Source organism: Bacillus sp. N3378-2at (assembly GCF_033412715.1).
GTDB classification, from domain to species: Bacteria; Bacillota; Bacilli; order Bacillales; family Bacillaceae; genus Bacillus; species Bacillus subtilis.
On record NZ_CP117986.1, the window covers coordinates 1,315,973 to 1,429,773 of the forward strand.

A 113,801-nucleotide genomic window follows, 5' to 3' on the forward strand; every position below is an offset into this window, starting at 1 on the left:
CGGTAAACTTTATGGGGCTCCTGATTGAAAACCCCAAGCTCGATGCAAAAGTGTTCAGCGCCAAGGGTTATGGCGAGTATAAACCGGTGGCTTCCAACAAAACTGCGGAAGGCCGAAGCAAAAACCGGCGGGTTGAAGTTCTCATTTTGCCGAGAGGCGCAGCGGAAACAAATGAAAAATAGCAAAAAAGGAAGCCTTGTGACATATCAGGCTTCCTTTTTTTACTTATTATGAAACTGTTTTGCGTTTAATCCTACTCTTTTTAACATTTCGGTGCACATCTCTACCTCTTCTTCGCTTAATACGCTGATCATTTCATCAATTTCAGCAGCGTGATCAGGGAAAATATCATTCAAAAGACCGATGCCTTTTTCAGTAATTTGCGCAAATGTCACTCGTCTGTCTGTAGGAGACGCTTTCCGAATGAGAAGTTCTTTTTGCTCCAGCTTATCTACAACGTATGTGATGCTCCCGCTAGCCAAGAGAATTTTATCTCCTATCTGCTGTAGCGGCTGATCGCCTTTATGGTACAAAAGCTCTAGCACAGCAAATTCAGTCGGATTCAGCCCATGCTTATGAATATGCTTATTCATATGATCGTTAATAGACCGATACGCGCGCGACAGCACGATAAATAACTTCAGTGATTTTTCTGTCATGTCTCAATCATCCTTTTAGAAACCGTTACAGAGAAACATTAATAAACAAAGACCAAAATGTCAATAAAAATCTTTCCAATATTTCTCTTCTTTTTTAAAATGTAAGCTTGCCAACACCTTTTTCTAATTTTTTTGGTTATTTTTTCTTATTAAAGAAGAAGAAACAATGATATAATACCTCTAATCAGGTGTATGTTGGAGCGATGCAAATTGAAAATACTAAAAGGCGCCTGCGGGAGAGTCAAACTTTATATCATACTGGTCGTGATTCCGGCAATCGTCATCAGCTTTTTCGTATATGAAAAAGAAAAAGATACAATAGCTGCAGAACATAAACAAGAAGCAAGTGTCCTGCTAAACCTTCACCGCAACAAAATCAATTATTTAATCGGAGAAACAATGGCGAGAATGACCTCCTTGTCCATCGCCATCGACAGACCGGTTGATATAAAGAAAATGCAGTCAATTTTGGAAAAGACCTTTGATTCAGAGCCGAGATTTTCCGGTCTCTATTTTCTCAATGCCAAAGGAGACGTCACCGCAAGCACAACCGAATTAAAAACGAAAGTAAACCTGGCCGACAGATCTTTTTTTACAAAAGCAAAGGAAACTAAAAAGACAGTCATTTCAGATAGTTATTCGAGCAGAATTACTGGTCAGCCAATTTTCACAATTTGTGTCCCTGTTTCGGACTCAAAACGTAATGTGACAGATTATCTTGTCGCAGCTATTCAAATTGATTATTTGAAAAATCTCATTAACTTGCTGAGCCCTGATGTTTATATTGAAGTTGTGAACCAAGACGGGAAAATGATTTTTGCGAGCGGACAAGCCTCTCATGCAGAGGATCAGAAACCTGTCAGCGGATATCTGGATGATATCAGCTGGAATATGAAAGTCTATCCGAACCCGGTCACAATAGAAGAACTGACGAAAAGCCTAGTGCTTCCGCTTTCATGTATTATTGTTCTGCTGAATATCCTTTTTATTCTCGTGCTGTATTATTTGCTGAAGCGGCAGACCCAGCTGGAGCGCTCAGAAAACGAGGCGCAAAAATTAGAACTGATCGGGACGCTTGCTGCCAGCACAGCCCATGAAATCCGTAACCCTCTTACCGGCATAAGCGGCTTTATTCAGCTGTTGCAAAAGAAATATAAAGGTGAAGAGGATCAGCTTTACTTCTCCATTATCGAACAGGAGATAAAGCGCATCAATCAAATAGTGAGTGAGTTTCTCGTTCTCGGCAAGCCGACAGCTGAAAAATGGGAGCTGAACTCACTTCAGGACATTATCGGAGAAATTATGCCGATCATTTATTCTGAGGGCAATCTATACAATGTTGAAGTCGAATTGCAGTATTTAACCGAGCAGCCCTTACTCGTAAAATGTACAAAAGATCATATTAAACAAGTGATTTTAAATGTAGCAAAAAATGGCCTCGAGTCAATGCCTGAAGGAGGCAAACTAACGATTTCCCTGGGAGCTTTAGATAAAAAAGCCATAATCAAAGTTGTGGATAACGGTGAAGGGATTTCTCAGGAAATGCTGGATCACATCTTCCTTCCCTTTGTTACTTCTAAAGAAAAAGGAACCGGGCTCGGCCTTGTTGTTTGTAAACGGATCGTGCTGATGTACGGAGGCTCTATTCATATTGAAAGTGAAGTGCGAAGAGGCACAAAGGTGACAATCACCCTCCCCGTATCCGCATCATAGCCCCCCTGACCATGTCAGGAGGGTTTTTTATCTTCGTGATCGGGCATTGCCATTCGATTTGCTTGCTGGTCTTCCAGAAAAAAGGATTTTGATGAAACGCAACAGCATTTTCAAAAGCAAAAAAACATAAAAAATACTAAAAAACCCTTTATACCTTCCGTGGCATCTAAAAACTCCATATTCCCTCTACCCGTCACCTTTTGCTGAATCTCAATCGCAAATACGATGACAATGATGACTGTAACAGTATAGATAAAGGACAAGGCTGTCATACTCCATTTAGAAAGCCATGTAAACACAGCGTGAGTGACGCCGAAAAAGAATATGCCAAAAATGCCGATCACCCAAAAATGCATTTCTTTGTCAGTTAAATGAATGCCAAATATTCCGCATAAGGAAATAAAAGCATCATGAAATTGATTGACCATTTCGGTAATGAGAATCGCCAGTTCTTTCATTAGTTCCCTCTTTCATATGAATTTTTTCCAGAAAAAAAGAGCGCTTCCGAAAAGCTCTCTCTTTATATATGCATCTGATAGGCCGCTATTTATTTGCATCATATGCTGGCATAACATCTCTGCGGGGCCACAAGCCTAATTTCTTTACAAGGCCTTGAATCCCTTGGGAATGTTCGTTTTCTTGCATAAGCTGGTGATATTCATTTATTAAACAATCCAGCTCCTGACTGTGCCTGATCGTGTCATGCCCTGTAAATCCCTGCTTTCTAGCGGCATCTATCATTAACTTTCTTTTTTCATCAATAGACACCAACAATCTTTCTTGTTCAGAAGAACCGCCCATTCACTTCACCCCTCGCCGCTAAGAAATAGGAAACAAGTTTGATTGGGTTATTGTGCATTATTACAGATTATACTTTATTTGTAAACATATTTTCATTAAATAAGTTAATTTTTCAGGTATAATAGATATATTGATAGGATTAGAAGAACAATACCCAGGTGAAGAATATCTTAAACACGCCGCCAGGCAGGAGGTATGCCCAATGAAGAAAAAGAAAGCAATAATGCTCGGAGCGGCAGGCGGAAAAGCGATTTTAAAGAGGAAAAACCGAAAAAAATGTATTCAGCACATCACTATTTTTTTTCAGATGCTTCGCGATTGGCGAAATGGCGACTATCCTCGGTCACAGGTTAAAACACTTTTGCTGTTAACTGCCGCAATTCTGTATATCGTCATGCCGCTCGATATCATTCCAGACGTAATCCTCGGTCTTGGGTTCATTGACGATGCAGCTGTTTTAGGTTTGATTTGGACACTGATTAAAAAAGAACTGTCACAGTATGAAAAGTGGCGTTTGCAATAAATATAAAAAGCCCCGTTCGATGAACGGGGCTATCTCATGCTTATTGATTCACGCTGTCTTTTTCATAAATCGGAACCCAGCCTTCAGTTGTGACAAAAATTCTCACCGCGACAACTTTGCGGTCCTCCTGAAGCGTGAAGTAATGGCGGATATTCTCAGGCACGGAGATTAAATCTCCAGGGTTTAAACGGACATCAAAAAACGTGCCGTCCTTGCCTTGAATGACAAAAATACCGTGTCCGCTTACAATAAAACGAACCTCATCGTCTGTATGGTGATGCTCTCTTTTAAAGTTTTCAAGCAGTTCATCAAGTTTCGGATTGCTGTCTGACAATGAAATAACATCCTGTGCTTTATAGCCGCGGCGGGTTGAGATATCTTTAATTTCAGTTTCGAAGGTATCAAGAATTTGCTGTTTTTCTTCTTCTGTCAGGTCATATTTCTCTGAGAGATGTTCCGGAAGCTTCATGATATCCCATTGCTCATAAATAACCTCTTGACTGTCCAGAAAGCTTGCCACTTCCTCTTGATTTTCAATCGTTGTATTTGCCTCATCATGAATTCGAATTGTAGCCATTTCAATTCCTCCTTTTATTTAACCAGCTGATGCTGGAGTGTTTTCAATTTCAAATGGTAGCTGAACAAAAATTCATACGCTTCAAGCACTCTTTTTGCCTCAAATGCTGTTTTCCCCCAAGCCGTAATACCATGATTTCGGATCAGAACAGCTCCTGAATCTTCTGAAATCTCTTCCGCAAACAGTGCCGCTAGCGTCGGGATATGTGCCGCATTTTCTATAATCGGAACGGTCACTTCTGCGTTCTCTTCCCACAAGCCGAGTGCTTTTATAATTTCCTGGCCTTTGAATGTCATTTTCTTTTGGTCTCCGTATAACTCTGAAATCACATTATTGTTTACCGTATGGACATGCAGGCAGCATCCGGCATTGGTTTTATTGTACAAATGTGTATGCAAAAGCGTTTCTGCTGACGGTTTCAGAGAATGCCCGCTTTCAGCAGGCTCTCCGTTTTGATCGACCAGCAGAAAATCTTCAACCGTCTCTTTACGTTTATCTTTTCCGCTTGCAGTGACGAGAAATGTTAAAGGCTCATCTGTAACCTTAATTGACAGATTACCGCTAGTCGCCGGAAACCAATCTCTCTCTGCCAATTCCCGTTTTACTTCAGCGAGCTCTCGCCAGCGTTCTTGTTTTGCAGCCATTCCTGTACCTCCTTTACATTCTCAATTTCCTTTCTGATCTCATAAAAATCTTGATACGGAAGATGATTGAGGTTTTGCTCCCGGCATTCGTTTAATAAATAATCCCTTGCAAAGCATAGGTCAGACAGCTTTGCTGCCTCCACATCTGTAACCGAATCACCGATCATGATGATATATTGGTTCGGTTCAGAAAGTTCATGGATGACCGACGGCTTACAGCACCCGCATTGATTGCTGCATGTGCCCTTGCAGGAATGAGGCCAGTCAATATGGATATAGTCATTGTCAAATGAAGCATGGTTGCAATAAATGCGGTCTTTATCCACAATGCCTTCAAGCAAAGGATATACAAAAAAGTCCATTCCACCGCTTATGACATAAAACGGAATCTCGTGCTCATTGATAAATGCTACAAATTCCCGAAAGCCTTCCCTGATTTTTGCATCTTCCAATACAAAACTTGTAATCTCTTCTTTTAAACGGCTGGGCAGAAGGCCGAACATCCGCCCGACACCTTCCTTGATCGACAGCGTTTTGGAAAGTACGCCGTCTTTTAATGCCACCCACTCTGGGGGAGCAAATGTTTTCATGATATTTATAATGTTGTCGTTCATCGTGATTGTTCCGTCAAAATCACAAATAATAAAAGGTTTTCGAGTCGTCATACGGCTTCAACCTTTCCCCATTTATCTAGCGCAAGCTTAAGATCCTTGCATTGTTCGGCTTTTTCATCAATCGGCTGGGCCTCTAGGACCGCATCAATAATGGCTCTGAACGCTCGCCCCCCGCCTTGGGCACCGTTCGGATGTCCATGTACGCCTCCTCCGGCGTTAATAATGTGGTCTATGCCGAAATCACGCATTAATAGCGGAACCATGCCGGGATGAATGCCTGCTGACGGAACAGCAAATGTTTGGTTAAAAGCATCCTCTCTCACACATTCTTCATGAATCGCCAGTGCATCTGCTCTTGGAAGCGCAACCGAACCATATGGAGACGGAAAGAGGCTGAAGTCAGCACCGCAATATCGGTTTAATTTTCCGAGTAAAAGAGCGTGAGAAAAACCGTAAAACGGAGAAGACGTAAACGCTCCGCTCACTGCTGGATGCGCCATAATCGGAACTGGGATTTCAGGATCTTCCGCAAGGCCTTGCATAACGTCCAAGCCGTAAGCGAAGACATTAAACAAAAGCGCATCCGCTCCCAACTCGGCGGCGCGTCTCGCTTTGTCTTTCAGATCAGCCGTACGTCCGGTCAAATTCACCGCATACAGCGTTTTATGTCCGGTTTGTTCATACGTTTCTTTCAATATTTGCTTTCCTTCTGCAATTCTTGTTTCAAAAGGCGCTAGACCAGTCTCAAAGAAAATTTCATCGTCTTTAATCAAGTCAACTCCGCCAAGCGCCTGCTGCCGGAGCTGTTCTTTAATATCACTCAGGTCCCTTCCGATTACGCCTTTAAATATGCTCATTAACAGCGGTCTCTCAAACTCTCCCAGCAGCTTCCGGATGCCGTATACGCCAAACTTCGGTCCCGGCAGTGCACGCTTAAATACTTCAGAGAAGTGAAGATCGATTAATTTGATTTTTCCGTCCAGGGACAGCTTGCCAAACACTGTTGTCAGCAAAGCCGGAATATCCTGAGAGAAATTGATTTCAGGATAGGCAATTGTGATGACCGCTTGTTTTTCTGATGCAGCAGTTCCCTCTCTCTCCTCAACTTTTATCACCCGCCCCTTGTGCTTTTGCATTTGCTCCTGTTTTACAAGGGGCAGATCAGTCCAGGAGCCTACTGTCAATCCTGTTGCGATTTGTTCTGCTTTCTTCTCTGTATCGGCTCCCGGTTCGGTCAGGAGATATGTCGCTAATAACTCACTCATGCCAGAGCTCCTTTCATTTTCATCCATATCAAAAAACCTCTTCAAACTGCAATCGCGTCTAAAGAGGTTTCGTTTCTCGTCCGAATCTTATCTCTCAGCCGCTAGCTGCAAGAATTAGCACCGTGCTTTATAAGTCGGTTGCCGGGCTTCATCGGGCTCGTCCCTCTGCCTGCTCTTGATAAGAAAATATAGATTTTATAAATTATTTTGAATTATCCCATCGTTATAAGGTCTTGTCAATGCTTTTTTGGGTAAACAGGTTCAGTTTGCCAATTCGATAAGCGGCTTCCTTAAGTCTTTCTTCACTTGTTAAAAGTCCGACTCTGACGTAGCCCTCGCCATATTCACCGAAGCCGTTTCCAGCCGCAACTGCCACATTCGCTTTTTCCAGCAAAAGATCTGAGAACTGCTCAGAAGTATAGCCTTCAGGCACAGGCAGCCATGCAAAAAAAGAACCTGCGGGAGCTGTTACATCCCAGCCGATTTCCCGGCATGCCGTGATCCAAGCGTTTCTCCTGCTCTCATACCTGGCATTTTGCTCTGCCACACACGTCTGATCGGCTAACAGTGCCTCTGCTGCAGCCTCCTGAGTCGCTCTGAAAAGACTGACAAACATATGGTCTTGATAAAGATTGATCGCTTCAATGACCGAAGCGTTTCCGACGGCAAAGCCAACCCGCCATCCTGCCATATTATACGTTTTTGACAGCGTGTAAATTTCAATTCCGATATCCTTCGCACCTTCAGTCTGCAAAAAGCTTAAAGGCTTGCAGCCGTCAAATCCTACAGCGCCGTAAGCAAAATCGTGAACGACGCAGATTCCGTTTTCAGCCGCAAAACGCACGGTATCTTCAAAGAACTCGGAAGTAGCAACAGCTCCAGTCGGATTATTCGGATAATTCAAATACATCAATTTCGCCTGTTCCCTTACTTCAGCGGTTATGCTGCTGTAATCAGGGAGAAACGCCCTGTCCTTTACGAGCGGCATCATTTCCATCTTTGCTTTTGCAAGTGTGACACCCGACCAGTAATCAGGATAACCCGGATCGGGAACTAAAATCGTATCACCGGGATTCAACAAGCATTGCGGGAGCTCGACTAGACCCGCTTTTCCGCCGAATAATACAGCGACTTCGGTTTCCGGATCCAGATCAATGCCGTATTCTCTTTTGTAAAATGCAGCAGCCGCTGACTTCAGACGGTATGAGCCGCGAAAAGAAGAATATTTATGATTCTCAGGATCAGCAACAGCTCGTTTCATCTCCTCAACAATATGTTCAGGAGTCGGCTGATCTGGATTTCCCTGTCCTAGATTGATAACGTCATGTCCTTCTGCGAGCTTTCGGTTCACTTTCTGCACCAGAGAAGCGAAGAATTGTTTAGGCAATTCCTTCAATACATGAGACTGTTCAAATTTCATCTATTCTCACCTTCTAAAAAAATCTTGAAATGATAGTCCATCATCATATATGGTTAAATGAAAAAAGTAAAGAAAAATTTGGGGTGTTAAAAAGATGAAATGGACGATATCTTGTCTTCAATTTGATATTTCATACGGCAAAACTTCGGAAAATATAAAAAAAGCTGAATTTTTCATCGAAAAAGAAAGCAAACATGCTGATGTTCTTGTTCTGCCTGAATTATGGACGACCGGATATGATCTGGCCAATCTTGATGAACTCGCTGATAAAGACGGCCGCTCCGCTCAGAGCTGGCTGAAGAAAACGGCAAAAAAACATGGTGTTCATATTGTCGCCGGATCGGTCGCTGTCAGGAAGAATTCTGATGTTTATAATACAATGTACATCGCGGATAAGGAAGGGCAAATCATTAAAGAGTACAGAAAAGCCCATCTTTTTCAGCTGATGGATGAGCATCTGTATTTATCAGCCGGTTCCGAAGACGGATACTTTGAGCTTGACGGCGTCAAAAGCTCAGGATTGATCTGTTACGATATCCGTTTTCCGGAATGGATCAGAAAACATACGACAAAAGGCGCCAACGTGCTGTTTATTTCTGCGGAATGGCCTCTTCCCCGCCTTGATCATTGGAAAAGCCTGCTTATTGCGCGGGCCATTGAAAACCAATGCTTTGTCGCAGCCTGCAATTGTACCGGTTCAAATCCGGATAATGAATTTGCAGGACATAGCCTGATTATTGATCCATGGGGACGTGTACTTGCTGAAGGCGGCCGGGAAGAAGGCATAGTCCGAGCGGAAATCGACCTTCAAGAAAGCGCAGAAGTTCGGGAGAGCATTCCTGTTTTCAATGATATCAGAAAAGATTTATATTAAAAAATATATTGACAACTAACTAAATTACCTGTTACCATGTTCATCAACTGATAAATTAGAATTGTCAAACAAGTGAATATATTCTCTTATCGAGAGTTGGGCGAGGGATTTGGCCTTTTGACCCCAACAGCAACCGACCGTAATTCCATTGTGAAATGGGGCGCATCTTTTTCGCGCCGAGACGCTGGTCTCTTAAGGCACGGTGCTAATTCCATTCAGATCTGATCTGAGAGATAAGAGAGGCGGACATAGATGTTAAGCCTCCTTCTCTCTGAGAAGGAGGCTTTTTTACGGCCACATATTAAGTGATTACATAATTGGAGGTTATGATGATGGGAGTCACAAAAACACCTTTATACGAAACGTTAAATGAAAGCTCCGCTGTGGCGTTGGCGGTGAAGCTTGGCCTTTTTCCAAGCAAAAGCACGCTGACATGCCAGGAGATCGGAGACGGCAACTTAAATTACGTTTTTCATATTTATGATCAAGAACATGACAGAGCATTGATCATTAAACAGGCGGTTCCGTATGCAAAAGTGGTGGGAGAAAGCTGGCCGCTGACAATCGACCGTGCAAGAATCGAAAGCAGCGCTCTCATCCGTCAGGGCGAGCATGTGCCTCACCTGGTTCCAAGAGTGTTTTATTCTGATACGGAAATGGCCGTTACCGTCATGGAGGATCTCTCTCACCTCAAGATCGCAAGAAAAGGACTCATTAAGGGTGAAAACTATCCTCATCTGTCGCAGCACATCGGTGAATTTTTAGGAAAAACACTTTTCTACTCATCAGATTACGCGCTTGAACCTAAGGTGAAAAAACAGCTTGTTAAACAGTTTACAAATCCAGAGCTTTGCGACATTACGGAAAGACTTGTTTTTACAGATCCTTTCTTCGACCATGACACAAATGATTTTGAAGAAGAGCTTCGTCCTTTTGTCGAAAAGCTCTGGAATAATGACAGCGTTAAAATCGAAGCCGCTAAGCTGAAAAAGTCATTTTTAACGTCTGCGGAAACGTTGATTCATGGTGATTTGCATACAGGAAGCATTTTCGCAAGTGAGCACGAAACAAAGGTGATTGATCCTGAGTTTGCTTTTTACGGACCGATCGGCTTTGATGTAGGGCAATTTATCGCCAACTTATTTTTGAACGCACTCAGCCGTGACGAGGCTGACAGAGAGCCGTTATATGAACATGTCAACCAGGTCTGGGAAACGTTTGAAGAGACGTTTAGTGAAGCCTGGCAGAAGGACAGTCTGGATGTTTACGCCAACATCGACGGTTACCTCACTGATACGCTCAGCCATATTTTTGAAGAAGCAATCGGATTTGCGGGCTGTGAGCTGATACGACGCACGATCGGCCTTGCCCACGTAGCTGACCTGGATACGATCTTGCCGTTTGATAAACGAATTGGCAGAAAACGTCTGGCGCTCGAAACCGGCACAGCCTTTATCGAAAAACGTTCGGAATTCAAAACGATAACAGATGTTATTGAATTATTTAAGTTACTTGTAAAGGAATGATCCATTCATGACCCATTCATTTGCTGTTCCACGTTCTGTTGAATGGAAAGAAACAGCTATTACCATTTTAAATCAGCAAAAGCTTCCTGATGAGACGGAATATTTGGAGCTGACGACGAAAGAGGATGTATTTGATGCGATTGTCACGCTCAAAGTAAGGGGCGCTCCGGCGATCGGCATTACGGCTGCCTTCGGGCTGGCGCTTGCTGCCAAAAACATTGAAACAGATAATGTCACGGAATTCCGCCGCAGACTGGAAGACATCAAACAATATTTAAACAGCTCACGGCCTACCGCCATTAATTTGTCATGGGCGCTTGAGAGACTGAGTCATTCGGTCGAAAACGCGATTTCCGTAAATGAAGCAAAAACAAACCTTGTCCATGAAGCCATTCAGATTCAGGTCGAGGATGAGGAAACGTGCCGGTTGATCGGCCAAAACGCCCTGCAGCTTTTCAAAAAAGGCGACAGGATCATGACAATCTGCAATGCCGGCTCAATCGCGACAAGCCGCTATGGAACGGCGCTAGCTCCGTTTTACTTGGCCAAACAAAAAGATTTGGGATTGCACATTTATGCCTGTGAAACAAGGCCTGTCCTGCAAGGTTCACGCCTTACTGCTTGGGAGCTGATGCAGGGGGGCATTGATGTCACTCTGATCACAGACAGCATGGCCGCCCATACGATGAAGGAAAAACAAATTTCCGCTGTTATCGTCGGAGCCGACCGAATTGCAAAGAACGGTGATACGGCAAATAAAATCGGCACATACGGTCTTGCTGTTTTAGCAAACGCCTTTGATATTCCGTTTTTTGTCGCCGCACCTTTATCTACATTTGATACAAAGGTCAAATGCGGCGCTGATATCCCGATAGAGGAACGGGATCCCGAGGAAGTCAGGCAGATTTCCGGAGTTCGGACCGCTCCATCCAATGTGCCTGTCTTTAATCCCGCTTTCGACATTACACCTCATGATCTCATTTCAGGAATCATCACAGAAAAAGGGATTATGACCGGAAACTATGAAGAAGAGATTGAACAGCTGTTTAGAGGAGAAAAGGTGCATTAAAAAACCGCCGGACTTTGCTCATTTGGAGCCGAGTCAGCGGTTTTTTTGTTTCTTTTTGTTAACATTGATGATTTCATCTTTTTGAGCGCTTGATAAGATATGCAGTTTCACAAACAGTTCGGCAAAAACGGCAAGTTTCTCAGAGCGGCTCGGCTTCAATTGCTTTGTCCTCCTTTTTCATCAGACCAACTTTTTTAACTTAATAAAATGATATGTCGGCCGTAAAAAAAGGGAACGTGCCATATGTTTTATTTTTCTTTATAGGAGATTCGCTCGATGTTTAGCAAAAATGCTTTGATCTCCGTTTTGCTTCCGGCGTATCCTGTTAACGCACTGTTTTTGCCGATCACTCTGTGGCACGGGACAAAAATCGGCAGGTCGTTACGTTTATTAGCCTGCCCGACAGCGCGCACCGCTTTCGGACTGCCGACCGCAGCGGCAATATCCGCATAGCTTCGGGATTCGCCATATGGAATCCTCTCCAGCGCCTGCCACACTTTTTGCTGAAAAGGAGTGCCCTTTTGGCTGAGCGGCAGGGAGAATGTCTTCCTTTCGCCTGCGAAATATTCTTGAAGCTGTTGTTTCGCTTCTGCAAGATTAGGTGTTTCCTTGTGCTCAGTATTCTGAACCGTTTCTTTCCAATCCACCCAATCTTCCTGACTGAGAAATAGACGAGTGATCCGGTCCTCCTCTTCGGCAATGATAAGTTCACCGAGCGGCGTCTCGGCTGTCGTATAGTAGTTCATTCATCATTCCTTCTTTCTTCAGCATTCTGTCTGACAGGAAGCGTAATATGGAAAACGGTGCCCTTCCCTTCTTCACTTTCTACCATAATTTCGCCTTGATGTTCTTCAATAATTTTATAGCTTACCATAAGCCCAAGTCCAGTTCCCCGTTCCTTTGTCGTATAAAACGGTTCACCAAGGCGCTTTAATTTATCTTCTGTCATTCCGATTCCCTCGTCTTTTAAGGAGATAAGAACATGATCTTGATCCAATGCCTTTATCGTTACAAAAATATTTCCGCCGTCAGGCATCACTTCGATGGCGTTTTTTAATATATTGATAAAAACCTGTTTCAGCTGATTCGGTTCACAGTAAATCGGGGGAATGTCGTCAATTAAATCAAGTTGCATTTGTACATTGCTGAGATTGGCTTGCGCATTTAGAAGGTCTATCGTGTCCCTCATAATTTGGGTAACATGTTTTTCCTCATACATAATGGCCTGGGGCTTGGCTAAAATCAAGAATTCGGTGATGATGGATTCGATGCGCTTTAGTTCTGAGGTGATCACGTTGAAGTAAAGGGCGTAGTCTCCCTCGACACTCCCTTTCAGAAGCTGAATGAAGCCTTTAAGAGCAGTCATCGGATTTCTGATTTCATGAGCAATGCCGGCTGCGAGTTCGCCGACAACATGAAGGGTATCTGATTTGCGCAGGCGTTCCTCCAATTCTTTTCGCTCTGTTACGTCTTTAAAGATAGCCAAGTTCATATTTTGAATAATATTCCGTTTAAATGAGAATTCGAGTTTTCTGTTATCACCGCTGCTCAGCAAAAATGGAATTTCGTTGTCCATTTCATCAAAATTAATCTGCCTTGCCGGTGATGCCAGATTTTCTATTTCATAAGCAGAAATAATATCTAACAGGCTGTGCTGTTTGATCTCTTCATGTGACAGGCCCAAAATATGGCTTGCTAACGGGTTGGCGTCAATGATCCTGTATTGATTGTCGAACAACACATTGCCGTCCATTGAGCCGTTGAACACTTTTCTGAATTTCAGCTCGCTTTCCCGAAGCTCCTTTTCCATCCGCTTTCTGTCGCTTACATTTCTTAAGATCGTCAAATGCTGATTTTCAAGGATTGTCCGTTTTGAAGTAAATTCAAGCTCTTTGAATTGCCCGTTCCCCATTTGAAACAGCAGCTCTTCTCTGATCTCTCCGTATTTTGCGTATTTCCTCTTCGTTATGCTGTATTTCTGCTGCGAGTCAACGAGAAAATCACACAGCTTTCTTTTCAACAGCAAATTCATCGGCAGCTCAAAAATTTTACAGGCTGATTGATTCGCTTTTACGATTCTTCCGTCATTCGACCAGATGATGATGGCGTCCATTGCATTTTCAAAGATTTCTCTGAAGCGCTCCTCACTTTTAAAGAGCTGCAGCTCCATAGACCGCTTCTCTGTGATATCCCTCATAATGGACATATAAAAACCGCTGATGATGTTTGATGTAATCGTGAATTCAAATAGTTTTTGAACTCCTGAACGAAGCTTGACAGGCAGCTCCCCCTTCGCTTTTCCCTTGCGGTTGAGCGCCTTCCAGATATTGTCGAAATCTTTTCGTGAGCCGCTGTCTATGAACTCATACAAAGATAAATGAGACAGCTCATTATGATTGATTTCAAAGCTTTTACAAAAGGACAAATTGGCATCAATAAAACCGCCATCTTTATCAAACAGGACGATTCCGTCAACTGCTCTGTCAAACAAGTCCTTAAAAAGCTGTTCATTCATAGAGAATTCCCGCTCCAGAATCTTCTTAGAAGATATGTCCCTCATGACAACAAAAAAGAAATCCTCACCAATGCCTCTTTTGGCCAGAAACTCTATGTATTTTGTTGCCCCGCAATCAAGCCTGATCGGAACCTCCTTCCACAGAAAGCCTTTTTTAAAAAACTTCTTTACGGAAAGATTCAGTTCATCCTTTGGGATTGAAAACAAAAAATCCAAAACAGAACGCTTTTTCAAATCTTCCGAGTCAACTTGAAGCATCCTTTCTGTTGCTTCATTTGCCTGAACAATCCGCATTTCGTTATCACAAATAAAAATAGCATCGAGCGTATTGTTGACAATCACTTGATGCTGATTCAATTCCTTTTTCAGTCGCGCGTTTTCTTCTTTGAGGCGATTCAGTTCCTCTCGCAGCTCCGAGTTTGTCTGGACACCAAGAGTTTCCATGCATGTACACTCCTTCTTCAAAACCTATCCCTCAATATTTCTACAAAATGCGGGAACTTCCTTCATTTGCCCTATAAATTTCAGAAAATTTCAGCGCCATTACATTACGAAGACATTTTCTACGATCCTTACCGTCACTTTACATCGACCTAACAATCAGCATTTTTTTAGATTCCTTTTTCATCTTTTATTTTAAAATATGTACCAGCAGGGAATAATCTCTTAGTGACTGATGAAAGAGAAGGTGATGCTATGAGTAAATCGCGGGACAGTTATTTCGATAACGCAAAATTTTTATTGATATTCCTTGTTGTATTCGGTCATATCCTTCGTTCCTTTATTAATGATAATCATTTTATGCTCTACCTCTACAAGTTCATTTACACATTCCATATGCCTGCATTTATTCTTGTATCCGGTTATTTCGCGAAAGGCTTTAAACGGGCGGGATATGTAAAAAAGCTGGCGGTCAAGCTGATTATTCCGTATTTGATTTTCCAAATCATTTATTCCGTCTTTTATTACATTATGCAAGATGAAAGCATGGCAAATGTGAACCCGATTGATCCGCAATGGTCGTTATGGTTTCTTGTAAGCTTATTCTTTTGGAACCTGCTCCTATATCCTTTTTCAAAAGTTTCAAAGCAGTGGGCGCTGTTTGTCAGCTGCGGAATCGCCGTGCTGATCGGTTATCTGGACTTTGTCAGCAGCACGCTGAGCTTGTCACGGACATTCGTATTCTTACCGATGTTCCTTGTCGGTTTTTATTTAAATAAACATCATTTTGATTTATTGAGATCGAAACGCGGCAAACAAATTGCGCTCGGAGTGCTTGCCGCAGTATTCGTCATCTGCTGGGGCATCGATTTTGACTATTCTTTTCTGTTTGGTTCAAAACCGTATTCTTCATTTGGAGACGTTACCCTGGTAAGCGGACTATCCCGAATCGGCTGGTATGTACTCGCCTTTGGGGCAACCTTCAGCTTTTTAGCGCTTGTTCCGCAAAAACGGTATTTCTTTACCAAATGGGGAACCCGGACATTTTACGTGTATCTGCTTCACGGGTTTATTATTAAGACATTACGACAGGTCGGGCTTGAGGATTGGCTTACTGACTATCAAAGCTTAGTGATCCTCTTGCTTTTAACAGCAGCCCTGACATCAGTCCTCTCCAGCAACTTTGTTAAGACAGTCGCTCAGCCCTTCATTGAGCTGAGGATGACCAGCTTATTGCAATTTGTCAGAGGAACGGGCAAAAATGCTTATTTAAAATAGAAAAAGCACCTCTTAAGCGGACGCCGCCTAAGAGGTCTTTTTTATTTTTGTTTTTTATTTTTGTTTTTTGTTTTTTTCTTTTTTCTTTTCAGGCTTGGTGACTTCCAGCGTTTCGATGATCTTCCCGGCATTGTAATCCCCAAGTTCACTTGAGAACTCTTCCTCCAGCACCTTTTTATTCATAGGCTTTTTATGATTTTGCATGTCTCTGCTATGACGGTTTTTCTTCACAATTACATGCCTCCCTGCTGGCCCTGTTTGGAATTGCGGTTTGCCCCTCTAAAATTGGGGTCGTCATGATATTGTGTCTTATATGAATTGGGGTCCATGCTCTCGGTAGGTGTATTGTTATTTTTAATGGCTTCATTCACTTCAGCTTTACGCTTCATACGAATCCTCCTCGCCAGTTTTCAGACATTTTAAGATGCAGGAGCGTAAATTGCACCTGTCGAAGTTAGGTTCTCCAACTGAACAGGAGGCACACATCTTTTTTTTGGCAATCAAAAAACACCGCAAAATATGCGGTGTTCAGCTTGTAGAGAAAACGACGTTTTTTCTACAAGCTTTTTTGTTTTATACAGTTTCTTTAGATATTCATCAGGTTTCAGATGCAGAAAAAGCGCTCCCACATGCCTAGCCCTGCTTGGCTAGGTATGTGGCAATCTTCTTCATGTTCTGGCATGCGGCTGTGAGGAGAACTTGTTCACTCACATTTCGTTTTCCCCTCAACCTGCAATAGCGAAGCCCATGCAGCTGTTTTGAATCTGCAAAGCTTCGCTCTATTTTTTCTTTTCTTTTTTTGTAGAGGTTTTTTCCTGAAACAGACAAGCGATTTTGTCTGACCTTTTCTTTATGATCTTCCCATACATGTCGAGTAATCACTTTCTGCCGATTCTTTGATTTTGTACAGTTTTCAAGCAGTGGGCATGAGGAACATATTTCAGGATTTGATTTATATGACCGGTAGCCTTTTCGGTCAGTTGTTGAGTATGTAAGTGTTTGGTGATTTGGACAAATGTATCTGTCTTGTTCACTGTCATAATGAAATTTCCATTTTGGAAACAAGCCTCGGATAGGGTGATAACGTCTATGTGCGATGACACCAAAGATTTGGCGGTCAGATAATCCTTTACAGATCGGAGTCGTTAAATATCCGGAATCAAGGGCGACGGCTTCTACTTGAAAACCAAATCGTGCGATTTGGTGGTCTAATCGGTCAAGATAAGGCACAGAATCATGGACATTTCCAGGTGTGACGTAGGCATCGGTGATAATGTTGTATTTCATATCTGTTGTGCGGTGATCTAAATAGAAAAAACCTTCTGGTTTGTTTTCACGATACAGATAGCCACTTTCCGGATCGGTTGTACTGTGGCGGATCTCTTTTTCAGCTTTCACCTCCTCTTTGGCTGTTAATGGTTTTTTTCCGTGTTCCTCCCGATCCTCTTGAATGGCTTCATTTAAATCCTTGATATAGTTTTGGGTATCCTGCGCAATTGTTTTTCTTGTGTATTTATGCTTGTTGGCATTGGCTTTAAGGTGTGTGGAGTCGGTGAATAGGACTCGTCCGCCCACCATGTCATGATTGATGGCCTGAAGAACGATCTCATCAAAAATGTCTTGGAAGATGGTTGTATCTTTAAAGCGTGTGCGTCTGTTCCAGCTGATGGTGGAGTGGTGTGGAACCGGGTCGTTTATGTTCAATCCGAGAAACCATCTGTACGCCATATTGTAGTAAATTTCTTTTTCAAGCTGTCTTTCTGAACGGATACCATAGAGGTATCCGATAAACATCATTTTAAATAAAATAAGCGGATCAAGTGAGGGGCGGCCTTTGTTTTCACTGTAGTAAGGTTTCACCTTTTCAATGATGAAAGAGAAGTCTATGTGTTTATCAATTTTCCGAAGCAGGTGATCCTCTTCAACGAGTTGGTCAAGCAGAACAAATTCGGCTGTGTTTTGAGAAGAGTTTCTTGTGTGGAACATGAGAAAGACACCGTCCTTTTAAGTCTTTCTTTTATTTTATTACAGAAGAATGGATATTTTAAAGAAAAATAAAGGCTGTCGAGATTTTCTCGACAGCCTGAACACCGCAAAATATGCGGTGTTTTGCCTATCCGATAATCACTCTTTCTTTCGGATAGTGATAGTTCGCTTCAATTTCCTTTCTTCCGATCAGATACAGGAAGGTCAGGATGCCGATTCGCCCGATAAACATGACAATCATAATGACGCATTTTCCAACACTGCTCAAATCTGCCGTAATTCCAAGCGACAGGCCGGTTGTACCGAATGCCGAGCACACTTCAAACAAAAGCTCCAGCAGGGAATGTTTTTCTGTAATGGTCAGAATGAGTGTCGCGCCAAAAACGAGCAGGATCGCCATCATCGTGACAACAAGCGACTTCATCAAGTCAGCAGGGTGAAGCTCCCGTTTGAATACCTTTACGGCCTTATTGCCGCGGGCAAAATGAAACAGCGCAAGAAGGTTCAAAGCAAAAGTCGTTGTCCGTATGCCTCCCCCGACTGAGCTTGGCGACGCTCCGATAAACATCAGCGCACAAATAAAAAAGAGTGTGGAATCTGATAATTGGCTGATATCGATTGTTGCCAGTCCCCCGCTTCGGGTTGCCGTTGATTGAAACAGGGACAAAAACAAAATATCATGCCATGATTTTCCCGCGAACGCATGGTTTGCTTCCAGGGCAAAGATGCCAATGGCTCCAAACAAGACAAGTGAGCCGAACGTAATCGTCGTGATCTTTGTAAAAAGCGTAAATGGATAACGCCGATGCTTTGAAAACAGGAAATCCTTTACTTCAACAAGCACGGGAAATCCAATCGCTCCAAATATAATTAAAAGCATTGTAATAAACTGCACAAAGTAATCGTGGCGAAATGGAATCATCGAATTACCGGTAATATCAAATCCGCCGTTTGTCGTTGCACTGATACTGGCAAAAAATCCGTGTAAATAAGCTTCCTGATAGGAGTCATAGTAGGTTAAGAAATATGTGCCGAGAATCAGCCCGCCAAAAAATTCAATCCACAAGATCAGAAACAGTACCTGCTTCATCAGATTGACAATTCCTGAAAACTGGGATTGGTTTTGATCAACCATAATCAGCTTCCGTTCTTTCAGCCCGATTCGTTTTCCCATGATCAGCCAAATGAACGTTCCGAGCGTCATAATTCCGATTCCGCCAAATTGCAGAACAAATGCTAATATAAAAATCCCTATTGTGCTGAATGTATCAGCTGTATCAACTACCGTCAGCCCCGTTACGCTGACTGAACTGACAGCTGTAAAAAGCGCATCAATAAACGTCCAATCCGCCCCCGGTTTATGGGCCGCCGGCAAACTCAGCAATATAACGGCCACAGTAACTGCAAGAAAATAATATAATGCGATCAGCTGGGCCGGTGACAAGGCCTGTATCAATTTTCCAAACTTTAATCTCATGTAAAATCCTTCTGCCTCTCTTTTTAAGTACGGTAATTATTCTAAAGATATTAGGTCCATTTTTAAAGGCTTTTACGAAACATTTTCTTAACTTGCTTATTTTTTTTTGATTTTAGTCAATGGATAAAATAAAAAACCTCTGAGAATTCTCTCAGAGGAACAATGTGTTTGTATTATTTAGCTTCCAGCCGCCTGATTCGCTCATCTAAATCAGGGTGAGTAGAGAAAAGCGAAGAGCGCTTCTTGCCATTAATCTTTAACGTTTGGACAGCTGTCTGATCGTCTTCCATAATCCGGGAAGAATAGCTTTTAAGCGTCCGCAGCGCATGAATCATCTTGTCCTTGCCGGCAAGATCCGCTCCTCCCCTGTCAGCATGGAATTCACGATGGCGTGAATACGCAAACACAACCAGGCTGCCAAGTATCGAAAAGACAATCTGAAAAATAATCATTGCAATAAAATGAACGATCGGCGCTAGATCTTCTTTGACAAAACGGCTTGCTATCCAAGCGGCGATACGCGATAAAAAGACGACAAAGGTATTAACGATACCTTGTAAAAGCGTCATTGTTACCATATCACCATTTGTGATATGCGCGACCTCGTGGGCAAGCACACCTTCAACCGCTGCGTCATCCATCTGCTCCAGCAGCCCTGACGATACTGCGACAAGTGAACGGCGTTTTGACGGTCCAGTCGCAAACGCGTTTACTTCAGGTGAACGGTAAATCCCGACTTCCGGCATTTTCGTTAAACCGGCAGAGCGGCTTAATCTGTGAACACGATCAACCAATTGCTGTTCCTCATAGCTGAGCGAGTGTTTTTTCGGATTCAGCACTCTGACGCCCATCATCGTCTTTGCCATCCATCTGGACATCGCAAGAGACGTAAAGGAACCGACAAACCCAACGACTAAACTGAACACAAGAAGCGCCATTGGATCGATACCGCCATCAGCTGTAAAGTACGTCCCGACTCCTGTAACAGAGCTTAAAACAGACAAAACGATCCCGATTGTTGTAAGCACCAAAATATTCGTTAGAATAAACAGAAAAATTCTTTTCGCCATAACAACCTCCGTTATTTTAAGTTCAAAAGAACCTGTATATTTAAATTATAAAACATCCATTTGAAAATGCAAGGAATTCGACGTATGATGTTAATGTAATTTGCTGACGCTTGAATTTTGAACTTATACATAGACCTATATCCGCGTCAAATTGTTTAAAGAGGTGAACAATGAACATTTTTAAACTCTCTCGAACCGATATGGTGCGGCTGCTCTATTCCCTAAAAGGACAAGGAGAACATAGCCCGCTCGACATTCTCGTCCAATCAGCGAACATGTCAGCAGAAAAAGCAGCCAATCATCTAGAAATTCCTGAATTTCTTACAAGATATGAACGAAAAAAACAGAAAAAAGAATACGGACTGTCTACAAATGAAATCGTAGAGCTTGGCAACTTATGCGAGCTGACTTCGTTAAAGTCAACCGCGATTCAAAACTGGGTAAAGCGTGATATCAAAGATCTGATCGGACACCCTGAGCTAGGCAAAAAATACTCAATTGAACAGGCAGTTATTCTTTTAATTGTACGTGATTTAAAATCCATTTATGACTTTGAACACATACGGGCTATTTTAAAAGTGGCCTTTAACACAATCTCAGACAGATCTGATGATGTCATCAGCCCGATTGCTTATTATGAAAGCTGCGCATATGTGCTTGATGCCATCCATCACCAAGATACTCCTTCCATGAAAGAATCAAATCTGCAGGAGATCGCCGAACAGGAGACAGAGCGTCTCCGTCACCGTTTTGAAGAACTGAATGACAGCCAATGGCTTAAAATCAGACAGATTATCGCTATTACAGTCCTCTCCATTTTGACATTCCATATTCAGGCAACCGCACATAAAATGACAGCAGACATTCTATAGTCTGCGCCACCCCGCAGAGGCCGGGGTTTTATTTTTCTCCACAACAATTGCCAGCATAAATAACCCCCGTATATTTCAAACTAAATACGCGTTAAGAATTTCTTTATCGAAAAAGGAGATGAAAAAGATGGCGAGCAGAAATAAACTCGTTGTTCCAGGGGTGGAGCAGGCACTAGACCAATTTAAACTCGAAGTGGCTCAAGAATTCGGTGTGAACCTTGGTTCTGATACAGTCGCACGCGCTAACGGCTCTGTAGGCGGAGAAATGACAAAGCGGCTGGTACAGCAAGCACAATCACAATTAAATGGCACAACTAAATAAATTCAGGTCTTTATTCGCCGGGGGCACTCGGCGAATCTTCATTTTGAGCTGAATTATTATCACTGCTGTAGCCGTTTGGATTACGTCGGTCTGAAGCGTTATCCCTTCTGGACGAAGAACGGTTCTTGCCTTGTTCACCATTGTTCCAGTCCCTGTGATATTGGCTTTGGCCCTTGTCAGCGCCGTTATTTTCATTTCCTTTATCTTGAGGATCTTGTATTGGGGTTTGCTCATGGTCCCCATCTTTTTCGGTATTTGTGTTTTCATCTGATTCCTTTATTTTTTTATCTTTGTCACTATCATCAATCTGGTCATCCGCTTTCTCTTCTTTCTGGTCTCCGGAATCCGCATCATTCAGCTGTTCATTATCTCCTTGCTTGCTGTCCTGGGTGTCAGTTTGATCGGTGTTTTCATCCTCATTTTCATCACTCTTTTGATCCTCTTCCCCGGATGGTTTGCTGGAGTCATCTTTTATATCTTTATTGTCATTCTTTTCATTTGATTTGATGTAGCTGCCTGTTGAGACGCCTTCTTTCTTCGCTTTTTCCCTCGTTTGCATATCTGACTCGAGAGATTCCATGCGGTATGTCGTTTTATATTTTTCAGTCACATCATTCAGCTGTTTTTTCACAGCCTTTTTATATGTATTGTCTTCTGTGTTTTCATAAACAGTGGAAATCAATATTTCTTTCGATTTTTTTACATACCCGTGTTCACTGCAGTCGGTTATAATATCGTCAATCACCTTTTTAAAATCAGTCTTCTCCCAATCATCTATATCATTCACGACCTTCTGTCCCTCATCGTTTAGAGGCGTCAGTTCAATCACTTCATAATCGCTGTTTAACGCCATTTCGACGCTTGGATTGATATCGATTGTCATATACGCATAGGCCTTATTATTAGAAAAAACGGGGAGAACTATAAAAATAAAGAGCATAATAGCAGTCATCGTAAAAATCCCCATTTTGAAAGGGCGCAGTTTAAAAAAATCAAAAAAGCTGGCCCTTCTGCCCATGCGTGTTTCACTCGGAAGCATGATTTCTTCTCCGATTTCATAGCTGTGTCGATCATTTTTGGCTTTTAAAAATTGTCCGTCAGGGGTCAGCAACGTGACGAATTTTTTATTTTTCTCTACTATAATCCCTCTTCTCATGAGTGCAGCACCCCTTTAAGATAATCTTTTAAATAAATATAATCACCCGTAATGATAATACACATCGCAATAATATATTTTCTGTTTCTCTCAATCGTTTTTCGGCTTACAGAGACAAGCTGTTCAAGCTGTTTGACCGGAAGCTGCTTCTTTGTATACAGGATAGCGGCCAATTCTTCATGTTCAACAAGCGTCATTGCCACCTTTATGGCGTTTTGCCTTGCATCCGTGTGCTTTGGAGAATTTTCAAGCAGTTCTTTAAACGATAAACCATAATCCTTGAGCTGCTTTTGAAAATAGAGGATTTCCTCCCGCCTCTGCTCCTGTTCAATCTGACGGCGGTATTCATCAATGGAAAGCTCGGCTTCAATCAGGCTTTGTGATGACTCCTGATCGTCTCCTTCCTGTAAATCGATATTTATATTTTGTGCGCTTCTGGCTTCTTTTCTAATGTAATCAATGACTTTTCTTTTTATAATAAGCTCAGCAAATGCGAGCAGAGAATTTCCTTTTTCAGGTGAATATTTTTCTATAGCTTCATTAAACGCGATCAGTCCAATACTGAACTCATCGTCTTTTTCATCTATATATCGTTTACAAACGGATGAAACCGTCTTTGCGATAAATGGCTTATATTGCTGTATTAATTCATTTTGCAGATCTTTATTGCCTTTTTGTATACTCTCAACAGCTTTTTCAAGTGTTTGCTTCTTTTTTCCCAATTTAAACAAAAGGCTAAGCACTGGTTTCACCTCAGTTCCTCCCTATAACTACTCATTAATGATAGCTAATTTGATAGGGATTCGCAAAGGAGAAAAAGAAATATTGATTTCCAATGTCTCAATTATGACAAACCATTCTGACGTCCTATACATGATTTCGTGCCTTTCTAAAGAATTAAGGGGGTTTTATGCGTGTTTTTTGTAACAAAGATGTTATAAAAATGTTATTTTATTTCGCTTATGAAAACGCTTCAAACACAAAAAGACTCTGCTTTTAAGCAGAGTCTTTCAGATTACGCCCGTTCACGGGTGCTGTTTCTTTGTTCGTTTTGTGCGCCCTCCGGCTGTTTTTTCCCACCTGACATAAACCAGCCGCAAACCGCGATTGCTGCTAAGACACCCCAGAATATCAGCTTCCATGTTCCAGAATGAATAAAGTGCTCAGAAACAACCGCTATGTCGCGATGGGCAAGCGTATATAAAGCAAGCTTCACTCCGACCCAGCCGACAATCACAAAGGCTGCTGTTTCTAGGCTTGGACGTTCCTTTAATAACTTCACAAACATGGAAGCCGCAAACCGCATGATCACCAGTCCGATGATACCGCCGGCCAAAATGACGAGAAATTGTCCTCCGTCAAGTCCGCCGATCTTCGGGAGTGATGTCCCAGGAAGTGTAACCGCCAGCGCTACTGCTGCTAAGATGGAATCAACAGCAAACGCGATATCTGCCAGTTCAACTTTTAAAACAGTCGGCCAAAAACCGCTTTGCTTCGTCTCTTTATGTGTGTCTTCTTTCTTAAATACATATCTTTTCAATAAGTGGCTTGCTGAGATATACAGCAAATAGATCGCGCCAATCGCTTGAACCTGCCATACGTTGACCAAAAATGAAATGGCGAATAAAGAGCCAAATCGCAGAACAAAAGCCCCTGCCAATCCATAAAATAACGCTTTTTTTCTTTTTTCCTCCGGCAAATGTTTTACCATTACCGCCATAACCAGCGCGTTATCGGCGGCTAAAATCCCTTCCAGCCCGATCAAGACGAGAAGAACCCAACCATACTCTAATAATAATGCTGCATCCATAAATGATACCCTCCCAAAAAAGTTGTTTTCTTTCTCTTCATCCGATCTTATGCCGGCCGGACCATGCAAAAAAGACCTTTGCCGACATAAGGCAAAGGTCTTGCTAGACATGAATTCAGGCATGCCAACAAAGCCGATGGATACAATCCATGAAATGACGACTTTGTTTCCGGAATACATTCCGGACGCTACTCCCCTTTGGGATTTCAAGAAATATGATTTTATACGTCAATGATATGCGCAGCGCAATGATTTGTCAACGTTTATTTTTCAAAAATACAGATAATTGTTCGGAGTGCGTGCGTTTCTTCCTCTTTTTCATCAGTAAGTAGAGCAGGAAAAGCGCCAAAATGGCTATCCCGATCGGAAGCATATATTGATCAAGAATAGAGCCGACTTCCTTCCAATTTTCACCGAGCTTCACACCGAGATAAACATATACAAATGTAATCGGAAGCATAGCAATGAATGTATAAAGCGAAAACACCCAAACATTCATTTTTGCAATTCCGCACGGTATGGAAATCAATGTCCTGATGCCAGGCAAGAAACGGCCGCTGAACGCGACAAAGCCACCATGTTTTTTGAAAAATTTATCTGACTTATCAAGCGCTTCAGGTTTAATAAAGAGATACTTCCCAAAACGTTCAAGAAACGGCCTTCCTCCGTACCGGCCTATCCAATACAGCGTAAGCGGACCGGCCACTCCTCCAAGCGATCCTGCCAAAACAACGCCGGCAAGTGTCATATCGCCTTTAGATACCCAATAGCCCGCAAGCGGCAAGACGACTTCGGCCGGGATAAACTCAATACTGAGCGCTAGAAATATTCCAAAATAAGATAAGCTTTTAAATGCTTCTATCCATGACATAACCAGCTCTTCGATAGCCACCAACTCCCTTGTTTCATGTTTATGTATTATACATTTTTGTTTTTTCGGAAAACGTCAAGATGATTTTAACACATTTTTCACGGTCAGTTGAACTAAAAATAGATCTCCCTCGTATTTCTATCGTTTTGAAGGCTGAAACTCTGCGGTTAAGCAGCCGATAATAAAGAGAGTCAACAAGACTGGAACACACGATACGGGGGGAATCTCCATTTGGAAATACACGTTACATATAATACGACTCTCATATGTTTATCTATTCTAATTGCCTGTACCGCCTCGTATATTTCCCTTGAACTTTCAAGGAAAGTCACCATCAATACAGGCTTAAAAAGTAAAATTTGGCTGATCGGCGGCTCACTTATTATGGGATTCGGTATTTGGTCAATGCATTTTGTAGGGATGATGGCCGTCCATATGGAAATGCCGATGACATATGAATTCATGCCTTTAATGGCAGCCATTGGCGCATCTGTTTCGGGATCATTTGTGTCATTATATTTTGTCAGCCGGAACATTCTTACATATTACAGACTGCTTACCGGATCAGTTGTGCTTGGCGCATCTATTGCTTCTATGCACTATATCGGAATGTCTGCCATTTCCCGGGTAATGATTATTTACGAACCGATTTTATTTACAGTTTCAATTATCATTGCGATTGCAGCCTCTTTCGTCTCGTTAAAAATATTCTTTGACTTGGCCGTAAAAAAACATTCTGAGCATCTTATATTCTATAAAGTCGTCAGTTCAATTGTAATGGGCATTGGGATTTCGGGCATGCACTACACAGGGATGCTTGCGGCAACTTTCCATAAGGACATGGCTCCGCCCGGAAGCCATATGGAGGTGCAAACGTTTCATTGGTCAATTTTTGTTACTTTAATTATTTTTTGTATCCAAACGTTATTGTTATTCAGTTCCCATGCAGATCGAAAGTTTATTAAACAGAGCGAACGCATAAAGGATAACGAACAGCGATTTCAGTCTTTAATCGTCCACAATATTGATGCAATTTTTATTTTATCATTAGAAGGAGACATAATATCTTCCAATCACGCTGGTGAGGAAATGATCAGCAAATTTGGCTTCAGCATGCATGACTGGAGGAATTACACATCACTGAAGGTTAAGCGCCTTTTTGAGCAAGTTAAAAAAGATAAACAAGCGATGAACAGCGATAGCGATCTTATCACTGAAAAAGGCCAGTTTCACTTAAATATTACGCTTATACCTGTTGAGGTCAATCAGGAACTAGACAGCATTTATGTCATTTGTAAAGACATGACGAAGCAGTACAAAGCAGAAAAAGAAATCCATAGAATGGCTCATTATGATTCGCTTACAGACTTACCTAACAGAAGGCATGCCATCTCTCATCTAACAAAGGTGCTGAATCGCGAGCATTCCTTGCATTATAACACTGTTGTATTCTTTCTTGACTTAAACCGGTTTAAAGTGATTAACGATGCATTAGGGCATAATGTCGGTGATCAATTGCTTCAGTTTGCGGCTAAACGTTTGTCATCTGTAGTCCCTGATAACGGATTTATCGCCCGTCTTGGCGGTGATGAATTTATTATTATATTAACAGACGCCAATACAGGAACAGGCGAAGCAGATGTTTTAGCAAGAAAAATTATCCAAAAATTCAAAAAACCTTTCAAGATTCAAGATCACACCCTTGTCACATCTGTCAGTATCGGGATTGCGATATCTCCAAAAGACGGGACTGATGGCCTTGAATTGATGAAAAAGGCTGATATGGCGATGTATGCGGCTAAAGAACGAAACAAAAGCAAATACAGATACTATTCTTTTTCAATTGGCAACAAAGAAACCGTCAAGCTTAACCAAGAGATGGTACTCAGAGAAGCAATCGAAAACGATAGATTTGTCTTGCATTATCAGCCGCAATTCAGTGTAAAAAAACAAAAAATGACAGGAGCAGAAGCACTGATACGCCTTGTGACACCAGACGGGCAACTGCGTCCGCCCGGAGAATTTATCGGTGTCGCAGAAGAAACGGGACTTATTATTGATATCGGAAAGTGGATTATAGATGAAGCATGCAAGCAGGCAAGGATTTGGCACAATAAAGGCTATGATCTTTCTGTCGCCATTAATATTTCCGCCAGACAGTTCCAATCCGAAGATCTGATTCCCCTCATCAAGGATACGCTTAATAAATACCAGCTTCCTCCGCAGCTTCTTGAAGTGGAGGTGACGGAAAGCATGACAATGGACAATCTCGATCACTCCAAAAAGGTTTTGTCATCCCTTAAAGAATTAGGAATCAGAATCAGTATTGACGATTTCGGTACTGGTCACAGCTCCCTTAGCTATTTGAAGGACTTCCCGATTCACAGGCTGAAGATTGACAAATCATTTATTGACGATATTCAGACCCATCCTAAATCAGAGCAAATTACCGGAGCTATTATTGCCATGGGGCATCAGCTGTCTTTGCAGGTGATTGCCGAAGGTGTGGAAAATGCAGCTCAAAAGCAGCTTCTATATGAAAAAGGCTGCGACCATTTGCAGGGCTTCTTTTTCAGCAGGCCAATACCTCCGGAACAATTCGAACAATTCATTATTGAACAGCCGTCGCAATAACAGCGCCGGCTTTTTTTCACCCATAAGTTACTACACATGAATCGTACTCCTTCTCTTCACACTAAAGAAAAAAAGGGGTTTATCAATATGCATACAATGTGGAAGGGATCGATCAGCTTCGGATTAGTAAACATCCCCATCAAGCTATATGCGGCCACAGAAGATAAAGATATTAAACTGCGCAGCCTCCATAAAGAGGATCACGCACCAATCAAATACGAGAAAGTTTGTACAAATTGCGAAAAAACTCTTAGTCCTGATGAAATTGTGAAGGGATATGAATATGTAAAAGGGAAATATGTAGTGCTGACGGACGAAGATTTAAAAAGCTTAAAACAGGAGCATGAGGAGAAAGCGGTTGAGATTGTTGACTTTGTTCAGCTTCAGGAAATTGATCCGATTTACTTTAACCGCTCCTACTTTGTCGGCCCCGGGGATAATGGGACGAAGGCCTATACCCTGCTTCGTGAGGCGCTGCGCTCAACCGGAAAGATCGGTATCGCCAATATGACAATCAGGTCAAAGCAGCAGCTGGCGATTCTCCGTGTTTATGAAAATTGTATCGTCATGGAGTCTATCCATTATCCGGATGAGGTCAGAAGCGCCGCTCATGTCCCAGGTGTACCTGATCAATCGAATGTAAACGATAAGGAACTGCAAACTGCTATTACATTAATAGATGAACTGACTGCTGAGTTTGAGCCTGAGAAATATGAAGACACGTACCGACAGGCGCTGCTGCAAAGAGTCAACGACAAGCTTGAAAATAAAGAAACAGCCGTCACTCCTGATAAAGCGCCACCACGTGAAGATGTCATTGACCTGGTAAGCGCTCTGCAAGCCAGCATTGACCGAACCAGAAGGCCGAACCGGGAGACACCGGCTGCCGCACCTGCACAAGCCGCTGAACCGAAAGGAGCCGGAGATAAAAAACGAAAAACAACTAGAAAAAAAGCCTCCGGCACGTCATAGCCCATGGTGTTTACCATGCAGCCGGTCTTAACTTCGTCACCGCCAATCGGAGCAGAATGGCGTTACGAAGTAAAATATGATGGGTACCGCTGTATTCTCCGCATCCATTCTTCAGGTGTGACCTTAACCAGCAGAAATGGTGTGGAGCTCAGCAGCACCTTCCCTGAAATCACACAATTCGCCAAAACTGCCTTTCAGCACCTAGAAAAAGAGCTTCCGCTGACACTTGACGGTGAAATCGTATGTTTGGTGAATCCCTGTCGTGCAGATTTTGAACACCTTCAAGTGCGGGGGCGTTTGAAAAGGCCAGACAAGATTCAGGAATCGGCAAACGCGCGGCCGTGCTGCTTTCTCGCCTTTGATTTGTTAGAGCGAAGCGGAGAAGATGTAACGCTTCTTTCGTATTTGGACCGCAAAAAATCGCTGCGTGAACTCATATCCGCAGCAAAGCTTCCTGCATCTCCAGATCCTTACGCAAAAGAAACCATTCAATCCATTCCCTGTTATGATCATTTTGATCAACTCTGGGAGATGGTAATAAAATATGACGGAGAAGGAATTGTAGCGAAGAAAACAAACAGCAAATGGCTTGAAAAGAAGCGGTCGTCCGATTGGCTCAAATATAAAAACTTTAAACAAGCTTATGTTTGCATAACAGGGTTCAACCCTAACAACGGGTTTCTGACGGTATCGGTGTTAAAAAACGGAATAATGACACCGATTGCCTCTGTCTCGCACGGAATGCGCGATGAGGAAAAAAGCGCTATACGCGAGATTATGGAACAGCACGGACATCAAACACCCTCAGGCGAGTTTAAGCTTGAACCTTCGATTTGTGCAGCTGTTCAATACTTAACAATTCTCCATGGCACATTAAGAGAGGTATCGTTTATCGGTTTCGAATTCCAAATGGACTGGACCGAATGCACGTATGCGCAAGTCATACGACACTCCAAACCGGTTCACCCAAAGCTCCAGTTCACAAGCCTGGATAAAATCATATTTGAAAAGAATAAAAAAACAAAAGAAGATTTTATTCAGTATATGATTGAAGTCAGTGACTACCTGCTCCCATTTCTGAAAAACCGGGCTGTCACCGTCATCCGCTATCCGCATGGATCTAGGAGCGAATCATTTTTCCAAAAAAACAAACCGGACTATGCGCCGGATTTTGTTCAATCTTTCTATGATGGAAGCCATGAACATATTGTCTGTGAGGATATGTCTACATTGCTATGGCTTTGCAACCAGCTTGCTTTGGAGTTTCACGTTCCTTTTCAAACCATTAAAAGCAGGCGTCCGGCTGAGATTGTCATTGATTTAGACCCGCCTTCGCGAGATGACTTTCTTATGGCCGTGCAGGCCGCAAATGAACTGAAGCGGCTGTTGGATTCCTTTGGCATCACATCGTACCCGAAGCTGTCCGGCAACAAAGGCATCCAGCTTTATATTCCCTTGTCTCCCGAGGCATTTACGTATGAAGAAACACGCCAATTTACGCAGCTGATCGCAGAGTACTGCACCAATGCATTTCCCGAGCTCTTTACCACTGAACGCTTGATTAAAAACAGACACGGCAAATTGTATCTTGATTATTTGCAGCATGCAGAAGGAAAAACGATTATCTGTCCCTATTCGACGAGAGGAAATGAGCTTGGGACTGTTGCAGCCCCGCTCTACTGGCATGAGGTGCAATCATCTTTAACACCCGCTCTGTTTACAATTGATACGGTCATCGATCGAATTAAGAAGCAGGGCTGCCCATTTTTTGATTTTTACCGCAACCCGCAAGACGAACCGCTTAGCGCCATATTGCATCAGTTGAAGAAAAAGAGCTGACTAATGAAGTCAGCTCTTTCCGTGTTTAACTGTACTTTTTTTCTAACCGCTCTTTTTCCTGGCGCTGAAGCGGGCTCAGCTGTTCATTATACAAATCAATATCAATCGCGTATTTCGGCCGTCTTTTCACTTCAGAAAAAATCGTTCCAATATACTCTCCGATGATTCCAATTCCCATCAATTGCAGCCCGCCCAAAAACCAAATGGATATGATAAGAGACGCCCAGCCTGCATTCGTATGGCCGAGCAGCTTTTGAATAAACGCGCCAATCCCTGCCACAGCGCTGAGGAAAAACAAAACAAACCCTAAAAGCGTAAAGAATCGAATTGGTGCGACACTGAATGAAGTAATCCCGTTAAAAGCGAAGGATAGCATCTTTTTCAGCGGATATTTCGTTTTGCCGGCAAAGCGTTCCTTGCGGTCATACAAAACTTCGGCCGATTTAAAGCCGATCATGGGGACAATACCTCTTAAAAACAGATTCGCTTCCGGATAACGCTCAAGCTCTTCAAGGGACCTTTTATTCATTAAACGAAAATCAGCATGATTATAAATTAATTTAATCCCAAGCTTATTCATGAGACGATAAAACCCTAACGCTGTCGTGCGCTTGAAAAAGGTATCGGTTTTTCTGCTCCGGCGTACACCGTAAACGATCTCGCAGCCCTTATGATATTTCAGCATAAAATCCCGGATCACAGAGATATCGTCCTGAAGATCGGCATCGATCGAAATGACGCAGTCTGACCTATTCTTCGCTTTATGCAGTCCGGCTAAAAGCGCTTTTTGGTGGCCGACATTGCAGGCTAATTTTAAGCCGGTAACCTTCTTGTTTCTTATGCTCTCCATAGCAATCAAAGCCCAAGTGCGGTCTTTGCTGCCATCATCGACAAACAGAATTTTACTGTCTTCAGCAATTAATTTTTCTTCAATTAAATCATCTACAACCTCTGTCAGCTGACGGCTTGTTTCTTGAAACACTTCCTCTTCATTGAAACACGGGACGACGATGGTTAATACTGGCTGTGACTGTTTCAATCGATATCCTCCTTATCTTGTTTCATATAAATAAATGCGCCAGGCGGAATCTTTATGGTCAAACGTCTTTACGAGCGCGAGATGGTTTTGTTCAGCATTCATGATCGGAACTGAAGAAAAAATGTACCGTCCGCCCATTTTTTTAAATACATCTGTATTTAATTGAAGGTTGTTGATCGTTTTCTTCGAGTTCTTTTTGAAATCATATCGTTTACCGAGTTCATCGACAAAAAGGTAGCAGCGGCTGCCCCATTCATCAAAGTATTGTTTCAGCCGAGAATTTTTTTCCAGCTCTTTTTCGATGATTTTCCTAAATTCATATTTATATGAAAGCGGATACAGATTGTTATACGTATCTAACGTATAAAACCCGTTATATTGGGCGATAGACGGATGCAGTCCGATGCTCGCCACCCTGTACGAATCCTGCGGACGTCCGATATATTCCTTAATCTCTTTGAATTGCTCCGATGCATAAAACTCCTTGAATGTCGGCGCGTTGTAATGAACGCCATACGTATATTCTTCATTAAAAGGCGCCAACACCATCAGCTGTGCAGCGACTGCGGCGTACACAAGCCATTTCCATCCTTTCCCCATCCGCCAAATGAGATATAAAGCAAGCGCAAAGCTCACGTATATAACAAGCGGCCGAAGAAAATGAAAACGGGCAAAATTAAATTCTGCTAAAAAGGCAAATTTCTGCTTTGGAACAGCCCAAATTTTGTTGAACCAAAACGCATACCATAATGACAATCCGTAATTAAGCACACATAAAAACAGATAAACATTTTCTGGCTTTGTCCGATTTCGTTTGAACAGCAGAGCAGCAAATACGACCAGCAGGATCGGAAGGATGACAACGGTATGAACGGTCATCACATGATTATGGCCATAGACAAAGTTTTTTACGGATAGCCGAAGAGAATGCCAAACGTCATGCCTGGATGAGATAAATTCGATACGATGCATCGGTGCGTGTTCAAACAGCATCGAATAGACAAGCCGATATTCAACGAAAAGATAGATACTCGTCATAAATGCAATACTGCCTAAGAACATCAAATTCCATCTTCTTTTTGTAATGGCATCATACAGCCAAAAACACGCCATCCCTGCCAGGAAAAAGAAGAAGCCTAGAACAAAGCTTGAGTATAGAGGGAGCAAGCCCAGCGTCAGCCACTCTCTCCATGAAATATCCCCTTTTCGGATATTTAAAAAAGCCCACAGTGCCAAAGGGTACCCAAGCGTACTCAGCATTCCCGAAGGCCAGAACGGTGTTAAGGCAAATGCAAGCGATACGCCAATTCGGATGAAAGCCGCTTTTGGTTCCGGGATTATATGTTTCTTCAGCAGCACATACATTCCAAAAAAAGCGACAACTCTTGTAACCGTCTGGCTTATTGCATAGGCGGTCATGGAAGAAAAGAAAGCATGGAGCCAAACAATTCCGCTCCACTCGGTGCCAAAGGCATCCCGGGGCAGCCCGTTAATGATTTGCGGAATGGCAGCGTCAACCTTGCCGACGATTTCTCCGCTATCGGCCAAAACCTTGTACCAAGCGATGTTGGAATCTAAATTATCGTGGACCCGGATATGGGCATCTTCCTTTAAAATAAAAAGCGGGGATACATACAATAAAAGAAGAAATAATGCGATCCAGAGATAATATGTTTCTTTTTTTTGTTGTCTCATCAATCGTAACATTGCTTACACATCCATTTGTTATTCTGACTCCGTCGGCATGTTCTGCCTCATGTGTCAAAATTTATTATCCCTTTTCCCTTCCAAATCATTCATCATATGACAATCCGTTTTTCAACCTGTCTCTACCCATTAATTCCCGCTATCCATAGGGCTTGATCACTTACTATACTGATAGAAGGGAGGGGATATATTTTGTTTACAATCTTACTTTCATTGGCCATACTCGTATTTGTGCCATTTCTATATAAAGCGAACCGCAATACAAAAGATGTGAAAGTCAACACCATTTCAATCGACCAAAAAGACGGCCTTCCAGCCAGAAAAAAATTAAATATCCTTCATTTATCAGATCTTCACTTGGAAAACATTTCAGTCTCACCTGAGGAGCTGTATCATTTAACAAAAGATCAGCCTGTGGACATCATTGCTCTTATCGGGGATTTTCTTGATCGGAAACGTAATATTCCGAAGCTGGCAGGTTACTTGAACGCCTTGCAAAAGCTAAAGCCTGCATATGGAATGTACGCGGTGTTCGGTAACCACGATTATGTATTGAAAGAAGAGGACTTTCAGAGATTGAAGCGAGTTTTAGAGGAAAACGGCTGTATCACGCTGCAAAATGAACATGTTCGAATCGAGACGGCTGCAGGGCCAGTCAATATTATCGGCATTGATGATTACAGTACGAATCGGAGTAATATCACCGGCTCTTATCAAAGTCTGGAAAATGGCTATTATCTTGTCTTAACACATGACCCAAATATTATTCTGGATATGAAGGATGTTCATTATGATTACCTGCTGTCAGGGCATTTTCACGGCGGGCAAATTCACTGGCCAAAACCGTATCATTTGGTGAAAATGGGAAACCTCGTGCGAATGAACATGATTAAAGGCCTTCATTATCATCACGATAAACCATTTTATATCAGCGAGGGCTTGGGACAAACCGGCGTAAATATCCGTGTCGGAAGCCGTCCTGAAGTGACGTTTCATCAGATATAATCAAAAAAGACTGTGCTGACCAAGGCATCAGTCTTTTTTTTGATAGGTTTTCTGCAGCTTTTCTTTCGAAATAAACAAATAGGATGTATTCGGTAAACGCCGCAAGCTCACCTGCTTTGAAGTGAGATAAAAAATCGGTATATGTGTGATCTTTTTAAAGCACCTGTAAAAAGGGTTGACCGGGGTGACCACATCAAAACCGAGCCTTTCCACACCTTTGTCAAGCATTGTAATGCCCACAATCCCTTTAATTTTTTCACTTTTTTTGTGATTATTGATGTAATCCAAAAGAAGCGGCATCGATTGATATACTTTCTGATAAATAATGATTCCCTTTCTGACTGCGCTCTCAATGCTTTGCAGCTCCCTGATCAGCTTTATGTTATGCAGGTGGATTTTAACGAGCACATCATTTTTTCTTATATGCGTTCCGTCGCTAAGCACGACATGATGTCCTTTGTACTTCGTCAGCCTGACTCGAAAGACGCTTTTACGATCTTTGTCAACCAAGGTCAGCCTTGAAAAAAAGAAATAAATCGGGTCAACCACTCTCCATATGGAAAGGAAACAAGTTTTCATCTTTTCACCTTCCTTATGATCAAAAACACCCTTATATTTTGTGAACGTTCTCCTCAAAATATAGTTGCCATATTTTTTTAGGAGGACTGTCATGAAAAACATTCTCATTTTTCCTTTTTTAAGCATTTCCACCGGCCATCATCATGTGGCTGATGCATTGCAGGCTGAATTAGAGTCTCAAGGGCTGGCAGCTGAAAAGATTGATATCTTTTCACATGCGTATAGCCGTTTAGAAAAATTGTCCTCCGTGGCTTATTTAAAATGGATTCAATATTTCCCGAAAACGTACAGCGGCATTTACAGGCTCCTCGCCTGCGGAGAATTTCAGCATGACAAACGCTTTTTCATGTACGAATGGCTGTTCACACAGCAAATGAGGCACATCCTCCAAGAAAAACAGCCTGATATCGCCTTCTGCACACATGCGCTGCCTTCTTATCTGCTGAACCGACTAAAGCCTGAATATCCGAATCTGACGGTTGTGAATGTATACACTGATTTTTTCGTGAATCAATTATGGGGACGGAAGAACATTGATTACCATTTTGTTCCGAGCACGGAAGTAAAGAAGCAGCTAATATCAGAGGGGATCGATCAGAACAACATATACTTGACCGGTATTCCAGTTCACCGAAATTTTGAAATGGAATCAGCAGATACCTTGCAGCACCACCCGCCATATACCATCATCATCACAGGGGGCAGTATGGGGGTCGGTGGGATTTTAAAATGGGTGCAGGAACTGTCGCCAGGCGGAAAGATCTTATACAAAATATTATGCGGCAGAAACGAAAAGCTCTACTCCTATGTCAAAAGTTTACACCACCCCTTGATTGAGGCGATTCCTTACCTTCACAGCAAAGCAGAGATGAACCGTTTGTACGAACAGTCGACAGGCATCATGACTAAACCCGGAGGCGTGACCATCAGTGAATGCTTACAGAAACGGCTTCCGGTATTTATTTATCATGCACTGCCGGGACAGGAGGAAATGAATTTAAACCTTCTACATGAAAAGAAACTCGTCACAGATATGAGAAACTGGGACATGCAGAAAGCAGAAGAGTATATCGCGGCATTTTTTCAATCGAACGAACAGATGAAGGAGTATAAAAAACACGTCATTGGATACCTTGGCGAAATGTCTGATAGGAAGATTGAAGATGTTTTAAAAAGAATCATATGGAAACAAAAAAACACTCTCCTGAAATAGAGAGTGTAGAATAGTTAACGAAACAGCAAATGCTGGCTGTGTATGCCTGCTTTCTTGAGCAGGACGATCAGCTGGTCCTGTTCATCAGGCGAAAGACCTGAAAACGCTCTCGCAATACGCAGTGCATGAATCGGATAAATTTTATCCAAATACTCATTTCCCTTGTCAGTTAAATGTGCGTAAACAGAGCGTTTATCTTTCGGGTCCTGCTCCCTTACTAAAAACCCGTTTCTTTCTAGTTTGTCAATAACATATGTGACGTTTCCGCTTACAAGCAGAAGTCTCGACCCAATTTGCTGTAATTTTTGCGGGCCTCTTGTGTACAGGAGCTCCAGTACAGCAAATTCAGTGGGATTAAAACCGTGCTCTTTGCTATCACGGATACTATGTTCGGACACACTTTTGAAAGCCCTTGCAAAAACTCTGTACAAATTCATCGCACGCTCAACTTCTTCTTCGTTAAACGATAATCTCATCATATCTACCTCGTATATAGGATTTTTATAAAAAAATAATGAAAACCCTTACATATAATAAGAGTTCAGTCCCTTACTATACGTATTCGCTATAATTCGAGAAATTCCTTCTAAAAGCAAAAAAATCCTTATACATTATCTTGTATAAGGATAATTTTTATGATTTGTAATGCTTCGAAAGAAATAAGCGTATTCTTTCCGAAGCTCAGAAATCGTCATTTTGTTCATGACCTCTTTATTATAAACCCCAATCTGATAGAGTTTTTCAGAATAATGGCGTCGTTCTTTTTCTAAAGCGGATTTCAATAAATTACTCATAGCGTCCTCCTTCATTTTGAGGTATCCTATACAAAAGATACTCTTTTTAAATGAACGTGGTATGAATCTAATGTAAAGAATTTATGTTTACGAAGATTTTCGGTATTGTCCGTTTTGAACCGATCTTAATAATTGAAAAGCCTGTTCTCCGGCAAGCTGCATAAACGTCTCCAGCATTTCATCACGCTTGATATCCAACTCTATAATTTCTTTTGCCAGTGAGACCGCTTTTTCTTCCTCCATGATTATCCTTCCTCCTCGTTTGTTCGTTACATAAAGGATAAAACGCGCTTGAGTGTTACGCATTATTCTTGTTAATTTTTCTTCCGTATTTTTTCAAAAATCTTCTATTTGATGTTAGAAAATATGACAAGCGTCAGGTTTTTTCTCTTTGTTTTTTATATACTATTATCAAAAGACATCCAGGGGTGGAAAAATGACCACAGAAGATCATTCTTATAAAGACAAAAAAGTGATTTCAATCGGAATTGTGAGTGAATTGACAGGATTGTCCGTAAGACAGATCAGGTATTATGAGGAACGAAAGCTCATTTACCCGCAGCGTTCTTCAAGGGGGACAAGAAAATACTCCTTTGCCGATGTGGAGCGGCTGATGGATATCGCCAATAAGCGTGAAGACGGCGTACAGACGGCAGAGATTTTAAAGGATATGCGCAAAAAAGAACAGATGTTAAAAAACGATCCGCAAGTGCGGAAAAAAATGCTGGAGGGGCAGCTTAATGCTCACTTTCGGTACAAAAACCGTTAAATAATAAAAGTCCGGCTCGCAGTTGAGACGGACTTTTTACGTTTATAATGAGTGAATGAATGCAGTGGCAATGCCAAAGTAGATTAATAAAGATAAAATATCGTTTAACGTTGTAATCAGCGGTCCAGAAGCAATCGCCGGGTCCACTTTCAGTTTGTGCAAAATAATAGGGATAATCGTTCCTGACATCGTGCCGATGATTAAGGTTAAGAACAGCGAAGAGGCGACAACAAATCCCAAAAGCGCATTCCCCTGCCATATGATGGAGACAATCGCAATCAGCACAGAACAAACCGCTCCGATAAAAATACTTGTTCTGAACTCCCGGAAGATCAGGCGCACAATCGTTTTTTTGTTCATTTCTTCTTTAGACAAACCTCTGATGACAACCGCAAGAGATTGTGTTCCCGTATTTCCTGTCATCCCTGACACCATCGGCATGAAAAACGCAAGCGCTACAACCTGCTTCAGCGCATCTTCAAAATAGCTGATAATGCTTCCTGAAATCAGTCCGATAAACAAGAGTAAGATTAGCCATGGCAGGCGCCGGTATGCCGCCACGTAAGCTTTTGTGTCAAAGGTGATGTCTTTACCGGAAGCGGCAAATTTTTCGTAATCCTCATCAGCTTCACGAATAACGACGTCGATAATATCATCGACTGTCACAATGCCGACAAGCACGTTGTTTTCTTCTACAACCGGTATTGCCAAAAAATCGTAACGTTCAATCAGGCGGGCAACTTCTTCCTGGTCCTGAAGAGCATCTGCTGATATGACGCGGGTAAACATTAAATCCTGCACCTTTTCTTCAGGTTCACCCAGAATCAAATCGCGGTAGGAAAGAACCCCAACCAGCTGTTTGCTTTCATTAATAACATATAAGTAGTTGATCGATTCAGCTATTTCAGCGAAGCTTTTCAGTTTGACGACCGCGTCTTTTACCGTGTAATGCTGAGGGATCCACACATACCGGTTTGTCATCATGCGTCCCGCTGAATCAGCCGGGTAATTCATCAAGAGCTGTACAGCTTTTGACTCTGACGCTTCCATGCTGGACAAAAGCTGTTCCTTCAGTTCTTCGTCCATTTCTTCAAGCAATTGAGCGAGGTCATCGTTGTCCATTTTGTTCATCGCCAGTGTTGCTTTTGTTTTTCCGACTTTATTTAAGACGACAAGCTGAAATTCGCGTTCCAGCTCCCCGATCATATCAGTGATATCGTCTACAGTTAAATAAGATAAATAGCGGGCGCGGTGTTTTTCCGGCATTTCTTTAAAAATAAATGCCATGTCATAGGGCTGAAGCTCATCAATAACACTTCTGAAATCCCTGATTTTCCCGTCTCTCAGTAAAATAATGATGCGTAAAATGAGTTCGTCATAGGTCATGTTTTGAACCATCGGGACTCGTACCTCCTCTACGGAGACGTGCCGGCCTCGCCAGAAGGTGCGGCAGTTCGTCTCCTCATCGTGTAATCAATTGTCTTGCTGTCATAGTATATGGGTACTTCTTCAGATTGACTCGAATGGGGAGAATCCATACTCCGCACCTCCTTTGATTGGTTTCGTTTTAAAGGCATAAAAAAAGCCTTCGGGATTGAAGGTGAAAGAAGCACGGCAAAAAAAGCGTGCGGGCGCCTTCAATCGTAGAGCTTTAGCACTGTATGGCATAGGACAAGCATCCAGCTGCATTAAAAATCACCTTATGTCGATGATTTCTGTTGACCCATTGGCGTCTTTGGACATTTTTGGGCAGCAGCGTATCTCCATACAGGAGCCTCACCTAACGAAGTTCCTAATTGAATTGACACACTGAGATTACAGAAAAAAACAAGCTGTGTCAACTCAAAAAAGTAATAAATGCGCTTACATCACAATTACGGAACAAAACAAGGGCCTAAGCCCTTATTCTGTTGTTTGTGTCTCGTCATCTTCAGAAAGCAAATGATACGTTTCATGAAGAAATAAGGCATACTCTCCTTCCTTCGTCGGATGAGGGACATATTCAGCCTGATTGATGTATTGCTCCTCTTTCTTTTCCATGCGTTTCGCCTCCTTTTCTACTTAGATTGTCCAAAAGAAGGTTTCTTATCATGAAAAACCCCCGCTGCAGCAGGGGTTTTGATTAGTCATCTATCTCCTGTTTGATAATGCGTCCATCTTTTGCGGAAATTTCAAATTCTGTCTCAGTTCCTTGTTTCGTTTGGATTTCCATTTCATAGATGTAAGCACCGTCATCTTCGTCAAGCTTACTTTCTGTTACGGTTCCGCCTGTTTGCTTTAAAGCAATTTCTTCAGCTTCTTCTTTGGTTATGGCGACTTGTTCTGCTTTCTCCTTTAGCGGGTCATTAAGCGCTTGTTTTGTATGAATATCTACATAAACGTCGTAGTCTTCACCTTCTTTTTCAATCTCCACTTCATAGACTTCTTTGCCGTTGTAAAGGTCTCTGTCAATGTCTTCTACTGTGCCGTCAACAACTGTTTTAGCAATTGCTTCTGCTTCTTGTTCAGTGAGTGCATCCGTCTTAGAAGAAGCCTGTCTGTTTTCATTGTTTTCTTTGGCAAACGCGTTGTAGCTGAATCCTCCGGCCGCTAGGCATCCTGCTAAAAGACCGACCATCCATTTTTTCTTGAGCATTTGTGAGTCCTCCTTTGTTTTGTATGAGTACAGTTTACACACTCAACATGAAAGGAAAACGAGAGCAAGATGAGAATTTGATGAGAAACCGTCAGTCTTCATACACAATGTTAGCTACCTTTCCTGTGTAGGCATTGATTTTCACTGTCGCTTCCTTATCATCAGGAAGATCAACGTCCACTTCAAAGATGAGAGTGCCCTCACTTTCTTCGAGATCTGCGTCATCCGCTGTACCGCCCGTTTTTCGCTCTGCAATAGTTTTGGCTTCTTTTTTCGTAATCGGCGTTTTTTGTTGATCTTTGCTGCTGATTTGATCGGCAGACAAGACTGTTTTTGCCTGCATGTCTACCTTCACTTCGTATGTTTTCCCATCTTCTTTTTGTATGGTATAAGTGGCAACTCGACTTTGCCGTGTTTGTTTTTTGACCGTTCCCGGCACCCGCTCAAGCGCGAGATGCTCGGCTTCTTTTTCTGTCATGGCAGATGGATTCACTGCTTTTACTCTATTCATTGAAAGAATGTCAGCCGATATTGCGTCTGCTTTTACAAAGTAAGTTCCCTTTGGATTTTCAAGGGTTATATCATATGTTTTTTTATCCTTTGATTGTGTTGCTTTCGTGACCTTGCCTTCATAAGAGGCTTCGACTTTTTTTACGACAGTCTCCTTTGACAATACGTTCTCATGGGTTTGCCGAATGATGAGAAACGTACAGATGATGACTACTAAAATGGCTGCTGCAGCAAAAGATACTGTTTTTATTGTTTTAGTCATCGGCCTCCCCCATTCTGTTCGCTGAATTGCATGGTGACAGCTGTTCCTTGTCCCGGCTTGCTTTTGACAGACAGCTCAATGCCATGCTCATCAGCGATTTGCTTGGCAATGGAAAGGCCTAAACCCGTTCCGCCTGTTTTTCTGTTTCGTGCCTCATCTGCCCGGTAGAACCGTTCGAACAAATGCGGGATATGCTCCTCAGGTATTCCGATACCTTCATCCCTCACTGATAGAAATGGCCGTCCATTCCTCGTTCCGGCTGACATCTCAATAGGCTTTTCACTATACTTTATTGCATTATCAAGCAAAATGGTCAACAGCTGCTTGATGCGTTCTTCATCTGCCTTTACAAGCAGGCTCTCTTTATCTGTTTCAAGCAATATGTCACGCTGATAAACGGACTGGAGCGTTTGCATAACCGCGCGCGCCGCTTTAATCAGATCGATTGTTTTCAGATCAACCTCGAGTCCTTGATGGCTTTTGGCCAGCGCCAAAAGCTGATTGGTCAGTTTTTTCATATGCACCGCTTCTGAGTGAATGGCTTCTATCGACTCCTCAAGCACCTCCGGCTTTTTTGCCCCCCATCGCTTCATCAGGCTGCTGTAGCTTTCTATAATAGTGAGCGGGGTTTTCAATTCGTGTGAAGCATCTTGAACAAATTGCTGCTGTTTATCATAGTGCTCCTTCAGCATCATTGCCATTTCATTAAATGTCAGCCCCATTTGATACAATTCATCGTTGGACTGTTCTTCTAAAGAAATCGTTTTAAATTCTTTGTCTCGCTGTATGTCTTTCATTGTGATCATTAATCGTCTGATCGGATTGATGATTCGGCGGGCTAGCAAGCTGCCTGCAAAAAAAGAAGCAATGCAGACAGCAGCACTTGCAGCGATTAAGATGATTTTCAGCAGAAACAGACTCTCTTCTGTGTTCTCCAGTCTTTCAACCAGCTGAAGAGACACGACTTGTCCATCGGTCCAAATCACCGGAACAGCAGCCTCGGCAAACAGCTTGCCGTCATGTTTCCTCACATCTGCCGTTTCGCCGCTATGAAAAGAGAGAGGAAAATCTTTATAGGCTTTTTCTTTTGTGATCGTCATAACGGCTTTTTGATCACCATTCACTACACGCACCATGCCATTTGCCGGAAGATAGGCCTGCAGCATATCCTGCAAAGCCACTCCTTCTGTTTCAGCGGCACGCAGCGCTTCGGCAATGTTATCCGTCTCATCAGCAAGCCGGGCCGCATCCTTTGATGTCAGCGCAGACGAAAAAATGAGATATACTGCGGTATGAACCAAAATTAATAAAATCAACAGTGATATCGAAGTGTATAGATGAATCTTGGTCTTCAGCTTCATCGTTTACCCCTTAATGGCATAGCCGACCCCGCGAATCGTATGGATCAGCTGTTTTTCGTAAGGATAGTCCAGTTTTTTTCTGATGTATCTTATGTAGACGTCCACGACATTTGTATCACCGATATAATCAAATCCCCATACTGAGCTTAGAATTTGCTCCCGTGTCAGCACTTGCTGCGGATGCTTTAGCATATAGACGAGCAGATCAAATTCCCGCGGCGTTAATTCCACCTCTTTGTCTCCGCGTCTCACTTCACGGGTTTTTTCGTTCACCCGCAAATCGTCATATGTAAGAAAGGTGCCGATATCTTCAGTTTTTGTTCCATTTTGCCGCAGCGCCGCCCTGATTCTCGCAAGCAATTCCTCGATTTCAAACGGCTTGGTGACATAGTCATTTGCACCGATGTCCAGACCTGTTACCTTATCAGGAATACTGTCTCGCGCCGTTAATAATATGACCGGTGTCTGCGAATCCGTTTTTCTCAAGCGGCGCAGCACTTCCAGTCCGCTAAGCCCCGGAAGCATGACATCAAGAAGCACCAAGGAATACCCGCCTTCCGCTGCCGCATCAAGACCTTCTGTGCCATTGTGTTTGATCGTGACGCTGTATCCTTCATATTCCAATTCAAGCTGAAGAACCCTGGCGATTTTTTCTTCATCTTCCACAATTAATATGTGTCCTTTTTCCAAATTTGACCATCCTCTCCCGTCCCTATATGAAAAAAATGATTTCGTTGTTTACAAAATGATTCTTATCATCTATTATGATGTCAAAATAAAAAATTGTATACGGAAAGCACTAGGGGTGCTGTTTTGGCTGAGATAAAGCGCGGAAGAAACGCGCTTTGATCCCTTATGACCCGATCTGGATAATACCAGCGTGGGGAAGTGCAGGTTGACCGAATGGTGTATTTTTTTGTGCGCTTAATCGATCTATGACTGCATATTCCCTTAGGATATGCAGTTTTTTATTTTACCAAAAAAACAGGAGGTCGGAGAAATGGAGCATATTTGCGGTACAAGCAGAATCGCCGGTTTTCGTTTCTCTTTATATCCGATGACGGATGATTTTATCAGTGTGATCAAGTCTGCGCTGAAAAAAACAGACACATCCAAGGTATGGACGAAAACCGACCATATCAGCACGGTTTTACGCGGATCGATTGATCATGTATTCGATGCTGCAAAAGCCATTTACCTTCATGCAGCAAACAGCGAAAAACACATCGTCATGAACGGCACGTTTTCCATTGGATGCCCGGGTGACACACAGGGGGATACATATCTTTCCAAAGGTGATAAGCGTGTCAATGAAGATGCTGTCCGAGGCTTGAAGGCGGAAGCGCCGTGCCAATTTGCCCTTTATCCAATGAACGAGCCGGATTATATGGGATTGATTATGAAGGCTGTCGACATTGCAAAAGCCCAAGGCACTTTCGTACAGGGTGTCCATTACGCGAGCGAGCTTGACGGGGATGCGCATGACGTATTCAGCACATTGGAAGCCGTTTTCCGTATGGCTGAGCAGCAAACAAACCACATCACCATGACTGTGAATCTTTCGGCTAACAGTCCATCAAGAAAAAACAGAAAGCAGGGATAACATGAAAAGCTGGAAAGTAAAAGAAATTGTCATCATGTCCGTTATCAGTATCGTATTTGCCGTTGTTTATTTATTATTTACACATTTCGGAAACGTGCTTGCAGGTATGTTTGGGCCGATCGCCTATGAACCGATTTACGGCATTTGGTTTATCGTTTCTGTGATCGCCGCGTACATGATTCGAAAACCGGGTGCGGCGCTCGTTTCTGAAATCATTGCCGCTCTCGTTGAGTGCCTGCTGGGAAATCCGTCTGGCCCGATGGTCATCGTCATTGGCATTGTTCAAGGGCTCGGGGCTGAGGCTGTGTTTCTTGCAACACGCTGGAAAGCATACTCTCTCCCTGTCCTTATGCTGGCCGGTATGGGGTCTTCAGTAGCCAGCTTTATCTATGATCTCTTTGTTTCTGGCTATGCAGCCTATTCACCAGGTTATCTGCTCATTATGCTTGTGATCCGTCTCATTTCCGGCGCGCTTTTGGCGGGGCTTCTCGGAAAAGCTGTTAGCGACTCTCTCGCTTATACAGGTGTGTTAAACGGAATGGCACTCGGAAAGGAACTGAAAAAGAAACGGAAGCGGGCGTCAGAACATGCAAGCCTTTGATGAGCTTCTTAAGGTTGACGAGCTCAGCTTCTCTTATGAAGAAGACGAGAAACCGGTTTTTCAAGACATTTCGTTTGAGCTTCAAAAAGGAGAATGTGTTTTATTATTAGGACCGAGCGGGTGCGGTAAAAGCTCGCTCGCCCTTTGTTTAAACGGTCTATATCCGGAGGCTTGCGACGGCATTCAGTCCGGACATGTATTTCTATTTCAAAAGCCGGTCACAGATGCTGAGACCTCCCAAACGATTGCTCAGCATGCCGGGGTCGTTTTTCAGGATCCTGATCAGCAGTTCTGCATGCTGACGGTGGAGGACGAAATTGCATTCGGGCTGGAAAATCTGCAAATTCCAAAAGAAGAAATGACAGAGAAAATCAACACCGTATTAGAAAAATTGCGCATTACCCATTTAAAAGAAAAAACGATATCTACCCTTTCAGGAGGACAAAAGCAAAAAGTGGCTCTCGCCTGTATTTTGGCGATGGAGCCTGAGCTTATTATTTTAGATGAGCCGACCTCTCTTTTAGACCCTTTCTCAGCGCGGGAGTTCGTTCATCTGATGAAGGATCTTCAGCGGGAAAAAGGTTTCAGCCTCCTCGTCATTGAGCACCAGCTTGATGAATGGGCGCCTTGGATTGAGAGAACGATCGTACTCGACAAATCAGGCAAAAAGGCGCTGGATGGCTTGACGAAAAATCTATTTCAGCATGAAGCGGAGACACTAAAGAAATTGGGCATCACCATTCCAAAGGTCTGTCATCTGCAGGAAAAGCTGAGTATGCCGTTTACTTTATCAAAAAAGATGCTGTTCAAAGAGCCTATTCCTCCCGGGCATGCCAAAAAGAAGGAAGCTCCTTCTGGGGAGAGTGTGCTTGAAGTCAGCAGCCTTTCGTTCGCGAGAGGACAGCAGACGATTTTCAAAGACATCAGCTTTTCGTTGCGCGGAGGCTCTTTAACGGCGCTTGTTGGTCCGAATGGCACTGGAAAATCGACGCTCTTATCAGTTCTGGCCCGTCTCATGAAACCGCAAAGCGGCAAAATCCTTCTCTATGACCAGCCGCTGCAGAAATATAAAGAAAAAGAATTGCGTAAACGGATGGGATTTGTTTTTCAAAACCCTGAGCATCAATTCGTCACCGATACGGTGTATGACGAGCTTCTGTTCGGCCAGAAAGCAAATGCTGAAACTGAGAAAAAAGCGCAACACCTGCTGCAGCGTTTTGGTCTTGCGCATTTGGCTGATCATCATCCGTTTGCGATCAGCCAAGGGCAAAAACGGCGACTGAGCGTAGCTACTATGCTCATGCATGACGTAAAGGTTTTATTATTAGACGAACCAACCTTTGGCCAGGATGCCCGCACGGCGGCTGAATGCATGGAAATGATTCAGCGTATCAAGGCAGAGGGAACCGCTGTCCTTATGATTACACACGATATGGAGCTAGTCTCTTCGTATGCTGACAGCGTGCTTGTGCTTCACGATACGGGCCTGGCCTTTGACGGATCTCCAGCTCAGTTGTTTTCTCAAGAAACTGGGCTTGTCCAAAAAGCAAAGCTCACCCTCCCCCTTCTATATAAATGGATGGCATATCAAGAGGAGGTGCGTGATGAAGCAGCCGTTACATCTCATTAATGCGACTGTGAAAGCGGCGGCGGTTTTTTGTTGTGTCGTCATGCTGTCGTTTATTTACAACCCTTACACCCCGGCATGTTTTTATATCATCATCATCGCGGGCGTTTTACTGGCGGCCGGAATCCCATTGAAAAAATGGTTGTTGTTTACGATTCCGTTTTTGATTTTAGCATTCGGGTGCGTGTGGACAGCCGCAGTTTTTGGAAAGGTGCCGACAACACCGGATAATTTTTTGTTTCAAGCAGGCCCTATCTCCATTAACAGCGATAATGTGTCTGTCGGCATCTCCCTCGGGTTTCGTATTTTATGCTTTTCCGCCTTATCGATGATGTTTGTTTTTACAACCGATCCGATTTTATTTATGCTGAGCCTTGTCCAGCAGTGCAGGCTCTCACCAAAGCTCGCGTACGGTGTCATCGCAGGCTTTCGCTTTCTTCCGCTGTTAAAGGATGAGGTCCAGCTGATTCAGCAGGCTCATAAAATCAGAGGAGGAGCGGCGGAGAGCGGCATCATTAATAAAATCGGTGCGTTAAAACGATATACCATACCGCTATTGGTAAGCGCCATCAGAAAAGCGGAACGGACAGCGCTTGCGATGGAATCGAAAGGATTTACAGGAAGCAGAAACCGGACATACTACAGGACATTGAGCGTGAACCGGCGCGACTGGGTGTTCTTTTGCCTCGTCCTCTTATTATTCGCGGGATCCTTTCTCGTATCTTTATGTTTCGCATCATAAAAAATCCGCTATCACAGATAGCGGATTTTTTTATTGATGATAGTTTAATGCTTGGGCAAGGTTGGTTTTAATGGTAATATTCGAAAAATCAATCCCCAGCTGTACAGCAGTTTGCGCAATTTCAGGCCTGATTCCTGACAGGGTTGACCGGACACCGATCAGATTAAGCGCCTCAATCAATTTAAAGATCTGGTGCGCCACCATCGTATCCACCACAACAACACCTGACAGATCGATTAACAGATGCTCCACACGTCTTTTCGCACAAGCTTGAAGCGTGTTTTCCAGAATAAACTTCGCCCGTTCGGTATCAATGTCACCGACAAGGGGCAGCAGAGCTGTTGATTTGCTCAGGGTAATGACAGGTGAGCTTAGTTCCAATATCATTTCTCTTTGGGCGTTTAATTGCTGCTTGGCATTCATTTCAGCGTGATCAACGAATGTATATATGGTGAAATCAAATACTTTTACAATCAAATCAGCCCATTTTTGCTTCTCTCCCGGTTCAAACGCTGACTCATTTTCTTCTGCGAACTTCTCAAAATACTTCGTATATAATCTCCTGTTTCTCATAAACTCCCGAATGACATACTGAACCGGTGTGTCGAGATGTTTTTGATCGTTGGTCAGCTCTATGACCCACTCTTGAAACTCTTCGAGAAATTGTTTTTCCGGTAAAACATACATGTAATTCAGATGCCGGTAAAATTCTCTGTCCTGCTCTTTCAATTCTTCCGTTACTGTTGCATTATGTAGGGCGTAAAGCGAATTCGGATCACTTTCCTCCATCGTTTCAATCCATTCCTCGGCCATTTGTTCCACATGCTCTGAAAAAAATGCATATAATTTTTCATTCAGTTTCATGACACTGCTCCTTTCCCCAACACTATTATAACTTGACTTACAGTTGAATCCCAGTCATACACGCCGAAGCCATCCAATATTTTGAAGATTACTAATTCTTTGGTGTGTATCCTATTTTTTCAAAATGCTTCAAATGGCTCTGTCCGAGCGCTTGCTTTTTTCATATAATATGAGGCAACACCCTTGAATCCACTTGAAAGCATAAAAAAGGAGGGCTTTTTTATGAATGGTGAAATCCGCTTGATCCCGTATGTGACGAATGAGCAGATCATGGATGTAAACGAGCTTCCTGAGGGCATTAAAGTGATTAAGGCGCCAGAAATGTGGGCAAAAGGGGTAAAAGGCAAAAATATTAAAGTTGCTGTATTAGACACGGGCTGCGACACAAGCCACCCTGATTTAAAAAATCAAATCATCGGCGGAAAGAACTTCACGGATGACGACGGCGGCAAGGAAGATGCGATTTCCGACTACAACGGACACGGCACACACGTCGCCGGAACGATTGCAGCTAATGATTCAAACGGAGGCATTGCCGGAGTCGCGCCTGAGGCAAGCCTATTGATTGTGAAGGTTCTTGGCGGCGAGAATGGCAGCGGACAATACGAATGGATAATTAACGGCATCAACTACGCGGTGGAACAGAAAGTCGACATCATCTCAATGTCCCTTGGAGGGCCAAGCGATGTGCCAGAGCTGGAAGAAGCAGTGAAAAACGCAGTCAAAAACGGAGTGCTTGTCGTTTGTGCAGCGGGAAATGAAGGTGACGGCGACGAACGCACAGAAGAGCTTTCCTACCCCGCAGCTTATAATGAAGTGATTGCAGTTGGATCTGTTTCTGTAGCGCGAGAATTATCAGAATTTTCTAACGCGAATAAAGAGATTGACCTTGTGGCACCAGGAGAAAACATCTTATCCACCCTTCCCAACAAGAAGTACGGTAAGCTGACCGGCACTTCAATGGCTGCCCCTCATGTCAGCGGTGCGCTTGCTTTAATCAAAAGCTATGAAGAAGAATCATTTCAAAGAAAGCTTTCTGAATCTGAGGTTTTCGCACAGCTAATCCGCAGGACACTTCCTCTTGATATTGCAAAAACGCTGGCAGGCAATGGATTCCTGTATTTAACAGCTCCTGATGAGCTCGCAGAAAAAGCAGAGCAATCACATTTGTTGACCCTATAAGATTATTTTTCTTATATAATATACACCACATCATGTAAATAAAAATTTCAAATTCTATGTTGACAATGAATTTGAATTACTGTTAAGATTACCAACAAATGATTCAACTTTTCAAAAAATTAATAACATTTTCTCTTATCGAGAGTTGGGCGAGGGATTGGCCTTTTGACCCCAACAGCAACCGACCGTAATACCATTGTGAAATGGGGCGCACTGCTTTTCGCGCCGAGACTGATGTCTCATAAGGCACGGTGCTAATTCCATCAGATTGTGTCTGAGAGATGAGAGAGGCAGTGTTTTACGCAGAAAAGCCTCTTTCTCTCATGGGAAAGAGGCTTTTTGTTGTGAGAAAACCTCTTAGCAGCCTGTATCCGCGGGTTAAAGAGAGTGTTTTACATATAAAGGAGGAGAAACAATGACAACCATCAAAACATCGAATTTAGGATTTCCGAGAATCGGACTGAACCGGGAATGGAAAAAAGCACTTGAAGCGTATTGGAAAGGCAGTACTGATAAAGATACGTTTTTGAAGCAAATCGACGAACTATTTTTATCCGCAGTAAAAACACAAATTGACCAGCAGATTGATGTTGTGCCTGTTTCTGATTTCACACAGTATGACCATGTACTCGACACAGCAGTCAGCTTCAACTGGATCCCGAAACGTTTCAGACATTTGACTGACGCTACCGATACATACTTCGCTATCGCCCGCGGAATCAAAGACGCCGTATCTAGTGAAATGACAAAATGGTTTAATACAAATTACCATTACATCGTTCCGGAATATGACGAGAGCATTGAGTTCCGTCTGACAAGAAACAAACAACTCGAAGATTATCGCCGGATCAAACAGGAATACGGTGTGGAAACAAAGCCTGTGATTGTCGGCCCTTATACGTTCGTTACGCTTGCTAAAGGCTATGAACCATCTGAAGCAAAAGCGATCCAAAAACGCCTTGTGCCATTATATGTACAGCTTTTGAAAGAGCTTGAAGAAGAAGGCGTAAAATGGGTTCAAATCGATGAGCCGGCGCTCGTTACCGCCTCTAGTGAAGATGTCCGCGGCGCAAAAGAATTATTTGAAAGCATTACAAGTGAGCTTTCATCCTTGAATGTGCTTTTGCAGACGTATTTTGATTCTGTTGATGCTTATGAAGAGCTGATCTCTTACCCGGTTCAGGGAATTGGCCTTGATTTCGTTCACGACAAAGGCAGAAACCTGGAACAGCTTAAAACACATGGCTTTCCGACAGACAAAGTGCTGGCAGTTGGCGTTATCGACGGACGCAACATTTGGAAAGCGGACCTTGAAGAGCGTCTCGATGCCGTTCTTGATATTCTCAGCATTGCAAAAGTTGATGAACTGTGGATTCAGCCTTCCAGCAGCCTGTTGCATGTTCCGGTAGCGAAACACCCTGATGAGCATTTGGAAAAAGACCTATTGAACGGATTATCCTACGCAAAAGAGAAGCTGGCCGAGCTGACAGCTTTGAAAGAAGGTTTAGTATCAGGAAAAGCGGCGATCAGCGAAGAGATTCAGCAGGCTAAGGCTGATATCCAGGCGCTTAAACAGTTTGCAACAGGCGCCAATTCTGAACAAAAGAAAGAGCTTGAGCAATTAACTGATAAAGACTTCAAGCGTCCGATTCCGTTTGAAGAACGTTTAGCCCTGCAAAATGAATCTCTCGGCCTTCCGCTTTTGCCGACGACAACGATCGGCAGCTTCCCGCAGTCTGCTGAAGTGCGGAGCGCACGCCAAAAATGGCGGAAAGCTGAGTGGTCCGATGAACAGTATCAAAACTTTATCAATGCGGAAACAAAAAGATGGATTGATATTCAGGAAGAATTGGAGCTTGATGTCCTTGTTCACGGCGAATTTGAACGGACAGACATGGTCGAATACTTCGGTGAAAAGCTGGCCGGTTTCGCCTTCACTAAATATGCCTGGGTTCAATCATACGGCTCACGCTGTGTCCGCCCGCCAGTCATTTACGGAGATGTTGAATTTATTGAACCGATGACAGTGAAAGACACAGTCTACGCACAGTCATTGACTTCCAAGCATGTGAAAGGAATGCTGACGGGCCCGGTTACAATCTTAAACTGGTCTTTCCCTCGAAACGACATCTCGAGGAAAGAAATCGCCTTCCAAATCGGGCTTGCCCTTCGCAAAGAAGTTAAAGCGCTTGAAGACGCAGGCATTCAAATCATTCAAGTCGATGAACCAGCGCTGCGTGAAGGCCTTCCATTGAAAACCCGCGATTGGGATGAGTATTTGACTTGGGCGGCAGAAGCTTTCAGATTAACCACTTCTTCCGTGAAAAACGAGACACAAATTCATACACATATGTGCTACAGCAACTTCGAAGATATCGTTGATACAATCAATGATCTTGATGCCGATGTGATTACAATCGAACATAGCAGAAGCCACGGAGGATTTTTAGATTACTTAAAAAACCACCCGTATTTGAAAGGGCTTGGCCTTGGTGTATATGACATTCACAGCCCTCGTGTGCCGTCAACTGAAGAAATGTACAATATTATCGTTGATGCGCTTGCCGTCTGTCCGACTGACCGCTTCTGGGTAAATCCGGACTGCGGATTGAAAACAAGACAGCAGGAAGAAACGGTTGCAGCATTGAAAAACATGGTTGAAGCCGCAAAACAGGCAAGAGCAAAGCAGACACAGCTAGTATAATTTTTAAAAAACCATCTGCATTTGGCAGATGGTTTTTTTCTATAATACAGCCACAATCAGTTTCTTATTTTAGCAAATCCCCCAATTACTTTGTTTATTTTGCACTTTTTTAAGAATGTTCTTTGCATTCTTTTCGGCTATACTAATAACACTCTATTGACAGGAGGGATTGGGATGAATCATGAAACGTTCTTAAAACGGGCTGTCACTCTCGCATGTGAAGGAGTGAATGCAGGAATCGGCGGGCCTTTTGGAGCCGTTATCGTGAAAGACGGAGCCATTATTGCAGAGGGACAGAACAACGTCACAACAAGCAATGATCCGACTGCCCACGCGGAAGTCACAGCTATTCGGAAAGCCTGTAAGGTGCTAGGAGCATACCAGCTTGATGACTGCATTTTGTATACGAGCTGTGAACCATGCCCAATGTGCTTGGGCGCCATCTACTGGGCCCGGCCTAAAGCCGTTTTCTATGCAGCTGAGCACACAGACGCTGCCGAAGCCGGGTTTGATGATTCATTCATTTATAAAGAAATTGATAAACCTGCTGAAGAAAGAACGATCCCCTTTTATCAAGTGACACTAACAGAGCATTTATCCCCGTTTCAAGCATGGCGGAACTTCGCCAATAAGAAAGAATATTAAAAGGATCAGGCATGCGCGGCCTGGTCCTTGTTATTTCTCCAAGTAGCCGCTATGCCCTGTGCAAATACAAAACAGCATATACGCGCAATTCAGCACGGCAGACACCGTGCCAGCCACCCGCTTCATCTGTAACTTTTGGTTTAAAGGCATGCTTCAAACGCTTCTCTGACGTTTTATCATAAATCTGTGCCCGCCCCGCATGCTCCGACACCAAAAAACATCCTGAGAACACTCAGGATGCCGGTCATTATTTTAATTCTAGTTTTACATCAACATTTCCTCTGGTTGCCTTTGAGTAAGGACAGAATTCATGAGCGGCGTTGACAAGCTCATGTGCTTTTTCCCGATCTAAATCTTTCGTGTTCACAACTAGTGTGACACCGATTTTAAACCCGCCGTCGCTCTCATCCTTCATGAGGCTGACCTGCCCTTCAATCTCCGAATCAATTTCGATATTCTGCTCTTTGGCTACGTGTTCGAGCGCGCCGCCGAAGCATGCAGCATACCCTGCCGCAAAGAGCTGTTCCGGATTTGTGCCGGTTTGTCCTTCTTTTTTGGCATTTGGCATGACAATATCAAAATCAAGAACACCGTCATCTGATGTAATATGTCCTGCCCGTCCGCCTCGCGCGGTTACTTTTGCTGTAAATAGTGCCATATTTCCCAACCTCCTTATTTGTATCTAGTTGTTATATTTCCCTTTCTAATCTTTTTAAACATGCTATGTTTGCCGAGAATAGGAAAAGTGAAGTTTTTCAGATACAATAGAATCGAATGACAAAAAGAGTTGGTGAACAAAATGGAAAATAAATTTGATCATATGAAATTGGAGAATCAGCTTTGTTTTTTGCTATATGCGAGTTCGCGGGAAATGATAAAGCAATACAAGCCTCTGCTTGATAAGCTGAATATAACATACCCCCAATATTTGGCTTTGCTTTTGTTATGGGAACACGAAACGCTTACTGTCAAAAAAATGGGCGAACAGCTGTATTTAGATTCAGGAACGCTCACTCCTATGCTTAAACGAATGGAACAACAGGGTTTGATTACGAGAAAAAGATCAGAAGAGGATGAGCGGTCCGTGTTGATCAGCCTGACAGAGGACGGAGCGTTATTAAAGGATAAAGCGGTTGACATTCCAGAGACAATTCTGGGGCTCTCAAAGCAGTCTGGGGAGGATCTCAAACAGTTAAAATCCGCTCTATATACATTGCTGGAAACACTTCATCAAAAAAATTGAGGATGCCTTGTACAGGCATCCTCTTTTTATTTATTCAGCAACTTCAAGTGTCACATCAATATTTCCGGAGGTTGCTTTTGAATACGGGCAGACGCCGTGCGCTTTTTTCACAAGCGCCTCCAATTCTGATGCACTGACTCCTTCTCCTTTTACTTGCAGCGTCACACCAAGCTTGTAGCCCTGGTCCGCTTCATCCTTTAACAGACTTACATTCGCTGTAACCTCTGTCTCTACTTTTACCCGTTCTGTTCTTGCGACAAGCTGCAGGGCGCTGTCAAAGCAAGCTGCATAACCTGCTGCAAACAGCTGCTCTGGATTTGTCGCTTTTTCTAATTTCTTTGCTCTTGGTGTCCCCGGCATTGCGACATCAAGCTCAAGAACGCGGTCTGATGAAATGACCTTTCCTTCTCTTCCTCCTACCGCTGAAACAGTTGCTGTAAATAATGGCTGACTCATTTTTCATTCCCCCAATATATTTTATACAATTAAATTGTACACAATTAAATTTGGTGTGTCAATTTTTCACGTATAAAAAAGCTTATCTCGTAATGAGATAAGCTTTTTCATTGAACATTGCCCCGCTATTCACGGATTTGCCCAGTTCCTTTAATGATGTATTTTGTAGAAGTCAGTGCAGGAAGCCCCATCGGTCCTCTTGCATGAAGCTTTTGCGTGCTGATGCCGATTTCGGCTCCGTAGCCGAATTCAAAGCCGTCGGTAAAGCGGGTTGACGCGTTATGATAGACAGCGGCAGCATCGACAGCCGTTTGAAAATATGCTGCGTTTTTGTCATTTTCAGTTAAAATCGCTTCAGAATGATTGGTGCCGTATTGTTGGATATGCTTCACAGCTTCTTGGACGTTTTCAACCGTTTTTACGCTGAGGACAGGCGCTAAGAATTCGGTTTCCCAATCTTCTTTTGATGCTTGTTTGCTTGAAGGATGAAGTTCACATACCAATTCATCACCCCGAATTTCAACTCCCGCGTTTTCCAGCTGGTCCAGCAATTCTTTCCCGTGCTGTCTTGCCCAAGCCTTGTGAATCAGCAATGATTCAATCGCGTTGCATACAGAAGGGCGCTGAGTTTTGGCATTTACGACAACCTTTTCTGCCATTTGAGGTTTGGCTGTTTCGTCAATGAATATGTGGCAGTTTCCTGCTCCCGTTTCTAATACAGGAACTGTTGATTCTCTCACAACGAGATCAATCAGTTTCTTGCCTCCGCGCGGAATCAATACGTCTAAACCATCATTTAACGTAAAGAGCTCTTTTGCTGTCTCTCTGCTCGTATCCTCAATCAGCTGCACAGCGTGAATCGGAAGCGCTGATTGCTCAAGTGCTCTGTGAATGACACTGACGAGCGCTTTGTTGCTGTGGATGGCTGAGGAGCTTCCCCGCAGCACAACCGCGTTCCCTGTCTTCAGGCAAAGGGTAGCCGCATCAACTGTGACGTTTGGCCTCGCCTCATAAATCATTCCTACGACACCGAGCGGCACACGGATTTTTTCAATAAACAGGCCGTTTTCTTTTTCAATCGTTTCAAGAGAGTCGCCGATTGGGTCCGCTAAGTCGATTAAGAGCTCCACCGCGTCCGCGATATCGCGTATACGTTTCTCATCCAATGTGAGACGGTCAATGATGTCCGGTGTTAAACCATTCTCTTTTCCGTTCACAATGTCTTTTGCATTCTCCGCCAAGAGAAAATCCAGTTCTTTGCGGAGTCCGTTTGCAATGAGGCTGAGCGCCTCATCCTTCTCGGCTGTTGTTTTCATGATCATTTCGGCTGCTGCTTCTTTCGCAAGCTTCGCTTTTACAGAAACTTCACTCATTTTTCCGCCTCCTAGTCTTTTACATTGACCCAGTCATTCCTATGAATAACCTCAAACGTTTTCTCAAAATCAAGTTCGTCACTGCGTTTGCCCTTGGCCTCCATAATCTCCTCAGAGGAGTAATGGGTTTGGCCTTTGCCGATCACGCCGCCCGGTCCCCTGACTTCCACAACCGCCCCTTTCGGAAAGCTTCCGTTCACACCCACAACGCCAGCGGGCAAAAGGCTGCTTCCATTATGGATCATCGCCTCCTCGGCACCCGCATCAATGATAATTTCTCCCGATATCGGCGAGTGGAACTGAATCCACTGCCTTGTGTTGTTAACCGAAGATAGTTCTTTGTCTCCGATATAAGTGCCGTCTCCCCTGCCGTCCAAAATATCCGCAAGTTTTTGCTCTCCGCTGCCTGTTCCAATGAATACTTTCACTCCCAGAGACAGCGCGGTTTGTGCGGCTAACAGCTTTGATTTCATTCCGCCGGTGCCGACCTTTGATCCGGCTGAACCTGCATATCCAAGCAATTCAGGCGTGATCTCCGGCAAATAATCAAATCGTTTCGCCTCAGGATTTTCATTTGGATTGGCATCATACAGTCCGTTAATGTCGGTGAGAATCATGAGCTGGTCCGCGTGAATCAATCCGCTGACTAACGCAGAAAGCATATCATTATCTCCGAATGTCAATTCTTCAACAGATGTAGAATCGTTCTCGTTGATAATCGGAATGACGCCCCGCTCTAATAATTCCATTATCGTAGCATACGCGTTTCGATACCGTTCTCTTTTCGAAAAATCATTTCTCGTTAAAAGGATTTGTCCCGGAGTCAGTGAGTATTGTTTAAATTGATTCATATATTGCTGCATTAACAGTGTTTGTCCGACCGCGGCCGCCGCCTGTTTTCCTTTGATGGTAACGGGACGGGACGGATAACCGAGGCTGGAAAACCCCGCCGCTACGGCACCCGAGGTAATCAGAATCATTTCATGCCCCGCTTTTTTTAACACGGAAATGGCCTGAACATGCTCTCTGATTTTTGCCTCATCAATGCTTCCTTTGCTATTTGTGAGCGAACTGCTTCCTATTTTCACTACTATTCTTTGTTTTTTCATTTATTCTCCTCCGCGGCTCTTCTACAATAAAAAAACCCATTTCATCCTGATTCATAAGGACGAAATGGGTTTCCGTGGTACCACCTTGATTGAACGCGCTTGTGCACGCTCCGCTCTCCTGTAACGCCAGGTTATGCGCCTAGGTTTTCCCCCTAGGACTCCAAGGCAGGTTCGGCAGGTTTCATGCGGCAAAATGTTTCAGCGATTCATTTTGCTCTCTGTCACAGAAAGATCTGCTTACTAATCCTCTTCAACGCTCAATGATTTTTTTATATTATGCAAAGAAAAAAGACACTTGTCAAGGTTTTTTGTCATCAAAAATAGCCCGCTTTGCGCGGGCCTCTTTCAGTCTAGTTAAAGACGATTGTTTTATTTTCATGAACGATGACACGGTCTTCCAAATGCCATTTCACAGCACGGGCAAGCACGCTGCGCTCAATTGTTCTTCCGATGTTTTTCAGCGCTTCCGCATTATCGCGGTGGTCCACACGCTCAATATCCTGTTCAATGATCGGTCCTTCATCAAGATCGTTTGTCACATAGTGAGATGTCGCACCGATCAGTTTCACGCCGCGCTCGTAAGCCCGTTTGTACGGATTCGCACCGATAAAAGCAGGCAGAAATGAATGGTGGATATTGATGATGCGATTCGGATGAGCCGAAACAAAATCAGGAGTTAGAATCTGCATATAGCGTGCAAGCACGATGACATCAACATCGTACTGCTCCAGCAGTTCAAGCTGCTTCTTTTCGACTTCCGCTCTGATGTCTTTGTTCGCTTTCATATAGTGGAATGGAATGTTCAGGCGCTCAACCAGCTCTCTCGCTTCCTCATGGTTACTGATGACAACAGCGATCTCCGCCATCAGGTTGCCGGTTTGCCATTCCCAAATCAGCTCATGCAGGCAATGAAGCTCCTTTGAAACAAAAATGGCGACACGCTTCAATTCACTTGCCAAAGTTAAGCTCCATGTCATGTCGAATTTTTCCGCTACAGAGGCAAACGCCGCCTGAAGAGATGCTTTTTTCTCACGAATGCCCGCGCAGTCGAATTCGATTCTCAGGAAGAACCGGCCGCCTTCAGGGTCTGTCGTATATTGATTTGATTCTATAATATTGGCATCGTGTTCAAATAAAAACGCAGAAACTGCAGAGACGATACCCGGCTGATCGGGGCAGCTGACCAAGAGCCGCCCTTTATCCTCATTTCCGTCACGGTATTCGTCCAACCGCTGAGTCATATATGATTTCATGAATAATCCCTCTTATCTTTGTAAGTCTAAACTATTTATCCATTATACTGAAGATTTGATAAAAATCAATTTATGACAGAATTTTCAAACCAACCGCTGAGCATAAAATCAACGCGATAAAGAAGATCCGTTTGGCGTCTTTCTGCTCCTTGTAAAAGAGGATGCCGACAAGCGCCCCGCCGGCGGTGCCAATTCCTGTCCAGACGGCGTAAGCCGTTCCCATCGGAATGGTTTCCATTGCGTACGACAGCAAGGAAAATGAAGCGGCAAAACCAACAATGATCAACAGCACCCATTTCACGCTTTTTTCTTTCGCATATTGATTCATAAGGGCCACGCCGGCCATTTCTAAACAGCCCGCGCACAATAAACTGATCCAGTGCAGCATTATGCCTCGCCTCCTTTTTCCTCTGTCTCATCCTGTGTCACAAGCTTCAACCCGATTACACCGATTAAGAGCACGCCAATTAACAATAGCTTCGGCCATCCAACCGGTTCATGAAACAGAACGATTTCACTAAGTACTGTTCCCGCTGTGCCGAGCCCGCTAAAGACGGCATACACGGTACCAACAGGCAGACTGTGAGTCGCCTTTATTAGAAGATAAAAACTGAATATGATGCCGATGGCAGTGCCGCTCCATGTTAAGGCTGAGTCAGCGTGCTTTAAGCCTATCACCCAAACAACCTCGAAAACAGCGGCAAGCACGACCAATCCCCATTTCATTTTGAGTCATTCCTTTCTATCTATTAGGATTCTCCGAAAACAAAAAAACCCCGGACAGTCGTCTCACATGAGATTGACTCTCCCGGGCTTTTTTCCCTCCGTGTGCATACGCGCTTCTATTTACGCGTATGTGTTTTCTCTCGGACCAGTCCATGTCAATTGACATGCGGAACCCTAGAAAACTTTACATGATATCATGATACTAAACTCAGCTCTATCTTTCAATTGTAAGATTTTCTTTCATATACCGCGATCGGTTTATTCCATTTTCTGGTCGTTTCGCTGTGATGCATACCGATTTTCTCCGCTACCCGTATGGACGCTTTGTTACCCGGATCAATCAAAGCCGCCATTTTGCCGAACTGCCGCTCGTTAAAGCCATAGTCCAGACAGGCCCGAGCCGCTTCTTGCGCATAGCCGTTCCCCCAGTGGCGGCGGGCAAACATATAGCCAATTTCCATTACGGTTTGATTTTCGATCTGCTGGGGAACAGTGCCGCATTGCCCCAAAAACTCCCCTGTCCGCTTATCTTCGGCGATCCACAGACTAACGCCGTACCCTTTTTCATTTCGTTGGTTCCAATTGACCCACTCGCGGGTTTGCCTCTTATCTTTTAAACCGGAATAATATGTCATGACGTCAGGATCATTAAAAAGCAGCCCAAACAAAGTGGCTTGATCCCGATCTTCCATACAGCGCAAACGAATTCGATCGGTCACAAGCTTCGTTTTAGCGTTCATACTTCGCCACATCCTGCTTCCATTCTTTTTTGAGAGCTTCAATATGTGCCTGATGATAGCGGTTATGATCTGCCATATGCCAAATTCCCCATCGTATCGTCGCGGTGTCACCTTCGAAGGAAAGCGGCTGGTTCAAAGCATTTTCTGTTAAAGTGAAGCATACCGATTTCAGCTCCTCTACTACATGCTGATGTCTTTTCAGGAGTTCATCTAAGTCTGGCTGATTCACCGGTACAGGCAGCCGTCCGCTTTCATCTGTCATCGGGCCGTATGTCTGTTCAATATGGTTCGGTATCCGATTTTCCTTGATACGCCAGACCCATCTGATATCAACATTTGTGATATGGTGCAAAAGCTGAGCCGTGCTGTTTTTTGTTTGGCAGCGCCCCTTATAGTAAAGTTCACTGTGTGTCATATGGCTTACGATAGAAGCCAGACGGAGACTGTTTTCTTCCACTGCGGAATACAGCAGACTGACCGTTGGCGCCATGTCGTTTCTTATGGATAAGTCCTTCATGTTCAGTTCCCCTCCTAACTAGGTACATTTGACACCAAACAAAAATTCCCTTTAAAAAAGAAAAAAGCTCTCATTACAAGAGAGAGCCATCTTAGTTGTTATTTCCCGGTTTATATAAGTAAGGATCATGCTGCGGGTCATTAGAGGTATTTAAATCAAGGGATATATCACCTCGCGCATTCATCGTGCCTAAGGTGATCGAAGACAGCAGTTTGGGGCTGTACCCTTTTTCCTCAAGCTTCTCAAACAGCCAGGATCGGTTTTTTTGGAGATATTTCAAATTATGATCAAGGATTTCGCCATCCAGTATGAGCGGAATCGGGATAAAATTCCGTTCAGCTTCCATATTCAAATCCCGCACCTGCACCGCTCTCGCTTCCTCTCTCGGGATGACGCTTACTTCTCCCGTTTCTTCAATGATAGCAAGATCAATGTCAGCCGGGTCGGCATAGCCCTTTTCCCTCAGCTTTCCAAGCAGCTCATTAACAGTCAGCCTTTCTTTACGAAGGCCGCGTTCATCAATATCCCCGTTTCGGATTAGGACAGTCGGGCTCACGACTAGGAGCCATCGCCATTTATTAGATAAAGAGAGCTTGCTCATGATAAGATAAAGCACCAAAAAAGCACCCGCATAATAAATTGACATCGGCAGCTTGGATGTAAGGATCGGCTCACTGATAATGGTTCCGATTGCGAAGGTCAAAAGCAGATCAAAATTGTTCATTTGTGACACAGCTTTTTTACCGGCAAGCCGAAATAAAATATACGCAATCGAAAATACGATAACTGGCTTCAGTAAAAATACCCATATCATCCATAACACCGATCTTCACCTCCATCCGCTGGTTATATTGAGCCTATTGTGCCCCGTGGCAGGCCCTCTATGCATCAGTGTCTAAATAGGCGAACGTGCACCTCGCCTGAACATAACATAATAGAAAGTGACACCGATTGGAGGCGCAATACGCAATATGAAAAATCAGAAGTCGAATACCCTTTGGCCCTTTGAGCTGCCATTGGCTTCCCAACCCACGGGCTACCAGCAGCAAACAATCGACAGGCTGGCCGGTTTGGAGCTAAGGATGGAGCAACTAATTAGAGCGATTGAGGTAAACAATGAATTGCTGAGAACAATGCAAGAACAGCAAAACCGTGTATGCACAAATGGCGGCGGGTCTGTGATTGTCCGGATGTAGAAACCGGCGCTTGTCTGCCTTCTTAAATCTCAATAAAAAACTCTTCTCTGAAAGGAGAAGAATTTCATGTATGTGTTCAAACGGACTGCGCCAAACTTAATTGCGGGCCGAATAGCTCGTAATGGATAGACTCCGGCGCCGATCCGAGCTCTGATACAAGCTTATGCATTGCTGTAATAAACGACGGTGAACCACAAATATAGTAATCCGCATCTGTGTTGGCAATCAGTTCTTTGAGGAATTGCTGATCAATCTGTCCTTCATGAAAATGCAGATCACCTGCACGGTCTTCCTCTGTCGGCTCGCGATACACAAATGCTGTTTTAACAGCAGAATGTTTTGCTGCTTCTTCTACCTCATGGCGCAATGCATGATATTCACTGTTTTTCGCCGCATGAATGAACAGAATTTGCCGTTCAGGCTGTTTGGAAACAGATGTTTTCAACATGCTGATCATTGGTGTAATGCCAACTCCGGCACTGATCAAAACGAGATCTTTTTGTGATGCATGATCTAAAACAAAGTCCCCTGCCGGCGCGCTGATCTCTATTGAATCTCCCTCCTGCAGCCCATCGTGTAAGTAGGAAGACACGACACCATCTTTCTTCACTGAAATTCGATAATAGTCTTTTCCCGGCATATCAGACAGGCTGTACTGGCGGATATGCGTATATTCAAAATCAGGAATCCGCACTTTGATGCTGATATATTGACCTGCTTGGAATTCAGGTAACGGCTTGCCGTCTTCTGGTTTCAAATAGAAGGATGTAATTTCTTTGCTTTCCCGCTCTTTTTTTGCGATAGCGAATGGCTTATACTCCTTCCAGCCGCCGGCTTGCTCTTCAGCCTGTTCATACATGTCTTTTTCAATTCCGATGAACGCGTCAGCAATGACTCCGTACGCTTTTTCCCATGCCTGCATAATGTCAGGAGTTGCAGCGTCTCCCAATACATCTTTAATCGCAATCAGCAAATATTTACCGACGATTGGGTAGTGCTCAGGCTTAATTCCGATACTGCGGTGCTTGTGGCCGATTTGTTTGACAACCGGAATGATGTTTCCTAATTGGTCAATGTTTGCCGCAGCTGCAATAACGGCATTTGCCAGAGCAATTCGCTGTGTTTTTTTCTTTTGGTTTGTTTGATTAAAAATGTTCAAAAGCTCTGGATGGTCTTGAAACATCCGATCGTAAAAACGGCCAGTGATTGTTTCTCCATGCTGTTGCAATACGGGTACAGTGCTTTTAATAATTTCGATTGTTTTGTTATCTAACATTGTATAAACAATCCTTTCAAAAAGATGTATTTAGAATACATCTTTAAAATACATGATCTCACGATTAAAAGATATATCTAAAATGAATCTTTTATAAAGTTGTCACAAAATTATCAATTTAACATGACATTTGTTGCTTTTTTATAGAATCCCCTAGCAAAAACGGACTAACCTTTGTAATAATCACCATTGAAATTACAAAAAAAACCAAAACAACTTATGTTTTGGGTTTAACGTTCACCAAGGCTTATCAGTTCCGAGCGCATTTGCAAGCGCCTGGCTGTGCTTCTTGCGGTTCTTTCGTTCATTAGCGCGCTGTACTGCTGTATTATGAAGCATGATTTCTTCTTCTGTTTCCGGTACAACCCTCGGTACAGGCACCGGCTTGCCATTTGAATCTAATGCGACAAATGTCAAAAAGGATGTGGCAGCGAGTTCCCGTTCGCCAGTCATCAAATGCTCCTTAATGACTTTCACAAATACTTCCATAGAAGATGTGCCGACCCATGTCACATAGGACTCTAGGCAGACAGAATCCTTTTGCCCGATCGGCTTTAAAAAATCTACAGAATCCATTGAAGCCGTTACGGTTTCACGTCTGCAATGGCGCGCCGCGGAAATAGAGGCAATGTCATCGATGTAGCTCATTAATTTTCCGCCAAACAGCGTATTATGGTTGTTCGTGTCAAGCGGGAACACCCTGCTGGTTTTCACAACCTTTGACTCTTTACAAAATCTTGTTTCCGGTGTTTCCATACCTTTCTCCCCTTTGTTGTCTGATCTTTTAGCTAAATGCACTTATATTCTCCTATTAAACAATATTCTCTTCCATTTGTCTAAAATTTAAAATGGTTTAATGATTTTCATGATGAGGGAATAATAAATGTATTCTTCACACTTTAGGAGGAAAAACAAATGGACGTATCCATCCCGAAATCTCAGCACAAAACGGTATGCCGAACGGAATACGGCACACTTCAGAAAGTGATCTTATGCAAACCTGAGCACATGACCATAAAAGATGTTATAAACGAAACACAAAAACATTTTGAAGATGACAATATTCATGTAAAAACCGCAAACGACCAGCACAGCCGCTTAGTGGAGGCACTTAGGTCACACAACGTTGAGGTCGTCCTTTTGCCCGTTCGCGACGGACTACCAGAGCAGGTTTTTACTAGGGACATAGGATTTGTCATCGGAGAAAAAGCCTTTCTGTCGAGCATGACTGAACCGATTCGCCAAGGAGAAGAAGCCGTTATAAAAGATTTTTTCACAGCCAAGGTATCTCTTACACCCGCATGCTTGATACGAGTATTGAAGGCGGAGACGTCATTATCGATGATGACATTGTCTATGTCGGAATCAGCCAGCGCACCGTCATTTCAGCTATCGGCCAGCTGGAAGAGGCACTTCCTGAGTATACGATCGTTCCAGTGAAGCTGCATGAAAAATTTTTGCATTTGGACTGCGTATTTAACATTGTATCTGAAAGCGAAGCGTTAATTTATCCACAGGCCATTGAGCCAGATGCAGCCGATATGCTGGCAAAACGTTATGATCTTATTGAGGTGCCCGAGGACGAACAATTTACGCTTGGCACCAACGTCCTTTCAATCGAAAAAAAAACGATCATCAGTCTCCCTGGCAACCGCCATGTCAATCAACAGCTATCGAAAAGAGGCTATCACATTATCGAAATTGACCTGTCAGAAATTATTAAATCAGGCGGCTCCTTCAGGTGCTGCACAATGCCGCTGATTCGAGGCGAATGAAGAATCTTCCCCTTTTTCATGTTTTGAACAGCTTATTTTAGCAAGATACGTTAATATAGAGGTGACATCATTTTTAAGGGGGAAATCGCATGACAAAATACATAGGATATGTGGGAACATATACAAAAGGCGGAAGCGAAGGAATTTATTCATTTGAGCTTGATACTGAGAAAAAAGCACTCAGCGAGCCAAAGCTGGCCGCTAAGCTGGGCAACCCGACATATGTGGCGCCGAATAAAAACAACACCATCCTTTATTCCATCGAAAAAGCAGACGGCCAAGGCGGAGTTGCTGCCTATCAAATCGATAAAAACAGCGGCGAATTGACATTTCTGAATCATCAGTTAATTGATGGCCCTTCGCCATGCCACGTAAGCGTTGATGATCAAAATCAATTCGTACTGACTGCCAATTATCACAGCGGGAAGGTACACGTTTTTCCGGTTCAGGAAGACGGCAGCTTGCAATCACCTGTTTCAGAGGCCGCTCACACAGGAAAAGGGCCGCACGAAAGACAAGAAAAACCGCATACACACTACGCGGGGTTCACACCTGAACACAATTATGTGGTAGCGGTTGATTTAGGTATAGATAAGCTCTACACCTATAAGCTGAAAGACGGTGTGTTGACTGAATCCGGAAGCCATTCCTTCGCTCCCGGTGCAGGACCTCGCCATATCGCTTTTCATCCGAAAGAAAAATACGCTTATGTCATGACAGAATTAAGCAATGAAGTGATTGCGCTTGAATACAACCCGACAGCCGGCGAATTTAGAGAAATCCAAGTCGTTTCTGCCATCCCTGATGATTTTACAGATAACAGCCAGGGAAGCGCAATACATGTCACGCAGGACGGACGTTTTGTTTATGTCGCAAACCGCGGCCATGACAGTATCGCCGTATTTGAAGTGAATCAATATTCAGGAGAGCTGGCTTTCGTAGAAAGAGTGTCGACAGAAGGAAACTGGCCTCGTGATTTTGTATTTGACCCAACGGAAGGGTTCCTCGTTGCTTCAAATGAAGAAACAGGCAACCTTGTCTTGTTTGAAAGAGACAAAGAAACCGGCCGATTGACACTCCTCCCATCAACGGTTTCTGTCCCTTACCCGGTTTGTGTAAAGTTTTTACATCAAGTATAAACAAATGGAGTGGCTCTAGTAAAAAGGAGCCACTCTTTTTATTTATCTCACTTTTTCCTTCGTTTCAGCATTTCGATACAGATGGCAAGCGACAAAACGGCCGGGTTCGATTTCTTGAAGCTGGGGACGGGATTCCCCACATTCAGGCATCGCCTCCGGACAGCGGGTCCGAAACACGCAGCCGCTTGGCGGATTGACCGGGCTCGGCAGCTCTCCTTTTAAGAGAATACGCTCACGCTTGTCCTCCAATTCAGGATCTGGAATGGGAATCGAGGACAAAAGCGCCTTTGTATAGGGATGGAGCGGTTCACGATACAAGGTGCCGCTCTCTGTAATTTCCATCATGTGCCCTAAGTACATGACACCGATCCTGTCACTGATATGCTTCACCATCGAAAGATCATGGGCAATGAATAAAAACGTTAGCCCTTTCTCTTTTTGAAGCCGCTTCAGCAGGTTGACCACCTGCGCTTGAACAGAGACATCAAGTGCAGAAATCGGTTCGTCCGCCACGATAAATTCAGGATTCAGCGACAGTGCTCTGGCAATCCCGATTCTCTGCCTTTGCCCGCCGCTGAATTCATGCGGATAACGGCTGCCAAAATCGGGATGAAGCCCAACTGCCTCAAGCAGCTCGTCCACGACGAGAAGCCGCGCTTTATGGGTATTGTAGAGATTGTGAATCTCCATCGGCTCCAAAATAATTTCTCGAACGGTCATGCGCGGGTTAAGTGAAGCATAGGGGTCCTGAAAAATCATCTGCAGTTTGCGGTTGAAGGCAAACTGCTCTTTTTCACTCAGCGCATGAAGATTTGTGCCGCGGTATGTCACGCTTCCTTCTGTCGGCTGATAAAGGCGCATCAGCACTCTCCCCAAGGTTGATTTCCCGCACCCTGATTCCCCGACTAGCCCGAACGTTTCTCCTTCACGAATCTGAAAGGTGACCCCGTCGACGGCTTTGACTGTCCGCTTTTTCCCTGCGTCAAAATGCATTTTTAGCTGGCTGACCTCTAACAAAGGCAGTGGCGTCATTTGTCTCCCTCCTTATTCTGAAAAACAGCGGCGCACCGCACAAAGTTCTTTTTCATAGATTATGTCTTTTAATGTAAGGATTTCAATTGATTTTCCTGTCTTTGGAGAATGCAGCATTTTCCCGCCGCCTACATACAGACCGACGTGATGAATCGCTCCTTTTCCTTCCTCATAAGCAAAAAACAGCAGATCACCGGCTTTCATATCATCAAGCGGGACACCCTTCCCCGCCTTAGCCTGATCTCCCGCATCACGGGGGATGCTGTATCCATTCGCCTTAAATATACTGTACATAAAACCGGAGCAATCAAACCCAAACCCGCTGATCCCTCCCCATAGGTAGGGAAGTCCGAGAAAAAAAGCTCCCGTTTGAATGATGTCTTCAGCAGTCCCTTTCTGTTTGCTGACAGGCACTGCATCACTTTGCTTCACAAACCTATCTCCCAAAACAGTCGAAACCTTAAAATATCCGTTTTCTTCTGCAATGAGGGGGAGAACTGTCAAAAAGCTCAATTCGATCTCCTTTTCTTCATTGCTTTTGTACAAAAAGGCAGCAGGTTTGCTGATCATCACATCGTGTTGTGAATGGATGGGCATAGATTTTGCCAGCTGGTTCTTTTTCATCCAGCCCGGGTATCCGCGCGGATCCTTTCGGGATGGCTGGCTAGGCACGATCACAGAAACCCATTCCTCCTGTTCCGCTGTCACAAGTACCTTTTCGCCAAAGAGAACCTGAGTTTGGATTACATTGTCTGTACATAATCCAAGCCTTTCATCATACGTCATGCGCTCCAGCCAGTCTCTGATCATTACAGTCGGTTGAAGCATGAATTGATCAGACGGGCGCGGTGAATCAGGCGCTGTCCAGATGTTGGCCACTGCTGATATGACAGTGTGCATCATTGCTCTTTTTCCCCTTTCAAAGCGCAGTCCCGGTGATTCCGAGGCCCGGTTTGCCAGGCATCGAAATCGTACTGCCGCTATATGTTATGCCGCCTTTGAATACATCTGTTTTCAGCATCAGCGGCGCGTCAAAATCAAAGCGTGTGATGTTTCTCTTGCTTGCCGCAAAATGCGCCGCGGCCGTAATGCCCAGCTTCGTTTCGATCATGCTGCCGACCATACACTCCACCCCGCAGGCCTCCGCCATAGCATTAATTTTCTCTGCTCCGCTGATGCCGCCCGCTTTCATCAATTTAATATTGATCAAGTCTGCGCTCCGGGTTTGCAGAACTTCGAACGCCTGGCGCGGTGTAAAAACACTTTCATCAGCCATAATCGGCGTATCTGTTGCATCTGTCACCTTTTTAAGCCCAGCGAGATCGTCTTTATGGACAGGCTGCTCGACAAGCTCAATGCCTAGACCCGCATCCTCCATTTTCCGAATGGCAGTTACCGCTTCCTTCGGCCTCCACCCCTGATTAGCGTCTAAACGCAGTTTCACAGCTGATCCGACACGTTTTCTGATTTCCTGGATACGGGCGATATCTGTTGCAATATCATCTTTTCCGACCTTTATTTTCAGCGTTTGAAAGCCTTGTTTGAGATAATTCTCGGCATCAGCTGCCATCTCTTCAGGTGAGTTGACACTGACGGTATAATCTGTTTCCAGTGTATCTCGATATCCGCCAAGCATTTGATAAAGCGGCAGCCCGCACATCTGCGCCCAGCCGTCGTATAGAGCCATTTCTACAGCAGCCTTCGCGCTCATATTTCCTGTAAGAAGATGCTGGATGTCGTGCAGAATGGCCTCATAGCCCGCCAGGCTTTTTCCAAGCAATGCCGGTTTTAAAACATTGTGAATGGCACTTTCAATGCTATCCATGCTGTCTCCTGTAATCACTAACGTCGGGGGTGCTTCTCCCCATCCGACTGCACCGCTGTCATAAGTAATCCTTACTATGACTGATTCAGCCGTATACACAGTGCGAAGCGCGGTTTTAAACGGCTTTGTCAGCGGAATTGCGATTCGGCTTGTTTCGATTCGAATGATTTTCATGTCTTCAGCGCCCCTTCTGAAACGCCCGCCTCTATTACGACTGTTTTTTCTGCTGTATTCATAGCAGCTTTCGCACCGATCGGAACGGCAATACTTGGCGAGCAGTGGCCGATTTTAAATCCTCTCAGAGCAGGCCTGCCCGCAGAAATAATATAGTCTTCCAGCACCTGCTCAAGCGAGAGAGACTTCTCTCGCTTCACCGGGACACAATTGTGAAAATCACAAACTAGAATTCCGGCCGCGTCCGTCAGCTTCCCCGCCATTTTCAACTGATTTAGCATTCGGTCGATTTGATAAGGCTCCTCGTCAATATCTTCAATAAACAGAAGCTTTCCTCTCGTATCAATTTCAAATGGCGTGCCCAGTGTAGACGTCAGCAAAGACAGATTTCCCCCGACAAGCTCGCCTTCCGCTTTTCCAGGAACAAGCGCGGTCAGCGGAGAAAGCTCTTCTGTATAGGTGAATTCCGTCTCCTGGAAGAGCTGCTTATATGACGCTTTTGTCAGCGGGTGAACGTCGTCAAGGCCAATGTCCGAGCTGAGCATTGGGCCATGGAAGGTGACAAGACCTGTGTTTTGATGAATGGCAGTATGTAAAAACGTAATATCGCTGTATCCCCAAAAGATTTTAGGGTGTTTGCGGATCAAGCTGAAATCAATGCCCGCGGCGATACGTCCTGTCCCAAAACCCCCGCATGCGCACAACACTGCTTTTACCTCCTCGTCTCTGAACATCTCATGGAGATCCGCCAGCCGCTCATCATCCTGTCCCGCTAAATAGCCGTGCTGGTTTTTCAGCGCCTTGCCCAACTTCACCTGAAGACCGAGCTCTTCTAAAAATAAAAGAGCGGTGTCAAGCTTTTTTTGATCCGGCGGACTTGCGGGCGCGATCACTCCGACTGTATCACCCTTTTTCAGCGCTTTCGGCTTGTAATTCAACGAAAACACTCCTTTCATTTGCTCTGCACCCTACGTATACGTGCAAGAAAGAGAAAAAATACCGCTCCTTCGCATAAAGAAGCAGTATTTCCTCAATCACCGCCATCAGTTTTTATCTGCCCATTTTAAATCGATATAGCCGACAGGGTGACGGACAATTCCCTTTACTTGTTCATTTTGCAGGTGAACCTGATTATAAAAATAAACCGGGATGATCGGCGCTTCATTGATGAGCAGCTCTTCAGCTTGATGCATAAGAGAGAACCGTGTTTTTTCATCGGCTTCATTTTTCGCCTGTTTGATCAGCTGATCGTATTCTTTATTGGCCCAGCCTGTGCGGTTCATCGAATTACCCGTTTGAAAGGCTTCCAGAAAACTGATAGGGTCTGCATAATCAGGCAAAAATGAGCTTTGAGAGAATTGGAATTTCAGCGCTTTTTGATCCTCTAAAAATACGTTCCATTCCATATTGGCCAGCTTTACATCGACTCCAAGGCTATTTTTCAATTTTTGCTGAATAGCTTCGGCAATCTTTTTATGCTCCGGCTTTGTGCTGTAAGTAAGCGTGATCGCAGGAAGCTTATTATAGTTTTCTTCCTTCATGCCCTTTTCTAGCAGCTGCTTCGCTTTGCTTTCGTTAGGCTTGATCAAGTCTCCGCCTGCTTCACGGAAATCTTTGCCGTCAGGCTGCGTAAACCCAGGCGATACAAAGGCGCGCGCCGGTTTTTCATTATTTTTCGTGACGTACTTTACAATTTCCTCTTGATCCACAGCCATCGCAAAGGCTTTTCTGATGTTTTCATTTTGGAATGGCTCCATGTTGACATTAAATCGATAGAAATAGAGACCCGCCTGGTCAACAATATTGACGTTATCCTGATCAAGCAGCTGATCACTCAGCTCAGCAGGGACATAAGCGGTATCAAGTTCCCCTGATTGAAACATCTGGTAATCTGTATTTCTGTCACTGACCATCGCCCATTTCACCTTATCAAGCTTCACTGTATCTTTATCCCAATACGTGTCGCTTTTCTCCATTGTGATGCTGTCATCATGCTTCCATTCCGTCAGCTTAAACGGGCCGTTTCCGACAAATGTATCCGCCTCAGCAAACCACTTCGGATTGTCTTTATCGACCTTTTCATTTACCGGAAAATACGCAGGATTGGACACAACGCTCAGAAAATATTTTTGCGGTGCTTCCAGTGTAACTTCAAGGGTTCGATCATCCTTTGCCGTCACCTTCACATCGTCTTTTTTCCCTTTCCCGCTGTTATATGCTTCGCCGCCTTCAATAAAATAACCTAGGAATGCCGATGAAGCGCCTTTTTTCGGATCAAGCATCCGCTTCCACGCGTATTCGAAGTCTCCGGCTGTTACAGGATCTCCGTTTGTCCATTTCGCATTTTCCCGAATCGTAAATGTGTAAGTTTTATTATCTTTCGAAACAGACCATTTCTCCGCCATTGCCGGCTCGGGCTCATGATCTTCGCCAAGACGCGTCAGCCCCTCCATGATGTTATTTAACGGCTGCCATGACACATTATTAAAGCCGATCGGCGGATCGAATGAAGTCGGTTCATTTTCATTATTTACATACAGCACCTTTTCTCCGCTGGTTTTTGCCTTATCATGACTGCCTTCTTTTCCGGCCTGTTCATTTGCTGTGCACCCCATCAGCGCAAACGAAAGTCCTAATGCAAGACCCATGCCCCATAGCTTTTTCACTCGTTTCATCCTCTTCCCCCTTTTCATGTTCAATCCTTCGCATCTCCTGACAGCACCGCATGCTCTGCTCGTTGATCCTGCAGCCAGCAGTTGACGGTGTGCGAGTCAGATCTGATCGTCTGGCCCGGGTACACCCTGTCACACACAACCATCCTGTTCGGACAGCGGGCGGCAAACGGGCAGCCCGGCGGAGGCGAAAATAAATCCGGCGGCGTTCCGTCAATCGGGGTCAGCTCAGCGCCATCTAAATCCAGCCGCGGGACAGAGCCCAGCAGGCCTTTTGTATATGGGTGCTGCGGCTGATAAAAAATATCTTTTCTTGTGCCGATTTCCGCCATTTTCCCGGTATACATGACTGCGACTCTGTCAGCTACCTGGGCAACAACCCCTAAATCGTGCGTAATCAGAATGACAGACACATTCGTTTTTCTCTGAATCTCTTTAAACAGCTCTAAAATCTGTGCCTGAATGGTTACATCCAGGGCGGTGGTCGGTTCATCCGCAATTAAGATGTCAGGCTCGCAAATCAGCGCCATCGCAATGACAATCCGCTGTCTCATGCCGCCGCTGAATTGGTGGGGATATTGCTTTAGGCGCTCTTCGGGATCTGGAATACCAACCAATGACAGCATGGAAAGCACCTCTTTCCGTGCCGCTTTTTTGCTCATTTTTTTGTGGCGCAATAGCGCTTCCCCCAGCTGGTCGCCGACAGTCAGCGTAGGGTTTAACGCCGTCATCGGGTCTTGAAAAATCATAGAAATGTCGGCTCCCCTTATACCTCTCATTTCTTTGTCAGAGAGACGGCAAAGGTCTATGTTTTTAAATAGAATGCTGCCGTCTGTCACCTTCGCCGAATAAGGCGGAAGCAGGCCCATGATGCTTTGGGAGGTCACGCTTTTGCCGCAGCCGGATTCGCCGACGATCGCAAAGGTTTCTCCTTGATACAAATCAAAGCTCACCCCTCTGACCGCCTGAACCGTCCCGCCGTAAGTCGTAAAAGACACGTGCAGATTTTGGACTGACAGAACTTTTTCCATACAGCTACCTCCTCAGCTTAGGGTCAAGCGCATCCTGCAATCCGTCCCCCAGCACATTAAACGCGTACATCGTCAGAGATATGAAAAAGGCCGGAAAAAACAGGCGCCACCAATGCCCAGATAAAATCGTGGGCAGGCCGTCATTCGCCATCACGCCCCAACTTGCAAACGGAGCCTGTATGCCGAGGCCGAGAAAGCTTAAAAATGATTCTGCGAATATGGCGGCAGGTACGGTTAATGTCATTTGTACGATGATCGCTCCCATAGTATTCGGCAGCAAATTCTTCCGGATGATGCGAAAGGTTTTCGCGCCAAAGGTTTTCGAGGCGAGTACATATTCATAATTTTTAATCTGAAGCACCTGGCCTCTTACAATTCTCGCCATGCCGACCCATCCGGTCACAGTCAGCGCCACAATAATAGTGCCCAGTCCCGGCCCCATAAGCACCATCAGCAAAATGACAACAAGCAGGTATGGCAGTCCGTACAGCACTTCGATAATCCGCATCATAATGCTGTCAATCCTGCCGCCTTTATAGCCGGCAACGCCTCCGTAAATGACACCGATCAAAAAATCAATCAGTGCTGCCATCACGCCGACAAACAACGAGATTCTCGCGCCATACCATGTCCGGGTAAACACATCCCGGCCGAGTTCATCGGTGCCGAACCAATGATCGGCTGAGGGCGGAAGATTTTGTTCTGTCAGCGATTGGCGTACGACACTATGGGGCGATAAAAAGGGCCCGATAACTGTCATGACAAAAAGAAATAAAAGAATAAAGAGTCCGGCCATCGCTAATTTATTTTTTTTCAGCCTCCTCCAGGCATCCTGCGTGTATGACAAACTCGGCCGCTTGACCGAATCGGCTTCCCGATTTTTTTCCTGATTCGAGACAAACCACTCATCAGGCACCTGATTGTGCTGTTCTGGCTGGCGTTCATCCGTTTGTACAGGGAGATTCACACGCTTCACCCTTTCTTATGCAGTTTAATGCGCGGGTCTAAGAGACCGTAGGCCAAATCGACCAAAAACAGCATGATAATCAGAATGACGCTGTAAAAAACGGTCGTTCCCATAATCACGGGGTAGTCCCGCTGATTAATGCTTTCAACAAAATATTTTCCCATTCCCGGAATGGCAAAGATTTTTTCAATGACAAAGCTTCCTGTTAAGATGCTGGCGACGAGTGTGCCCAGGACGGTAATGACGGGCATGAGTGCATTTCTGAGTGCGTGTTTTACGATAATTTTGAACGGAGAAAGCCCTTTTGCTTTTGCTGTGCGGATATAATCCTGTGTCAGAACTTCGACCATGCTCGACCGTGTCAGCCTGGCAATGATCGCCATTGGCCCTACAGCAAGCGCTGCGGTCGGAAGCACCATATGAATCGGGCTCGTCCATGTGGCAGCGGGAAATAGTTTGAGATTGACAGCAAATTGCTGAATGAGCAATGTTGCCAGAATAAAATTCGGGATGGAGATGCCGAGTACTGCAAGACTCATCGCGGCGTAGTCCAAAAACCCATTGCGGCGGAGTGCAGCGATTACGCCCAGCACCAGCCCAGAAATCACAGCAATGACAATCGCTGTCATCCCAAGCTCAAAGGAAACGGGAAATCCGCGTTCCAGCATATCATTTACGCTGTCCGACGGTTTTTTAATTGAAGGTCCGAAATCGAATGTAATGATGGATTTTAAGTAGAAAATGTATTGGAAAATGAGAGGATCGTCTAAGTGATAGTAGGCTTCGAGATTTTTTTGAACGGCTTCATTTGTGCCTCTCTCCTCGTTAAAAGGAGATCCGGGAATGACCTTCATGAGAACAAAAGTCAGGGTGGTAATCACCAAAATCGTAGCTGCCATTGCCCAAAAACGCTTTATCATGTATCGCGCCAAAGCCTAAAACACCCCTTTAGCAGAATGATGTCCGCATCGCAAGCTCAGTCATGACAAGCATCGCCTGATAGGCTTCAAGCATGTCCTTCGCCTGAAATTGAACGGTTGTAGTTCCCGTCTTGATTTCCGTTCCCGGCATCAGATTCGCCCATTCTGCTTGGCCATAATTGGCGAATTCAATGCTCAGAACCGGCCTGTCAGGCGGGGTGAGCGGCTTGACTTTGTCCTTGTTTTGCAGGGCAAACGCGGTTTTTTCTGTCAACAGCCGTCCGGCTTTCGCAGGGGACAAGCACTTCACTGCGGATCTTGAAATGGTTTGTTTGACTGCGGCTGTCGTCACGTTCGGGATAAGCTCTTCCGCTTCCTTCGCCGCCCGGTCATCCCCGGCTACCATTAATACCGGGACATCATAATAACCGGCAACGTATGCATTTAATCCAAGCTCACCGACAGGCCGATCGTTTATGTAAAAATGACGGACGCCGAAAATCATGCTGTGTGACATGACACCGGGAGTCGAGGCTCTCGCATGATAACCGAGAAACAAAGCGCCTGTAAACGTATCATCCAGTCCCTCCACCATTGAAAATGGTTTGACGTCACCAGAAATCAAGTCTGCTTCAGGGTGAAGCTTTTCAACCATCAGATTATTCATCTTCGAATGACTGTCATTGACCAGCACCTCGGTACACCCGCTGTTAAACGCTTCAGCAATACAGTAGTTTGCTTCTTCAGTCATGATAAGCCGTCCGCGTTCATAATTCCGCTTGCCGGAATCCACAAAGGTATCGTCCGGAAGACCCGAAATACCTTCCATATCTACTGACATGTACAATTTCATAACGCTCCTCCTTTTTTACTAAATTATGAATATTCTAACAGATTATATTAAAAAAAGAGGAAAAATGCAATATAACTGGGAAAAATCTCAATCATTCAGTGATAAAAAAAAGAATCCTCTTTCAAGGATTCATGTCTGTTTACCAACCTGTTCTGTAAGCAGTTCATATTTTTTCAGGGTTCTTTCAAACACCTCATCAAAAACGTCCGGCACAGAGGCGTGTATCACCTCAGCTCCCTCTCCCGTTATTCCGCCTTTGGTTGCAACACGTTCCAGCGTCTCCTCGAAAGACATATTTTTTTCGATCAGCATCTTGCCAGTTCCGTATAGCGAATGAATCAGAAAATCAAAGGCTTCTTCTTTGGACAGGCTGCTGTTTCTGACGGCAGACAGTGCCAGCTCTTCAAAGATTGCGGCTATGAATCCCGGTGCCGAGCTCGTTAAATTGCTGGCCGCATCAACATTCGATTCTTTGATTTCTCGAACACGGCTGAAAACCGATAACAATTCATTCAGACGTTCTTTTTTCTCTGCAGCCAGTGCTTCACTGTGAACGACAAGTGAGATGCCAGCTTCTGCTTCGGACGTAATGGCAGGAATAACACGTGAGATACCCGCTTCTGTTTCTGCCTCCAAAAGACGCAGCGGCACACCGGCAGCTATGGATACGATGTGAGTATTTCTGTTCACATACGGGTGCAGACGGCGCATTGTTTCGATGACATGGAGCGGCGGGACGCATATCAAAATCAATTGGCACGTATTTGCCCAATTCTCCAACGGATCAGCCGATACGTTTGGATAATCTGACAGGAGTGCCCGCAGCCGCTCCCCCTTTGTTCTCGTCTCAATAAATAGCTCATTCTCTTTTATTTGTTCATGTTTCAACAGCTGTCTGGCGATCATATCCGCCATGCTGCCATATCCAATCAATCCAATCTGTTCCATCGACTCAGTCCTTTCATATACAATATGAAGTGTACCGTTTTCCGCACTTTTTCACAATTTCCCATAATCTTTTCATTTTTATCCCACAGTTTTTGTTTATGATAAACTCAAGTCATAAACCTATCAATATAAATAGACATGTGAAAATAGAGAAACGGAGTGAACATGATGGATAACTATCGTGATGAAAACAGAACGAAAGGTAATGAGAATGAGGTCTTTTTAACGAAAGAGAACGATCAGAGCGCCTCCTACTCGGCCCGCAATGTCATTCATGATCAGGAGAAGAAAAAACGAGGATTCGGATGGTTCAGACCGTTGCTTGGCGGAGTGATCGGCGGCAGTCTCGCCCTTGGCATTTACACGTTTACACCGCTTGGCGACCATGATTCTCAGGACACTGCAAAACAATCATCCAGCCAGCAGCAAACGCAATCTGTTACAGCAACAAGCACCTCCTCTGAATCTAAAAAAAGCTCAAGCAGCTCATCTGCATTCAAGAGCGAGGACTCTTCTAAAATCTCAGATATGGTAGAAGACCTTTCACCAGCGATTGTCGGTATTACAAATCTTCAGGCACAATCAAACAGCTCTTTGTTCGGCTCTAGTTCTTCTGATTCCAGCGAAGATACAGAAAGCGGTTCAGGGTCAGGTGTCATTTTCAAAAAAGAGAATGGCAAGGCTTATATCATTACAAATAACCACGTCGTAGAAGGGGCATCATCACTGAAGGTATCTTTATATGACGGCACTGAGGTTACTGCAAAGCTGGTAGGCAGTGACTCGTTAACTGATTTAGCCGTCCTCCAAATCAGTGATGACCACGTCACAAAAGTGGCAAACTTCGGTGATTCATCTGATCTTAGAACAGGCGAGACCGTTATTGCGATTGGGGATCCGCTTGGAAAAGACCTGTCCCGCACAGTAACACAAGGAATTGTAAGCGGCGTGGACAGAACGGTTTCAATGTCTACATCAGCCGGCGAAACGAGCATTAACGTCATTCAGACAGACGCAGCAATTAATCCAGGTAACAGCGGCGGTCCTTTGTTAAATACAGACGGCAAAATTGTCGGCATTAACAGTATGAAAATCAGTGAGGATGATGTTGAGGGCATCGGATTTGCCATTCCAAGCAATGACGTAAAACCGATTGCTGAAGAACTGCTGTCTAAAGGCCAAATTGAACGTCCATATATCGGTGTCAGCATGCTTGATCTGGAACAAGTGCCGCAAAATTACCAAGAAGGCACACTCGGCCTGTTCGGCAGCCAGCTGAATAAAGGTGTTTACATCCGTGAGGTCGCTTCAGGCTCTCCTGCTGAAAAGGCCGGATTAAAAGCGGAGGATATTATCATCGGCCTAAAAGGTAAAGAAATTGATACAGGCAGTGAATTGCGCAATATCTTATATAAAGACGCAAAGATCGGTGAAACCGTTGAAGTGAAAATTCTCCGAAACGGCAAAGAAATGACGAAAAAAATTAAACTTGATCAAAAAGAAGAGAAAACTTCGTAAGACATAATGCCTCAGGCCGCAAAAGCGGTCTGAGGCTTTTTATTAGATAAAAGACCTAATTGATCTATGAAACTTTCTGACGAGATATCCGTATATCATACAGATTGACATCATTCTCATCAGATGCTGGAAACATCGTTTGCTAGGAGGCATGAACATGAAAACCGTGGGACTGAGTATGATCTGCGCAGGATTGGCTTTTCTTTTGCTGAGCTTTCTTCTCTCTGAATCGACGTTGACGTGGGGAATTGTATTGGGTACCAGTATTCTATTAAACATAACTGGTACGGCTCTAATCATGCGTTTCTTAAAAGCCCCCCAATCTAACAGCTGACATGCAGCAAAGCCGATGACGAAATCTTTATCAGCATGACTGAACCGCAGTACAAGCTCACAATCTCTTCTTTACCCAATCTCCATATATCTATCAGCATCTTTTGCTTTAGATCGGGCTCAGAGCATAAAAACCCCCTGTCCGTTACGGACAGGGGCTTTAAGGTTATGACATATGCTGGTCTCTATAGAGTCTTTTACTTTCAATTCCATACGATTTTTGGACGATGTAAAGCGGCCTGTCTTTGGCTTCATCGTAGATTCTGCCGATATATTCGCCGATCACGCCCAAAATCAGAAGGACAATGCCGCTGAACAGGAGCTGGATCACAATAAGTGATGACCAGCCGGTAATCGTGCTGTCTGTGAATAGCTTCAGATACAGCACGATAAACATATACAGAAATCCAGCACCTGACATTAAAATCCCCGCATAGCTTGCCAGCTTCAGCGGTTTATGTGAAAATGTCGTGATGCCGTCCATTGACAGCTTCAGCATTTTCTTGAGCGGGTACTTTGTTTCTCCGGCAAGCCTTTCATCACGTACATACTCGACCGCTGTCTGTTTAAAGCCCACCCAGCTGACTAGCCCTCTGACAAATGGATTTTTTTCTTTTAATCTCTTCATTTCATCACAGACTTTTCTGTCCATGAGGCGAAAATCCCCCGTATCAATCGGGATATCAATATCTGTCATACCGCTGAGAAGCCGGTAAAACATAGCCGCGGTTTGTTTTTTGAAAAAGGTTTCCCCTTTTCGTTTAGTCCGCACGGCGTACACGACCTCATAGCCTTCCTTCCACTTTTCAATCATATCTAAAATCAGTTCAGGAGGGTCCTGCAAATCGGCGTCAATGACGACGATTGCATTCCCCTGTGCATAATCCATACCCGCCGTAATGGCGATCTGGTGTCCAAAATTCCTTGAAAAATCAATAATTTTCACTCTCGGATCGATCAGGCTGTGCTCTCTTAAAATCTCAATACTGCGGTCTTTGCTGCCATCGTTGACAAAAAGCAGCTCGTAGTTTTCCTTCGTTTGATCCATGACCTCTTTTAAGCGCTGATAGGTTTCATGGATGACAAGCTCTTCATTATACACAGGTACAACAATTGAATATTGAATATGTCTGCTCATGTTTTTGCCTCCTATTCATCAGCATGTAGTTCGTATAATGTTGCTGACTGATTCATTCCGCCAGGTCCGCCCATTTTGCCGTTTTCACCTGAAGCCTTGCTGCTTGATGTATCAGCCGAATCAGTATTTTCTGTTTTTTGATCAGAACTTGATTGCCATTTTTCTGATGCTACTTCTTTTCCATTTTTCTCAACCCATTCAACAATGTCATTGTTTCCGCCTCTTCCCATTCCAGAAGCCAAGAAGTATTTCACTTTTCCTTCTTTTACAAGTTTTTTGAATTGAGTCAGTGTGATCGCCGGGTCAGAACCGCTGTATCCGCCAATAGCCATGACAGCTTTTTTCGTTTTAATGATATATGGTGCCGCTGTGTTCGAATCGGTTGTGGCGAATAGGTATTCAGCTCCGGAGTTATTCTCCTCTAGATATTTGATCAGTTTTTCATTTACAGTCGCATCAGACATTCCCATGCCTTTTCCGCTCATTGATGCGAGCTGAGGGCCTGTTTCAGGCAGTGAGCTGTTGCCTCCGTACAGAAGCGGTGTACTTGCCCAGTAAATCGGCATCACCAGCAATGCGAGGAGAGCTGCAAGTGAAACATAATAACTGAACGGTTTTTGGCGCTGTTTAAACAGCAGCAAAGCAATCGCTGACAACACGCCGATAACACCTACACCGATGCTCCAGCCTGCACCGATTTGATCGTTGTAGTTTCTGAGAATAAACAATTCAAATCCAGTTGTCGCAATAATTGCTCCCGGCAAAAGCCATGCTTTCCAGCCTGTCTGATTGCGGTACAGATGAACAAGAGCAACCCATCCCGCACCGACAAGAGCCGCAATCGGCGGTGCCAGCATGATGAGATAATAATGATGGAAAAATTCTGCGACACTGAAGAATCCGGCAATCGGTACAAGCCACGCAACCCAGAACACCGTTTCCTTCTGCTCTATAGATAATCTTCTTCTTTCTCTCGCGCCAGCGATCAGTAAGCCTGCGATTCCAAAAATCGCAAATGGCAGAAGCCAGCTGATTTGATCAGATAACTCTTGTTGGAAAAGCCGCAGTGGACCAGGTGTTCCCGTTCCAAACATCCCTGAACCTGATTGCATTTTCGAACCGGTTCCTGTACCGCCTTTCCCTCCGTCTCCGCCGGGTCCGCCTTGGCCGCCATCTCCGCCGCTTGGAGGGCCTCCTTGACCGCCGCTTGGCATTTGGCCATTGGATGGAGGCGCCGCCATATTGCCATTTGAGGATTTACCATCGCTTGATGAGCTGTTGCTTGATGACTGATTAGGCGGTGCTTGAGTGTTATCAGAAGAAGACATTTCTTTTGAAGCGTCTTTGTTTGGCGCACCCTGGCCGCCGCCTGAATTTTGGCCTGTCAGCCGCTGGATTCCGTTATAGCCGAAAGCCAATTCCAAAACAGAGTTGGTTTGGCTGCTTCCGATATAAGGCCGCTTGCTTGCAGGGATATTGTCGACAATGAGCGGCCACGATAACGAAACGGCTGCTAATACGGCTAACGCACTTACCAATGAAACGATTTTTTTCTTGATTGTGGCGTTTGCCGCAATCAGATAGAACAATAAGAAAGCCGGTAAAATCATGTAAGCCTGCAGCATTTTTGTATTAAATCCTACTCCAACAACGAAAAATGCTGCTAACAGCCAGATCAGCTTTCCTTTTCTGATCGCTTTAAAGAGAAGCCATGTAGCAAGCAATAAGAAAAATACCAGTAATGCATCAACATTGTTTGTACGTGCTACAGCTACAGCAATCGGTGTACATGCCATGATGAAAGAGGCAATTCTTGCTGCTGTCTTACCGAATGTCGGTTTTATTAACAGATACATTAAAAGGACAGAACCTACACCAGCAAGTGCCTGAGGCAGGATGACGCTCCAGCCGTGCATACCGAATATAAGTGCGCTGATGGTTTGTATCTGAAACGTAATAGGCGGTTTATCAACCGTTATAAACCCCGCCGCGTCGAATGAGGCATAGAAAAAATTATGAAAGCTTTGCATCATACTTGTGACTGCAGCGGTGTAATAAGGATTCACCGTATCATCATTCCAGATGTTATAGATATTTAAGAATGCAGATGCGAGCAAAATGAGGATGAGGAAAATATCCAGCTCGCGTTTTTTCTTTTCCACGTGTTTTTCACTCCTTTTGGCTAACTTGGAAATAGTGTAACAAGCAAATATGAATAAACTATTAATAAACAAAGACAATATTTTTGCCGAGGCCATTTCATGCCAATCATCCTATATACAGCTGGTTTCTAGCCCTTTCTCCAAATCGTAATCGGCGATGCGTTTTCCCAAAATAAAAAAGCCCTCCGGCGCGCCGGAAGGCAAATGAATCACAATTTATTGGATCGGTTTCAATTTCGCTTCAATTTCTGCTCTTCGATGCTCAAGATACGGCGGAAGAGCGATCGTTTGGCCAAGCTCATCAAGATTTTCATCTACCATAAAGCCCGGTCCGTCCGTTGATAACTCGAACAAAATGCCGTTCGGTTCTCTGAAATACAGCGCCTTGAAATAGTAGCGCTCCACAATGCCGGAATTGCTAAAGCCTTCGCGGCTGATGATCCGGTGCCACCCGGCAAGTTCTTCTTCATCTCTTACCCGAAATGCGACGTGGTGAACACTCCCTTTGCCTTGACGCTCGCGCGGAAGATCGTTTCTTTCTATTAAATGGATTTCCGTTGCAGCACCGCCTTCTCCTGATTCCAGAATAACGGCGGTTCCTTGCCCTTCGACTGGTTCACGGCTGATTTCTGTAAATCCAAGAATATTCGTCAATACGTGTAAAGTTGGTTCAGCATATGGCACAGTCAGTTCAACCGGCCCTAACCCGCGAAACGAAAATTCTTCCGGAATGCCGCTCTGTTTAACAGGCAGGCCATATCCTTTTCCTTCCTCATCAGCAGTCAGCACAAGTCGCTGCCCTTCATGATCTTGAAATGCCATTATGTCACGTCCGGCTCTTTTGGAGATGCCGCTGTGCGTTACTTGCTGCTCTTCAAAACGTTCTTTCCAGTAATGCAGGGCTTCTGTGCTTGGGACGCGCAAACCAATAGAAGAAATACTGTTTGTTCCTGCATGAAACGGTGCAATGCGGGGAATCTCGAAAAACGTCAGCTCAGTTCCCGGGTTTGCCACTTCATCTCCGTAGAACAGATGGTACATGGTCGGTTCATCCTGATTGACGGATTTTTTGACGAGCTTTAATCCTAATACTTTCTTATAGAAATCCAAGTTTTTTTGTGCGTCGGCCGTTAATGCCGATACGTGGTGAATGCCGTTAACTTTCATATGCTGTCCCTCCAGGTTATTTTATCTCGATTTCAAGATATCATATCATAGTTGTATATTTATTGTTCTAATAACAAAGTATTTTATTCGCATGAGAAAGTCAACATATCAGCTTCACCGAAGGTTCGTTCACTTTCTGAATTCTCACCTCCCCTCTGTACCGGCTAAAATCCTAATACAGAAAACACGAACTTTGTAAATAAAAATCATGAATTTTATTCGTTTATAGATCGTTAAAACAGGTGTTTCCACAGTTTTATCTGCTGTACCCAAAGCAAATTTCGAAAATCAGAAAATTTATTTTATTTCACTTTTCTAAAATAGGGTTTACAATATGAAAAAATAGATTCTTCAACATGAAGCTTCAACATCATAGGAGGTTAAGGACATGCATTCTGAAGACAACGGTTTGAAAAAAGAGATAGGCCTCTTGTTTGCCCTTACTCTTGTCATCGGAACCATTATCGGTTCTGGTGTTTTTATGAAGCCCGGCGCTGTGCTTGCTTATTCAGGCGATTCAAAAATGGCGCTTTTCGCCTGGCTGTTAGGCGGTATTTTAACACTGGCGGGCGGTTTGACAATCGCGGAAATCGGAACGCAGATTCCAAAAACCGGCGGGCTTTATACGTACCTTGAAGAAGTGTACGGCGAGTTTTGGGGATTTTTGTGCGGCTGGGTGCAGATTATCATTTACGGCCCGGCGATTATTGGCGCGCTGGGTTTATATTTTGGATCTTTAATGGCGAATCTTTTCGGCTGGGGATCTGGACTATCAAAAGTCATTGGAATTATAGCAGTTCTCTTTTTATGCGTCATTAATATTATCGGTACAAAATACGGCGGTTTTGTCCAAACGCTGACAACGATCGGAAAACTGATTCCGATTGCCTGCATCATCATCTTTGGCCTTTGGAAAGGCGATCAGCACATCTTCACAGCAGTAAACGAAAGCATTTCTGATATGAACTTCGGGGCGGCTATTTTAGCTACGTTGTTTGCTTATGACGGATGGATTCTCCTTGCCGCTCTCGGCGGAGAAATGAAAAATCCTGAAAAGCTGCTGCCACGCGCTATGACGGGCGGATTATTAATTGTAACGGCGATCTATATTTTCATTAATTTTGCATTGCTTCACATCCTGTCAGCGAACGAAATTGTCACGCTTGGTGAAAATGCGACAAGCACCGCGGCAACCATGCTGTTCGGGTCAATTGGCGGAAAGCTGATCAGTGTAGGGATTATCGTCAGCATCTTTGGGTGCTTAAATGGAAAGGTGCTTTCTTTCCCGCGTGTTTCATTTGCAATGGCGGAACGCAAACAGCTTCCATTTGCTGAAAAACTGTCACATGTACACCCGTCGTTCCGCACACCATGGATTGCAATTTCTTTTCAAATTGCTTTAGCTTTGATTATGATGCTGATCAGCAACCCTGATAAGCTCTCAGAAATCTCCATTTTCATGATCTACATCTTTTATGTGATGGCCTTTTTTGCAGTGTTTATTCTCCGCAAGCGAGCAAAGGGAAAAAAGCGCGCCTACAGTGTTCCGCTTTATCCATTTATGCCAATTCTGGCAATCGCGGGCTCCTTCTTTGTGCTAGGCAGCACACTCATTACAGATACAATGAGCTGCGGATTATCCATCCTCATCGGCCTTGCCGGACTGCCTGTCTATTACGGGATGAAAAAACGAAAAGCAAGCTGATAAAACGGTTCCCTTGTTTAGGGAACCGTTTTTTGGTGAAACAGAAGATAAAAGTTGACAGGAAAAACACAACTTTTGATATACTTTTTACGTTAAGCAGAAAGTTTTTGCAAACTTGGGTCGTTTTTTTAAAGCGAAGTAGGTCAAAATAAGGAGACACGATTTATCAAAAAAGTCAAGATACGTTTTTTTCGACTTTACCTGTTTTTTTTCGACAAAAGGCTATATAATAATTTGATGTGTGCATTGTTCATTCAAACTATGGAGGGTTTTTAATGATAAGAAGAAAAAAAGATAAGTTCTCACTCCTTTTAACAGAAATTGCAAAGAACATAGACGAAACTGCAGAATATTTTGTGAATTTTAAGGTCACTAACCAAACGACTCTTAAAGAATTTGCAGATACGTTAAAGGAATATGAAACAAAAGGTGACAATCATGTCCATGTCATGATTAAAGAGCTTAACAAAGCGTTCATCACTCCTATTGAGCGCGAAGATATCCTTCAGCTGACAAACAGCTTGGATGATGTGCTTGACGGAATCGAACATTTCTCTGCCATGATGGAAATTTTCTCAATTACTTCATCAGACGAGCATATCGATAAATTCAGCGGATACATCAGAGAATGCGCGAAAGAGATTTTGATTACGATCGAGCTGCTGGCAGAAAATCGCTTAAAGGATATTCAGCCTCACGCAATCAAAATAAAAGAGTATGAGCACAGCTGTGACAACTTGCACAGAAAATCATTAAAGAATCTTTTCGGAAATGAAACAGACCCAATCAAAGTCATTCAATATCGTGAAATTTACGAAACGCTTGAAGAAATCGCCGACTCTTGTCAAAGTGTTGCCAATAATCTTGAAACCATCATTATGAAAAACGCGTAACGAGGGGTAAAAATGGATATTCTATTAATATTAACGATACTAATAGTCATTTGTGCTCTGGCGTTTGATTTCATCAACGGGTTTCATGATACGGCAAACGCAATTGCGACTTCAGTATCAACAAAAGCGTTGAAACCGCGCCATGCCATTATATTGGCGGCTGTGATGAACTTTATCGGAGCAATGACGTTTACGGGTGTTGCCAAAACCATTACGAAAGACATCGTAGATCCTTATACGCTGGAAAATGGCTCTGTTGTCATTTTGGCTGCGCTACTCGCTGCAATTGCCTGGAACCTTATCACATGGTACTACGGTATCCCAAGCAGCTCATCCCATGCCATCATCGGCGCTATTGCCGGTGCAGCCATTGCGGCAGCCGGATTTGCAGCGTTAAACTATAAGGGCTTCATTAAAATCATTGAAGCACTGATCCTATCACCAATTATTGCCTTTGTCCTTGGTTTTATTCTTTATAGCATCGTTAAGCTGATTTTCAAAGACAGCAACTTGGCGAAAACGAATAAGCAATTCCGCAGAGTGCAGATTGTAACAGCTGCCCTGCAATCGTATACACACGGAACAAACGATGCGCAAAAAGCAATGGGAATTATCACAATGGCTCTCATCACAGCGAATTTACATACTTCTGCTAATGATATTCCTACCTGGGTGCAATTCGCCTGCGCGACAGCCATGGGTCTCGGAACATCAATCGGCGGCTGGAAAATCATCAAAACCGTTGGCGGAAAGATCATGAAAATCCGCCCGGTAAACGGTGTTTCCGCTGACTTAACCGGAGCAGCCATTATTTTCGGCGCCACGTTTATTCATTTGCCGGTCAGTACAACCCACGTCATTTCTTCATCAATTCTTGGCGTCGGTGCGTCCCACCGCGTAAAAGGCGTAAACTGGGGTACGGCCAAGCGAATGCTCATTACATGGGTCATCACGCTTCCGATTTCAGCGACACTTGGTGCCATCGCCTACTTTATTTTAAATATGATATTTTAATGTCACACCGCTTCTGTCAAAGGAGCGGTTTTTTTGATGGAACAGGAAAACCATCCGGATCTCTCGAATACAATAAGCAGAACCTATTTCAGATGTGAGGGATTCGAATATGGTTTTATTCTTTCAGATCATGGTCTGGTGCATCGTGGCCGGACTGGGGTTATACGTGTATGCCACGTGGCGTTTCGAAGCGAAGGTCAAAGAAAAAATGTCCGCCATCCGGAAAACTTGGTATTTGCTGTTTGTTCTGGGCGCTATGGTATACTGGACATATGAGCCCACTTCCCTATTTACCCACTGGGAACGGTATCTCATTGTCGCAGTCAGTTTTGCTTTGATTGATGCTTTTATCTTCTTAAGTGCATACGTCAAAAAACTGGCCGGCAGCGAGCTTGAAACAGACACAAGAGAAATTCTTGAAGAAAACAACGAAATGCTCCACATGTACCTCAATCGGCTGAAAACATACCAATACCTATTGAAAAACGAACCGATCCATGTTTATTATGGAAGTATAGATGCTTATGCTGAAGGTATTGATAAACTGCTGAAAACCTATGCTGATAAAATGAACTTAACGGCCTCTCTTTGCCACTATTCGACACAGGCTGATAAAGACCGGTTAACCGAGCATATGGATGATCCGGCAGATGTACAAACACGGCTCGATCGAAAGGATGTTTATTACGACCAATACGGAAAAGTGGTTCTCATCCCCTTTACCATCGAGACACAGAACTATGTCATCAAGCTGACGTCTGACAGCATTGTCACGGAATTTGATTATTTGCTATTTACGTCATTAACGAGCATATATGATTTGGTGCTGCCAATTGAGGAGGAAGGTGAAGGATAATGGAACGTGCGTTTCAAAACAGATGCGAGCCCAGAGCGGCGAAGCCGTTTAAAATCCTGAAAAAACGTTCAACCACCAGTGTCGCAAGCTATCAAGTCAGTCCGCATACAGCAAGAATCTTCAAAGAAAACGAACGGCTGATTGACGAGTATAAACGAAAAAAAGCATGATCACACTAAAAGGACAAGGGAAAACAGCTCTTGTCCTTATTCCTTTTCTTAAAGGGTGACATATAATAAATACAAACAGAGGATAATGTCAGGTGATACAGTGAAAAAATTGGTGAGGCGTGTGAAGTTTGTTGATTACGGAAGGTTTGGGCTTTCCGGGTACTCGCTTCGGGTGAGGGAGCGCAGTGCTGGAATTATTAAAAAGTTGAAGAAGAAAAAATAAATCCCGGAGCGGCTCCGGGATTTTTTATGGTCTTTGATCAGCTTAATTGCGCTGCGATCTTCGCTTTCGTCGCAGGCCCATAGATACCGTCAGCAGTTAAACCGTTAACAGACTGAAAACGGGCAACTGCGTCAGCTGTTTTCGGTCCGTAAACGCCGTCAATTCCGTTGTTAACAGCGCCTTTATCAGGGTAAAAATACAGAGCCGCAAGTGCTCGTTGCACCTGAAAGACGTGTTCTCCTGAGGTATAAGGTGTTGTCAATTGAATGATACCATCAGGGAGCGGATAGAGCTCGGGTTCTTCAGCGGACGATGGAGCACTTACAATTAATACTTGACCAACGCGAATAAGATTCGGGTCTTCGATATTGTTCCACTCTTGCAGCTGAGCAACCGTAACACCAAATGCTCTCGCTATCGATGTAAGCGTGTCGCCCTGTTTCACGACGTAAGTTTGGCTGCCGCCTCCCCCAATTCCTGCTTTGAACGAATCCCACGTATCTAATAATTTTCGCGGACATTCCTTCCCTGACCAATACTTATGAGGGACGACATTGGCGAGACTGATATTATGTTCAGCCATTAATGTTTTGATGAGCCACTGGGCATTTGCTGTTGCTTTTGCAAAATCTCCATCAGCATTTTCGCAAATTTCAATTCCGATAGAAGCCCGGTTGCCGCTGCCATTTCCGTCTCCCGCATGCCAGCCGTTTTCATTCAAAGGCAGATGCTGATAAATTTCTGTATCATCAACTGTAAAATGCCAGCTTGTCGTCGTATCAGGATTTTTCAAATAGCGGGCATGGGCCGCAGCATCTGCCCCTACTGCGGTATTCGCTGTATTGTGCACCGTAATGTAAAGCGGCGTCATTGCGTAGCCTGGACGGTTATTTGCGCCAACCGGAATAAAGTCTTGAATAATGTTAACCATTTTCATCTCTCCTTATTTCGTCAGATTATTGTCCCTTAACAAGTCGCGCTGTTTTTTCCCTTTTTCTGTTATATAGTTGTTTTTAAACCAAGCGGCAAGTGTCGTTCCAATTGTAAATGCAATGGAACCGGCTGAATAAAGGGCGTCAGCGAGCTGATTGACCTGCTCCTCCTGAATGTCCAATGGTGATTTGCCGAGCATCAGCATGGTCTGGTTGATTAAAGCAATTAAAAGAAGCACCGTCCTGATGACCGTGCCCTTGTCAAACGTGTTCATGAAAATCCCCCTTTAATGCTGCAGCAGGCTGTACATAATGGCGATGGCTCCGCCAATGATGCCTGTAGACACTGCTGTAATGATGGCACCTGTGATGGTGCGTTTAATCCACGTGGTGTTTTCTTCAATTTTGTTTAATTTTTCGTTCAGCGTCATGATTTGCTGGTCTTGCCGGTCAGACACGCGTTCTAATGCAGAAACCCTCTGCTCAAGTGCTTTGTGCTCGCCTTTCATGTCTAATAAATCTTGCTGAAACACATTCACATCTGCCTCTTGCTGCATCTCTCACTCCTCCTTCACATGCAGATCACCTCCCTTCCGAGGGCCGAGACTGTTATGAAACCGCGGTCCCTTTTACCGAAAGAGTACCGCCGGTGATACTGATAATCTCCATGATAATCTCCTTAAACCCTTTAATATCAAAGGCCCATGCCTCGGCTTTTCCTAATGTACTGGAGGCAGTGGTAGCATCATCAGTTTTCACGCCTCTGATCGGCAGTTTCTGTCCTGACACCGATTTGCCCCAAAATTTGACTTCGCTCATTTCTGCTGTGCCGTAGACTTCAACGAGTAAATGCGCGGCACCGTCAACAGGTAAGGCAGCCCCCTCGCCGGCGGACTCTGCATTTTCATGAAAGACAAAGTCAAATGTTTTGCGAGCCTCGACTTTCAGCCGTCCATCGTGTGTTTGATTATCCGCAAAGTCAATCTGTAAAGGCGTTTTTCCATTGACACGCACATCCATCTCACCCGCACCGACCGATTGGTATAATACAAACTCGGATTGCTGAAGATTCCCGTTCACATAGCGGAAGCGGTAATAGCGTTTAGAAAGATATACCCAGTCCGTCGCTGTCAGGACACCTGCTGCGACATTAACTGCTGCTGTCGTTGTCCAAACATTGTTGTTGTCGCTTTCTTCTATAAAGAGCGTACCTTCACGATCTGCATACGCCCAGCCCTTCACTTTCGAAATCAGAACTGCGCCAAGCCTGTCCTGCCCGAGTTGACTATATGCCTCAGTCGCCTTTAAGGAAGCATTTGTTAAAATCTCCGCTACGCCTGACAAATTCGAAACAGGTGTCACAAAATCATTTTTTCCTCCTCGATAGGGCTTTACAGCGCCAGCTTTTCCAGTCCTATCGAGAGGAAATTCATATTGATACTTCACCATCTTCATCCTCCTTTGATCTAAAAACAGGCAAAATAAAAAAGCCTTACTACATGGCTTTACCGGTAATTTCTTTATACTGGTCAGCTGTGATCAGCTTTTTGTTCACACCCTCTGCCAGATCCTCAATTGAACAGTCTTTATATGCTAATGCTTGTTTTACCATATCTGCTGTCGCCCACTCATAATAGAGGGCAAGCACCCAATAATTCATTCAGAGTAATCTCCTTTCAAAGAAAGTAGTGAAAGCTTAATACCTGCCAGCTCGCTTCCCAAAGTTTTGTTCAGCTCTTCAAGCTGCTTACGTGCCAGCTTTTCCTGCGACAACTCCTGAGCGAGAAGCTCCACCTGATCAGGCGGCTCGTACGGCGGGTTTTTTTGCAGCTCTTCCCACCAAGTTTCGAGTTCTTTTTGTGTTGGGATGGGCGAGCGCAGGTTCCATTTTTCAATGTAAGAACCATTGCCGTCATTGCGCAGCTCAAAATCCTTTCTTGGCACAGCGTCAGGGTATTTGTACATGATTGCGTCGTATAATATCATTTTTGCACCTCCTAAGTTCTCGGGTAATTTCTGCCGCCGATTTCTGTAATATCAAAGTAGTTATACCACCCCGAGCTTTCTGTTGTATACCGAGTAGTACCACCGTTATATCCGACATATAAGTAAATTTCAATATAATCCCCTTGATTTGCTGGAACTGTTGCAGCCCCATAAAGTCCAACATTTATTTCGGTAGTATCCGACTGGTCTCCTGGATTTGCCCTATAGTGTGCAATATTTTTATATCTAACACCATTTAAATAAATGTCCAATTCATAGTTTACATACCTTTGATAATTTTCTATATACAATCCCGCGTTCACCAAAAACATTCCATCATTCGGAACAATAAATCTATTGTTTTTAGTATCAAAAGTATTATGGCTATCTTTTATTTTTCTATTATATTTTACTTTTTGAAGTTCTCCTTTAATCAATTGCTGCTTTCCTGTAGTTCCGATATTTGCATGAGCAAATCCAGAAATTTTATGCCAAGCTGTCCAACCGGAATCGGACCACCAATGGCGAATCCAAGAACCTGTACTAGTAAAATAAGAGTTTGACTCATTTCCTGTCCCATAAAAATATTGAGCAAATCGATAATTACTATACTTTTCATTTTTTACTATGCCATAGGTAAGCGGGTAACCTGTTGTATTATTTGCTCCTATATCCATAAAAGTCAGCCCAGCTGGATACTCATTGCCGCTTGTTCTAGCGTCTTGAATTGCATTGGATCCTGTAAGAACTGTTAATTTATTATTCGTATAGTTAGAGTCAACATAGTTTTTAGCATCAGCTAAAGCTTTATCTGCTTTACTTTGTGAACCTTCCGATGTTTCCAATATATACCAATCGGTATACTCAGTACCATTAACAGCTACCCTTGTATAAAGTGTTTTCGTAGAGATGCTAAACCAATCTTGACGTGTAGCCCATTTATTTGCAGAAGGGTAGATAATTAATAAACCTGTTCTGTTATCATTTAGCGGAAATTGATTTTGCAATTCTGGATTTGCATTCATGTAATTAGTGTCTAAACGATAAGTGCCAGGCGGAAGATTTAAATCATTTGCATCGGTTATTGAATTTAATGGTCTAGTAATAAAGGCCGTGCTGTTAGTATAATCTTTTGATTGGTTCAAAGCAGTATCAGCTTTTTTTTGCGCACCATCAGGTGTCTCCTGCTTAACATTCTCAACATTTCCGAGACCCACTTGTTGTTTAGTAACTGAATGTGGATTAGTTTTATCATTTTTATGAATATCTAATTCTGATTGAACTCTATCTATAAAATCTGTTGTTGCAATTTGTTTCCATCCTCTAAATTCTCCATCAGTGTGAACCATTCCGATCCACATCATGCTTCCCCAACTTTGGTAAGCTACTATTGTTTTCCTTCCTGAACCGCCTTCTACAATATCGTAGTTATACCAAGTTGCATCGCCTTCCACCGGGTTGTTTACAACTGACTGACCAACTGCACAATAAAACCCAGAAGATAATGTAAGAATATCTGTACCGTCTTGGAGTTGTATTCTTTTACCATCGTCTCCAGTAAGTTTAATTAGTTGGGCAGCATTCCATTTATTTCTTTCCCCTTCAGATACATGAACTTTAGTATTGCTTAAATGAGCATCAAAATCTGCTTGTGAGGCTTGTTTCACATTTTCGACATTCCCAAGTCCAACTTGTGCTTTTGTTACTTGGTTAGGATTATCTCTTCGTGCAGCAAAACTATCTGTATAGGCTTTGGCGTTTGCTTCAGCTTGATCTGCCTTATTTTGAGCTTCACCTGGAGTTTCTTTTGCGTTCCAGTTTTCACGCTCTGTCGATGTAATATGCCGCACCTGATCTTGCTCATGCTTGTCAAAATCCTTCTTCGCCGCCTGCTGCACATTATCCACGTTCCCCAGCCCGATTTGCGCCTTTGTTGTGTTGTGGGGGTTGTTCATGTCGTTTTTGTGGGCGGCCAGGTCGGTGTGGGCGTCTTTTATGCCTTTTTCCCAGCGGTTGACGTCATCTTCGTTGATTGGGTCGTCCGGAAGCCAGTCTGTTTTTTCTTCGTATGCCATGTTTACACCACCTCAAAAGTAAATCTGAAATCGAGTGTTCTGTTTTCGCTGACGTCCAGGTCAGTCTTTCTCTCTGTAATGACGTTGCCCAGCTCGTCAAAAATTTGTACCGTTTCGATATGCTTGATGTCTTCCTCACGTTTTGTCAGAACGGTGACGGTCGCACCGTCAATGGCAAGCTCTACTATTTCTGTTTTTTGGCCGTTGAGCAGCACGTGATCGATTCTGCTTTTTAGATCAGCCGCTGTGCGTTCTCTGTATATGGTTGAAATCAAGTTAAAACCACCTCATTGTTGTTAAGAGTGACAGAATAACCGACCTTGAGCTCACTGGCTGTTCGGTATCTGCGGTGATTCAGGATGACTGTATCTTTGATTTGTAGCGTCTCATTCAATCCGCCTCTGAGCGTATACGCCAAATGAGCGGGTTTCATGTTTTCTATCGCTTCGATCAGCTCATTCATGTGCTGGAGGTCATCAACATTGATATCGACGTTAAATCGGTATTCGCCGGGAAGCAGGCGGACCTGTGCAGACGGGTTTTTCAAGAAACGGTTTACCGCCTGCTCAATGGCCCTATATGTGATTGGCGGGATGTTCGACATTTTGGAAATGAGCCGCAATCGTCTGATCTCATCTGTGTCGCCTGATTCCCGAGGCACATTTAAAATCTTTTCCCAGCGGCTGAGCCCCCATGTCGCCGTCGGTACGAATAACTGATCCGTCAGATCAAATATGCTGTCATTTTGTTTATCAAACTCAGGCGCTTCCGCTTTCAGCAGCTCAGCCATTTCTTTAAGGCTGGTGAGAAACGGCGGCAGATAAGCTCTCATGTCATCTTGTTTGCTCAATGATCTTCACCTGCCCAAGCTTAGGAATTTCCACGTCGCTCAGCACCAGATTTTCAGACGTGCCGTTGATTTGAATATTGGAGTAGTCACTGACTGATGGTGAATTATAGACGATATTGTTAATTTGAGAAAGGCGGATGACGTTATCTTCAAACGCCATTTTCTTAAAGAGATTCAAAACGCCTTCCTCAATTTCTGACTTCACTTCATCAATTGAGTGATTGATCTCAGGGAGCACTTCGGCAGAAATCTCAACTTCCTTCCAGACCGCGCTTTCCACTGTGACAACGGCTCCGATTGGCGCCTGTCCCTCTCCCTGCCCTGGTTCAGGGTCGATATAATCTTTCACTTTTTGAATTAAAATAGGAGAAGCGGGCTCAAGATTCGCATTCGTGACGACAATTTTGACCGTGCCTTCACCGTTCCAAAGCGGGAAGATCTTTGCCTTTCCCACACCGTCCACTTCCTCAGCCCACTCTTTATAATGCATTTTATTGGCACTGACGGCCTCACGCCGAACCCTTGTAAAATACCGTTCTCGCAAGCTGTCATCTCCCTCTTCCTCGCGTCCCGGAATCAGGATTTCTTTGACTATGGCCGTTTCTAAACCGGGAATGGTATCCAATGACAGTAAATTGCGTCCGGTCAGATTGGCGTTTCCTGCTTCACCAGGTGTTTCACAGATGAGTGTCCCGTCTGCCGTATATTGAAAATAAAGATTATCCACGTAAAAGCGGGAGCCGACAGGAATAGTAACTCCAGATGTAAACTCTCCCGCTCTGACCGCCTTTGTCGCGGCTGTCCGTTCAATTCCCGCTTCCGCTGCACGCCTGTCTAAAAATTCGCCTTGTGCGGTATCAGAAAAAACGAGCTCAAGCACAGTATCCAGCCATATATAAGACTTCGCAAGCTCGGCCGCCGCCGGGGCTAACGCATTATAAATGACGCTGCCTTCTCTTGTGTCAATATCTGCGGAAATGCTGTTCAGCATACGCTCCATAATCGCTTCAAAAGTCTGATCTTCAAACATGTTCGCCAATCACCTCCTCAATCTCAAGCGTTCCTTCATCCGTCTCCACCACGAAGGACACATGAAACGCGTCGCCTTGTTTTTCAATCTCAAAATCTGTTACAGCCGATATCCGGTCATCATAAACCAGCGCCTCTTCTATCAGTCTCGGAATCTCCATCTTTTTATACGCATCAGTCGTCTCATGATCTGTCAGCACGTCCTGAAGCTCGTTTCCGACATTATGGCTGTATATGGAATATGCATAGCGTTCTGTCTGTAAGGCGATATACACGAACTGCCTGATCGCTTCAAGCCCGGTAATCAGCTCATTCGTAATTCTTCCGTTTTCAAAATCTATTTTGTACGTTTGCGAGGTTTCAATGACTTCGCTCTCATCTTCAATATCTTCAAACTCCACTTCTGGTGTCAGGGCCATGATGCCCACTCCTTTTACATGCTAAATAAAAACCCCTTCGTACTGAAGCGGTTTTGTCTATACCTTATCTAAAATAAAAAACGATTGCCCGCCAGTCAGAGCCGCGGTCATGAGGCGATCCCCCGGTTCGAGTGCATCGTCTCCTCCGGACTGCATTCGTTTTGGGATAATGATGGCGTCTTCCGGTATGATCAGTTTGCTGTTTTCTTTTAATTTGATTTCCACAGGAGAAACCGAAACGACTTCAGCCGGGAGCAGTTCTACCGGAGACTCAGCGTCAACTGCGCCGACTGCCAAATGTTTTATAGCCTCACTTAATCTCATCAGGAAACTCCTTCCGGCATCGTATTCTTTTCGACAACATCGATCGTCATCGTATGTTTCGTTCCTTTAAATTCATGCCGGTCCGTATCTACCCAATAGGTTTTCTTGATGCCGGCCTCCGGAATCGAAATATAGACAGGCAAGCCGCTCTGCACTTCCGGGATGCCCACTGCCTGAATATTTTTCAGTTCTTTTTTCACGCCCTTTTTTTCAGCAAGACGTACATCTGCCCGCTGCTGAAGCTGTGCCTGGTTGATGTCATCTGTGACCGTTTCCGTATATTGAAGCACACCGTATTTATTTAAGCCTGAACTGTCCTTGGCAGAGGCTTTATATGTCTTATTGTCCTTCTGCCGGCGAAGCACCACCCGAGTAGCAGTGTCGTTTATAGAAGTGCTGTATTGGTAGCCCGTGATATTGACGCCCGTTTCAAGCACCCATACCTCTGACGGATCTGGCCAAGCGCGCAGACCGAGCTTTCCTTTTTCCGAATACAGCTGGTAATGTCGTCCTGTCTGGCTTTTCGTCTGTTTCAGCGCTTTTAATATGATGTCATACAATGTCGTATCATTTTTAATGACAAGACTTTTGATCGTATGGCCTGTGTTTGCGATCGAGGTTGTCGGTATCTGGAAGTCACTAGCAATCCTTCTGATGATCTGGTCAGCCCGCTGATTGGAAAACACGTACATATCCTGGTTTTTGACCAGGTACTGAAGCATGTCATAAGCGCTGAAGGCAAGCGTATGCTCGTCCGGGGTTCTTGCAAAAACAATGCCCCGAAACAGCTCTTTTCCCTTCCATTTAAACAAGACCGTATCTCCTTCTGAGACACTGTAATACGTCTGGTCGCCCTGTTTGGTGACGATGGTCGCTTCAATGGAGCGCGGCGCCTGATAACGATGGCCCTCAAGCGATACGCTTTCAGCAACCAGCTCAAGCCACTCTGTGTCTTTAATGACGAACAGTTCTATCATCATACATCACCTGTTTCATTGCGGTATCTTTAATTTTTGGCCGGGAAAAATCCAGTGACCCGGCTGCCTGATGTTCCGTTTGCTTCGTTTGATCATTGATGTTTTATTGGCGTTCCAAATTTTGCGCCATTGAGTGCTGTTCCCGTAAAATCTGCCTGCAATGTCCCATAGCGTGTCTCCCTTTTTCACTGTGTACGTCTTCGGCGCAGCCTTCGACGGACGTTTTGCCTTTGTTTTTTTCTTTTGCTTGATTTTCCGCGGGGAAGCGGTTTTGTATTCTTTTAGCACAATATCAAAATCCCGATCTCCTATTTCATTGTCTCCCTCACTATATTTAAGGCTTTCAATACTGCATGTCATATTAATTTTTGTTCCCGTAATTAAAAATTGAACAGGCTTTTTTACCTTCATCCATTTTTCAATTTTCGCAATGGCATTTTCCGGAGACGGGAGATTTTGATATTCAGCTATCGGCGTATACTTTTTTGGAAAAAAAGAAGAAAATGAAATTTCTTTTGCTCCGGGTTCTTCAATAAACGTTAGTTCACCCAATCCCGTTATCTTTACTGAGTCATTTTGTACACTATTCGCTATATCAATCGCTTCAGGAAGAACAGGGAATCGCAGCTTTTCTTTCCCCTGTGATATCCAAAATTCATAGATAGACTTAGTCAAAAGCCACGACCCCCTTTGTTCCGGTGTTAATGTCATTTTGTAATTCATCAAGTAATGCCTGCTTGATTTTCGCCGCAAGGGTTTCGGCGTCTTGTCCATTATGGAAATGCTGGTCACCGTTAAATTGAATATAAATCTCTTTTGATCCAGAAACCGCTGCGGTTGGCCGGCTAGCTGAAGTAACAGCGGAAACTTGTCCTCGAGAAAGCTCAGACTGCTGGGGGTGAGACGGATCTGTCACTTCCATTCCCAGAGCTTGCGCAGCTCTCTGAAGGAGGTAGCGGCCTCGGATGCCACGTTCCTCTGGGATGATCCATTCCCGCTTGTTTCCTTCACCGACACGTGCAATTTGTTCTTCTGTAATCAGCCCGCCGTTTGCGTAACCGACATAAGGTCCGCCATGCTTCATGCTTTTAATACCAGGTACATTGTCAATAGAGCCGTATCTGCTTTTGATGTAGCCGATTGCGGCAGCAGCGTTGTGAATCGGGTTTTTAATGTTACCCATACCCGGTGCTTTATGGTCATTAAAAGTGCTTGGGATCGTCTGCATCAGCCCTTGTGACGGATGCCCCGCTTTTGCGTTGCTGTCCCACAGGTTGATTGCGTTCGGATTGCCTCCGGATTCATGCTGCGCAATCGTCAAGAGACCCGGAAGCCAGCTCATTGGTGTCTTGGTGGCCATGAGAGCGGCCATAATCCACTGTTTTACGTTCCCGCCCATGGCTCCCATTCCGGAATAGGCAGCCGCCAGTGATCCGGCTTGTTTTTCAGCATATTTCTTTACATCTACTGAGCCAAGGCCTTTGACAACACCAATTGAAGCAAAACGCCCCAAGCTCATCATGACACGGGAAGGTGAATGGATATCTAATTCCTCACGGAAAGCCTGCTCCACTCTCTTGGCCATATCCTTTGCCGCTTGTTTTACTTCACTGGATTTAGAATTCATGCCTGTCACAAAGTTTCCGATCATGCCTGAACCCCAGCTGTTCGATGTGTCTTTTGAACGCAGGAACGGTTTGTCAACATGTGTACTCACATACTGTGCAGTCCCTGTTTGGGTTGAGTTTTGTCCTTGCGCAAAGCCTTTGACCGTTCCTGTGCCCCATGAAGACGATTTGTTCATAGTGGCTTGGTACGGCGTTTTAACTTTTGATTGCAAAAAGCCGTCCGTTCCGGTTGCAGTGCCGTTTTGGCCCTTGGCATACCCGCTTACCATTTGTTTACCGTAATTTGGTGAAGCAGAAATCATTTGTGTAAATGGCGTATTGATGTTTTTCTTTTTCCAGTCTTCCATTTTGACCGGCTGATCGCTGATGCCTTTACCAAAGCCTTCTGAAAATTGCTGTCCGAGTGTGGACGCTTGGCCTGTAAGATTTGCAGTGTTCATTGCTGGGGAGGCTGAGCCTGATAAAGGACTGACAGCTGCTCCTCCTGAAATAGATGCTGGACTTCCGCCAGAAGACGAAGCTGCTCCCATGTCGTCTACAACTTGCATACCCAGCTTAGACGCCGCTTGTGAAAGAAGCATCTTCCCCCGGCCTCGGTTGTTATCGACCGGGATAACGAATTCCTTGCCGGCTTCACCGATCCACGAGATGGTTGGTTTGGTGATGTAGCCGCCTGTGGCATTTTTATCTGGATCCTTACCTTTATTCGGATCACCGCCGCCGGTTACAAAATTAATTACTTTACTAGCTACGCCGCCAGCTTTATCCCAGATTTGCTTCACCCAGCCGAACGCTTTAGAAAAAGCATCTGAAATCGCTTCTCCCACCTTTGTAAGAGGTTCTTGAATATTCTTTTTAAACCAGCCGCTCAGGCCTTTCCAAATGTTCTTAACGGTGTCTATCGCTTTTTTGAAAGCCTCTGAGATTCCCTTGCCTACATCTGAGACTGTATTTTTGACCGGGTTCCAAACTGTATCCATGAACCATCCCGATACCGTACTGAAAACACTCTTAATCTTATTCCAAGCACCGGTCATTTTATCCCAGATTGTAGTTGCCGCTCCTATTACAGCAGATTTGACTGGCCCCCACACATTACTCATAAACCATGAAGCAACTGTACTGAACACATTTTTAATTGTCGTCCATGCATTTACGATTTTAGACCATATTGCTGTTGCTACACCCACAACTGCTGATGAAACCGGCGTCCAGACATTGTCCATAAACCATGTTGCCACCGTGCTAAATATCGTTTGAATCGTTGTCCATGCATTTACGATGTTGGACCATATGCTTGTTGCTACACCCACAACTGCAGTTGATACTGGCGTCCAGACATTGTCCATAAACCATGTTGATACAGTTCCCAAAGTATCCTGAATGACTGACCAGGCATTTTGCGCACCCTCTGTAATGCTGTTCCATGTATCTTCTAGAGCGCCGGCATCAATTGCCTTGCCTAAACTTTCACCGCCGAAAGTACCGGCAATTCCTCCTACAACACCGCCAATAGCGGTCCCGACTCCCGGCACAACGCTTCCAATAGCCGCTCCTGTAGCGGCTCCTGCTAAACCTCCGCCGGCTGAACCTACTTTTTCACCAGCATTATCCTTATTGATACCGGCTAAGTCAGTAAGGGACAGTATTTCGCCTAATCCCGGTATTCCTTTTGCAGCTCCTTTTAAGCCCTTCAGTCCGCCTTTTAAGCCTTTTGATTCACCCAATGTTTTCAGAAGGCCTGAAAAACCTTTGCCTGCTGCTCCTTTAGCAGATTTAGGTGTATTCACAGGATTTGTTTTATTCCCTTTTGTTGATGAACCGTTTCTATTTTTGACTTTTTTGCTTTTGCCTGTACTGATTCCGGCACAGCAGCAACCACAAGCCCCGCCCCATTTGCCGCCTGACTTTTTCGATTTTGAACCTGAAGATTTTTGGTTCATAGAAGGTTTTTTAGTGCGGTTTGAATTGTTAGAAGTTGAGTTCTTTGTATTGGCTTTTGAAGCTTTTTGTTTGCCTTTGCTTCCGCTGGATTTGCCGCCAAACAACCCGCCAATATCCAGATTCCCCAGCTTCTCAGCAATGCCTTTTATAATTTTTTCAAAAAACTCTCCCACTTTTTCAATAATTTTATCAGGGCTGAATTTCTCGAATTTCTTGGCGATTTTTGAAACAATGTTATCAACAAACTTTTCTGCTTTATTAGCGATTTTATCCGGGTTCAGGAAATTAAATTTCTCTGAAATTTTGTCAACAATATTTGTTACAAAGTCTTCCGCTTTAGTAATAATGGCGTCTGGACTGAATTTGCTGGCGACATCATCTACTTTTTTCATAAAGGAATCTGTAAACTTGTCAAGCTCGTTAAAAATGGTTTCCGGGCTGAATTTACTTACGACATCGTCCACTTTTTTCATAAAGGAATCTGTAAACTTGTCAAGCTCGTTAAAAATGGTTTCCGGGCTGAATTTACTTACGATATCATCCACTTTTTTCATAAAGGAATCTGTAAACTTGTCCAGCTGCTTAAAAATCGCTTCTGGACTGAATTTGCTGGCGATATCATCCACTTTTTTCATAAAGGAATCTGTAAACTTGTCCAGCTGCTTAAAAATCGCTTCTGGACTGAATTTACTTGCGATATCATCCACTTTTTTCATAAAGGAATCTGTAAACTTGTCCAGCTGCTTAAAAATCGCTTCTGGACTGAATTTACTTGCAATTGCATCCACTTTACTCATGAACGATGTTGTGAATTTATCCAGCTGTGCCAAAATCGTCTCTGGACTGAACTTTGTTGCGATTGCGTCCACTTTATTCATGAACGATGTTGTGAATTTATCCAGCTGCGACAAGATCGTTTCTGGACTGAATTTCGTCGCTATTGCGTCCACCTTGCTCATAAACGATGTTGTGAATTTATCCAGCTGCGACAAAATTGTCTCTGGACTGAACTTTGTCGCGATTGCGTCCACCTTGCTCATGAACGATGTTGTGAACTTATCCAGCTGCGACAAAATTGTCTCTGGACTGAACTTTGTCGCAATCGCATCAACTTTGCTCATGAACGATGCTGTGAACTTATCCAGCTGTGCCAGAATCGTTTCTGGACTGAACTTCGTTGCAATTGCGTCCACTTTACTCATGCACGATGTTGTAAATTTATCCAGCTCTGTTAAGATTGTTTCCGGGCTGAATTTTGTGGCGATCTCATCCACCTTATTCATGAACGATGTTGTAAATTTATCCAGTTCTGTTAAGATTGTTTCCGGGCTGAACTTTGTAGCGATTTCATCCACCTTTTCCATGAATGAAGCAGCAAATTTGTCCAGTGCTGTCAAAATCGTTTCTGGATCAAACATGCTCGCAATATCTCCTGTATTTCCTCCTGCTGAAGGCGCTCCTTTCTCGGAGGGACCTGAGCTTCCCATGCTGTCAATTCTTTTCTGCAATGAATCCAGCTTATTTGACACCTTGTCATTAATAGCGAGCTCAAGTTTGTTGTCTTTTCCTGTTAAGGCATCAATACCAGCAGAAATACGACCGACTGTTTTCATGACGTGATCAATCACGCGTATCGTAACAGAGTAACCATTTTTAAGTGCAGTTTCCATATAGCGCTGTATTTTTTGCACAGCCGGCAACACTTGATCTTCTGCACTCAGCATAATCGTAAAGCCTTTAAAACCTGCCACGAGCTCTCTTAATCGTTCAAACTTTTCGGTTGCTTGGTCACTAGCATCTATTTTAATAGATACAGATGACGGCAATCCCTGCAATTGAACATTAACCTGCTGAATGATACTGCTGGCTTTATCCTCAGTTGAAATGGAGATCATTTGGGCGCCAAGCTTTTTCTTTAATGATTTTTGTATGCGATCAATTGTCCTTAATACAGTTTTGCTTTCTTTTCGTACATCAATAGCGCTTTTTCGCTGCACCATTTTTCTATATTTTTCAAGTGCTCTAAACCCATTCTGGATCTTTCTTAACTTTTTACTTACACGGTCTTCCATTTCAAACCTTGCTGTCAGCTTTGCCAATTACGATGCCCCTCCTTTCTTTGCTTGTTTTTCAAGGAGATCGAGCTTATATCCGATCAGTCCATACAACAGCGCTTTATAGTTTCTGGGCGCTTCGTAGAGCGCCAATAAATCTGATGGGGAATAGTGAAGCTCGTGCATCGCATAGTAGAGATACACGGCTTCTTTATGCCCATCCTTGATTAGTTTTTTGCTTCGTCTTCCAGATCCTCTAATTCATCTTCAAATCCATTAATCTCAATCGCTTTGTTTAACCAGTTCGCATACTCGCCTCCAACTGAGAGCACGCGTTTCGCAACTTCTACCGGGTCAGCCGTTTTGTAAGCTTCTCGAAGCTCTTTTGAACGGAAGTCCGGATAAACGGTTGATTCAACTGCGATTCGGGCATAAAAGCGTTGGCTGTCTAAATCTTTTACACGGCCTCTGCCTTTGACATTTTTATACGTTGTTGTTTCTTTCTCCAATTCATCAATGCGTTCCGTCGTGATCGCTTTAAAAATAAATGGCACGATGTTCCCTTTTTTATCAACAAAACGCTTTGAGATCGGCACTTTGATTTCCTCAGCTTCAATTGTTTTTCCCGGCATAAAAAAGGAAAGATCATATACGTTTTCGTTCTTCTCGCTCATGTAAAAAACTCCCTTGTCTATTGTTTGGTTTCATCTTTAAAAAACAGACCTTTCTGAGAAAGGTCTGCGTATGGGCTTGATTCAGCTTTGATTAAAACGTGTCAGATAGCTTTTCAGGGACGTCGAAGTCTTCGAATGTAAATGGAACTTCTTCCTCTAACGCTTCTGAATTGACATCAAGGCTTGCGATTTTGGCAGAGTCAAAGTTGACGTCGTACAGCGTGACTCGCTCTGTGCCCCGGCCGGAGGATTGATCATCCAGCACGGCTTGGAGCGTGAAATAAGGGTCGCTGCCTTTTTTGACATAGTCCATCATCAATAGCACGAATTTTGATGTGACTTTGTAGAACGTTGCGGTCCCTGTTCCATTTGCCCCTGTTGTTTTATGGCCTGTCATGCGGCGGCCCATAATGTTGACTTCAGATTTGTTTTTCTCAACGTTTGCTTCAAATGTTTTGATGTGCGCCATTTCCTCGCCATCGAGGAATAAACGGCCTTCTTTTCCTGAAATTGTGTTTTGTGCTTTTAATGCCATATTAGTTTACCTCCACATTAAAGTAGAATTTTTCTGCTGCGTCGACAGGCTGTACAGCCAGGTCAATCAAGAAGCCGTCACGATCTTCATTCATTGAAATTGTGATATCTTCATCGGAATCAAAGCCAGTGATGCCGCCTGCATCCTGAAGTGTTGTCATGTATTGCGTGATCATCGTTTTTACATACTGCAGTCCGTCTTCAGATGCCGGGATATCGCTTCCGCTGCCTTTTCTTGATTTAATTAAGGCTTTCAGCTCGCGTGTTAAATCATTATTCACAGCATCCAGGACACGAACGATTTTGTTCTTCGCAAATTTCTTGTTTTTCTCAGCTGTGAACGTCACGAGTGAGTTAATGTCCTTTTCTACGCTGACGGATTTATCACGGGCGTCGAATGTGAATAAAAATTCACCTTTGCCCAGACGTTCAACAATCGTATCGTGGTCGAGGCGGTGTAACACATCAACTGCGCCTCCGTACTCTACAAATGTAAGTGATTGGTTAAAGGTTGCTCCTGCACTCGCTCCAGCTACCCAAGCTGTTGCTTTGTCGGGTGTAACTTCCGTGCCATCTTCAAGCAGCACACCCTCAGTTACGTTGATGATGCCTTCATAATCACCGGCATAATTGGCTGTGACGCCTTGCACTTTTTGTCCTTGGCCGTCGCGAAGGCGTTTAATGAAAGCAGCAAACGTCGCCTTCAACTGGTCACCTTCTGCAACAGGCAGCGCAATCACATCAAAGCTCTCCGTTTCAGCCGCGGCTAAGAAATCTGTATAATCGGAGTTGACAGGGGCTTTATCCGTACCGCCAGATAAACGGATTCCCGCGGATGCATTCAGCGTCTCAGCTGCAGTGTCTCCTTCTGATCCAGTGAGAGGAATCGTTGAAGAAAGATCGCCTGTTCCGGTAAAAGTGACATAGCCGTTAGCTGTTAATTCTTCAGCCTTTTTGACAGTCTGTTTATCAACCTCTGACTCGTCCATATATGTTGTCACATCGAAAGAATTAGCATCCAGTACATTTTGATTGATGCGGATGATAATGTCATTACCTTTTGTTCCGCCATATACTGCAGTTGCTTTGACGCCTTCAGCAATATCAGCAGACGCTCGGACACCTTCGGTTAGACGGTACATCAATACCGTTTTCGCATTTTTCTTCGCTTCACGCAGCAGCAATAAAGACGGGTCATCAATGCTGAGGCCCACTTTTTTGTTTAGGTCTTCAACACTGGAAATGGAGACGAACGTTTTCGCTTCGCCCCAGCTTGATGCGACCGGAAGTGCGACTGTTCCCCGTTCACTGAGTGATACCCGCTCCTGTGCCGTCGTTTTAAAGTTAAAATAAATGCCTGCACGTTCTTTTTCTTTGCCTGTTGTAAATGTTCCGCCATTCATGATGACATGACCTCCTTGGTTAGAAATGTTTGAATCAATTGGTTGGCTTCTGATTTCGTCATACGTGGTTGATCCACGCCAAATAAAGCCCCCTGAAGAATATCCGGCTTAACGCCGAACAGTTCCTTCGCGTGCTTAATCAAATCCGCTGTATCAAATAGAGCTTCCCGGCTCTTTGTATGTACAGCCTTCTTCTGTTGTTTGTCCTTTGACACCGTTTATTTCACCCCGCTGTTCATGTCGATATCCTGTAAGACAGGCTGTTCTGTTTTGTGATAATAATATCGGCTGCTCCACCTGATCACCATGGCCGCCTCGCCCCTGTCTCCTACCCTTGTCTCGATTTGGGAGATGCGAACCATATCCCCCGTTTTCTCACCGGATTCACTCAGCAGCGGAATCATATTTCTCGCTTCTCTGATGGCATCCGCGAGCCTGTCCGCTTCATCCAGCGCCTGAACGGAGTCCAGATGAAACAGTTTTACATTGAGACTGTAGGTTTTTTTTAATGTGGAGACCGTATCTGTTTCCTCGAAAACAGATGGTGGCGGGACGTATAACGACGGCACCTGAAAGTGATCAGGAAGCTCGCGTTCATAAATAGGAACAGACCACCGGCTGTACAAAAACGCCATGATCGATCCTGTTTCACTGTTCATCCTGCTCCTCCTTTACAGCTTCTTCAGCCACTGGCGCAGTTTGCTTTCCAACGATTTTTCAAACAGCTGTTCATATAAAAGCAGTGCATGATCCCAGTAGCCCGTTCCCGGTATCCATTTTCTCTTGAGCGCCATTCCCGTTGAAGCCGCTGGATCATAAATAAACCGTGAGCCTTGAAAACGCCCCGGCACCCATCTCACATCTTGTTTTGACGTCCAATGGCCGTCATTAAGAAATGAGGCGTAATCAAGCTGTGTCCCCACCTCAAGCGAAAGCCCGCCGCTTTGCACAATCCAGAGATTGTCCTCTGCGCCTTTCTCAAAGGAACTGAGCAGTTTTTCTGTATCAATCGTTTGTGTGCTGATGAGTTCAGATTGGACGATCTCCAGAAAATCTTGCCCGCACTCCTCAAGCCACCGGGACGCCTGTCTGGAAAAACCGCCTGAAGCCGCTTCTTTTAATGCCGTGTTCAGCTGTTTCAATCCCGCTATTTTCATAGGCTTTCATCCCTGACTGCGACGACCTCCCAATGATGATGTCTGATCCTTTTCGGCAGCTTTAGTATATATTTATGATTCTCCCAAATGATTTTATCGTTCACGCGGATGTCCGCTGACAACGGAAAATGGACGAGAAAGCTATGATATACAGTTTGATCCGGCTCCTCCTGAATCAGCTGCTGTGTTTTTTCGGTAAAATAACAAGGGACATCTTGTTCATCGGGTGTATCCGGATATGAAATCACCGGCTGCAGCCTGTCTGCCGGAATCCCAAATCGGCCTGCAGACGGCGCTTGCGCTGCTTCATGATAAATGTCGCAGCGATGAATGAGCATCTGCCTGTAGCTCATAAAGACCTCACCTTCAGTCTGGAGGATTCAGGGGCGTAGCCCGGCGTGATAAACTCCTCGAGCAAATGATATACCTCTGGCCGCTGAATGCCGCCTTCTCCGGAAACCGTGTAGGAATAATCCCCCATTTTCTCAGACTGATAGCTTGATGAGGCAGATTCATCGCTGTTGACAAGCGCAAAATACTGGGCAAGCTTTACTAAAGCCAACTTCACCTTGCCGGGCAGCGGATCATACAAGCTGTCTTCAAAGCGGTGGCCCGTGATGAGAGCCGCTTCTGCTTCCGCCTCGATGATATCCTGCGCCAGCAGCTCTTCCGGCCTGTTTTTCACCCGATCATAGACCGAATAGGAGGCTACGTCAGTCGGTTCAATGAGCATGAGCTGACCACCTCATTTCTATTATTCTTTTACGTTAATTAATTTCGCGCAGGCATCCTCTTCCTCGAACTTGCTGTCCAGCTTGGCCGTTAAGACAATAATGAATTTACGGGAGCGGATGTCTTTGTCGACTTCAATTCGGATATTGCGGGAGAAGCCGAGAATGATATTTTTCGGATGTGTGAGAATGATATCAGAAGCGTCATATTGCGCGTCTCCCTCACCGACTGTGTACGGCTGAATATTGGATACTCCTTTGACCGGTACGCCGAATGCTGTTGACAAGCCGCCCTGAACAGCCTGGTCCCCAAGGTTTGTCTGGCGGTCTGCCACGCGGTCCTTCCATTCAACTTCTAAGCCGTGAGACGTATAGAATCTGAATTCCTGAGGGATGCGCAAATATTTTGGCGGAACTGCCTTTAAGCCTTTCTTGAATGTCGCTCTGGACAGTTCTTCACCGTTCATGTCAACGATATGGGAAACCGCCTGTTTACGGATGCCGTCCAGCTGTGCCAGATACGGATCAGCTGATGCTGTATCACCGTTAACGATCAGCTCTTCAATATCAACTGCTGCGCGCTCTGCTAAAATTTGCATGATTGTCTGCTGCAGGCCGTCTTTTTCAATATTGTTTTCAAGTGTGTCATACGTAATGTTAATTTCCGCAATGACTTCCTTCGTGTTCAGCTGGACAGTGCTTGTCGTTGGAACTGTCAGCTCGTCGTTTGACAGTGCTTTTCCTTCTTGCGCAGCCCGCAGAATACGCTGGCCGAAGCCGATTTTCTCAAATTTTTGCGAGTCATTTTCCATTTGAATCACGCGGGATTCACTGAAAATGGTCGGCGTGTTTTGCACCATGCGGATAAAAGCCGATGCTTGCGCAGGGTTCATAAGCCCGCCGCTTTTTAAAGCAGAAAGCGACATTTCCGCTTTCCGAATGATCTCTTGATTTCTCAATTGATTTCCTCCTCCTTGACTGGTTTTACAGCAGTCCGCTCCAGATTGATTTTTTGACTTGCTCTGTATTGCCGCCCGTATCGTCCGCTGTCTGCTTAGACGCGCCTCGCGCTAATTCCAAAGCCTCGATGCGTTCGATCAGCGGGGCAAGCATGTCTTCAACGAGCTTTTTCAGACGCTCGTCATCACCCGTCTGCTCCGGCTTTTCCTCCGTGTCTGTGTTTTTTTCAATCCGCTCAAGCCGTTTGAGCAGAGGGTAAAGCGCATGCTCGAATGATTCTTTCATGTCTTCTTTTCTCATTTCTTCAGTCTCCTTCCCTGTTTTGTCAGCAAGCATTTGCTTGAATACACTAAAGAACCCTGCTTTTTCGACCGGTTCTTCTTCATACACATCTGCAGTGCCAGCCATGCTGTAGCCGGTGATAATTCCAGCCTTAATCTGTTCCCACACCTCATCAGACGCTCTTGTCACGAGTACCCATGAGCCCTTTGTAATCCGCTTTGATCCGATCATAAAATCATCGGGCGCCACATAGGACTCGACCACGACGCCGGTTCCGCCCTCAAAGCTGTGATTGATATCAATCTCCCGTGCCTCCGCGAGAAAACCGTGCGCCGCTTTTTCAATTTCCTCGGCGGTCATAAAATCGCCGTGGGCATCAGGAACATCAGGCTCATACACGATTCCGTACACGAGCTTTTGTTCATCCTGCTCACTTTTTGTAAACAGCCGAACCTTTTTTTCAAATGACGGAGGTTTGGCTGACTTCGTAAAGAAAAATTCTGTCTGGTTAGCCGCCTTGTCCACATAACTGACAAAGCTGATTTTGGCATTTCTTAATTCTCGCGCCACCTGTTTGATTCACCTCCCTTCAGGACGTTTTGATATCTTCGATGCTTTCTTTCAACTCCTGCATGAGCGCAGTCAGGTTTGTCTTTTCCGCATCCTGTCCTGCAGGCCGTTTATAAATGTCCTCCGGCCACTCCTCCAGTGTTTTGCCAAGCACCCGTCCGGCAAGGTCGCGTAAATCATTCGGCGAGACCGCTCCTGCTGTAATAAAAGGACCGAGCACCTTCGCAATCTCAAGCGGATCACGAAAGTCCGGTCCTTTTAATGTCAGCCTGACGTCATGGATATTCAGCTCCGGCAAAAGCAGCGTGTTCAGTTTATTCACGAGTGTTTTTCGCTCCGGCTGAAAAACCTGCTCCTCCGTAATTTTTCTAGCAGTATCAGCTGTCGCCCGGTTGTATTCCTGAGCCTCGCCTGTATACAGCGGCGGGAGGCGGAACGCGGAACGCAGCTTATTTCTGCTTTTTTCATCGTATTCAAGAAACAAGGCGTCGTTTTGGAGAATTTCCGCCAAGGATTTGATTTCCACGGAAACCGGCGTAATATCCTCGCCTCCGTGGAGATCCTTTTCTTTTGCGATTCCTTCCGCTTCGATCAGGAGAAATTTATGGGCGTTTTCCACGCCTTCAAGATCATTCATGTATTCCTGCAGCTCCCGGTAAGAAGCTTCAGACAGCATCCCGTTTTCCACTGTAATCGCAGCGGGGACGTGACGCCCCTGCTTAAAATACATAAAATTGAGTTCTTCTGCTTTTCGGGCTCCGTATAAATTGACAATATTGCCGATCCAGCGGGGTACACCGTATACGCCGCTTCCGATTTTGAGGTGAATGGCTTCATTTGCTTGATACTTCTCTGCCAATGTGTTTACATATTCACCTGTGCGCATATCCATTTTTCGCGGATCGCCGTATTCTTTAAAAAATACTTTCTTTCCATTGATCATCTGCACATATTTTCGGAAGCGTTTTTGCCTTTTAATCCTTTTCATTTTCCCGTTTTCTTCATATACAAATGAAACCTCTACAGGCTCGCCTGCTCCGCATACACGCATATATTTCACATCTAAATATTCGATGCCGGCAGGTTTTCCCGCCCCGTCGCGAAGCACTTCCATAAATCCGTTGCCTGTTTTTTCTCTGTCTTCGATGGCATAGCCTAAAATCATTTCAGCTGATTCATCAAAGTGAAGACATTTATAAAAGGCTTCGAGTCTGGCCCAGTCTTTTTCCGCTCTTTTCTTTTTTGCCTGATCGACATCACTTGCGTTGACATCAAATGTGTACTCAACATCGAATCCAAAGCCTGTAATATTCACTCTGTACGCATCAATGCATTGCTGAAGAATGGTCGAGTATTCGGCAATAGTTTTGAGCTCGATGATATTGTAGGGCGGAGCGATAATGTCCTCTCCGTACAGCTCAGAAAAGTCATCTTCATAGATTTGCTTTGTCTGAGGAGCCGCGGCATTGGCTTTAAATACAGTTGCTCTGACTGTTTGATTGTGCATGATTTATGACCTCCTCCTTTCTCGATTCGGCCGGATTCGTTTGTGTGCTGTCTCTTTCATATCAGCAACCTCATAATCATCAAGCGCATACCAAATGGCAGAAAGCGTATGCGGGTCAATCGTGAATTCATCCTCAATCAGAGCTCCGTTTTTATCTTTGGCATACGTAAGTGTCTTGAGCTCATAGATGACATTTTCACAGCGATCCGAACAGAAGATTTTTTTGAACCGTTTTACCTTTTTGGTATATTGAAGCCTGGAGCCGGGAAACTTTCTGGCTCCAACCATCCGAAAGCCCTGCTGGCGGAAATATTGAATGCTTTTCGGCTCAGCCGAGTCGGCTTTGATCAATTCCTGTGTCTCAATAAACTCACGCAGCTCCTCAGCCGTCCTGTCATCTGTCATTTTGTTTTGATAATACTCCCAATAAATGTAGAGGTATTTTTTTTCAGGATCTACAGCAAGCCGGACGACGGCATTATAGGATTCCTCGAATCCAAAATCCATGCCTGTACGAAAGATTGGCTTGCTGATGGCTGCGATACATTTTTTCATTTGATTATGCGGGAGTACCTCGAACTGCGGCAGCACCCTGATCCCATTGACGCCGAATCGTCCTTTGCGGGCAATCCGGTACAGGTCGGGATCATACTCTTTGAGTCCGTCAAGCTGTTTCAGATAGCTTTCCGGGAGAAAAAGATTGTCGTTAGCGGTGGAATGATGGTAATACGTATCTCCCTTTACAATCGTCCGCTTTTCGTAAAGTTCGCTGTCATCCAGCACAAACCGTTTCTTGCGTTCATCCCGAAAAAAATGCCTATACGTCCAATTGGAGGTGCCGACGGGATTGGTGGTACAGATCATATGAAGCTTTAGCTCAGGATGGCGAAGACGTCCGATTAACTCCTTGAACCCCTCATACTTCACCTCTGAGCACTCTTCAATCCATATTAATGAAATGTTATGAACCGATTTTAATTTTGCCGGATTGTCCATTCCTTTGAACATGATCCGGCTGCCATTGTGAAATCGCAGCTGCAGCGGGGAAGAAAGAGATGCCACGGCCTTTGTGAGACCGAGCTCTTCGATCACCTCTTGAAACAAGGCGAAGGTCGAATCCCGATGGGTATCGAACACCTCCCGGATCACAAGGGCCGTCCGTTTTTCCTTCAGCAGCTTTAGCACGATTTTCAATGCGGTATGATAGCTTTTGGATGAGCCGTAGCCGCCGACAAGAAACTGGTACGTCTGCTCCCAATTGAACACGTAATCTTCGAAATGAGGGTTGATTTCTTTTACAATCATGACTTGCGCTCTTTTCGTTTGATCATAATTTCAATCGGCTCCTGGCTGTCATCTGTTTTCTCCGCTTTTTGTTTGGCAAGCTTCAATTTCTCATTTTCAATTTTTTGTTTAAATTGATCTGGAAACAAATCAAAATATAAGGATAGCTTCTCAAGCGCCTTCATTTTATCTGCAAGCTTGATGGCAATGCCTTCTTTCCCAAGCTTTGCTTCCGTTACAATGGTGCCATCAACGAGCCCGGAGTCTTTGACATCGACAAAGCTGATTTCCTTCATAATCGGATTATCATCTTCATCAAACAGCGGACCCGATTTCCCGACAGCCTGGACCTCTTTTTTTCCAAAGGTCACATAGTCCGTAATATCCGCAAACGCGATCTTGATATAAACCTGCAGCACATCCATCGCTTCAATAAACATTTCATTGACCATTTCTTTTTTAATGCGTCTAATTTCAGCAGCGACCTTTTCGTTTTTTAAGAGTCGGCTGCCCGTCACATGAGCGCTGTCCGGAGAATAGCCCGCTTTGATTGCTGACTGTGTGGCATTGAAGCTTTTGACGTAATACAGGCAAAACAGCCGCTGGCGTTCATTTAATTCATCGTTGTTTATAGGGCGCTGTTTTTGTTCGTTTTTGGACGCAGAAAACAGCGCCTCTTTCCATTTGTCTTGTTTTTTCCAGATGCCGATTGTTTTCGCGGAAACACCGATTGTGTCCGCAATCGCCCGATTTGTGATCTTTCCTTGATGTTGTTGATAGATTGCTAATGCTTGTTCGCGCTGTTGTGTTTTCATGCTACTGCATCACCGCCACCTCCAGCATGGTTGTTTATTCATAAAAGCGGCTGATCAGCCAGCCGCTTAGTGTCATGCTCTATTCACTTATAGGTGGCAAACGTATGACAAGCTTTCAGGCAAGTGATCGATTCATTTCTTCCTGCTGTCTTTGCATCTTTAAACTCGCCCGTTTAATCGTCGTTTGCACTGTCGATTTTTTTACGCCGAGAAGATCGGCGATCCGTTCATAAGAAAAACATTCTACCTTATGCAGCAAAAACATTTCCTTTTCTCTGTCCGTTAACAGGGCTAATGCTTCTCGAATTCTCTCTCTGTCTTCTTCTGATACCTGTCCGTCCGGCTCAAACATCATAGCGCTGGAAAATGATTCGATGATTCTCGGGTCCTTGATCATCAGCCGCTGGTAGGCATCACGCCGGTCAATCGCCCGTCTGATGCCGGGCTGCCTTCCTTTTTCAAGCCATTCTGTTACATATTCAAGATCAGTAATCATATTTCTGATGATTTTTTTATCCTTCAGCTCTTCAGCTGAGAGCACGGATTCATCTGCCTCAGCGAGCGGTTTATATTGTATTCTTGTTTGTTTGAGCGTGCGTTTATATTCAAATAGTAAGTCTTGCATTCTATGATCCTCCTCATTTTTGGCAAATAAAAAACGGACACCAATCAACGCACAAATGCTGTGCAGTTGATCAGTGTCCGCAGGCTTTCCGTCTTGGACGTATTCTGTTTTCGCTTTAATTTAATTTGTAGCCGATTTCAAATTCCACACGGGCAAGATCGCCCTTTCTTGTTTCGACGAGCGTTTTTCCATGCTCGGGCGCTTCTGTGATCCATGCTTCTTGCTTGATGCCATCCACAATAATGACACGGATTTTCCCTTCCTCCAGCTGGCTCTTAAGCGTGATGGAATCGATATGCAGCAGTTTTTTAGGATGAATCATGTTTCTTTTCCTCCCCTTTTCGGTGCAGCGCTTGCTTCAGCTTTTTCTAATAGCAGAATGATGCGCTCCTTTGAATGAACAGAATTCCCTTTCAGAAAATCAAGTGCTGCTTTAGACGCTTCCAGCAATTCAGGCGCAGCGGCCATCAAAGCGGCATTGCTTTTTTGCGAATAAGAGCTAAGGTCAAATACAGCGGCAATCAGCCGTCCGTTTGAATATGGGAATCTTTCTTTTTCTTCTTCACTGTAAGCTGAATAAATATAGATCGGTTTCGTATCCCCGCATGGGACAGCACGCCACGGCGCAGGGCTTTTCTCTGCCTGTTTTGTCTTTGCCAACACTTTCACTTCCCGTCGTCCTTATACCATTGTTCAATGTTTTTGTCTGTTCGCTTTGCCCGAAACAGCAAAGCGATTAGTGCAGTCAGCTGTTTAATCATAGATATTCAGCCTCGCTTTTCCCGCTGTCAGCATTTGCTCCAGCTTTTGAATGACAGGCGTTAAGTCAGTGCCGGACCGGCAGTTCGGACATGGATGAAAAACGACTCCAATACCGGTATGTTCCACAATGACTTTCTTTGTTTGACAAAGCTTGCACATTATCTGACGCCCTCCAATCTATGGTTAAGCTCGTAGGCTGCTCCTTTGATAATCACTAAATAGTCACTGCACATCTCATAGATTCTCGTGCCGAGCGCTTCATCGACCCGTACAAGTGCTTCAATTGTCAGCTCGCTCGAAAGCAAAATCGGTTTATGATTTAAGTAGCGATAGTTGAGTACCGAATACATTTGCTCTAATTGCCAATCTGTAGCGCGGGGTTTGCCGTTAACCGGTTTAAACAGGTCATCTATGAACAGCACATCCGCCTGCTTCATCCGGTTCAGCTTCGCTTCTAATAGGGCAAAATCATTTTTCAGATCAGTAAAGCCTTCCACGAACGGAAAATAAATGACAGGCACATAGCATGTTCTCATTAATTCGTTGGCAGCGGCAGTCAAAAGGTGTGTTTTCCCTGATCCGGGCTGTCCTAAAAGGGCAATGCTGTTTTTTCGGCAATCCTTGATTTGTTCATAATCGGCAACATACTCTTTTATACACTCAAATGCGTCTTTTATGGCCTGCGGCTTTCCCTCCGTGCGGAATTCCTTGAAGCCGAGCTGTCTGAAAGCGTGGGTAATCTCACTTGCACCCAGCAGCCGCTTCACTTTCCGTTCTGCCATGCAGCTGCACATCGTCCAGACTTCCAGGCCATTCTGCCTGACGAGATAACCTCCCTGATCCTTGCAGCGCAGGCAATCATACCTGCTTGCGTCTGATTCGGCCGGTTTGTCCGCCAGTAATGGACGTCTCCCTCTTCTCAGCTCGTCCAAAATCTGTTCGATTGTTCGTTTTGTCATGTTTTTTCATCCTCTCATGCTGAATTGCGGCATTCTTTTTGGCTTGCTGCGCGAAAAATCTGTCTTCAATGAATTTCGAGCAGTAGCGAAAAGCCTTGATTGTTTCAGAAGCGGCGGTCCGCCGGTTTTCAAAAGTCTGAAAGCAT

The 113,801-nt window shown here is 44.2% G+C and carries 124 protein-coding genes, 5 pseudogenes and 6 riboswitches (2 of these 135 running past the window's edge); of the genes and pseudogenes, 33 read left to right on the plus strand and 96 right to left on the minus strand.

Annotated features, from left to right (window positions below; translation table 11 throughout):
• Positions 1-182: the 3' end of a flagellar motor protein MotB gene (gene motB, locus PUN35_RS07200; protein WP_014479633.1), read on the plus strand. It extends 601 nt beyond the left edge of the window; only the last 182 of its 783 coding nucleotides appear in the window; the start codon falls outside the window, past its left edge; it ends in the stop codon at positions 180-182.
• Between the two features lie 39 nt (positions 183-221).
• Here the strand turns inward: motB and mhqR are convergent, their stop codons facing one another.
• Entirely contained in the window at positions 222-659 is a 438-nt protein-coding gene (gene mhqR / locus PUN35_RS07205) for a MarR family transcriptional regulator MhqR (protein WP_003232475.1), read from the minus strand.
• Positions 660-851: 192 nt separating this feature from the next.
• Here mhqR and kinD point away from each other — a divergent pair, with 192 nt between their 5' ends.
• Positions 852-2,372 carry a sporulation kinase KinD gene (kinD, locus tag PUN35_RS07210; protein ID WP_031600444.1) on the plus strand — a complete coding sequence of 507 codons (1,521 nt, stop codon included), beginning with the start codon at positions 852-854 and terminating at the stop codon, positions 2,370-2,372.
• Between the two features lie 27 nt (positions 2,373-2,399).
• On the opposite strand, the pseudogene PUN35_RS07215 reads toward kinD, so the two are convergent.
• Both PUN35_RS07215 and spo0E read right to left on the minus strand, forming a co-directional pair.
• Positions 2,400-2,830, minus strand: a pseudogene (locus PUN35_RS07215) (hypothetical protein).
• Between the two features lie 85 nt (positions 2,831-2,915).
• Complete coding sequence (gene spo0E, locus PUN35_RS07220) at positions 2,916-3,173, minus strand: aspartyl-phosphate phosphatase Spo0E (RefSeq protein WP_003218598.1); 258 nt, start codon at positions 3,171-3,173, stop codon at positions 2,916-2,918.
• 202 nt (positions 3,174-3,375) lie between these two features.
• On the opposite strand from spo0E, the gene PUN35_RS07225 reads away from it, so the two are divergent.
• Entirely contained in the window at positions 3,376-3,696 is a 321-nt protein-coding gene (locus PUN35_RS07225; RefSeq protein ID WP_014479630.1) for a YkvA family protein, read from the plus strand.
• 40 nt (positions 3,697-3,736) lie between these two features.
• Here PUN35_RS07225 and mtnD read toward each other — a convergent pair whose 3' ends face one another.
• The 5 genes from mtnD to mtnE form a co-directional block, all read right to left on the minus strand.
• Positions 3,737-4,273, minus strand: a complete 537-nt coding sequence (mtnD, locus tag PUN35_RS07230; protein ID WP_014479629.1) for an acireductone dioxygenase — start codon at positions 4,271-4,273, stop codon at positions 3,737-3,739.
• Positions 4,274-4,287: 14 nt separating this feature from the next.
• A complete protein-coding gene (locus PUN35_RS07235) occupies positions 4,288-4,917 on the minus strand; it encodes a methylthioribulose 1-phosphate dehydratase (RefSeq protein WP_014479628.1) in 630 nt (209 codons plus the stop codon).
• Positions 4,875-5,582 carry a 2-hydroxy-3-keto-5-methylthiopentenyl-1-phosphate phosphatase gene (gene mtnX, locus PUN35_RS07240; protein WP_014479627.1) on the minus strand — a complete coding sequence of 236 codons (708 nt, stop codon included), beginning with the start codon at positions 5,580-5,582 and terminating at the stop codon, positions 4,875-4,877. The genes PUN35_RS07235 and mtnX overlap by 43 nt, the downstream gene beginning before the upstream one ends.
• A complete protein-coding gene (mtnW, locus tag PUN35_RS07245) occupies positions 5,579-6,796 on the minus strand; it encodes a 2,3-diketo-5-methylthiopentyl-1-phosphate enolase (RefSeq protein ID WP_033880986.1) in 1,218 nt (405 codons plus the stop codon). Before mtnW ends, mtnX begins: the two co-directional genes overlap by 4 nt.
• An 84-nt stretch (positions 6,797-6,880) precedes the next feature.
• A riboswitch (SAM riboswitch) is annotated at positions 6,881-6,981 on the minus strand.
• Positions 6,982-7,019: 38 nt separating this feature from the next.
• Positions 7,020-8,216, minus strand: coding sequence for a methionine-glutamine aminotransferase (gene mtnE / locus PUN35_RS07250; RefSeq protein ID WP_014479625.1), 1,197 nt, complete (start codon positions 8,214-8,216; stop codon positions 7,020-7,022).
• 94 nt (positions 8,217-8,310) lie between these two features.
• Between mtnE and PUN35_RS07255 the strand changes: the two genes are divergently transcribed.
• The 3 genes from PUN35_RS07255 to mtnA all read left to right on the plus strand — a co-directional run bounded on the left by PUN35_RS07255 (position 8,311) and on the right by mtnA (position 11,685).
• Positions 8,311-9,090, plus strand: coding sequence for a carbon-nitrogen family hydrolase (locus PUN35_RS07255; protein WP_014479624.1), 780 nt, complete (start codon positions 8,311-8,313; stop codon positions 9,088-9,090).
• Positions 9,091-9,173: 83 nt separating this feature from the next.
• Positions 9,174-9,330, plus strand: a riboswitch (SAM riboswitch).
• 92 nt (positions 9,331-9,422) lie between these two features.
• Complete coding sequence (mtnK, locus tag PUN35_RS07260) at positions 9,423-10,616, plus strand: S-methyl-5-thioribose kinase (protein ID WP_033880982.1); 1,194 nt, start codon at positions 9,423-9,425, stop codon at positions 10,614-10,616.
• Positions 10,617-10,623: 7 nt separating this feature from the next.
• Entirely contained in the window at positions 10,624-11,685 is a 1,062-nt protein-coding gene (gene mtnA / locus PUN35_RS07265) for an S-methyl-5-thioribose-1-phosphate isomerase (RefSeq protein ID WP_014479622.1), read from the plus strand.
• Positions 11,686-11,718: 33 nt separating this feature from the next.
• Here mtnA and PUN35_RS07270 read toward each other — a convergent pair whose 3' ends face one another.
• The 3 genes from PUN35_RS07270 to kinE all read right to left on the minus strand — a co-directional run bounded on the left by PUN35_RS07270 (position 11,719) and on the right by kinE (position 14,644).
• The gene (locus PUN35_RS07270; RefSeq protein ID WP_003232500.1) at positions 11,719-11,844 is read right to left on the minus strand and encodes a hypothetical protein; all 126 of its coding nucleotides are present in this window, start codon (positions 11,842-11,844) and stop codon (positions 11,719-11,721) included.
• Positions 11,845-11,933: 89 nt separating this feature from the next.
• Complete coding sequence (ogt, locus tag PUN35_RS07275) at positions 11,934-12,431, minus strand: methylated-DNA--protein-cysteine methyltransferase (RefSeq protein ID WP_003232502.1); 498 nt, start codon at positions 12,429-12,431, stop codon at positions 11,934-11,936.
• Positions 12,428-14,644: a sporulation two-component system sensor histidine kinase KinE gene (kinE, locus tag PUN35_RS07280; protein WP_003232504.1), complete on the minus strand. Its 2,217-nt coding sequence runs from the start codon at positions 14,642-14,644 to the stop codon at positions 12,428-12,430. Before kinE ends, ogt begins: the two co-directional genes overlap by 4 nt.
• Positions 14,645-14,896: 252 nt before the next feature.
• Between kinE and PUN35_RS07285 the strand changes: the two genes are divergently transcribed.
• Entirely contained in the window at positions 14,897-15,919 is a 1,023-nt protein-coding gene (locus PUN35_RS07285; RefSeq protein WP_014479621.1) for an acyltransferase family protein, read from the plus strand.
• A gap of 54 nt (positions 15,920-15,973) precedes the next feature.
• Here the strand turns inward: PUN35_RS07285 and PUN35_RS07290 are convergent, their stop codons facing one another.
• The 5 genes from PUN35_RS07290 to htpX form a co-directional block, all read right to left on the minus strand.
• Positions 15,974-16,150: a hypothetical protein gene (locus PUN35_RS07290; protein ID WP_014479620.1), complete on the minus strand. Its 177-nt coding sequence runs from the start codon at positions 16,148-16,150 to the stop codon at positions 15,974-15,976.
• A gap of 2 nt (positions 16,151-16,152) precedes the next feature.
• A complete protein-coding gene (locus PUN35_RS07295; protein ID WP_003232510.1) occupies positions 16,153-16,308 on the minus strand; it encodes a hypothetical protein in 156 nt (51 codons plus the stop codon).
• 244 nt (positions 16,309-16,552) lie between these two features.
• The gene (locus PUN35_RS07300) at positions 16,553-17,905 is read right to left on the minus strand and encodes an IS1182 family transposase (RefSeq protein ID WP_014478984.1); all 1,353 of its coding nucleotides are present in this window, start codon (positions 17,903-17,905) and stop codon (positions 16,553-16,555) included.
• Positions 17,906-18,032: 127 nt separating this feature from the next.
• Complete coding sequence (gene ktrD, locus PUN35_RS07305; protein WP_003244672.1) at positions 18,033-19,382, minus strand: Ktr system potassium transporter KtrD; 1,350 nt, start codon at positions 19,380-19,382, stop codon at positions 18,033-18,035.
• Between the two features lie 173 nt (positions 19,383-19,555).
• Positions 19,556-20,452 carry a protease HtpX gene (gene htpX / locus PUN35_RS07310; RefSeq protein WP_003232513.1) on the minus strand — a complete coding sequence of 299 codons (897 nt, stop codon included), beginning with the start codon at positions 20,450-20,452 and terminating at the stop codon, positions 19,556-19,558.
• A gap of 170 nt (positions 20,453-20,622) precedes the next feature.
• On the opposite strand from htpX, the gene htpK reads away from it, so the two are divergent.
• Together htpK and sspD are read left to right on the plus strand one after the other, a co-directional pair.
• Positions 20,623-21,324, plus strand: coding sequence for a transcriptional regulator HtpK (htpK, locus tag PUN35_RS07315; protein ID WP_003245220.1), 702 nt, complete (start codon positions 20,623-20,625; stop codon positions 21,322-21,324).
• Between the two features lie 127 nt (positions 21,325-21,451).
• On the plus strand, positions 21,452-21,646 hold the full coding sequence (gene sspD, locus PUN35_RS07320) for an acid-soluble spore protein SspD (protein WP_003218568.1): 195 nt from the start codon (positions 21,452-21,454) through the stop codon (positions 21,644-21,646).
• 10 nt (positions 21,647-21,656) lie between these two features.
• Here sspD and rsgI read toward each other — a convergent pair whose 3' ends face one another.
• The 4 genes from rsgI to PUN35_RS07340 all read right to left on the minus strand — a co-directional run bounded on the left by rsgI (position 21,657) and on the right by PUN35_RS07340 (position 25,534).
• Positions 21,657-22,802 (minus strand): anti-sigma-I factor RsgI, encoded by a 1,146-nt coding sequence (gene rsgI, locus PUN35_RS07325; protein ID WP_014479618.1) that lies wholly within the window; start codon positions 22,800-22,802, stop codon positions 21,657-21,659.
• Positions 22,799-23,554, minus strand: coding sequence for an RNA polymerase sigma factor SigI (gene sigI, locus PUN35_RS07330; RefSeq protein ID WP_003245855.1), 756 nt, complete (start codon positions 23,552-23,554; stop codon positions 22,799-22,801). Before sigI ends, rsgI begins: the two co-directional genes overlap by 4 nt.
• Before the next feature lie 263 nt (positions 23,555-23,817).
• Entirely contained in the window at positions 23,818-24,612 is a 795-nt protein-coding gene (locus PUN35_RS07335; RefSeq protein ID WP_032679119.1) for a TerC family protein, read from the minus strand.
• A 256-nt stretch (positions 24,613-24,868) separates the two neighbouring features.
• Positions 24,869-25,534 (minus strand): DedA family protein, encoded by a 666-nt coding sequence (locus tag PUN35_RS07340; protein WP_029726984.1) that lies wholly within the window; start codon positions 25,532-25,534, stop codon positions 24,869-24,871.
• A 180-nt stretch (positions 25,535-25,714) separates the two neighbouring features.
• Between PUN35_RS07340 and PUN35_RS07345 the strand changes: the two genes are divergently transcribed.
• Genes PUN35_RS07345 through PUN35_RS07355 form a run of 3 tightly spaced genes read left to right on the plus strand, consistent with a single transcriptional unit; the run spans position 25,715 to position 30,928 of the window.
• On the plus strand, positions 25,715-28,117 hold the full coding sequence (locus tag PUN35_RS07345; RefSeq protein WP_033881720.1) for a bifunctional diguanylate cyclase/phosphodiesterase: 2,403 nt from the start codon (positions 25,715-25,717) through the stop codon (positions 28,115-28,117).
• Positions 28,118-28,153: 36 nt separating this feature from the next.
• Complete coding sequence (locus PUN35_RS07350; protein ID WP_031600437.1) at positions 28,154-29,089, plus strand: non-homologous end joining protein Ku; 936 nt, start codon at positions 28,154-28,156, stop codon at positions 29,087-29,089.
• 3 nt (positions 29,090-29,092) lie between these two features.
• Positions 29,093-30,928, plus strand: a complete 1,836-nt coding sequence (locus PUN35_RS07355; protein ID WP_031600436.1) for a DNA ligase D — start codon at positions 29,093-29,095, stop codon at positions 30,926-30,928.
• 25 nt (positions 30,929-30,953) lie between these two features.
• On the opposite strand, the gene PUN35_RS07360 is transcribed toward PUN35_RS07355, so the two are convergent.
• Both PUN35_RS07360 and PUN35_RS07365 read right to left on the minus strand, forming a co-directional pair.
• Entirely contained in the window at positions 30,954-31,967 is a 1,014-nt protein-coding gene (locus PUN35_RS07360) for a glycosyltransferase family 2 protein (RefSeq protein WP_014479611.1), read from the minus strand.
• A 12-nt stretch (positions 31,968-31,979) separates the two neighbouring features.
• Entirely contained in the window at positions 31,980-33,674 is a 1,695-nt protein-coding gene (locus PUN35_RS07365) for a DUF6044 family protein (protein ID WP_014479610.1), read from the minus strand.
• A gap of 192 nt (positions 33,675-33,866) precedes the next feature.
• On the opposite strand from PUN35_RS07365, the gene PUN35_RS07370 reads away from it, so the two are divergent.
• Positions 33,867-34,679 carry a metallophosphoesterase gene (locus PUN35_RS07370; RefSeq protein WP_014479609.1) on the plus strand — a complete coding sequence of 271 codons (813 nt, stop codon included), beginning with the start codon at positions 33,867-33,869 and terminating at the stop codon, positions 34,677-34,679.
• Positions 34,680-34,706: 27 nt separating this feature from the next.
• Here the strand turns inward: PUN35_RS07370 and PUN35_RS07375 are convergent, their stop codons facing one another.
• Positions 34,707-35,258 (minus strand): YkoP family protein, encoded by a 552-nt coding sequence (locus PUN35_RS07375; RefSeq protein WP_033881724.1) that lies wholly within the window; start codon positions 35,256-35,258, stop codon positions 34,707-34,709.
• Between the two features lie 91 nt (positions 35,259-35,349).
• Between PUN35_RS07375 and PUN35_RS07380 the strand changes: the two genes are divergently transcribed.
• Positions 35,350-36,471, plus strand: a complete 1,122-nt coding sequence (locus PUN35_RS07380; RefSeq protein WP_014479607.1) for an MGDG synthase family glycosyltransferase — start codon at positions 35,350-35,352, stop codon at positions 36,469-36,471.
• A gap of 14 nt (positions 36,472-36,485) precedes the next feature.
• On the opposite strand, the gene PUN35_RS07385 is transcribed toward PUN35_RS07380, so the two are convergent.
• The 3 genes from PUN35_RS07385 to PUN35_RS07395 all read right to left on the minus strand — a co-directional run bounded on the left by PUN35_RS07385 (position 36,486) and on the right by PUN35_RS07395 (position 37,508).
• Complete coding sequence (locus tag PUN35_RS07385) at positions 36,486-36,950, minus strand: MarR family winged helix-turn-helix transcriptional regulator (protein WP_003232536.1); 465 nt, start codon at positions 36,948-36,950, stop codon at positions 36,486-36,488.
• 132 nt (positions 36,951-37,082) lie between these two features.
• Entirely contained in the window at positions 37,083-37,265 is a 183-nt protein-coding gene (ykoL, locus tag PUN35_RS07390) for a stress response protein YkoL (RefSeq protein WP_003245766.1), read from the minus strand.
• Positions 37,266-37,352: 87 nt separating this feature from the next.
• On the minus strand, positions 37,353-37,508 hold the full coding sequence (locus PUN35_RS07395) for a hypothetical protein (protein WP_003232538.1): 156 nt from the start codon (positions 37,506-37,508) through the stop codon (positions 37,353-37,355).
• A gap of 193 nt (positions 37,509-37,701) precedes the next feature.
• Here PUN35_RS07395 and tnrA point away from each other — a divergent pair, with 193 nt between their 5' ends.
• Positions 37,702-38,034: a MerR family transcriptional regulator gene (tnrA, locus tag PUN35_RS07400; RefSeq protein ID WP_003232541.1), complete on the plus strand. Its 333-nt coding sequence runs from the start codon at positions 37,702-37,704 to the stop codon at positions 38,032-38,034.
• Positions 38,035-38,076: 42 nt separating this feature from the next.
• Here the strand turns inward: tnrA and mgtE are convergent, their stop codons facing one another.
• The 7 genes from mgtE to ykoG all read right to left on the minus strand — a co-directional run bounded on the left by mgtE (position 38,077) and on the right by ykoG (position 43,492).
• The gene (gene mgtE, locus PUN35_RS07405; RefSeq protein ID WP_003232543.1) at positions 38,077-39,432 is read right to left on the minus strand and encodes a magnesium transporter; all 1,356 of its coding nucleotides are present in this window, start codon (positions 39,430-39,432) and stop codon (positions 38,077-38,079) included.
• A gap of 17 nt (positions 39,433-39,449) precedes the next feature.
• On the minus strand, positions 39,450-39,572 hold the full coding sequence (locus PUN35_RS07410) for a hypothetical protein (RefSeq protein WP_009967087.1): 123 nt from the start codon (positions 39,570-39,572) through the stop codon (positions 39,450-39,452).
• Between the two features lie 91 nt (positions 39,573-39,663).
• Positions 39,664-39,829, minus strand: a riboswitch (M-box (ykoK) riboswitch).
• 107 nt (positions 39,830-39,936) lie between these two features.
• Entirely contained in the window at positions 39,937-40,074 is a 138-nt protein-coding gene (locus PUN35_RS07415) for a transcriptional regulator SplA domain-containing protein (RefSeq protein ID WP_003218541.1), read from the minus strand.
• An 82-nt stretch (positions 40,075-40,156) separates the two neighbouring features.
• Positions 40,157-40,669: a PepSY domain-containing protein gene (locus tag PUN35_RS07420; protein ID WP_014479606.1), complete on the minus strand. Its 513-nt coding sequence runs from the start codon at positions 40,667-40,669 to the stop codon at positions 40,157-40,159.
• Between the two features lie 91 nt (positions 40,670-40,760).
• Positions 40,761-41,441: a PepSY domain-containing protein gene (locus PUN35_RS07425; RefSeq protein ID WP_031600431.1), complete on the minus strand. Its 681-nt coding sequence runs from the start codon at positions 41,439-41,441 to the stop codon at positions 40,761-40,763.
• Positions 41,438-42,802, minus strand: a complete 1,365-nt coding sequence (gene ykoH, locus PUN35_RS07430; RefSeq protein ID WP_014479603.1) for a two-component system sensor histidine kinase YkoH — start codon at positions 42,800-42,802, stop codon at positions 41,438-41,440. Before ykoH ends, PUN35_RS07425 begins: the two co-directional genes overlap by 4 nt.
• A 3-nt stretch (positions 42,803-42,805) precedes the next feature.
• On the minus strand, positions 42,806-43,492 hold the full coding sequence (gene ykoG, locus PUN35_RS07435) for a two-component system response regulator YkoG (RefSeq protein ID WP_003232551.1): 687 nt from the start codon (positions 43,490-43,492) through the stop codon (positions 42,806-42,808).
• A gap of 101 nt (positions 43,493-43,593) precedes the next feature.
• Positions 43,594-43,706, plus strand: a riboswitch (TPP riboswitch).
• 96 nt (positions 43,707-43,802) lie between these two features.
• Here ykoG and thiU point away from each other — a divergent pair.
• The 4 genes from thiU to thiX are packed head-to-tail and all read left to right on the plus strand — an operon-like array spanning position 43,803 to position 47,375.
• Positions 43,803-44,405: an HMP/thiamine ABC transporter substrate-binding protein ThiU gene (gene thiU, locus PUN35_RS07440; protein ID WP_014479602.1), complete on the plus strand. Its 603-nt coding sequence runs from the start codon at positions 43,803-43,805 to the stop codon at positions 44,403-44,405.
• 1 nt (position 44,406) lies between these two features.
• Positions 44,407-45,006 carry an ECF transporter S component gene (locus PUN35_RS07445; protein WP_003232554.1) on the plus strand — a complete coding sequence of 200 codons (600 nt, stop codon included), beginning with the start codon at positions 44,407-44,409 and terminating at the stop codon, positions 45,004-45,006.
• On the plus strand, positions 44,993-46,636 hold the full coding sequence (locus PUN35_RS07450; protein WP_014479601.1) for an ABC transporter ATP-binding protein: 1,644 nt from the start codon (positions 44,993-44,995) through the stop codon (positions 46,634-46,636). The genes PUN35_RS07445 and PUN35_RS07450 overlap by 14 nt, the downstream gene beginning before the upstream one ends.
• Complete coding sequence (gene thiX, locus PUN35_RS07455; RefSeq protein ID WP_014479600.1) at positions 46,611-47,375, plus strand: HMP/thiamine ABC transporter permease ThiX; 765 nt, start codon at positions 46,611-46,613, stop codon at positions 47,373-47,375. Before PUN35_RS07450 ends, thiX begins: the two co-directional genes overlap by 26 nt.
• 30 nt (positions 47,376-47,405) lie before the next feature.
• On the opposite strand, the gene rsbRB is transcribed toward thiX, so the two are convergent.
• A complete protein-coding gene (gene rsbRB / locus PUN35_RS07460; RefSeq protein ID WP_003232560.1) occupies positions 47,406-48,239 on the minus strand; it encodes an RsbT co-antagonist RsbRB in 834 nt (277 codons plus the stop codon).
• 222 nt (positions 48,240-48,461) lie between these two features.
• On the opposite strand from rsbRB, the gene isp reads away from it, so the two are divergent.
• The 3 genes from isp to guaD all read left to right on the plus strand — a co-directional run bounded on the left by isp (position 48,462) and on the right by guaD (position 52,770).
• Positions 48,462-49,421, plus strand: coding sequence for a serine protease Isp (gene isp, locus PUN35_RS07465; protein ID WP_014479598.1), 960 nt, complete (start codon positions 48,462-48,464; stop codon positions 49,419-49,421).
• Between the two features lie 132 nt (positions 49,422-49,553).
• Positions 49,554-49,709: riboswitch (SAM riboswitch) on the plus strand.
• Positions 49,710-49,836: 127 nt separating this feature from the next.
• A complete protein-coding gene (gene metE, locus PUN35_RS07470; protein WP_014479596.1) occupies positions 49,837-52,125 on the plus strand; it encodes a 5-methyltetrahydropteroyltriglutamate--homocysteine S-methyltransferase in 2,289 nt (762 codons plus the stop codon).
• A 174-nt stretch (positions 52,126-52,299) separates the two neighbouring features.
• Entirely contained in the window at positions 52,300-52,770 is a 471-nt protein-coding gene (guaD, locus tag PUN35_RS07475; protein WP_003245084.1) for a guanine deaminase, read from the plus strand.
• A 49-nt stretch (positions 52,771-52,819) separates the two neighbouring features.
• Here the strand turns inward: guaD and PUN35_RS07480 are convergent.
• Together PUN35_RS07480 and PUN35_RS07485 are read right to left on the minus strand one after the other, a co-directional pair.
• A pseudogene (locus PUN35_RS07480) lies at positions 52,820-52,991 on the minus strand (hypothetical protein).
• Positions 52,992-53,017: 26 nt separating this feature from the next.
• Positions 53,018-53,428, minus strand: coding sequence for an organic hydroperoxide resistance protein OhrB (locus PUN35_RS07485; RefSeq protein ID WP_014479594.1), 411 nt, complete (start codon positions 53,426-53,428; stop codon positions 53,018-53,020).
• Positions 53,429-53,569: 141 nt separating this feature from the next.
• On the opposite strand from PUN35_RS07485, the gene ohrR reads away from it, so the two are divergent.
• Positions 53,570-54,013 carry an organic hydroperoxide resistance transcriptional regulator OhrR gene (gene ohrR, locus PUN35_RS07490; RefSeq protein ID WP_014479593.1) on the plus strand — a complete coding sequence of 148 codons (444 nt, stop codon included), beginning with the start codon at positions 53,570-53,572 and terminating at the stop codon, positions 54,011-54,013.
• 30 nt (positions 54,014-54,043) lie between these two features.
• On the opposite strand, the gene PUN35_RS07495 is transcribed toward ohrR, so the two are convergent.
• From PUN35_RS07495 to PUN35_RS07535, 9 genes are all read right to left on the minus strand, one after another.
• On the minus strand, positions 54,044-54,469 hold the full coding sequence (locus tag PUN35_RS07495; protein ID WP_003232574.1) for an organic hydroperoxide resistance protein: 426 nt from the start codon (positions 54,467-54,469) through the stop codon (positions 54,044-54,046).
• Between the two features lie 125 nt (positions 54,470-54,594).
• Complete coding sequence (gene proA / locus PUN35_RS07500; RefSeq protein ID WP_014479592.1) at positions 54,595-55,842, minus strand: glutamate-5-semialdehyde dehydrogenase; 1,248 nt, start codon at positions 55,840-55,842, stop codon at positions 54,595-54,597.
• Positions 55,843-55,853: 11 nt separating this feature from the next.
• Positions 55,854-56,951 carry a glutamate 5-kinase gene (gene proB, locus PUN35_RS07505; RefSeq protein ID WP_014479591.1) on the minus strand — a complete coding sequence of 366 codons (1,098 nt, stop codon included), beginning with the start codon at positions 56,949-56,951 and terminating at the stop codon, positions 55,854-55,856.
• Between the two features lie 350 nt (positions 56,952-57,301).
• A complete protein-coding gene (gene purU / locus PUN35_RS07510) occupies positions 57,302-58,204 on the minus strand; it encodes a formyltetrahydrofolate deformylase (protein ID WP_014479590.1) in 903 nt (300 codons plus the stop codon).
• Between the two features lie 70 nt (positions 58,205-58,274).
• Positions 58,275-58,592, minus strand: coding sequence for a multidrug efflux SMR transporter subunit YkkD (ykkD, locus tag PUN35_RS07515; protein ID WP_014476583.1), 318 nt, complete (start codon positions 58,590-58,592; stop codon positions 58,275-58,277).
• Positions 58,592-58,930, minus strand: a complete 339-nt coding sequence (gene ykkC / locus PUN35_RS07520; protein ID WP_014479589.1) for a multidrug efflux SMR transporter subunit YkkC — start codon at positions 58,928-58,930, stop codon at positions 58,592-58,594. The genes ykkD and ykkC overlap by 1 nt, the downstream gene beginning before the upstream one ends.
• A 77-nt stretch (positions 58,931-59,007) precedes the next feature.
• A riboswitch (guanidine-I (ykkC/yxkD leader) is annotated at positions 59,008-59,119 on the minus strand.
• A 32-nt stretch (positions 59,120-59,151) separates the two neighbouring features.
• Complete coding sequence (locus tag PUN35_RS07525) at positions 59,152-59,670, minus strand: GNAT family N-acetyltransferase (protein WP_014479588.1); 519 nt, start codon at positions 59,668-59,670, stop codon at positions 59,152-59,154.
• Positions 59,660-60,187, minus strand: a complete 528-nt coding sequence (locus PUN35_RS07530) for a DinB family protein (protein WP_014479587.1) — start codon at positions 60,185-60,187, stop codon at positions 59,660-59,662. Before PUN35_RS07530 ends, PUN35_RS07525 begins: the two co-directional genes overlap by 11 nt.
• A 91-nt stretch (positions 60,188-60,278) precedes the next feature.
• Complete coding sequence (locus tag PUN35_RS07535) at positions 60,279-61,010, minus strand: DUF421 domain-containing protein (RefSeq protein ID WP_014479586.1); 732 nt, start codon at positions 61,008-61,010, stop codon at positions 60,279-60,281.
• A gap of 148 nt (positions 61,011-61,158) precedes the next feature.
• On the opposite strand from PUN35_RS07535, the gene PUN35_RS07540 reads away from it, so the two are divergent.
• Positions 61,159-61,383, plus strand: coding sequence for a hypothetical protein (locus PUN35_RS07540; protein WP_017695103.1), 225 nt, complete (start codon positions 61,159-61,161; stop codon positions 61,381-61,383).
• 76 nt (positions 61,384-61,459) lie between these two features.
• Here PUN35_RS07540 and hmpA read toward each other — a convergent pair whose 3' ends face one another.
• Complete coding sequence (hmpA, locus tag PUN35_RS07545) at positions 61,460-62,659, minus strand: NO-inducible flavohemoprotein (RefSeq protein ID WP_014479585.1); 1,200 nt, start codon at positions 62,657-62,659, stop codon at positions 61,460-61,462.
• A gap of 237 nt (positions 62,660-62,896) precedes the next feature.
• Entirely contained in the window at positions 62,897-63,415 is a 519-nt protein-coding gene (locus PUN35_RS07550) for an acyl-CoA thioesterase (RefSeq protein WP_003232595.1), read from the minus strand.
• 159 nt (positions 63,416-63,574) lie between these two features.
• Between PUN35_RS07550 and PUN35_RS07555 the strand changes: the two are divergent.
• Together PUN35_RS07555 and pgl are read left to right on the plus strand one after the other, a co-directional pair.
• Positions 63,575-64,434 (plus strand): annotated as a pseudogene (locus PUN35_RS07555) (dimethylarginine dimethylaminohydrolase family protein).
• A gap of 89 nt (positions 64,435-64,523) precedes the next feature.
• Positions 64,524-65,573, plus strand: coding sequence for a 6-phosphogluconolactonase (pgl, locus tag PUN35_RS07560; RefSeq protein ID WP_003232599.1), 1,050 nt, complete (start codon positions 64,524-64,526; stop codon positions 65,571-65,573).
• Positions 65,574-65,615: 42 nt separating this feature from the next.
• On the opposite strand, the gene PUN35_RS07565 is transcribed toward pgl, so the two are convergent.
• From PUN35_RS07565 to proG, 10 genes and pseudogenes are all read right to left on the minus strand, one after another.
• Complete coding sequence (locus PUN35_RS07565; protein ID WP_003232600.1) at positions 65,616-66,605, minus strand: ABC transporter ATP-binding protein; 990 nt, start codon at positions 66,603-66,605, stop codon at positions 65,616-65,618.
• Positions 66,606-66,617: 12 nt separating this feature from the next.
• Positions 66,618-67,508, minus strand: a complete 891-nt coding sequence (gene eepC / locus PUN35_RS07570) for a gamma-D-glutamyl-L-lysine dipeptidyl-peptidase (protein WP_014479583.1) — start codon at positions 67,506-67,508, stop codon at positions 66,618-66,620.
• A pseudogene (gene ykfB, locus PUN35_RS07575) lies at positions 67,505-68,604 on the minus strand (L-Ala-D/L-Glu epimerase). Before ykfB ends, eepC begins: the two are co-directional and overlap by 4 nt.
• On the minus strand, positions 68,601-69,560 hold the full coding sequence (locus tag PUN35_RS07580) for a S66 peptidase family protein (RefSeq protein WP_031600421.1): 960 nt from the start codon (positions 69,558-69,560) through the stop codon (positions 68,601-68,603). The pseudogene ykfB and the gene PUN35_RS07580 overlap by 4 nt, the downstream one beginning before the upstream one ends.
• 87 nt (positions 69,561-69,647) lie before the next feature.
• Complete coding sequence (dppE, locus tag PUN35_RS07585; RefSeq protein ID WP_031600419.1) at positions 69,648-71,297, minus strand: dipeptide ABC transporter substrate-binding protein DppE; 1,650 nt, start codon at positions 71,295-71,297, stop codon at positions 69,648-69,650.
• Between the two features lie 2 nt (positions 71,298-71,299).
• Entirely contained in the window at positions 71,300-72,307 is a 1,008-nt protein-coding gene (dppD, locus tag PUN35_RS07590) for a dipeptide ABC transporter ATP-binding subunit DppD (RefSeq protein WP_014479578.1), read from the minus strand.
• A 4-nt stretch (positions 72,308-72,311) separates the two neighbouring features.
• Entirely contained in the window at positions 72,312-73,274 is a 963-nt protein-coding gene (dppC, locus tag PUN35_RS07595) for a dipeptide ABC transporter permease DppC (RefSeq protein ID WP_014479577.1), read from the minus strand.
• Between the two features lie 5 nt (positions 73,275-73,279).
• Entirely contained in the window at positions 73,280-74,206 is a 927-nt protein-coding gene (dppB, locus tag PUN35_RS07600) for a dipeptide ABC transporter permease DppB (protein ID WP_003245446.1), read from the minus strand.
• A gap of 16 nt (positions 74,207-74,222) precedes the next feature.
• Positions 74,223-75,047, minus strand: a complete 825-nt coding sequence (dppA, locus tag PUN35_RS07605; protein WP_014479576.1) for a D-aminopeptidase DppA — start codon at positions 75,045-75,047, stop codon at positions 74,223-74,225.
• Positions 75,048-75,176: 129 nt separating this feature from the next.
• The gene (gene proG / locus PUN35_RS07610) at positions 75,177-75,995 is read right to left on the minus strand and encodes a pyrroline-5-carboxylate reductase ProG (protein WP_014479575.1); all 819 of its coding nucleotides are present in this window, start codon (positions 75,993-75,995) and stop codon (positions 75,177-75,179) included.
• 168 nt (positions 75,996-76,163) lie between these two features.
• Between proG and htrA the strand changes: the two genes are divergently transcribed.
• Complete coding sequence (gene htrA, locus PUN35_RS07615; RefSeq protein ID WP_033881739.1) at positions 76,164-77,513, plus strand: serine protease HtrA; 1,350 nt, start codon at positions 76,164-76,166, stop codon at positions 77,511-77,513.
• Between the two features lie 499 nt (positions 77,514-78,012).
• Here htrA and PUN35_RS07620 read toward each other — a convergent pair whose 3' ends face one another.
• The 4 genes and pseudogenes from PUN35_RS07620 to PUN35_RS07635 form a co-directional block, all read right to left on the minus strand.
• Positions 78,013-78,984: a glycosyltransferase family 2 protein gene (locus PUN35_RS07620; protein WP_014479573.1), complete on the minus strand. Its 972-nt coding sequence runs from the start codon at positions 78,982-78,984 to the stop codon at positions 78,013-78,015.
• 11 nt (positions 78,985-78,995) lie between these two features.
• Positions 78,996-81,146 (minus strand): glycosyltransferase family 39 protein, encoded by a 2,151-nt coding sequence (locus PUN35_RS07625; protein ID WP_014479572.1) that lies wholly within the window; start codon positions 81,144-81,146, stop codon positions 78,996-78,998.
• 12 nt (positions 81,147-81,158) lie between these two features.
• Positions 81,159-81,254, minus strand: a pseudogene (locus PUN35_RS07630) (hypothetical protein); the annotation flags it as partial.
• 108 nt (positions 81,255-81,362) lie between these two features.
• The gene (locus tag PUN35_RS07635; RefSeq protein WP_014479571.1) at positions 81,363-82,313 is read right to left on the minus strand and encodes a ring-cleaving dioxygenase; all 951 of its coding nucleotides are present in this window, start codon (positions 82,311-82,313) and stop codon (positions 81,363-81,365) included.
• A gap of 388 nt (positions 82,314-82,701) precedes the next feature.
• On the opposite strand from PUN35_RS07635, the gene steT reads away from it, so the two are divergent.
• From steT to spoIISC, 6 genes are all read left to right on the plus strand, one after another.
• Positions 82,702-84,018: a serine/threonine exchanger gene (steT, locus tag PUN35_RS07640; RefSeq protein WP_014479570.1), complete on the plus strand. Its 1,317-nt coding sequence runs from the start codon at positions 82,702-82,704 to the stop codon at positions 84,016-84,018.
• 275 nt (positions 84,019-84,293) lie between these two features.
• Positions 84,294-84,911 carry a DUF47 domain-containing protein gene (locus PUN35_RS07645; RefSeq protein WP_003218470.1) on the plus strand — a complete coding sequence of 206 codons (618 nt, stop codon included), beginning with the start codon at positions 84,294-84,296 and terminating at the stop codon, positions 84,909-84,911.
• Positions 84,912-84,923: 12 nt separating this feature from the next.
• Positions 84,924-85,925 (plus strand): inorganic phosphate transporter, encoded by a 1,002-nt coding sequence (locus PUN35_RS07650; RefSeq protein ID WP_014479569.1) that lies wholly within the window; start codon positions 84,924-84,926, stop codon positions 85,923-85,925.
• Between the two features lie 109 nt (positions 85,926-86,034).
• Positions 86,035-86,781 (plus strand): toxin-antitoxin-antitoxin system toxin SpoIISA, encoded by a 747-nt coding sequence (gene spoIISA, locus PUN35_RS07655; RefSeq protein WP_003244695.1) that lies wholly within the window; start codon positions 86,035-86,037, stop codon positions 86,779-86,781.
• Complete coding sequence (gene spoIISB / locus PUN35_RS07660; protein WP_003232646.1) at positions 86,781-86,951, plus strand: three component toxin-antitoxin-antitoxin system antitoxin SpoIISB; 171 nt, start codon at positions 86,781-86,783, stop codon at positions 86,949-86,951. Before spoIISA ends, spoIISB begins: the two co-directional genes overlap by 1 nt.
• 85 nt (positions 86,952-87,036) lie before the next feature.
• Complete coding sequence (gene spoIISC / locus PUN35_RS07665; RefSeq protein WP_003232648.1) at positions 87,037-87,174, plus strand: three component toxin-antitoxin-antitoxin system antitoxin SpoIISC; 138 nt, start codon at positions 87,037-87,039, stop codon at positions 87,172-87,174.
• 37 nt (positions 87,175-87,211) lie between these two features.
• Here spoIISC and PUN35_RS07670 read toward each other — a convergent pair whose 3' ends face one another.
• The 35 genes from PUN35_RS07670 to PUN35_RS07840 all read right to left on the minus strand — a co-directional run.
• Positions 87,212-88,105 carry an N-acetylmuramoyl-L-alanine amidase gene (locus tag PUN35_RS07670; protein ID WP_014479567.1) on the minus strand — a complete coding sequence of 298 codons (894 nt, stop codon included), beginning with the start codon at positions 88,103-88,105 and terminating at the stop codon, positions 87,212-87,214.
• A 12-nt stretch (positions 88,106-88,117) separates the two neighbouring features.
• Positions 88,118-88,381: a phage holin gene (locus PUN35_RS07675; RefSeq protein WP_014479566.1), complete on the minus strand. Its 264-nt coding sequence runs from the start codon at positions 88,379-88,381 to the stop codon at positions 88,118-88,120.
• Between the two features lie 12 nt (positions 88,382-88,393).
• Positions 88,394-88,663, minus strand: a complete 270-nt coding sequence (locus tag PUN35_RS07680; protein WP_014479565.1) for a hemolysin XhlA family protein — start codon at positions 88,661-88,663, stop codon at positions 88,394-88,396.
• A gap of 52 nt (positions 88,664-88,715) precedes the next feature.
• Positions 88,716-89,555 (minus strand): phage-like element PBSX protein XepA, encoded by an 840-nt coding sequence (xepA, locus tag PUN35_RS07685; protein WP_014479564.1) that lies wholly within the window; start codon positions 89,553-89,555, stop codon positions 88,716-88,718.
• Positions 89,556-89,601: 46 nt separating this feature from the next.
• Entirely contained in the window at positions 89,602-89,766 is a 165-nt protein-coding gene (locus PUN35_RS07690) for an XkdX family protein (RefSeq protein ID WP_014479563.1), read from the minus strand.
• Positions 89,763-90,092, minus strand: a complete 330-nt coding sequence (locus PUN35_RS07695) for an XkdW family protein (RefSeq protein WP_014479562.1) — start codon at positions 90,090-90,092, stop codon at positions 89,763-89,765. The genes PUN35_RS07690 and PUN35_RS07695 overlap by 4 nt, the downstream gene beginning before the upstream one ends.
• An 11-nt stretch (positions 90,093-90,103) precedes the next feature.
• Complete coding sequence (locus tag PUN35_RS07700; protein WP_014479561.1) at positions 90,104-92,167, minus strand: hypothetical protein; 2,064 nt, start codon at positions 92,165-92,167, stop codon at positions 90,104-90,106.
• Positions 92,168-92,169: 2 nt separating this feature from the next.
• Positions 92,170-92,442: a hypothetical protein gene (locus tag PUN35_RS07705; RefSeq protein WP_003232665.1), complete on the minus strand. Its 273-nt coding sequence runs from the start codon at positions 92,440-92,442 to the stop codon at positions 92,170-92,172.
• Entirely contained in the window at positions 92,439-93,017 is a 579-nt protein-coding gene (locus PUN35_RS07710) for a YmfQ family protein (RefSeq protein WP_014476551.1), read from the minus strand. The genes PUN35_RS07705 and PUN35_RS07710 overlap by 4 nt, the downstream gene beginning before the upstream one ends.
• Positions 93,001-94,047, minus strand: a complete 1,047-nt coding sequence (locus PUN35_RS07715) for a baseplate J/gp47 family protein (protein ID WP_003232669.1) — start codon at positions 94,045-94,047, stop codon at positions 93,001-93,003. Before PUN35_RS07715 ends, PUN35_RS07710 begins: the two co-directional genes overlap by 17 nt.
• The gene (locus tag PUN35_RS07720) at positions 94,040-94,465 is read right to left on the minus strand and encodes a DUF2634 domain-containing protein (protein WP_014479560.1); all 426 of its coding nucleotides are present in this window, start codon (positions 94,463-94,465) and stop codon (positions 94,040-94,042) included. Before PUN35_RS07720 ends, PUN35_RS07715 begins: the two co-directional genes overlap by 8 nt.
• Before the next feature lie 57 nt (positions 94,466-94,522).
• On the minus strand, positions 94,523-94,789 hold the full coding sequence (locus PUN35_RS07725; protein ID WP_003244812.1) for a DUF2577 family protein: 267 nt from the start codon (positions 94,787-94,789) through the stop codon (positions 94,523-94,525).
• The gene (locus PUN35_RS07730; protein WP_003245730.1) at positions 94,789-95,766 is read right to left on the minus strand and encodes a phage-like element PBSX protein XkdQ; all 978 of its coding nucleotides are present in this window, start codon (positions 95,764-95,766) and stop codon (positions 94,789-94,791) included. Before PUN35_RS07730 ends, PUN35_RS07725 begins: the two co-directional genes overlap by 1 nt.
• A 15-nt stretch (positions 95,767-95,781) precedes the next feature.
• On the minus strand, positions 95,782-96,441 hold the full coding sequence (locus PUN35_RS07735) for a LysM peptidoglycan-binding domain-containing protein (RefSeq protein WP_014479559.1): 660 nt from the start codon (positions 96,439-96,441) through the stop codon (positions 95,782-95,784).
• Positions 96,434-101,437, minus strand: coding sequence for a transglycosylase SLT domain-containing protein (locus PUN35_RS07740; RefSeq protein ID WP_031600410.1), 5,004 nt, complete (start codon positions 101,435-101,437; stop codon positions 96,434-96,436). Before PUN35_RS07740 ends, PUN35_RS07735 begins: the two co-directional genes overlap by 8 nt.
• Complete coding sequence (locus PUN35_RS07745; protein WP_014479557.1) at positions 101,438-101,578, minus strand: hypothetical protein; 141 nt, start codon at positions 101,576-101,578, stop codon at positions 101,438-101,440.
• A gap of 41 nt (positions 101,579-101,619) precedes the next feature.
• Positions 101,620-102,066, minus strand: coding sequence for a phage tail assembly chaperone (locus tag PUN35_RS07750; protein ID WP_014479556.1), 447 nt, complete (start codon positions 102,064-102,066; stop codon positions 101,620-101,622).
• Between the two features lie 91 nt (positions 102,067-102,157).
• Complete coding sequence (locus PUN35_RS07755; RefSeq protein ID WP_014479555.1) at positions 102,158-102,601, minus strand: phage tail tube protein; 444 nt, start codon at positions 102,599-102,601, stop codon at positions 102,158-102,160.
• A 1-nt stretch (position 102,602) separates the two neighbouring features.
• On the minus strand, positions 102,603-104,003 hold the full coding sequence (locus PUN35_RS07760; protein WP_014479554.1) for a phage tail sheath family protein: 1,401 nt from the start codon (positions 104,001-104,003) through the stop codon (positions 102,603-102,605).
• A complete protein-coding gene (locus tag PUN35_RS07765) occupies positions 104,000-104,218 on the minus strand; it encodes a YqzN/YkzM domain-containing protein (protein WP_003232679.1) in 219 nt (72 codons plus the stop codon). Before PUN35_RS07765 ends, PUN35_RS07760 begins: the two co-directional genes overlap by 4 nt.
• A gap of 3 nt (positions 104,219-104,221) precedes the next feature.
• Positions 104,222-104,662 carry a hypothetical protein gene (locus PUN35_RS07770; RefSeq protein ID WP_014479553.1) on the minus strand — a complete coding sequence of 147 codons (441 nt, stop codon included), beginning with the start codon at positions 104,660-104,662 and terminating at the stop codon, positions 104,222-104,224.
• Between the two features lie 12 nt (positions 104,663-104,674).
• On the minus strand, positions 104,675-105,160 hold the full coding sequence (locus PUN35_RS07775) for an HK97 gp10 family phage protein (protein WP_003245226.1): 486 nt from the start codon (positions 105,158-105,160) through the stop codon (positions 104,675-104,677).
• Positions 105,157-105,513 (minus strand): YqbH/XkdH family protein, encoded by a 357-nt coding sequence (locus PUN35_RS07780; protein ID WP_009967053.1) that lies wholly within the window; start codon positions 105,511-105,513, stop codon positions 105,157-105,159. Before PUN35_RS07780 ends, PUN35_RS07775 begins: the two co-directional genes overlap by 4 nt.
• Positions 105,510-105,893 (minus strand): protein YqbG, encoded by a 384-nt coding sequence (locus PUN35_RS07785; RefSeq protein WP_014479552.1) that lies wholly within the window; start codon positions 105,891-105,893, stop codon positions 105,510-105,512. The genes PUN35_RS07780 and PUN35_RS07785 overlap by 4 nt, the downstream gene beginning before the upstream one ends.
• Before the next feature lie 21 nt (positions 105,894-105,914).
• Positions 105,915-106,850 carry a phage major capsid protein gene (locus PUN35_RS07790; RefSeq protein ID WP_003232690.1) on the minus strand — a complete coding sequence of 312 codons (936 nt, stop codon included), beginning with the start codon at positions 106,848-106,850 and terminating at the stop codon, positions 105,915-105,917.
• Between the two features lie 25 nt (positions 106,851-106,875).
• Complete coding sequence (locus PUN35_RS07795; protein WP_014479551.1) at positions 106,876-107,703, minus strand: XkdF-like putative serine protease domain-containing protein; 828 nt, start codon at positions 107,701-107,703, stop codon at positions 106,876-106,878.
• 19 nt (positions 107,704-107,722) lie between these two features.
• A complete protein-coding gene (locus PUN35_RS07800) occupies positions 107,723-109,210 on the minus strand; it encodes a phage portal protein (protein WP_003232695.1) in 1,488 nt (495 codons plus the stop codon).
• Between the two features lie 3 nt (positions 109,211-109,213).
• Entirely contained in the window at positions 109,214-110,515 is a 1,302-nt protein-coding gene (locus tag PUN35_RS07805; protein ID WP_003232697.1) for a PBSX family phage terminase large subunit, read from the minus strand.
• Complete coding sequence (xtmA, locus tag PUN35_RS07810; protein WP_003244697.1) at positions 110,512-111,309, minus strand: phage terminase small subunit; 798 nt, start codon at positions 111,307-111,309, stop codon at positions 110,512-110,514. Before xtmA ends, PUN35_RS07805 begins: the two co-directional genes overlap by 4 nt.
• Positions 111,310-111,424: 115 nt before the next feature.
• Complete coding sequence (locus tag PUN35_RS07815) at positions 111,425-111,934, minus strand: sigma-70 family RNA polymerase sigma factor (RefSeq protein ID WP_014479550.1); 510 nt, start codon at positions 111,932-111,934, stop codon at positions 111,425-111,427.
• Between the two features lie 115 nt (positions 111,935-112,049).
• Positions 112,050-112,256, minus strand: coding sequence for a phage-like element PBSX protein XtrA (gene xtrA / locus PUN35_RS07820; protein ID WP_014476537.1), 207 nt, complete (start codon positions 112,254-112,256; stop codon positions 112,050-112,052).
• Positions 112,253-112,603 carry a phage-like element PBSX protein XkdD gene (gene xkdD, locus PUN35_RS07825; RefSeq protein WP_014479549.1) on the minus strand — a complete coding sequence of 117 codons (351 nt, stop codon included), beginning with the start codon at positions 112,601-112,603 and terminating at the stop codon, positions 112,253-112,255. The genes xtrA and xkdD overlap by 4 nt, the downstream gene beginning before the upstream one ends.
• A gap of 84 nt (positions 112,604-112,687) precedes the next feature.
• Complete coding sequence (locus tag PUN35_RS07830) at positions 112,688-112,855, minus strand: hypothetical protein (RefSeq protein WP_003245588.1); 168 nt, start codon at positions 112,853-112,855, stop codon at positions 112,688-112,690.
• Positions 112,855-113,655 (minus strand): ATP-binding protein, encoded by an 801-nt coding sequence (locus PUN35_RS07835; protein ID WP_072592528.1) that lies wholly within the window; start codon positions 113,653-113,655, stop codon positions 112,855-112,857. The genes PUN35_RS07830 and PUN35_RS07835 overlap by 1 nt, the downstream gene beginning before the upstream one ends.
• Positions 113,555-113,801: the final stretch of a hypothetical protein gene (locus tag PUN35_RS07840; protein ID WP_003232710.1), read on the minus strand. 590 nt of this gene lie beyond the right edge of the window; the window shows 247 of its 837 coding nt (coding positions 591-837); the start codon falls outside the window, past its right edge — the gene reads right to left on this strand; the stop codon is at positions 113,555-113,557. The genes PUN35_RS07835 and PUN35_RS07840 overlap by 101 nt, the downstream gene beginning before the upstream one ends.

Bases quoted from the DNA above. Each gene is read 5' to 3' on its own strand.
- PUN35_RS07715 (WP_003232669.1), bottom strand. From the start codon at position 94,047: ATGTTTGAAGATCAGACTTTTGAAGCGATTATGGAGCGTATGCTGAAC.
- PUN35_RS07295 (WP_003232510.1), bottom strand. From the start codon at position 16,308: ATGAAGCGTAAAGCTGAAGTGAATGAAGCCATTAAAAATAACAATACA.
- PUN35_RS07255 (WP_014479624.1), top strand. From the start codon at position 8,311: ATGAAATGGACGATATCTTGTCTTCAATTTGATATTTCATACGGCAAA.
- PUN35_RS07725 (WP_003244812.1), bottom strand. From the start codon at position 94,789: ATGAGATTAAGTGAGGCTATAAAACATTTGGCAGTCGGCGCAGTTGAC.
- PUN35_RS07350 (WP_031600437.1), top strand. From the start codon at position 28,154: ATGAATCGTACTCCTTCTCTTCACACTAAAGAAAAAAAGGGGTTTATC.
- guaD (WP_003245084.1), top strand. From the start codon at position 52,300: ATGAATCATGAAACGTTCTTAAAACGGGCTGTCACTCTCGCATGTGAA.
- ohrR (WP_014479593.1), top strand. From the start codon at position 53,570: ATGGAAAATAAATTTGATCATATGAAATTGGAGAATCAGCTTTGTTTT.
- spoIISB (WP_003232646.1), top strand. From the start codon at position 86,781: ATGGAACGTGCGTTTCAAAACAGATGCGAGCCCAGAGCGGCGAAGCCG.
- purU (WP_014479590.1), bottom strand. From the start codon at position 58,204: ATGAAATCATATATGACTCAGCGGTTGGACGAATACCGTGACGGAAAT.
- PUN35_RS07445 (WP_003232554.1), top strand. From the start codon at position 44,407: ATGAAAAGCTGGAAAGTAAAAGAAATTGTCATCATGTCCGTTATCAGT.
- PUN35_RS07375 (WP_033881724.1), bottom strand. From the start codon at position 35,258: ATGAAAACTTGTTTCCTTTCCATATGGAGAGTGGTTGACCCGATTTAT.
- PUN35_RS07495 (WP_003232574.1), bottom strand. From the start codon at position 54,469: ATGAGTCAGCCATTATTTACAGCAACTGTTTCAGCGGTAGGAGGAAGA.
- xepA (WP_014479564.1), bottom strand. From the start codon at position 89,555: ATGGTGAAGTATCAATATGAATTTCCTCTCGATAGGACTGGAAAAGCT.
- metE (WP_014479596.1), top strand. From the start codon at position 49,837: ATGACAACCATCAAAACATCGAATTTAGGATTTCCGAGAATCGGACTG.
- PUN35_RS07835 (WP_072592528.1), bottom strand. From the start codon at position 113,655: ATGACAAAACGAACAATCGAACAGATTTTGGACGAGCTGAGAAGAGGG.
- steT (WP_014479570.1), top strand. From the start codon at position 82,702: ATGCATTCTGAAGACAACGGTTTGAAAAAAGAGATAGGCCTCTTGTTT.
- PUN35_RS07720 (WP_014479560.1), bottom strand. From the start codon at position 94,465: ATGGCCCTGACACCAGAAGTGGAGTTTGAAGATATTGAAGATGAGAGC.
- PUN35_RS07805 (WP_003232697.1), bottom strand. From the start codon at position 110,515: ATGATTGTAAAAGAAATCAACCCTCATTTCGAAGATTACGTGTTCAAT.
- PUN35_RS07755 (WP_014479555.1), bottom strand. From the start codon at position 102,601: ATGGCATTAAAAGCACAAAACACAATTTCAGGAAAAGAAGGCCGTTTA.
- kinD (WP_031600444.1), top strand. From the start codon at position 852: ATGTTGGAGCGATGCAAATTGAAAATACTAAAAGGCGCCTGCGGGAGA.
- mtnE (WP_014479625.1), bottom strand. From the start codon at position 8,216: ATGAAATTTGAACAGTCTCATGTATTGAAGGAATTGCCTAAACAATTC.
- PUN35_RS07780 (WP_009967053.1), bottom strand. From the start codon at position 105,513: ATGAGCTACAGGCAGATGCTCATTCATCGCTGCGACATTTATCATGAA.
- PUN35_RS07750 (WP_014479556.1), bottom strand. From the start codon at position 102,066: ATGAGCGAGAAGAACGAAAACGTATATGATCTTTCCTTTTTTATGCCG.
- PUN35_RS07730 (WP_003245730.1), bottom strand. From the start codon at position 95,766: ATGATAGAACTGTTCGTCATTAAAGACACAGAGTGGCTTGAGCTGGTT.
- PUN35_RS07425 (WP_031600431.1), bottom strand. From the start codon at position 41,441: ATGACTAAAACAATAAAAACAGTATCTTTTGCTGCAGCAGCCATTTTA.
- PUN35_RS07300 (WP_014478984.1), bottom strand. From the start codon at position 17,905: ATGTTCCACACAAGAAACTCTTCTCAAAACACAGCCGAATTTGTTCTG.
- PUN35_RS07335 (WP_032679119.1), bottom strand. From the start codon at position 24,612: ATGGATGCAGCATTATTATTAGAGTATGGTTGGGTTCTTCTCGTCTTG.
- PUN35_RS07415 (WP_003218541.1), bottom strand. From the start codon at position 40,074: ATGGAAAAGAAAGAGGAGCAATACATCAATCAGGCTGAATATGTCCCT.
- PUN35_RS07565 (WP_003232600.1), bottom strand. From the start codon at position 66,605: ATGACGCCACTGCCTTTGTTAGAGGTCAGCCAGCTAAAAATGCATTTT.
- ogt (WP_003232502.1), bottom strand. From the start codon at position 12,431: ATGAACTACTATACGACAGCCGAGACGCCGCTCGGTGAACTTATCATT.
- thiX (WP_014479600.1), top strand. From the start codon at position 46,611: ATGAAGCAGCCGTTACATCTCATTAATGCGACTGTGAAAGCGGCGGCG.
- eepC (WP_014479583.1), bottom strand. From the start codon at position 67,508: ATGATGCACACTGTCATATCAGCAGTGGCCAACATCTGGACAGCGCCT.
- mtnK (WP_033880982.1), top strand. From the start codon at position 9,423: ATGGGAGTCACAAAAACACCTTTATACGAAACGTTAAATGAAAGCTCC.
- PUN35_RS07680 (WP_014479565.1), bottom strand. From the start codon at position 88,663: ATGCAGCAAGAGGCAGATGTGAATGTGTTTCAGCAAGATTTATTAGAC.
- dppD (WP_014479578.1), bottom strand. From the start codon at position 72,307: ATGGAAAAAGTTCTGTCAGTCCAAAATCTGCACGTGTCTTTTACGACT.
- PUN35_RS07695 (WP_014479562.1), bottom strand. From the start codon at position 90,092: ATGATATTATACGACGCAATCATGTACAAATACCCTGACGCTGTGCCA.
- ykoL (WP_003245766.1), bottom strand. From the start codon at position 37,265: ATGAGTAATTTATTGAAATCCGCTTTAGAAAAAGAACGACGCCATTAT.
- PUN35_RS07775 (WP_003245226.1), bottom strand. From the start codon at position 105,160: ATGAAAATAGCGGGATTGAAACAGCTGAACACGGCATTAAAAGAAGCG.
- PUN35_RS07800 (WP_003232695.1), bottom strand. From the start codon at position 109,210: ATGCACAATCAAACAGTCAGAGCAACTGTATTTAAAGCCAATGCCGCG.
- PUN35_RS07770 (WP_014479553.1), bottom strand. From the start codon at position 104,662: ATGAACAGTGAAACAGGATCGATCATGGCGTTTTTGTACAGCCGGTGG.
- PUN35_RS07815 (WP_014479550.1), bottom strand. From the start codon at position 111,934: ATGCAAGACTTACTATTTGAATATAAACGCACGCTCAAACAAACAAGA.
- thiU (WP_014479602.1), top strand. From the start codon at position 43,803: ATGGAGCATATTTGCGGTACAAGCAGAATCGCCGGTTTTCGTTTCTCT.
- ykkD (WP_014476583.1), bottom strand. From the start codon at position 58,592: ATGCTGCACTGGATCAGTTTATTGTGCGCGGGCTGTTTAGAAATGGCC.
- proA (WP_014479592.1), bottom strand. From the start codon at position 55,842: ATGAGTGAAGTTTCTGTAAAAGCGAAGCTTGCGAAAGAAGCAGCAGCC.
- PUN35_RS07690 (WP_014479563.1), bottom strand. From the start codon at position 89,766: ATGAATTATTGGGTGCTTGCCCTCTATTATGAGTGGGCGACAGCAGAT.
- htpK (WP_003245220.1), top strand. From the start codon at position 20,623: ATGAACATTTTTAAACTCTCTCGAACCGATATGGTGCGGCTGCTCTAT.
- PUN35_RS07235 (WP_014479628.1), bottom strand. From the start codon at position 4,917: ATGGCTGCAAAACAAGAACGCTGGCGAGAGCTCGCTGAAGTAAAACGG.
- sspD (WP_003218568.1), top strand. From the start codon at position 21,452: ATGGCGAGCAGAAATAAACTCGTTGTTCCAGGGGTGGAGCAGGCACTA.
- proB (WP_014479591.1), bottom strand. From the start codon at position 56,951: ATGAAAAAACAAAGAATAGTAGTGAAAATAGGAAGCAGTTCGCTCACA.
- xtrA (WP_014476537.1), bottom strand. From the start codon at position 112,256: ATGATTCATCCTAAAAAACTGCTGCATATCGATTCCATCACGCTTAAG.
- spoIISA (WP_003244695.1), top strand. From the start codon at position 86,035: ATGGTTTTATTCTTTCAGATCATGGTCTGGTGCATCGTGGCCGGACTG.
- PUN35_RS07530 (WP_014479587.1), bottom strand. From the start codon at position 60,187: ATGAAGGACTTATCCATAAGAAACGACATGGCGCCAACGGTCAGTCTG.
- kinE (WP_003232504.1), bottom strand. From the start codon at position 14,644: ATGGAAACTCTTGGTGTCCAGACAAACTCGGAGCTGCGAGAGGAACTG.
- isp (WP_014479598.1), top strand. From the start codon at position 48,462: ATGAATGGTGAAATCCGCTTGATCCCGTATGTGACGAATGAGCAGATC.
- PUN35_RS07285 (WP_014479621.1), top strand. From the start codon at position 14,897: ATGAGTAAATCGCGGGACAGTTATTTCGATAACGCAAAATTTTTATTG.
- htpX (WP_003232513.1), bottom strand. From the start codon at position 20,452: ATGGCGAAAAGAATTTTTCTGTTTATTCTAACGAATATTTTGGTGCTT.
- PUN35_RS07385 (WP_003232536.1), bottom strand. From the start codon at position 36,950: ATGATGAGATTATCGTTTAACGAAGAAGAAGTTGAGCGTGCGATGAAT.
- spo0E (WP_003218598.1), bottom strand. From the start codon at position 3,173: ATGGGCGGTTCTTCTGAACAAGAAAGATTGTTGGTGTCTATTGATGAA.
- proG (WP_014479575.1), bottom strand. From the start codon at position 75,995: ATGGAACAGATTGGATTGATTGGATATGGCAGCATGGCGGATATGATC.
- mtnW (WP_033880986.1), bottom strand. From the start codon at position 6,796: ATGAGTGAGTTATTAGCGACATATCTCCTGACCGAACCGGGAGCCGAT.
- PUN35_RS07760 (WP_014479554.1), bottom strand. From the start codon at position 104,003: ATGAATGGCGGAACATTTACAACAGGCAAAGAAAAAGAACGTGCAGGC.
- mgtE (WP_003232543.1), bottom strand. From the start codon at position 39,432: ATGGTTCAAAACATGACCTATGACGAACTCATTTTACGCATCATTATT.
- mtnA (WP_014479622.1), top strand. From the start codon at position 10,624: ATGACCCATTCATTTGCTGTTCCACGTTCTGTTGAATGGAAAGAAACA.
- xtmA (WP_003244697.1), bottom strand. From the start codon at position 111,309: ATGAAAACACAACAGCGCGAACAAGCATTAGCAATCTATCAACAACAT.
- hmpA (WP_014479585.1), bottom strand. From the start codon at position 62,659: ATGTTAGATAACAAAACAATCGAAATTATTAAAAGCACTGTACCCGTA.
- dppA (WP_014479576.1), bottom strand. From the start codon at position 75,047: ATGAAATTGTACATGTCAGTAGATATGGAAGGTATTTCGGGTCTTCCG.
- ykkC (WP_014479589.1), bottom strand. From the start codon at position 58,930: ATGAAATGGGGATTGGTCGTGCTTGCCGCTGTTTTCGAGGTTGTTTGG.
- PUN35_RS07645 (WP_003218470.1), top strand. From the start codon at position 84,294: ATGATAAGAAGAAAAAAAGATAAGTTCTCACTCCTTTTAACAGAAATT.
- spoIISC (WP_003232648.1), top strand. From the start codon at position 87,037: ATGTCAGGTGATACAGTGAAAAAATTGGTGAGGCGTGTGAAGTTTGTT.
- dppE (WP_031600419.1), bottom strand. From the start codon at position 71,297: ATGAAAAGGGGGAAGAGGATGAAACGAGTGAAAAAGCTATGGGGCATG.
- PUN35_RS07745 (WP_014479557.1), bottom strand. From the start codon at position 101,578: ATGCACGAGCTTCACTATTCCCCATCAGATTTATTGGCGCTCTACGAA.
- PUN35_RS07785 (WP_014479552.1), bottom strand. From the start codon at position 105,893: ATGCTCATTGAACCGACTGACGTAGCCTCCTATTCGGTCTATGATCGG.
- PUN35_RS07675 (WP_014479566.1), bottom strand. From the start codon at position 88,381: ATGAACACGTTTGACAAGGGCACGGTCATCAGGACGGTGCTTCTTTTA.
- PUN35_RS07380 (WP_014479607.1), top strand. From the start codon at position 35,350: ATGAAAAACATTCTCATTTTTCCTTTTTTAAGCATTTCCACCGGCCAT.
- PUN35_RS07670 (WP_014479567.1), bottom strand. From the start codon at position 88,105: ATGGTTAACATTATTCAAGACTTTATTCCGGTTGGCGCAAATAACCGT.
- mhqR (WP_003232475.1), bottom strand. From the start codon at position 659: ATGACAGAAAAATCACTGAAGTTATTTATCGTGCTGTCGCGCGCGTAT.
- PUN35_RS07410 (WP_009967087.1), bottom strand. From the start codon at position 39,572: ATGGATTCTCCCCATTCGAGTCAATCTGAAGAAGTACCCATATACTAT.
- PUN35_RS07485 (WP_014479594.1), bottom strand. From the start codon at position 53,428: ATGGCACTATTTACAGCAAAAGTAACCGCGCGAGGCGGACGGGCAGGA.
- PUN35_RS07700 (WP_014479561.1), bottom strand. From the start codon at position 92,167: ATGGCATACGAAGAAAAAACAGACTGGCTTCCGGACGACCCAATCAAC.
- PUN35_RS07395 (WP_003232538.1), bottom strand. From the start codon at position 37,508: ATGGAGGAAGAAAAAGCGGTCTCACTGGCAAAAGAAATTATAGAGTTG.
- ykoH (WP_014479603.1), bottom strand. From the start codon at position 42,802: ATGAAGCTGAAGACCAAGATTCATCTATACACTTCGATATCACTGTTG.
- PUN35_RS07635 (WP_014479571.1), bottom strand. From the start codon at position 82,313: ATGAAAGTTAACGGCATTCACCACGTATCGGCATTAACGGCCGACGCA.
- PUN35_RS07830 (WP_003245588.1), bottom strand. From the start codon at position 112,855: ATGTGCAAGCTTTGTCAAACAAAGAAAGTCATTGTGGAACATACCGGT.
- PUN35_RS07525 (WP_014479588.1), bottom strand. From the start codon at position 59,670: ATGAACGCTAAAACGAAGCTTGTGACCGATCGAATTCGTTTGCGCTGT.
- rsgI (WP_014479618.1), bottom strand. From the start codon at position 22,802: ATGAGAAGAGGGATTATAGTAGAGAAAAATAAAAAATTCGTCACGTTG.
- tnrA (WP_003232541.1), top strand. From the start codon at position 37,702: ATGACCACAGAAGATCATTCTTATAAAGACAAAAAAGTGATTTCAATC.
- PUN35_RS07540 (WP_017695103.1), top strand. From the start codon at position 61,159: ATGAAAAATCAGAAGTCGAATACCCTTTGGCCCTTTGAGCTGCCATTG.
- PUN35_RS07355 (WP_031600436.1), top strand. From the start codon at position 29,093: ATGGTGTTTACCATGCAGCCGGTCTTAACTTCGTCACCGCCAATCGGA.
- PUN35_RS07365 (WP_014479610.1), bottom strand. From the start codon at position 33,674: ATGTTACGATTGATGAGACAACAAAAAAAAGAAACATATTATCTCTGG.
- PUN35_RS07420 (WP_014479606.1), bottom strand. From the start codon at position 40,669: ATGCTCAAGAAAAAATGGATGGTCGGTCTTTTAGCAGGATGCCTAGCG.
- PUN35_RS07450 (WP_014479601.1), top strand. From the start codon at position 44,993: ATGCAAGCCTTTGATGAGCTTCTTAAGGTTGACGAGCTCAGCTTCTCT.
- PUN35_RS07650 (WP_014479569.1), top strand. From the start codon at position 84,924: ATGGATATTCTATTAATATTAACGATACTAATAGTCATTTGTGCTCTG.
- mtnD (WP_014479629.1), bottom strand. From the start codon at position 4,273: ATGGCTACAATTCGAATTCATGATGAGGCAAATACAACGATTGAAAAT.
- PUN35_RS07550 (WP_003232595.1), bottom strand. From the start codon at position 63,415: ATGGAAACACCGGAAACAAGATTTTGTAAAGAGTCAAAGGTTGTGAAA.
- ktrD (WP_003244672.1), bottom strand. From the start codon at position 19,382: ATGAGATTAAAGTTTGGAAAATTGATACAGGCCTTGTCACCGGCCCAG.
- rsbRB (WP_003232560.1), bottom strand. From the start codon at position 48,239: ATGAAACTGAATGAAAAATTATATGCATTTTTTTCAGAGCATGTGGAA.
- PUN35_RS07225 (WP_014479630.1), top strand. From the start codon at position 3,376: ATGAAGAAAAAGAAAGCAATAATGCTCGGAGCGGCAGGCGGAAAAGCG.
- mtnX (WP_014479627.1), bottom strand. From the start codon at position 5,582: ATGACGACTCGAAAACCTTTTATTATTTGTGATTTTGACGGAACAATC.
- PUN35_RS07620 (WP_014479573.1), bottom strand. From the start codon at position 78,984: ATGAGCAGACATATTCAATATTCAATTGTTGTACCTGTGTATAATGAA.
- htrA (WP_033881739.1), top strand. From the start codon at position 76,164: ATGGATAACTATCGTGATGAAAACAGAACGAAAGGTAATGAGAATGAG.
- pgl (WP_003232599.1), top strand. From the start codon at position 64,524: ATGACAAAATACATAGGATATGTGGGAACATATACAAAAGGCGGAAGC.
- PUN35_RS07580 (WP_031600421.1), bottom strand. From the start codon at position 69,560: ATGAAAGGAGTGTTTTCGTTGAATTACAAGCCGAAAGCGCTGAAAAAG.